At 69.4% G+C, this 115,343-nt stretch carries 90 protein-coding genes, 1 tRNA gene and 3 pseudogenes (2 of these 94 running past the window's edge); 45 read left to right on the plus strand and 49 right to left on the minus strand.

Translation table 11 applies throughout. The annotated features are described in order from the left end of the window. The 3 genes from QFZ74_RS26095 to QFZ74_RS26105 form a co-directional block, all read right to left on the minus strand. Positions 1-517: the 5' portion of an aldo/keto reductase gene (locus QFZ74_RS26095; protein ID WP_307623274.1), read on the minus strand. The gene continues 320 nt to the left of window position 1, outside the view; the window shows 517 of its 837 coding nt (coding positions 1-517); it begins with the start codon at positions 515-517; its stop codon lies beyond the left edge, outside the window. A 148-nt stretch (positions 518-665) separates the two neighbouring features. Further along, on the minus strand, positions 666-2,492 hold the full coding sequence (locus QFZ74_RS26100) for a long-chain fatty acid--CoA ligase (RefSeq protein WP_307623275.1): 1,827 nt from the start codon (positions 2,490-2,492) through the stop codon (positions 666-668). Positions 2,493-2,840: 348 nt separating this feature from the next. Then, on the minus strand, positions 2,841-3,710 hold the full coding sequence (locus QFZ74_RS26105; protein WP_307623276.1) for a LysR substrate-binding domain-containing protein: 870 nt from the start codon (positions 3,708-3,710) through the stop codon (positions 2,841-2,843). A 190-nt stretch (positions 3,711-3,900) separates the two neighbouring features. Between QFZ74_RS26105 and QFZ74_RS26110 the strand changes: the two genes are divergently transcribed. Continuing rightward, positions 3,901-4,911, plus strand: a complete 1,011-nt coding sequence (locus QFZ74_RS26110; protein WP_307624281.1) for a bile acid:sodium symporter family protein — start codon at positions 3,901-3,903, stop codon at positions 4,909-4,911. A gap of 48 nt (positions 4,912-4,959) precedes the next feature. Here QFZ74_RS26110 and QFZ74_RS26115 read toward each other — a convergent pair whose 3' ends face one another. From QFZ74_RS26115 to QFZ74_RS26125, 3 genes are all read right to left on the minus strand, one after another. Further along, positions 4,960-6,855: a sialidase family protein gene (locus QFZ74_RS26115; protein WP_307623277.1), complete on the minus strand. Its 1,896-nt coding sequence runs from the start codon at positions 6,853-6,855 to the stop codon at positions 4,960-4,962. Between the two features lie 132 nt (positions 6,856-6,987). Next, positions 6,988-7,830: a collagen-like protein gene (locus QFZ74_RS26120; protein WP_307623278.1), complete on the minus strand. Its 843-nt coding sequence runs from the start codon at positions 7,828-7,830 to the stop codon at positions 6,988-6,990. Beyond that, entirely contained in the window at positions 7,827-8,099 is a 273-nt protein-coding gene (locus tag QFZ74_RS26125; RefSeq protein ID WP_307623279.1) for a hypothetical protein, read from the minus strand. Before QFZ74_RS26125 ends, QFZ74_RS26120 begins: the two co-directional genes overlap by 4 nt. A gap of 391 nt (positions 8,100-8,490) precedes the next feature. Here QFZ74_RS26125 and QFZ74_RS26130 point away from each other — a divergent pair, with 391 nt between their 5' ends. The 18 genes from QFZ74_RS26130 (at position 8,491) to QFZ74_RS26215 (ending at position 30,852) form a co-directional block, all read left to right on the plus strand. After that, positions 8,491-9,429 (plus strand): beta-ketoacyl-ACP synthase III, encoded by a 939-nt coding sequence (locus QFZ74_RS26130; protein ID WP_307623280.1) that lies wholly within the window; start codon positions 8,491-8,493, stop codon positions 9,427-9,429. A gap of 109 nt (positions 9,430-9,538) precedes the next feature. Next, entirely contained in the window at positions 9,539-10,216 is a 678-nt protein-coding gene (locus tag QFZ74_RS26135) for a GntR family transcriptional regulator (protein WP_307623281.1), read from the plus strand. 179 nt (positions 10,217-10,395) lie between these two features. Continuing rightward, the gene (locus tag QFZ74_RS26140) at positions 10,396-11,577 is read left to right on the plus strand and encodes an ROK family transcriptional regulator (protein WP_307623282.1); all 1,182 of its coding nucleotides are present in this window, start codon (positions 10,396-10,398) and stop codon (positions 11,575-11,577) included. 214 nt (positions 11,578-11,791) lie between these two features. Further along, positions 11,792-13,315: a sugar ABC transporter ATP-binding protein gene (locus QFZ74_RS26145; RefSeq protein ID WP_307623283.1), complete on the plus strand. Its 1,524-nt coding sequence runs from the start codon at positions 11,792-11,794 to the stop codon at positions 13,313-13,315. Beyond that, complete coding sequence (locus QFZ74_RS26150; RefSeq protein ID WP_307623284.1) at positions 13,312-14,331, plus strand: ABC transporter permease; 1,020 nt, start codon at positions 13,312-13,314, stop codon at positions 14,329-14,331. Before QFZ74_RS26145 ends, QFZ74_RS26150 begins: the two co-directional genes overlap by 4 nt. A 64-nt stretch (positions 14,332-14,395) precedes the next feature. Beyond that, complete coding sequence (locus tag QFZ74_RS26155) at positions 14,396-15,436, plus strand: substrate-binding domain-containing protein (RefSeq protein WP_307623285.1); 1,041 nt, start codon at positions 14,396-14,398, stop codon at positions 15,434-15,436. Positions 15,437-15,919: 483 nt separating this feature from the next. Then, a complete protein-coding gene (locus QFZ74_RS26160) occupies positions 15,920-17,110 on the plus strand; it encodes a Gfo/Idh/MocA family protein (protein ID WP_307624282.1) in 1,191 nt (396 codons plus the stop codon). A gap of 14 nt (positions 17,111-17,124) precedes the next feature. Next, the gene (locus tag QFZ74_RS26165) at positions 17,125-18,123 is read left to right on the plus strand and encodes a sugar phosphate isomerase/epimerase (protein WP_307623286.1); all 999 of its coding nucleotides are present in this window, start codon (positions 17,125-17,127) and stop codon (positions 18,121-18,123) included. Between the two features lie 106 nt (positions 18,124-18,229). After that, positions 18,230-20,731, plus strand: a complete 2,502-nt coding sequence (locus tag QFZ74_RS26170; RefSeq protein ID WP_307623287.1) for a carbohydrate-binding protein — start codon at positions 18,230-18,232, stop codon at positions 20,729-20,731. Positions 20,732-20,766: 35 nt separating this feature from the next. Next, the gene (locus tag QFZ74_RS26175) at positions 20,767-22,119 is read left to right on the plus strand and encodes a ThuA domain-containing protein (protein WP_307623288.1); all 1,353 of its coding nucleotides are present in this window, start codon (positions 20,767-20,769) and stop codon (positions 22,117-22,119) included. An 88-nt stretch (positions 22,120-22,207) separates the two neighbouring features. Next, the gene (locus QFZ74_RS26180) at positions 22,208-23,440 is read left to right on the plus strand and encodes an inositol-3-phosphate synthase (RefSeq protein ID WP_307623289.1); all 1,233 of its coding nucleotides are present in this window, start codon (positions 22,208-22,210) and stop codon (positions 23,438-23,440) included. Then, a complete protein-coding gene (locus QFZ74_RS26185; protein ID WP_373462438.1) occupies positions 23,437-24,549 on the plus strand; it encodes an SCO3242 family prenyltransferase in 1,113 nt (370 codons plus the stop codon). The genes QFZ74_RS26180 and QFZ74_RS26185 overlap by 4 nt, the downstream gene beginning before the upstream one ends. Beyond that, positions 24,546-25,517 (plus strand): sugar phosphate isomerase/epimerase, encoded by a 972-nt coding sequence (locus QFZ74_RS26190; RefSeq protein WP_307623290.1) that lies wholly within the window; start codon positions 24,546-24,548, stop codon positions 25,515-25,517. Before QFZ74_RS26185 ends, QFZ74_RS26190 begins: the two co-directional genes overlap by 4 nt. Continuing rightward, positions 25,514-26,221: an EboA domain-containing protein gene (locus QFZ74_RS26195; RefSeq protein WP_307623291.1), complete on the plus strand. Its 708-nt coding sequence runs from the start codon at positions 25,514-25,516 to the stop codon at positions 26,219-26,221. The genes QFZ74_RS26190 and QFZ74_RS26195 overlap by 4 nt, the downstream gene beginning before the upstream one ends. Then, complete coding sequence (locus QFZ74_RS26200) at positions 26,221-27,099, plus strand: TatD family hydrolase (protein WP_307623292.1); 879 nt, start codon at positions 26,221-26,223, stop codon at positions 27,097-27,099. Before QFZ74_RS26195 ends, QFZ74_RS26200 begins: the two co-directional genes overlap by 1 nt. 3 nt (positions 27,100-27,102) lie before the next feature. Beyond that, complete coding sequence (eboE, locus tag QFZ74_RS26205) at positions 27,103-28,344, plus strand: metabolite traffic protein EboE (protein WP_307623293.1); 1,242 nt, start codon at positions 27,103-27,105, stop codon at positions 28,342-28,344. Beyond that, positions 28,341-29,738, plus strand: a complete 1,398-nt coding sequence (locus QFZ74_RS26210; RefSeq protein WP_307623294.1) for a nucleotide pyrophosphatase/phosphodiesterase family protein — start codon at positions 28,341-28,343, stop codon at positions 29,736-29,738. Before eboE ends, QFZ74_RS26210 begins: the two co-directional genes overlap by 4 nt. A 73-nt stretch (positions 29,739-29,811) precedes the next feature. After that, entirely contained in the window at positions 29,812-30,852 is a 1,041-nt protein-coding gene (locus QFZ74_RS26215; RefSeq protein WP_307623295.1) for a sugar phosphate isomerase/epimerase, read from the plus strand. Between the two features lie 53 nt (positions 30,853-30,905). Here QFZ74_RS26215 and QFZ74_RS26220 read toward each other — a convergent pair. Next, a pseudogene (locus QFZ74_RS26220) lies at positions 30,906-31,201 on the minus strand (thiamine pyrophosphate-binding protein); the annotation flags it as partial. Between the two features lie 358 nt (positions 31,202-31,559). Here QFZ74_RS26220 and QFZ74_RS26225 point away from each other — a divergent pair. Next, positions 31,560-31,644: transfer RNA gene (locus tag QFZ74_RS26225), tRNA-Leu, on the plus strand. 246 nt (positions 31,645-31,890) lie between these two features. Here the strand turns inward: QFZ74_RS26225 and QFZ74_RS26230 are convergent. Continuing rightward, positions 31,891-33,693 carry a hypothetical protein gene (locus tag QFZ74_RS26230; protein ID WP_307623296.1) on the minus strand — a complete coding sequence of 601 codons (1,803 nt, stop codon included), beginning with the start codon at positions 33,691-33,693 and terminating at the stop codon, positions 31,891-31,893. 95 nt (positions 33,694-33,788) lie between these two features. Further along, positions 33,789-34,790 carry a hypothetical protein gene (locus tag QFZ74_RS26235; RefSeq protein WP_307623297.1) on the minus strand — a complete coding sequence of 334 codons (1,002 nt, stop codon included), beginning with the start codon at positions 34,788-34,790 and terminating at the stop codon, positions 33,789-33,791. A 21-nt stretch (positions 34,791-34,811) separates the two neighbouring features. Here QFZ74_RS26235 and QFZ74_RS26240 point away from each other — a divergent pair, with 21 nt between their 5' ends. Beyond that, positions 34,812-35,132, plus strand: coding sequence for a helix-turn-helix transcriptional regulator (locus QFZ74_RS26240; RefSeq protein ID WP_079259476.1), 321 nt, complete (start codon positions 34,812-34,814; stop codon positions 35,130-35,132). Positions 35,133-35,342: 210 nt separating this feature from the next. Here the strand turns inward: QFZ74_RS26240 and QFZ74_RS26245 are convergent, their stop codons facing one another. Further along, positions 35,343-35,864: a hypothetical protein gene (locus QFZ74_RS26245; protein ID WP_307623298.1), complete on the minus strand. Its 522-nt coding sequence runs from the start codon at positions 35,862-35,864 to the stop codon at positions 35,343-35,345. Between the two features lie 278 nt (positions 35,865-36,142). Between QFZ74_RS26245 and QFZ74_RS26250 the strand changes: the two genes are divergently transcribed. Then, a complete protein-coding gene (locus QFZ74_RS26250) occupies positions 36,143-36,910 on the plus strand; it encodes an IclR family transcriptional regulator (protein WP_307623299.1) in 768 nt (255 codons plus the stop codon). Positions 36,911-36,934: 24 nt separating this feature from the next. Here QFZ74_RS26250 and QFZ74_RS30495 read toward each other — a convergent pair whose 3' ends face one another. The 11 genes from QFZ74_RS30495 to QFZ74_RS26300 all read right to left on the minus strand — a co-directional run bounded on the left by QFZ74_RS30495 (position 36,935) and on the right by QFZ74_RS26300 (position 60,882). Next, positions 36,935-37,381: an NUDIX hydrolase gene (locus QFZ74_RS30495; protein ID WP_373462498.1), complete on the minus strand. Its 447-nt coding sequence runs from the start codon at positions 37,379-37,381 to the stop codon at positions 36,935-36,937. Between the two features lie 322 nt (positions 37,382-37,703). Beyond that, complete coding sequence (locus tag QFZ74_RS26255; protein WP_307623300.1) at positions 37,704-38,399, minus strand: HNH endonuclease; 696 nt, start codon at positions 38,397-38,399, stop codon at positions 37,704-37,706. Between the two features lie 44 nt (positions 38,400-38,443). Beyond that, entirely contained in the window at positions 38,444-39,820 is a 1,377-nt protein-coding gene (locus QFZ74_RS26260) for an AAA family ATPase (RefSeq protein WP_307623301.1), read from the minus strand. 97 nt (positions 39,821-39,917) lie between these two features. After that, entirely contained in the window at positions 39,918-42,065 is a 2,148-nt protein-coding gene (locus tag QFZ74_RS26265) for a UvrD-helicase domain-containing protein (RefSeq protein WP_307623302.1), read from the minus strand. Further along, positions 42,065-48,784, minus strand: a complete 6,720-nt coding sequence (locus QFZ74_RS26270; protein WP_307623303.1) for a DEAD/DEAH box helicase — start codon at positions 48,782-48,784, stop codon at positions 42,065-42,067. The genes QFZ74_RS26265 and QFZ74_RS26270 overlap by 1 nt, the downstream gene beginning before the upstream one ends. Positions 48,785-48,793: 9 nt before the next feature. Then, positions 48,794-53,725, minus strand: a complete 4,932-nt coding sequence (locus QFZ74_RS26275; protein WP_307623304.1) for a type II restriction endonuclease subunit M — start codon at positions 53,723-53,725, stop codon at positions 48,794-48,796. 4 nt (positions 53,726-53,729) lie between these two features. Then, a complete protein-coding gene (locus QFZ74_RS26280; protein ID WP_307623305.1) occupies positions 53,730-56,741 on the minus strand; it encodes a DEAD/DEAH box helicase in 3,012 nt (1,003 codons plus the stop codon). A gap of 77 nt (positions 56,742-56,818) precedes the next feature. Beyond that, on the minus strand, positions 56,819-57,922 hold the full coding sequence (locus QFZ74_RS26285) for a serine/threonine-protein kinase (RefSeq protein ID WP_307623306.1): 1,104 nt from the start codon (positions 57,920-57,922) through the stop codon (positions 56,819-56,821). Between the two features lie 59 nt (positions 57,923-57,981). Next, positions 57,982-59,706, minus strand: coding sequence for an N-6 DNA methylase (locus QFZ74_RS26290; RefSeq protein WP_307623307.1), 1,725 nt, complete (start codon positions 59,704-59,706; stop codon positions 57,982-57,984). A gap of 148 nt (positions 59,707-59,854) precedes the next feature. Then, positions 59,855-60,073 carry a DUF397 domain-containing protein gene (locus QFZ74_RS26295; protein WP_307623308.1) on the minus strand — a complete coding sequence of 73 codons (219 nt, stop codon included), beginning with the start codon at positions 60,071-60,073 and terminating at the stop codon, positions 59,855-59,857. Continuing rightward, positions 60,070-60,882, minus strand: coding sequence for a helix-turn-helix transcriptional regulator (locus QFZ74_RS26300; RefSeq protein WP_307623309.1), 813 nt, complete (start codon positions 60,880-60,882; stop codon positions 60,070-60,072). The genes QFZ74_RS26295 and QFZ74_RS26300 overlap by 4 nt, the downstream gene beginning before the upstream one ends. Before the next feature lie 248 nt (positions 60,883-61,130). Between QFZ74_RS26300 and QFZ74_RS26305 the strand changes: the two genes are divergently transcribed. After that, on the plus strand, positions 61,131-61,607 hold the full coding sequence (locus QFZ74_RS26305) for an ATP-binding protein (RefSeq protein ID WP_307623310.1): 477 nt from the start codon (positions 61,131-61,133) through the stop codon (positions 61,605-61,607). A gap of 9 nt (positions 61,608-61,616) precedes the next feature. Here the strand turns inward: QFZ74_RS26305 and QFZ74_RS26310 are convergent, their stop codons facing one another. The 4 genes from QFZ74_RS26310 to QFZ74_RS26325 form a co-directional block, all read right to left on the minus strand. Then, entirely contained in the window at positions 61,617-64,118 is a 2,502-nt protein-coding gene (locus QFZ74_RS26310; protein WP_307623312.1) for an Hsp70 family protein, read from the minus strand. 73 nt (positions 64,119-64,191) lie between these two features. After that, positions 64,192-64,827, minus strand: a complete 636-nt coding sequence (grpE, locus tag QFZ74_RS26315) for a nucleotide exchange factor GrpE (RefSeq protein ID WP_307623313.1) — start codon at positions 64,825-64,827, stop codon at positions 64,192-64,194. A 70-nt stretch (positions 64,828-64,897) separates the two neighbouring features. Continuing rightward, on the minus strand, positions 64,898-65,206 hold the full coding sequence (locus QFZ74_RS26320; protein WP_307623314.1) for a hypothetical protein: 309 nt from the start codon (positions 65,204-65,206) through the stop codon (positions 64,898-64,900). 26 nt (positions 65,207-65,232) lie between these two features. Then, entirely contained in the window at positions 65,233-67,200 is a 1,968-nt protein-coding gene (locus QFZ74_RS26325) for a lipopolysaccharide assembly protein LapB (protein WP_307623315.1), read from the minus strand. Between the two features lie 865 nt (positions 67,201-68,065). Here QFZ74_RS26325 and QFZ74_RS26330 point away from each other — a divergent pair. After that, positions 68,066-68,956, plus strand: coding sequence for a DUF429 domain-containing protein (locus tag QFZ74_RS26330; protein WP_307623316.1), 891 nt, complete (start codon positions 68,066-68,068; stop codon positions 68,954-68,956). Between the two features lie 16 nt (positions 68,957-68,972). Here the strand turns inward: QFZ74_RS26330 and QFZ74_RS26335 are convergent, their stop codons facing one another. Then, positions 68,973-69,305, minus strand: a complete 333-nt coding sequence (locus QFZ74_RS26335; protein ID WP_307623317.1) for a hypothetical protein — start codon at positions 69,303-69,305, stop codon at positions 68,973-68,975. Between QFZ74_RS26335 and QFZ74_RS26340 the strand changes: the two genes are divergently transcribed. From QFZ74_RS26340 to QFZ74_RS26365, 6 genes are all read left to right on the plus strand, one after another. Beyond that, positions 69,270-70,508: a LeoA/HP0731 family dynamin-like GTPase gene (locus tag QFZ74_RS26340; protein ID WP_307623318.1), complete on the plus strand. Its 1,239-nt coding sequence runs from the start codon at positions 69,270-69,272 to the stop codon at positions 70,506-70,508. The two genes, QFZ74_RS26335 and QFZ74_RS26340, sit on opposite strands and share 36 nt — an antisense overlap. An 815-nt stretch (positions 70,509-71,323) precedes the next feature. After that, entirely contained in the window at positions 71,324-72,199 is an 876-nt protein-coding gene (locus QFZ74_RS26345) for a hypothetical protein (RefSeq protein ID WP_307623319.1), read from the plus strand. Next, entirely contained in the window at positions 72,196-73,419 is a 1,224-nt protein-coding gene (locus QFZ74_RS26350) for a hypothetical protein (protein ID WP_307623320.1), read from the plus strand. Before QFZ74_RS26345 ends, QFZ74_RS26350 begins: the two co-directional genes overlap by 4 nt. Continuing rightward, complete coding sequence (locus QFZ74_RS26355) at positions 73,416-75,191, plus strand: Hsp70 family protein (RefSeq protein WP_307623321.1); 1,776 nt, start codon at positions 73,416-73,418, stop codon at positions 75,189-75,191. The genes QFZ74_RS26350 and QFZ74_RS26355 overlap by 4 nt, the downstream gene beginning before the upstream one ends. 1 nt (position 75,192) lies before the next feature. After that, positions 75,193-76,530: a hypothetical protein gene (locus QFZ74_RS26360; RefSeq protein ID WP_307623322.1), complete on the plus strand. Its 1,338-nt coding sequence runs from the start codon at positions 75,193-75,195 to the stop codon at positions 76,528-76,530. Between the two features lie 586 nt (positions 76,531-77,116). Beyond that, positions 77,117-78,526: a hypothetical protein gene (locus tag QFZ74_RS26365; RefSeq protein WP_307623323.1), complete on the plus strand. Its 1,410-nt coding sequence runs from the start codon at positions 77,117-77,119 to the stop codon at positions 78,524-78,526. A gap of 1,793 nt (positions 78,527-80,319) precedes the next feature. Here QFZ74_RS26365 and QFZ74_RS30500 read toward each other — a convergent pair. From QFZ74_RS30500 to QFZ74_RS26375, 3 genes are all read right to left on the minus strand, one after another. Next, on the minus strand, positions 80,320-80,607 hold the full coding sequence (locus tag QFZ74_RS30500; protein WP_373462439.1) for a hypothetical protein: 288 nt from the start codon (positions 80,605-80,607) through the stop codon (positions 80,320-80,322). Positions 80,608-80,744: 137 nt separating this feature from the next. Next, positions 80,745-81,260 carry a GTPase domain-containing protein gene (locus tag QFZ74_RS30505; protein WP_373462499.1) on the minus strand — a complete coding sequence of 172 codons (516 nt, stop codon included), beginning with the start codon at positions 81,258-81,260 and terminating at the stop codon, positions 80,745-80,747. A gap of 107 nt (positions 81,261-81,367) precedes the next feature. Beyond that, a complete protein-coding gene (locus QFZ74_RS26375) occupies positions 81,368-83,251 on the minus strand; it encodes a GTPase (RefSeq protein WP_307623325.1) in 1,884 nt (627 codons plus the stop codon). A 499-nt stretch (positions 83,252-83,750) separates the two neighbouring features. On the opposite strand from QFZ74_RS26375, the gene QFZ74_RS26380 reads away from it, so the two are divergent. After that, complete coding sequence (locus QFZ74_RS26380) at positions 83,751-84,149, plus strand: hypothetical protein (RefSeq protein WP_307623326.1); 399 nt, start codon at positions 83,751-83,753, stop codon at positions 84,147-84,149. 594 nt (positions 84,150-84,743) lie between these two features. Here the strand turns inward: QFZ74_RS26380 and QFZ74_RS26385 are convergent. Both QFZ74_RS26385 and QFZ74_RS26390 read right to left on the minus strand, forming a co-directional pair. After that, positions 84,744-85,499, minus strand: a complete 756-nt coding sequence (locus QFZ74_RS26385; protein WP_307623327.1) for a hypothetical protein — start codon at positions 85,497-85,499, stop codon at positions 84,744-84,746. 9 nt (positions 85,500-85,508) lie between these two features. Beyond that, the gene (locus tag QFZ74_RS26390) at positions 85,509-86,606 is read right to left on the minus strand and encodes an RHS repeat-associated core domain-containing protein (RefSeq protein ID WP_307623328.1); all 1,098 of its coding nucleotides are present in this window, start codon (positions 86,604-86,606) and stop codon (positions 85,509-85,511) included. Between the two features lie 66 nt (positions 86,607-86,672). Between QFZ74_RS26390 and QFZ74_RS26395 the strand changes: the two genes are divergently transcribed. Beyond that, entirely contained in the window at positions 86,673-87,422 is a 750-nt protein-coding gene (locus tag QFZ74_RS26395) for a transposase family protein (RefSeq protein ID WP_307623329.1), read from the plus strand. A 182-nt stretch (positions 87,423-87,604) separates the two neighbouring features. Here QFZ74_RS26395 and QFZ74_RS26400 read toward each other — a convergent pair whose 3' ends face one another. The 6 genes and pseudogenes from QFZ74_RS26400 to QFZ74_RS26425 all read right to left on the minus strand — a co-directional run bounded on the left by QFZ74_RS26400 (position 87,605) and on the right by QFZ74_RS26425 (position 90,394). Beyond that, positions 87,605-87,850 carry a transposase gene (locus QFZ74_RS26400; RefSeq protein ID WP_373462500.1) on the minus strand — a complete coding sequence of 82 codons (246 nt, stop codon included), beginning with the start codon at positions 87,848-87,850 and terminating at the stop codon, positions 87,605-87,607. Positions 87,851-87,859: 9 nt separating this feature from the next. Next, a pseudogene (locus tag QFZ74_RS26405) lies at positions 87,860-88,473 on the minus strand (IS3 family transposase); the annotation flags it as partial. Continuing rightward, positions 88,470-88,769, minus strand: a complete 300-nt coding sequence (locus QFZ74_RS26410) for a transposase (protein ID WP_373462440.1) — start codon at positions 88,767-88,769, stop codon at positions 88,470-88,472. The pseudogene QFZ74_RS26405 and the gene QFZ74_RS26410, both read right to left, overlap by 4 nt. Further along, positions 88,687-89,517, minus strand: a complete 831-nt coding sequence (locus tag QFZ74_RS26415; protein WP_307623332.1) for a hypothetical protein — start codon at positions 89,515-89,517, stop codon at positions 88,687-88,689. Before QFZ74_RS26415 ends, QFZ74_RS26410 begins: the two co-directional genes overlap by 83 nt. Further along, positions 89,451-89,849: a DUF6531 domain-containing protein gene (locus QFZ74_RS26420; protein ID WP_307623333.1), complete on the minus strand. Its 399-nt coding sequence runs from the start codon at positions 89,847-89,849 to the stop codon at positions 89,451-89,453. Before QFZ74_RS26420 ends, QFZ74_RS26415 begins: the two co-directional genes overlap by 67 nt. Next, positions 89,840-90,394 carry a DUF5954 family protein gene (locus QFZ74_RS26425; protein WP_307623334.1) on the minus strand — a complete coding sequence of 185 codons (555 nt, stop codon included), beginning with the start codon at positions 90,392-90,394 and terminating at the stop codon, positions 89,840-89,842. The genes QFZ74_RS26420 and QFZ74_RS26425 overlap by 10 nt, the downstream gene beginning before the upstream one ends. A gap of 424 nt (positions 90,395-90,818) precedes the next feature. Between QFZ74_RS26425 and QFZ74_RS26430 the strand changes: the two genes are divergently transcribed. From QFZ74_RS26430 to QFZ74_RS26455, 6 genes are all read left to right on the plus strand, one after another. Next, positions 90,819-91,988, plus strand: coding sequence for an ATP-binding protein (locus QFZ74_RS26430; RefSeq protein WP_307623335.1), 1,170 nt, complete (start codon positions 90,819-90,821; stop codon positions 91,986-91,988). Next, positions 91,985-92,386, plus strand: coding sequence for a roadblock/LC7 domain-containing protein (locus tag QFZ74_RS26435; protein WP_307623336.1), 402 nt, complete (start codon positions 91,985-91,987; stop codon positions 92,384-92,386). The genes QFZ74_RS26430 and QFZ74_RS26435 overlap by 4 nt, the downstream gene beginning before the upstream one ends. Further along, positions 92,383-92,760 carry a DUF742 domain-containing protein gene (locus tag QFZ74_RS26440; RefSeq protein ID WP_307623337.1) on the plus strand — a complete coding sequence of 126 codons (378 nt, stop codon included), beginning with the start codon at positions 92,383-92,385 and terminating at the stop codon, positions 92,758-92,760. The genes QFZ74_RS26435 and QFZ74_RS26440 overlap by 4 nt, the downstream gene beginning before the upstream one ends. Positions 92,761-92,800: 40 nt before the next feature. Then, on the plus strand, positions 92,801-93,376 hold the full coding sequence (locus QFZ74_RS26445) for an ATP/GTP-binding protein (RefSeq protein ID WP_307624284.1): 576 nt from the start codon (positions 92,801-92,803) through the stop codon (positions 93,374-93,376). A gap of 54 nt (positions 93,377-93,430) precedes the next feature. Then, positions 93,431-94,783: a cytochrome P450 gene (locus tag QFZ74_RS26450; protein ID WP_307623338.1), complete on the plus strand. Its 1,353-nt coding sequence runs from the start codon at positions 93,431-93,433 to the stop codon at positions 94,781-94,783. Between the two features lie 305 nt (positions 94,784-95,088). Next, positions 95,089-96,258 carry a tryptophan dimethylallyltransferase family protein gene (locus QFZ74_RS26455; protein ID WP_307623339.1) on the plus strand — a complete coding sequence of 390 codons (1,170 nt, stop codon included), beginning with the start codon at positions 95,089-95,091 and terminating at the stop codon, positions 96,256-96,258. 78 nt (positions 96,259-96,336) lie between these two features. Here QFZ74_RS26455 and QFZ74_RS26460 read toward each other — a convergent pair whose 3' ends face one another. The 6 genes from QFZ74_RS26460 to QFZ74_RS26485 form a co-directional block, all read right to left on the minus strand. Further along, on the minus strand, positions 96,337-97,629 hold the full coding sequence (locus QFZ74_RS26460) for an NAD(P)/FAD-dependent oxidoreductase (protein ID WP_307623340.1): 1,293 nt from the start codon (positions 97,627-97,629) through the stop codon (positions 96,337-96,339). A gap of 190 nt (positions 97,630-97,819) precedes the next feature. Beyond that, positions 97,820-97,987 (minus strand): hypothetical protein, encoded by a 168-nt coding sequence (locus QFZ74_RS26465; RefSeq protein WP_307623341.1) that lies wholly within the window; start codon positions 97,985-97,987, stop codon positions 97,820-97,822. Continuing rightward, complete coding sequence (locus QFZ74_RS26470) at positions 97,969-98,226, minus strand: DUF5110 domain-containing protein (protein ID WP_373462501.1); 258 nt, start codon at positions 98,224-98,226, stop codon at positions 97,969-97,971. The genes QFZ74_RS26465 and QFZ74_RS26470 overlap by 19 nt, the downstream gene beginning before the upstream one ends. Positions 98,227-98,259: 33 nt before the next feature. Then, complete coding sequence (locus QFZ74_RS26475) at positions 98,260-98,598, minus strand: TIM-barrel domain-containing protein (RefSeq protein WP_307623343.1); 339 nt, start codon at positions 98,596-98,598, stop codon at positions 98,260-98,262. Positions 98,599-98,918: 320 nt separating this feature from the next. Next, positions 98,919-100,199, minus strand: coding sequence for a wax ester/triacylglycerol synthase domain-containing protein (locus tag QFZ74_RS26480; RefSeq protein WP_307623344.1), 1,281 nt, complete (start codon positions 100,197-100,199; stop codon positions 98,919-98,921). 141 nt (positions 100,200-100,340) lie between these two features. Further along, positions 100,341-101,543, minus strand: a complete 1,203-nt coding sequence (locus tag QFZ74_RS26485; RefSeq protein ID WP_307623345.1) for a cytochrome P450 — start codon at positions 101,541-101,543, stop codon at positions 100,341-100,343. A 302-nt stretch (positions 101,544-101,845) separates the two neighbouring features. Between QFZ74_RS26485 and QFZ74_RS26490 the strand changes: the two genes are divergently transcribed. Beyond that, positions 101,846-102,676 carry a hypothetical protein gene (locus tag QFZ74_RS26490; RefSeq protein WP_307623346.1) on the plus strand — a complete coding sequence of 277 codons (831 nt, stop codon included), beginning with the start codon at positions 101,846-101,848 and terminating at the stop codon, positions 102,674-102,676. A gap of 76 nt (positions 102,677-102,752) precedes the next feature. On the opposite strand, the gene QFZ74_RS26495 is transcribed toward QFZ74_RS26490, so the two are convergent. From QFZ74_RS26495 to QFZ74_RS26515, 5 genes are all read right to left on the minus strand, one after another. Next, entirely contained in the window at positions 102,753-103,451 is a 699-nt protein-coding gene (locus tag QFZ74_RS26495) for a TetR/AcrR family transcriptional regulator (RefSeq protein WP_307623347.1), read from the minus strand. A gap of 111 nt (positions 103,452-103,562) precedes the next feature. Further along, positions 103,563-104,705 carry an acyl-CoA dehydrogenase family protein gene (locus QFZ74_RS26500; RefSeq protein ID WP_307623348.1) on the minus strand — a complete coding sequence of 381 codons (1,143 nt, stop codon included), beginning with the start codon at positions 104,703-104,705 and terminating at the stop codon, positions 103,563-103,565. A gap of 57 nt (positions 104,706-104,762) precedes the next feature. After that, positions 104,763-106,427: an FAD-dependent oxidoreductase gene (locus QFZ74_RS26505; RefSeq protein ID WP_307623349.1), complete on the minus strand. Its 1,665-nt coding sequence runs from the start codon at positions 106,425-106,427 to the stop codon at positions 104,763-104,765. 112 nt (positions 106,428-106,539) lie between these two features. Then, positions 106,540-107,499 carry a diiron oxygenase gene (locus QFZ74_RS26510; RefSeq protein ID WP_307623350.1) on the minus strand — a complete coding sequence of 320 codons (960 nt, stop codon included), beginning with the start codon at positions 107,497-107,499 and terminating at the stop codon, positions 106,540-106,542. 32 nt (positions 107,500-107,531) lie between these two features. Then, positions 107,532-109,052, minus strand: coding sequence for an NAD(P)/FAD-dependent oxidoreductase (locus QFZ74_RS26515; RefSeq protein WP_307623351.1), 1,521 nt, complete (start codon positions 109,050-109,052; stop codon positions 107,532-107,534). Positions 109,053-109,413: 361 nt separating this feature from the next. Here QFZ74_RS26515 and QFZ74_RS26520 point away from each other — a divergent pair, with 361 nt between their 5' ends. After that, positions 109,414-109,791, plus strand: a complete 378-nt coding sequence (locus QFZ74_RS26520) for a hypothetical protein (protein WP_307623352.1) — start codon at positions 109,414-109,416, stop codon at positions 109,789-109,791. A gap of 128 nt (positions 109,792-109,919) precedes the next feature. On the opposite strand, the gene QFZ74_RS26525 is transcribed toward QFZ74_RS26520, so the two are convergent. Continuing rightward, the gene (locus QFZ74_RS26525) at positions 109,920-110,708 is read right to left on the minus strand and encodes a CDP-alcohol phosphatidyltransferase family protein (protein WP_307623353.1); all 789 of its coding nucleotides are present in this window, start codon (positions 110,706-110,708) and stop codon (positions 109,920-109,922) included. Between the two features lie 107 nt (positions 110,709-110,815). Here QFZ74_RS26525 and QFZ74_RS26530 point away from each other — a divergent pair, with 107 nt between their 5' ends. From QFZ74_RS26530 to QFZ74_RS26550, 5 genes and pseudogenes are all read left to right on the plus strand, one after another. Beyond that, positions 110,816-111,790, plus strand: coding sequence for a zinc-binding alcohol dehydrogenase (locus QFZ74_RS26530; RefSeq protein ID WP_307623354.1), 975 nt, complete (start codon positions 110,816-110,818; stop codon positions 111,788-111,790). A 117-nt stretch (positions 111,791-111,907) separates the two neighbouring features. Continuing rightward, a complete protein-coding gene (locus tag QFZ74_RS26535; RefSeq protein WP_307623355.1) occupies positions 111,908-112,306 on the plus strand; it encodes a 6-carboxytetrahydropterin synthase in 399 nt (132 codons plus the stop codon). Between the two features lie 53 nt (positions 112,307-112,359). Beyond that, the gene (locus tag QFZ74_RS26540; protein WP_307623356.1) at positions 112,360-113,520 is read left to right on the plus strand and encodes a glycosyltransferase family 4 protein; all 1,161 of its coding nucleotides are present in this window, start codon (positions 112,360-112,362) and stop codon (positions 113,518-113,520) included. A 47-nt stretch (positions 113,521-113,567) separates the two neighbouring features. Next, positions 113,568-114,551, plus strand: coding sequence for a class I SAM-dependent methyltransferase (locus tag QFZ74_RS26545; RefSeq protein WP_307623357.1), 984 nt, complete (start codon positions 113,568-113,570; stop codon positions 114,549-114,551). Then, positions 114,548-115,343, plus strand: a pseudogene (locus QFZ74_RS26550) (YbhN family protein) (its annotated part continues 185 nt past the right edge of the window); the annotation flags it as partial. The gene QFZ74_RS26545 and the pseudogene QFZ74_RS26550, both read left to right, overlap by 4 nt.

Genomic DNA, 115,343 nt, shown 5'->3' on the forward strand with positions numbered 1-115,343 from the left:
GCTGCTGGAGCTGCGGGTGGAGCTCGATCTGGTTGACCGCCGGGATGACCGACGTCTCGGAGATCAGCCGCTGGAGGTGCTCCGGAAGGAAGTTGGAGACGCCGATGGCGCGGATCCGGCCGTCGCTGTACAGCTTCTCCAGCGCCTTGTACGTGTCGACGTACTTGTCCTGGGCCGGCAGCGGCCAGTGGATCAGGTACAGGTCCACGTGGTCGAGGCCGAGCTTGTCCAGCGACGCGTCGAAGGCGCGCAGGGTGCTGTCGTAGCCCTGCTCGGCGTTCCAGAGCTTGGTGGTGACGAAGACGTCCTCGCGGGGCAGGCCGGAGGCGGCGATGGCCTTGCCGGTGCCCTCCTCGTTGCCGTAGATCGCCGCGGTGTCGATGCTGCGGTACCCGGCTTCCAGCGCGGTGGCGACGGCGCGCTCCGCCTCGTCGTCCGGCACCTGCCAGACACCGAAGCCCAGCTGGGGCATCTCGACGCCGTTGTTCAGGATGATCGGGGGGACCTTGCTGCTCACGAGCTCATGATCCTTCGCTTGTCGACAGGTGGCACTGTCATGGTCAACGATCACGGGCGGTCGCGCATTCCTGACCGGAGGATCCGACTCATTTTTGACCATGACATGACATGACATGTCACGTCCGGACGGCGGGGCCGCGCCGTCCTCACGCCCGGTACAGCGCGTTCACCTCGTTCTCGTACGCCTTCTCGATCGCCTTGCGCTTCAGCTTCAACGACGGCGTCAGCAGGCCGTGTTCCTCGGTGAACGACTCGGCGAGGATGCGGAACGTGCGGATCGACTCGGCCTGCGAGACCAGCGTGTTGGCGGCGACCACCGCGCGCCGCACCTCGGTCTCCAGATCGGGGTCCCGCACCAGTTGCGTGGGGGTCAGCTTCGGCTTGCCCCGCATGGTCAGCCAGTGGTCGACGGCCTCGTGGTCGAGGGTTATCAGGGCCGCGATGTAGGGGCGGTCGTTGCCGACGACGATGCACTGGTTGATCAGCGGATGGTCGCGGACGCGCTCCTCCAGCACCCCGGGCGAGACGCTCTTGCCGCCGGAGGTCACCAGGATCTCCTTCTTGCGGCCGGTGATGGTGAGATAGCCGTCCTGGTCCAGTGAGCCCAGGTCGCCGGTGGCCAGCCAGCCGTCGTGCAGGGTCTCGTCGGTCGCCTTCGGGTTGTTGAGGTAGCCCTGGAAGACGTTCCCGCCGTGCAGCCAGATCTCGCCGTCGTCGGCTATGTGTACGGTGACGCCCGGTATCGCCTGGCCGACGGTGCCGTAACGGGTGTGGTAGGGCGGGTTGGCGGTCGCGGCCGCCGTCGACTCCGTGAGGCCGTACCCCTCGTAGATGTGCACGCCCGCGCCCGCGAAGAACAGGCCCAGCTTGCGGTCCATGGCCGAGCCGCCGGACATGGCGTTGCGGATGCGGCCACCCATCGCGGCGCGCACCTTCGTGTAGACCAGCTTGTCGAAGAGCTGGTGCTGCATGCGCAGTCCGGCCGACGGGCCCGGCCCGGTGCCCCATGCCTTCGCCTCCACCGCGTCGGCGTACCGGACCGCGACGTCGATGGCCTTCTCGAACGGCCCCGACTTGCCGTCGCGTTCCGCCTTGCGGCGGGCCGCGTTGAACACCTTCTCGAAGATGTACGGCACCGCGAGGATGAACGTCGGCTTGAACGCGGCGAGATCGGGCAGCAGCGCGGCGGCGTTGAGCTGCGGCTGATGCCCGAGGCGGACCTTGCCGCGGAACGTGGCGACCTCCACCATCCGCCCGAAGACGTGGGCCAGCGGAAGGAAGAGAAGCGTCGAGGCCTCGTCGCCCTTCTTGGAGTGGAACACCGGCTCCCAGCGCTTGATGACCGTGTCCGCCTCGAACATGAAGTTGCCGTGCGAGAGGACGCAGCCCTTGGGGCGGCCGGTGGTGCCCGAGGTGTAGATGATCGTGGCGATCGAGTCGGGGGTGATCGCCCGCCGGTGCCGGTGCACCACCTCGTCGTCGAGGTGCGCGCCCGCGTCGTACAGCTCCTGGACGCAGCCCGCGTCCAGCTGCCAGAGCTGGCGCAGGTGCGGGAGCCGGTCGATGACGGTGGCGATCGTCATCGCGTGGTCCTCGTGCTCCACGATCGCCGCCGACACCTCGGCGTCGTACAGCATCCAGAAGCACTGCTCGGCGGAGGAGGTGGGGTAGATCGGCACCACCTGCGCGCCGATGGTCCACAGCGCGAAGTCGAAGAGGGTCCACTCGTAGCGGGTGCGGGACATGATGGCGACCCGCTCGCCGAACCGGATGCCACGCGCGAGCAGGCCCTTGGCGAGGGCCAGGACCTCGTCCCGGAACTCGGCGGCGGTCACATCACGCCACTCGCCCTCGTCGTCCTTGCGGCCGAACGCGACGTGCAGCGGATCCTCCTGGGCGTGCTGGAAGACGACGTCGGCCAGACCGCCCACCGGCGGCGCCGATGCCAACGGAGGGTTGGTGAACTCGTGCAATCCCCGCTCCCCGGTTTTTCGGTCCGCTGTGACGCTCCGCACAGCGCCGTGAAAGCTACCCCACGCGCACACCCCACGGGAGGGGGGTAAAACCGGTCACCGTGTGCGCCCACGCCGGTAACTGCCCGGAAAGTGCCTGTACAGGGGGGAAGGGCTGGACAGAACTCCGGCGGTAGCTCATGTTCCGGCTGAGCAATCTCCACTGAATCTGTACGCCGCGATCACCGTGCCCCACCCCTTGCGGCACCGATGCCCGGTCATGCGCCCCGCGCTCTGAGGCTCCCGAGTATGTCAGCGCCGTTCGACCGCCTGGTGTTACCGCGCCTCGCCGTCACGCGCCGTCGTACGTCAGCCAACGCGCCGCTGCAGCCGCTCCCCGCCCGCCAGGATCGCCGCCGCCAGCGCGTCCGCCGCGGCCGCGGCCGAGGGCCGGCGCCGGCCGTGCACCAGGACGAAGTCGACCTTGCCCAGCTCCGGCAGTCCCGCCCTCCCGGGCACCCGGACCAGCCCCGGCGGGATCAGCCCGCGCGAGTGCGCCATCACCCCGAGCCCGGCGCGGGCGGCCGCGATGAGCCCGTTGAGACTGCCGCTCGTGCAGGCGATCCGCCACGGGCGGCCCTGCCGCTCCAGCGCCTCCAGGGCCAGCGCCCGGGTGATGCCCGGCGGCGGGTAGACGATCAGCGGCACCGGCCGGTCGGCGTCCAGCCGGAGCCGCTCCGCGCCGATCCACACCAGGTCGTCGTGCCAGACCAGCTCACCGCGCGGGTCCTCCGGGCGCCGCTTGGCCAGCACCAGGTCCAGCTTCCCGGCGGCCAGCCGCTCGTACAGCGTGCCCGACAGCTCCACCGTCAGTTCGAGGTCGACCTCCGGGTGGTCGTAGCGGAAGGCCTCCAGGATCTCCGGCAGCCGGGTCAGCACGAAGTCCTCCGACGCGCCGAAGCGCAGCCGGCCGCGCACCCGGGTCCCGGTGAAGAACGCCGACGCCTGCTCGTGCACCTCCAGGATCCGGCGCGCGAACCCGAGCATCGCCTCGCCGTCCTCGGTCAGCTCCACCGAGTGCGTGTCGCGCAGGAAGAGCTGTCGGCCCGTGGTGCCCTCCAGACGCCGTACGTGCTGGCTGACCGTCGACTGACGCAGCCCGAGCCGCCTGGCCGCCTGCGTGAAGCTGAGCGTCTGGGCGACCGCCAGGAACGTCCGCAGGTGAGAGGGGTCGTACATGACGCCAGGCTACGCCGGTCATCGCGGGACATGATGACAGTCAGAGCGGTATGACCGATTCCCGATCACGAAGCGAGGGAGGACCATGGAGAGGGGCGCTCCGGCCCCGGAACGGCCGGGCACGACGTCCCGGAACGACCTGTCGCACAGCAAGTGGAGCACCGTGAAACGCCTGCACTGGCCGAGTTGGATGCCCGTCGACCCGTACATCCTGCTTCTGCTCGGGACGGTGGGCCTCGCCGCACTCCTCCCCGCGCGCGGGACGGCCGCCGACGTGGCCTCCGGGGCCGCCACGGCCGCGATCGCCTTCCTCTTCTTCCTCTACGGCGCCCGGCTCTCCACCCGTGAGGCGCTCGACGGACTGCGCCACTGGCGGCTCCATGTCACGGTGCTGGCCTGCACGTTCGTCGTCTTCCCGCTGCTCGGGCTCGCCGCCCGCGGGCTCGTACCGGTGTTCCTGACCCACCCGCTCTACCAGGGGCTGCTGTTCCTCACCCTGGTGCCCTCGACGATCCAGTCGTCGATCGCGTTCACCTCGATCGCCCGCGGCAACGTGGCCGCCGCGATCTGTGCCGGTTCCTTCTCCTCGCTGGTCGGCATCGTGCTCACCCCGCTGCTGGCGGCGGCGCTGCTCGGCAACAGCGGGGGCGGGTTCTCCGCCGACTCGCTGGTGAAGATCGTGCTCCAGCTGCTGGTGCCGTTCGTCGCCGGGCAGCTGCTGCGCCCCTGGGTCGGCGGCTTCGTGGCCAAGCACAAGAAGGGGCTCGGACTGGTCGACCGGGGCTCGATCCTGCTCGTCGTCTACGCGGCGTTCAGCGAGGGCATGGTGCAGGGCATCTGGCACCAGGTGAGCCCGGTCCGGCTCGGCGGGCTGCTGGTCGTCGAGGCCGTGCTGCTCGCCGTGATGCTCGCGCTGACCTGGTACGGGGCCAGGGCGCTGCGGTTCGGCCGCGCGGACCGGATCGCCATCCAGTTCGCCGGGTCGAAGAAGTCCCTCGCCGCCGGCCTGCCCATGGCGAGCGTGCTGTTCGGCGCGCACGCCTCGCTCGCCGTGCTGCCGCTGATGCTCTTCCACCAGATGCAGCTCATGGTGTGCGCCGTCATCGCCAAGCGCCGCGCGCGCGACCCGGAGGCGGCCGAACCTCCGACGCCGACCGCGGAGTCATGCACCGCGGTCGGCACCGGCCCCGGGAGGCGGTAGCTGTATGGGTACGGCGGTGTCAGCGGTCGGTCTCCTCGTACGCCGGTGTCAGCGGTCGCCGCTGACCCGGTCCAGAGGCAGCCACAGCACGGAGTCCCGTGCGGAGCGCAGCACCCCCGGATCGGACAGCTCCGCGTCGGTCAGCGCCCGGTTCCACACATGGACGTCGTCGATCGCGCCGGCGAAGAAGGCCCGACTGTCCATGCGCTGACCGACGTGCACACCGAACGGTGAGTTGCGGCTGACCGAGCCGGCCACGTCGGCGACGGCGGACCGCGTCCCGTCCACGACGAGCGACAGCTCCCCTCCGCCCCTGCGCAGCACCACGTGATGCCACCGCCCGTCGTTGTACGCGCTCGTGGTGCTCACCGCCGCCGTCCGCACCGCCGTCGCGCCCTCCCGTACGGTGATCAGCCCGCGGATCCGGTTGCTCGCGGGCTCGCCGCGCAGCCACACCTGGGGCTGGGTGGTGCCGATGCCGCCCATCCACAGCAGCGGCTGCTCGCCGGTGGTCGCGGTGGAGCGGAACCACAGCGACACCGTGAAGTCCCGGGTGCCGAGCGGCAGCCGGTCGCTGTACGGCACGCGTACGGCGTCGTCGGTGCCGTCGAACTCCAGGGCGCCGCCAGCGGCGCCGGGCACCTCCTCGGCACCGGTCACCTCCTTGGCGCCGCCGAGCACGGCCGCGTGGTGGGCGTGCGGGGCGAGGTCGGCGGTGGTGGGGTCGGGGCCGCGGCGCGGCCGGAGCCAGCCCTCGGTGAAGCGGGCGAAGCGGATCTCGTCGCGGGCGTCGACCGCGCCGCCCTCGTAGAGCAGGCCCACGGTGTCGTGGCCGGCGCGCACCAGGTCGGAGTAGCCGGACCAGTCGGTCGTGACGACCGTGCCGCGGTCCACGCTGTCCCAGGTGCGGCCGCCGTCGTAGGAGGAGCGGATCATCATGGTGCGGCGGCGGTCCGGGTCGGCCGGGCAGGCCAGCAGGATGCGGTCGCCCAGGCGCAGCATCGACCCCTGGACCTGCGGGGTGTAGAGGTCCGGGAGGTCCCGGAAGGGGGCGGCGAAGCTGCCGCCGCCGTCGCGGCTGACCGCCTGGGTGCGGTGGCCGAGCTCGGTGCCGTCCTGCTCCCGGCCGCTGACCAGGAGCGAGCCGTCGCCGCGCTCGGTGAGCGTCAGCTCGGACGGCTTCTGCCGGAACGTGCCGTCGGCCGCGATCGGGTAGCTGTCGGTGGCCCCGATCCGCCAGTGGTCGCCGCCGTCGTCGCTGACGATCAGCGCCGCGTGGTTCGCGGAGATCCGGCTGCCGTCCCAGGTCTCGGTGTTGACGCCGAACACCAGTCGTCCGGCGTCGCGGCCACGGGTGAGCTGGATGCCGTGCACCGGACCGGTCGCGTACCAGGAGTTCCAGTCCGGCGGCAGGATCTCGGGGCTCAGATCGCGGGGCGCGGACCAGGTGCGGCCGTCGTCGTCGCTGTACTGCAGGTGCGGCGTCCGATCGCACGGTATCGAGCAACCGGCGCTGTCCGTACGGCCCGTGTTGTACGTCTGGGCCATCACGATCCGGCCGGTCTCGCGGTCCACGATCGGCGCCGGGTTGCCGTGGGTGTCGCCCGCACCCTCGTTGACCACCTGGAGCGGGCCCCAGGTGCGGCCGCCGTCGGTGGAGCGCTTGACCACGATGTCGATGTCGGCGGCGTCCCCGCAGTTGAGGACCCGGCCCTCGGCGAACGCGAGGAGCGTGCCGGCCTTCGTCCGCACGATCGCGGGGATGCGGAAGCAGGCGTAACCGGGGTCCTGGGACGCCTTGAAGAGAATCTGCTGCTCGAAGGCCGGTGTACCGGCGGCCGGTTGGCGTGCCTCGGCCGGGTTCGGCAGGACCAGCAGCGCGGTTGCCGCCGTGACGGCGGCGGCGAGGCCGGTTCTGAGATGTGCGCGGATTCCTGACGGCATGGTGCGACCTGCCCTTCATGCGTCGAGAGGCATCGGGACGGGGGATGTCCGTGCGCCCGTGCGCCCGTGCGCCCGTAAGGTCGGACATCGGTACATCCGGACATCCCATGTCCAACTTGCGCCCCAACGAAGTTAGTTGGAGCCCGGTTGCCTCACAAGAAGCGTGCGGCCACTTCGGCGGGCCGGACGTCGGCGGGGCTTTCGACGGCGCGGGGGACGGGCGAACGGGAGCACCGGAATCACCGGAAGTGCCGCCGCCGGACCGGGATTCGGCGTCGGATCGGCCGCCCCCGACCTACGGCAGACCAGGGCGTCGGGGTCGTCGGACGGTGTCTGGAGGGTGTAGCCGTCGGGGCACGCGGGACCGGGGTCCCCCTTCGGCCCCGGATCCCCCTTGTCGCCCTTCGGGCCGACCCCGCCGGGAGAGCCCTCGGGCCCGTTGCCGCCCGTCGGGCCCGCGGAGCCGTCGGAGCCGTCGGTCCCATTGGCGCCGGGAGGGCCCTGCGGACCGGTCGCGCCGGGCGGCCCGGCCGGTCCCGGGGAACCCTCAGGACCGGGCGGTCCCGCGGCACCGTCCGCCCCGCGCACCCCCGCCGCACCGCCCGCGCCCCGGGTGCCGGAGATCCCTCGGTCGCCCTTGGCCCCGGGGGCGCCCTTCTGGCCCCGGGCGCCCGCCTGTCCCGTCGGCGCCTGGATCCGGTCGAGCAGGTCGGACACGGCCACGGCCGGATCGGGTGCCGCCGGGGTGCCGCCCCCGGCCTGGACCTGGGCGCGCAGCGTGCGGACGTCCGCGGCCAGCGTGGACAGGGCTTTGCCGCGCCGGTCGGCCTCGGCCCGCATCTGCTCGGCCCGCCGGTCCCCGGCGTCGATCCGCGCCCACAGGATCACCGCCACGCCACTGAGGGCGACCAGCACGCAGACGAGGACCACGCTGCGCCAGCGCGGGGCGAGCAGCCGCTCGAAACGGGCCGTCACGGCGCACCTCCCAGTCGATGCACATCGAACCTGAGCCGCGCGATCTCCGACTGGTCGGCGGCGTGCAGCGTCGCCAACTCAGTGATGCGCGTATCGCGTTCGGCGACGATGCGTTCCAACCGGTCGCGTTCGGCCTGGAGCTTCTCGGTCAGGCTGGAGTAGCCGTTGAGCGCGTTCTCGCCGCGCTTGCCCAAGTACGCCACGACGGCCGCGCCCAGCACGCCCGCACAGGCCAGCAGTGAGCCGACCAGGGTGGTGGCGGCATCCACGTGACTGCCCTCCTACGGTCGGGCCGCGCCACGCGTGCCCCGTTGAACTCGCCTCACTCAACGAGCGACGTGTCCCCTGGATGTGCGCCGTTCGCGGGAACATCGCAGGAAGCGGGCGCGTCGCGCCACGCGCCCCGGCCGGCCCGAACCGCCCGCCACCACGTCCCCGCCCCGAGGGAGGCCACCGGCGACGACCAGGCCCGTCGACAGCAGTCCGGCGCCGCGGCCTGATCGTCTTGGCCCGGCCCGGGTGGGGGCGCCCGCAGTGCGCGACCCTGACGGAAGCCGACAATACGGGCGCCCGATTCCTGTGACTTCACGTGCCGTCGTACCCGCGAGTCACCGGCGACACTGGTGGATCCCGTCACGCACGCAACGAGGGGGATCCCAGATGAACGGCTCGCGCATCGCCGCTGTCGGCCACTACCAGCCCGCCAAGGTACTCACCAACGAGGACCTGGCGGGCATGGTCGACACCAGCGACGAGTGGATCCGGAGCCGCGTGGGCATCCGGACCCGGCACATCGCCGGGCCCGACGAGCCGGTCGACGAGCTGGCCGCGCACGCCGCCGCCAAGGCGCTCGCCGCGGCGGGCCTCAGCCCCGCCGACATCGACCTGGTCCTGGTCGCCACCTCCACCGCGATCGACCGCTCCCCGAACACCGCCGCCCGGGTCGCCGCCCGGCTCGGCATCCCGCAGCCCGCCGCGATGGACGTCAACGTCGTGTGCGCCGGCTTCACCCACGCGCTGGCCACGGCCGACCACACGGTCCGGGCGGGCGCGGCGACGCGGGCCCTGGTGATCGGCGCGGACAAGATGTCCGAGGTGACCGACTGGAGCGACCGCTCGACCTGTGTGCTGGTGGGCGACGGCGCGGGCGCCGCGGTGGTCGAGGCCGCCGAACAGCCCGGCATTGGGCCGGTGCTGTGGGGCTCGGTGCCGGAGATGGGCAACGCCGTGCGCATCGAGGGCACCCCGCCGCGGTTCGCGCAGGAGGGGCAGAGCGTCTACCGCTGGGCCACCACGCAGCTGCCGCCCATCGCCCGGCGCGCCTGCGAGAAGGCCGGAATCGACCCCGCGGACCTCGCCGCGGTCGTCCTGCACCAGGCCAACCTGCGCATCATCGAGCCCCTGGCCCTGAAGCTGGGCGCCGTCAACGCGGTGGTCGCGCGCGACGTCACCGAGTCGGGCAACACCTCGGCCGCCAGCATCCCGCTCGCCCTGTCCAAGCTGGTCGAGCGGGGCGCGATCACCGGCGGCGACCCGGTGCTGCTGTTCGGCTTCGGCGGCAACCTGTCGTACGCCGGGCAGGTCGTGCGCTGCCCGTGACTCACCTTCCGCCTCTCCTGGCGTGGTGTGCGCCGTAGACTGTAGACGAAAGACAATCGATACCGAGCTTCTCTCGCCTACGAGTACGGCCCGCCCAGGAGGGGACGAGATGTTGTCGACCGGACTGCCGCAGGGCGCGGTACCCAGGCTCGAACGGCCCGGCCCGCTGCGCGACCGCGTCTACGAGGCGCTGCTCGAACTCATCACCACCCGGGCGCTGCGCCCCGGCCAGCACCTCGTCGAGAGCGAACTCGCCGGGCATCTGGGCGTCTCCCGGCAGCCGGTGCGCGAGGCCCTCCAGCGGCTCAACACCGAGGGCTGGGTCGATCTGCGGCCCGCCCAGGGCGCGTTCGTGCACGAACCGACCGAGGAGGAGGCCGACCAACTCCTCACCGTCCGTACGCTGCTGGAGGCCGAGGCGGCCCGGCTCGCCGCCGCGCACACCGGCCCCCCCGGCATCGCCGCCCTCGAAGAGCTGTGCGCCGAGGGCGAGAAGGCCGTCGCCGCGGACGACGTGGACGGCGCCGTCGTCCTGAACGCCGCCTTCCACGCCAAGATCATGGAGCTGGCGGGCAACACCGTCCTCGCCGGACTCGCCGCCCAGGTCGATCGCCGGGTGCGCTGGTACTACACGCCGGTGGCGCGGCAGCGTGGCCGCGAGTCCTGGACGGAGCACCGCGCCCTGATCGCCGCCATCGCCGACCGTGACGAACAGCGCGCGGCGCAGCTGATGCGCCAACACACGGAGCACACCCGGCAGTCGTACCACGCGCGGGCGAAGTCCTGACCCTTGCGCCACTCACTCTTCGACGGCCGGCTCCGCCCTTTCTTCTTTGTCCTGAGAGTGGCGAAAGTCGGGGGTAATTCGTGCACGACTTCTTCCCAGGTTCGGCGACCGCTGCTACGTTCCCCTCGAAAGACGGACCCGGACAGCCGAGTTGAGGCGGGGAGGGGCACGTGAGACGCATGACGGCACGACCCGCGAACGCCCACCAGGCCCGGCTGCTCAAGCTGTTGCGCGACTCGGGACCCAACTCCCGGGCGCAGATCGGCGACCAGATCGACCTCTCGCGGTCCAAGCTGGCCGTGGAGGTCGACCGTCTCCTGGAGACGGGCCTGGTCGTCGCCGACGGGCTCGCCGCCTCGCGCGGCGGGCGCCGCTCCCACAACATCCGGCTCGCCCCGAACCTCAGGTTCCTTGGCGTCGACATCGGCGCGACCTCGGTCGACGTCGCGGTCACCAACGCCGAGCTGGAGGTGCTGGGGCACCTCAACCAGCCCATGGACGTGCGCGAGGGCCCGGTCGCGGTCTTCGAGCAAGTCCTGGCGATGGCAGCCAAGTTGCGGGCATCGGGGCTCGCGGAGGGGTTCGACGGCGCCGGCATCGGCGTCCCGGGCCCGGTCCGCTTCCCCGAGGGCGTCCCGGTGGCGCCGCCGATCATGCCCGGCTGGGACGGCTTCCCGGTGCGGGAGGCGCTCAGCCAGGAACTCGGCTGCCCGGTCATGGTCGACAACGACGTGAACCTGATGGCCATGGGGGAGCAGCACGCGGGCGTGGCCCGCTCCGTCGCCGACTTCCTCTGCGTCAAGATCGGCACCGGCATCGGCTGCGGCATCGTCGCCGGCGGTGAGGTCCACCGCGGGGTGACCGGCAGCGCGGGCGACATCGGGCACATCGAGGCCGTGCCCGACGGACACCCGTGCGCCTGCGGCAACCGAGGTTGCCTGGAGGCCCACTTCAGCGGCGCGGCACTCGCCCGCGACGCGCGGGAGGCGGCCCAGCAGGGCCGGTCGGCGGAACTCGCCGCCCGGCTGGAGGCGAACGGCGCCCTCACGGCCGTGGACGTCGCCGCCGCGGCCGCCGCCGGGGACGCCACCTCGCTCGACCTCATCCGGGACGGCGGCACCCGCACCGGACAGGTCATCGCCGGGCTCGTCTCCTTCTTCAACCCTGGCCTGGTGGTGATCGGCGGCGGAGTGACCGGCCTCGGCCACACCCTGCTCGCCGCGATCCGCACCCAGGTCTACCGCCAGTCCCTGCCGCTCGCCACCGGCAACCTGCCCATCGTCCTCGGGGAGTTGGGCCAGAACGCCGGGGTGATCGGCGCGGCCCGGCTCATCAGCGACCACCTGTTCTCACCCGCGTAGGCGCACCCCGCCACCCCCGGGCCGCGTACGCGCCCGCGCACCGCCCGACCGTCTTCGACTCGACCGCACAGCGCCTCTGCTCTGCCCTGCCCGAAACCGCCTGCCCTGCCCGAAACCGCCTGCCCCGCCCGAAACCGCCTGCCCCGTACGCGGTCTCGCCCTGACTGCTCGCTCTGACTGCCCTGACTCCGGCCCGAACGCCGAGGGGATCCAGATGGCACCAGAACCACCGCTGCTCAGCATGTCCGGCATCACGAAGTCGTTCCCCGGTGTCCGGGCCCTCGACGGCGTCGACCTCAAGGTCCAGCCGGGCGAAGTGCACTGCCTGCTCGGCCAGAACGGGGCAGGCAAGTCGACCCTCATCAAGGTCCTCGCCGGCGCCCACCAGCCCGACACCGGCACCATCCGCTGGCGCGGGGAGCCCGTCGCGCTGCGCTCGCCCATCGCCGCCATGCGCCTCGGCATCGCCACCATCTACCAGGAACTCGACCTGGTGGAGCACCTGTCCGTCGCCGAGAACATCCACCTCGGTCACGAACCCACCGCCGCCGGCTTCGTCGTCCGCGGCAAGGCGGCCCGCGCCCAGGCCGCCGCCCTGCTGCGCCGACTCGGCCATCCCGAGATCCAATCCACGTGTCTCGTAGGCGAGTTGTCGGCCGCGCAGCAGCAGATCGTGTCGATGGCGCGGGCGCTCTCCCACGACGTACGGCTCATCGTCATGGACGAGCCCTCCGCCGCGCTCGACCCGGACGAGGTCGACAACCTGTTCCGCATCGTCGGTGACCTGACCACCGGTGGCGTGGCCGTCGTCTACATCTCGCACCGCCTGGAGGAGATCCGCCGCATCGGCGACCGCGTCACGGTCCTCAAGGACGGGCGTGCGGTCGCGGGCGGACTGCCCGCCCGGTCGACACCGACCCGCGAGGTCGTCGCGCTGATGACCGGACGGAACGTGGAGTACGTCTTCCCCGAGCGGCCCGCTGTGTCTTCCGCTGCCGGGGCCGCTCCGGTACTGGAGATCCGAGGACTGGCCCGCGAGGGCGAGTTCGAACCCCTCGACCTCACCGTCCGCCCCGGCGAGATCGTCGGCCTCGCCGGACTCGTCGGCTCCGGGCGCTCGGAGATCCTGGAGACGATCTACGGTGCGCGCAGGCCAACCGGCGGCCAAGTTCTTGTCCACGGGCGCCCGTTGCGGCCCGGCAGCGTACGGTCCGCGGTCCGGGCCGGGATCGGGCTCGCGCCCGAGGAACGCAAGGCACAGGCCCTGCTGATGCTCGAGTCCGTCACCCGCAACGTGTCGCTCTCCTCCCTGTCGCGCTTCGCCCGCGGCGGCTGGATCGACCGGCGCGCCGAACGGGGCGCGGCCCGCGCGGCCACCCGCGAACTGTCGCTGCGCCCCGACAACCCCTCCGTGCCGGTGCGCACCCTCTCGGGCGGCAACCAGCAGAAGGCCGTCCTGGCCCGCTGGCTGCTGCGCGGCTGCCGCGTGCTGCTGCTGGACGAGCCCACCCGGGGCGTCGACGTGGGCGCGCGCGCCGAACTGTACGCCGTCGTACGGCGGCTGGCCGACGAGGGTCTGGCGGTCCTGCTGGTCTCCAGCGAGGTCCCGGAGGTGCTCGGCCTCGCCGACCGCGTACTGGTGCTGCGCGAGGGCCGCGTCGTCCACCAGGCGCCCGCCCGCGAACTGGACGAACACCGCGTACTCGACCTCGTTCTGGAAGGAAGCCCGGCGTCATGACGCAGCCCGTCTCCCCGCCGCGGGACAGCGCATCCAAGGTGCCGCAGGAGAGCCAACTCCCTCCCTGGCGCGAGCTGGTGGCCCGTGCCGACGTCCGCACCCTCTCGCTGCTCGGCGTGCTCGCCGCCCTCGTCGTCATCGGCGGCGCCACCAGGCCGGACGAGTTCCTCGACACCCGCAACCTCCAACTCGTCCTCACCCAGGCGTCGGTGATCGGCGTCGTCACCGTCGGCATGACCTTCGTCATCACCTCCGGCGGCATCGACCTGTCCGTGGGCGCGATCGTCGCCCTCGCCTCGGTGTGGGCGACCACGCTGGCCACCCAGGAGTACGGCTTCGCGGGCATCCTCTTCACCGCGGTGATCGTCGGCGTGGGCTGCGGCCTGGTCAACGGGGTGCTCGTCGCCTACGGCGGCATGGTCCCGTTCATCGCCACGCTCGCCATGCTGGCCTCGGCGCGCGGACTGGCCCTGCAGATCACCGGCGGCAAGACGCAGATCGTGACCGTCGACGGAATCCTCTCGCTCGGGGAGCGTGACTCCTACGTCCTCGGCATCCCGCCGCTGGTCCTGGTCTTCGCGGTGGTGACCGTCATCGGCTGGCTGGTGCTCAACCGCACCACCTTCGGCCGCCGCACCGTCGCCGTCGGCGGCAACGCCGAGGCCGCCCGGCTCGCCGGCATCGACGTACGCCGCCAGCGCCTCTACCTCTACCTGCTGTCCGGACTGTGCTGCGGGATCGCCGCCTTCCTGCTGGTCATCCTGTCCGGCTCGGGCCAGAACACCAACGGCAACCTCTACGAGCTCGACGCCATCGCCGCCGCGATCATCGGCGGCACGCTGCTCAGCGGGGGACGCGGCACCATCACCGGCTCCGTGCTCGGCGTCCTGATCTTCACCACGATCACCAACATCTTCGCCCTGAACAACCTCCAGAGCGACGTCCAGCAGATCGCCAAGGGCGCGATCATCGTCGCCGCCGTGCTGGTCCAGCGCCGTACCGCGAACACGAGCTGAGCAGACCTGAGCAGACCTGGGCAGACCTGAGCACACCTGAGACCTGAGGAAAGGGTTCACCACCATGTCGCACCTCACCAGTCGCAGAGGACTGCTCTTCGGGAGCGCCGCTGTCTCCGCCGGCGCCTTGCTCGCGGGGTGTACGAGCAACGAGCCCCAGGGCGGCAAGACCGGCGCGAACGACCAGCCGGTCGCCGACGACAAGCCCGGCAAGCGCGTCACCATCGGCTTCGCCGGCCCCCAGGCCGACCACGGCTGGCTCAACGCCATCAACGACAACGCCAAGAGGCGCGCCAAGAAGTACGCGGACGTCACCCTGGAGATCACCGAGGGCTCCAACGACACCGCCGCACAGATCGGCCAGATCGAGACCCTGATCAACAAGAAGGTCGACGTGCTGGTGGTGCTGCCCGCCGACGGCAAGGCACTCACCCAGGTCGGGCTGAAGGCGATGCGCGCGGGCATCCCGGTCGTCAACCTCGACCGCGTCTTCAACAGTCCCCAGGCCTACCGCTGCTGGATCGGCGGCGACAACTACGGCATGGGCCTCAACGCCGGCCACTACATCGGCGAGAAGCTCAAGGGCCATGCGAACGCCCGCGTCGTCGAACTCGCCGGGCTCGACAACCTGGAGCTCACCCAGCAGCGCACCAAGGGCTTCGACGACGCGCTCAAGAACTACCCGAACATCAAGAAGGTCGCCCGCCAGGCCGCCGAGTTCACCGTCGAGTCCGGGCAGGCCAAGATGGCCCAACTCCTGCAGGCACAATCCAAGTTCGACGCCCTGTGGAACCACGACGACGACCAGGGCGTGGGGGCGCTGCGCGCCATCGAGCAGGCCGGGCGCGACGACTTCCTGATGGTCGGCGGCGCCGGGGCACTCGCCGCGTTCCAGGCGATCAAGCAGGACGACGGCGTGCTCAAGGCGACCGTCCTCTACCCGCCGACGATGGCCGCCTCCGCGATCGACCTCGCCCGCGCCCTCGGCCAGAGCACGGGCATCGGCGGCCTCGCCGAGTACGAGATTCCGGCCTCCATCACCCTCTACTCGGCCGTCGTAGACAAGGACAACGTCGACCAGTACATGCCCACCGGCTTCCGCTGACCCCGTACCCACCCCGCACCCCCACGGCGCCATCACGACGAGGACGAGGAGGACATCCGTATGGGACAGGAGCAGCAGCCGGACGGGCAGGTGGGAGAGACGCCGTGGTTCGGGGGGCCGGTGGGTGCGACGCCGTTCTCCGGGGGGCCGGTGGGAGGGGCGCTGTCCTCCGGAAGCTCGGTGGGACGGGCCGCGACGTCCGACGGGCCAGCAGGGGGCCCGCTGCCGCCGCCCTCCGGACATGCGGACGGGCTGCCGTCAACCGCTCGGTCGGTGGGCGGGCTGTCGCCGAGCGGCGAGTCCGCGGGGGCGACGCCGTCGTCCGGGGGCCCGGTGAGGGCGATGCCGTCCTCCGGGGGCCCGGTCGGAGGGGCCGCGTCGTCCAGGCAGCGTGGCGGAGGGACGCCGGCTGTCGCCGGGCAGACCGGTGAGGTGTCGTCGTTCGAAAGGCCGGCCGCAGGCGCCCCGCCTCTGCGGGTCGGCATGGTCGGGTACGCCTTCATGGGGGCCGCCCACTCCCAGGGCTGGCGCACCGTGGGCCGGGTCTTCGACCTGCCGTTGCGGCCCGTGCGGGCCGCCATCTGCGGCCGGGACCCCGACGCCGTGCGCGCGGCCGCCGACCGGCAGGGATGGGCCGCCGCCGAGACCGACTGGCGCGCGCTGGTCGACCGGGACGACATCGACCTCGTCGACATCTGCACCCCCGGCGACAGCCACGCCGAGATCGCGATCGCCGCGCTCGCCGCGGGCAAGCACGTCCTGTGCGAGAAGCCCCTCGCGAACACCGTAGAAGAGGCCGAGGCAATGGCTCACGCGGCGGAAGAGGCATACGCACGGGGCCAGTTGGCCATGGTCGGCTTCAACTACCGCCGCGTTCCCGCCGTCGCCCTCGCCCGGCGCATGATGGCCGAGGGGCGGCTCGGCGCCCTGCGGCACGTGCGGATGACGTACCTCCAGGACTGGCTGGTGAACCCCGAGTTCCCCCTGACCTGGCGGCTGCGCAAGGAGGCGGCGGGCTCCGGAGCGCTCGGAGATCTGGGCGCCCACATCATCGACCTCGCCCAGTACCTCGCGGGCGAGCCCCTCTTCGGGGTCTCCGCCCTCACCGAGACCTTCGTACGACAGCGGCCCCTGCCGAGTGCACCCACCAGCGGCCTGGCCACGGTCACCGCCGCGGGCACCGGCGCCGGCACCGGCACCGGCACCCGCACCGGCCAGGTCACCGTGGACGACGCCGCCGTCTTCACCGGCCGCTTCCCCTCCGGCGCCCTCGCCTCCTTCGAGGCCACCCGCTACGCCACCGGCCGCAAGAACGCCCTGCGCCTCGAACTCAACGGCGAGCGCGGCTCGGTGGCCTTCGACCTGGAGCGGCTCAACGAGCTGTCGTACCACGACGCCACCGAGGCCGGTACGCACGCCGGCTTCCGCCGCATCCTCGTCACCGAGCCCGACCACCCCTACCTGGAGGCCTGGTGGCCCCCCGGACACGGCCTCGGTTACGAGCACACCTTCGTCCACCAGGCCCGCGACCTCGTGCACGCGATCGCCGAGGGCCGCAGGCCGGAGCCCTCCTTCGCCGACGGACTCCAGGTCCAGCGCGTACTCGCGGCGGTGGAGGAGAGCGCCGCAAAGAACTCCGTCTACACCCCCATCGCAGGCCCCGCCGCGGGCTGAGGAGGCCACGACACATGCCGCGCACCTTCACGCTGTTCACCGGGCAGTGGGCGGACCTGCCCCTGGAGGAGGTCTGCCGCCTGGCCCGCGACTTCGGCTACGACGGACTCGAACTCGCCTGCTGGGGCGACCACTTCGAGGTCGACAAGGCGCTCGCCGACCCGGCCTACGTCACCTCCCGCCACCAACTCCTCGACAAGTACGGCCTGAAGTGCTGGGCGATCTCCAACCACCTGGTCGGCCAGGCCGTCTGCGACGCGATCATCGACGAACGCCACCAGGCCATCCTGCCCACCCGCATCTGGGGCGACGGCGACGCGGAGGGCGTACGGCGGCGGGCGGCGGCCGAGATCGCCGACACCGCACGCGCCGCGGCCGCCTTCGGCGTCGACACGGTCGTCGGCTTCACCGGTTCCGCCATCTGGCACCTCGTCGCGATGTTCCCGCCCGCCTCCGAGGCGATGATCGAGCGCGGCTACGACGACTTCGCCGGGCGCTGGAACCCGATCCTCGACGTGTTCGACGCCGAGGGCGTGCGGTTCGCCCACGAGGTGCACCCGAGCGAGATCGCGTACGACTACTGGACAACCCAGCGCGCGCTCACGGCCGTTGACCACCGTCCCGCCTTCGGCCTCAACTTCGACCCCTCCCACTTCGTGTGGCAGGACCTCGACCCCGTCGGCTTCCTGTGGGACTTCCGCGACCGGATCTACCACGTCGACTGCAAGGAGGCCCGCAAGCGCCTCGACGGCCGCAACGGCCGCCTCGGCTCCCACCTGCCCTGGGGTGACCCGCGCCGCGGCTGGGACTTCGTGTCCGCCGGGCACGGCGACGTGCCCTGGGAGGACGTCTTCCGCATGCTGCGCTCCATCGACTACCGGGGCCCGATCTCCGTCGAATGGGAGGACGCCGGCATGGACCGGCTCCAGGGCGCCCCCGAGGCCCTCGCGCGCCTGAACGCGTACGACTTCGAGCCGCCGTCGGCCTCCTTCGACGCGGCGTTCGGCAACTGATCCGCCCCCCGCACCACCGAGCAGCTCTCCGACAGCTCTCCGGGATGACGGCGCATCCCGGCGCAGGTATCCGCCCCGTACAACCGGCCCCATTCTGGAGGCATTCGTGCACGGGAACGACCGCACCACCCGCACCGGCAGAACAGCGACCCGCAGACGACGCCCCGCCCTCCGCAAGGCGGCCGCCCTGCTCGGGAGCGCCCTGCTGGCAGGCGCCACCCTCACCCTGACGTCGCCCGCGGCCCCGGCCGGGGCGGCCGACTCGCCCTCCGCCGCCGAGGACTTCCAGCAGGTCACCCTCGCCAAGGGCGAGCCGGAGACCGGCGAGCCCATGTCGCTGGCCGTCCTCCCGGACCGCTCGGTCCTGCACACCTCCCGCGACGGCGAGCTGCGCCTCACCGACGCCGGGGGCAACACCAGGCTCGCCGGGAAGCTCGACGTCTACACGCACGACGAGGAAGGCCTCCAAGGCGTCGGTGTCGACCCGCACTTCGCCGACAACCGCTTCATCTACCTCTACTACGCACCCCCGTTGGACACCCCGCCCGGCGACGCCCCGGAGACCGGCACCGCCGCCGACTTCGCCCCCTTCGACGGCGTCAACCGCCTCTCCCGCTTCGTCCTGAAGACGGACGGCACCCTCGACGCCGCCAGCGAGAAGAAGATCCTCGACGTCCCCACCTCCCGCGGCATCTGCTGCCACGTCGGCGGCGACATCGACTTCGACGCGGCCGGGAACCTCTACCTGTCCACCGGCGACGACACCAACCCCTTCCAGTCGGACGGCTACGCCCCCATCGACGAGCGCGCCGACCGCAACCCCGCCTTCGACGCCCAGCGTTCGGCCGGCAACACCAACGACCTGCGCGGCAAGCTCCTGCGCATCAAGGTGAACGACGACGGCTCGTACGGCATCCCCGACGGCAACCTCTTCGCGCCCGGCACGGACAGGACGCGGCCCGAGATCTACGCGATGGGCTTCCGCAACCCTTTCCGTTTCAGCGTCGACCGCAAGACCGGCATCGTCTACGTCGGTGACTACGGCCCCGACGCGGGCGCCGCCGACCCGGCGCGCGGTCCGGCGGGCCAGGTCGAGTTCGCCCGCGTCACCGGACCCGGCAACTTCGGCTGGCCGTACTGCACCGGCGCCAACGACGCCTACGTCGACTACGACTTCGGCACCAAGGCCTCGGGCGACCGCTTCGACTGCGCCGCGCCGAAGAACACCTCGCCCCACAACACCGGGCTGACCGACCTGCCCCCGGCCCAGCCCGCCTGGATCCCCTACGACGGTGCGTCCGTACCCGAGTTCGGCGACGGTTCCGAGTCCCCGATGGGCGGCCCGGTCTACCACTACGACGCTGCCCTCGACTCGCCGGTCAAGTTCCCGCAGGCGTACGACGGCAACTTCTTCGCCGGGGAGTTCGGACGGCGCTGGATCAAGCGGATCGCCAGCGGCGGCGACGGCACCGTGCAGTCCATCAACGCCTTTCCGTGGACCGGCACCCAGGTGATGGACATGGCCTTCGGAGCCGACGGCGCGCTGTACGTCCTCGACTACGGCACCGCATGGTTCGGCGGCGACGACAACTCCGCGCTGTACCGCATCGAGAACGCCACCGACGGCCACTCCCCGGTCGCGCAGGCCGCCGCCGACCGCACCTCCGGCAAGGCCCCGTACAAGGTCCGCTTCTCCTCCGCCGGCACGAGCGACCAGGACGGCGACGCCCTCACCTACAGCTGGGACTTCGGCGACGGCACGCGCTCGACGGAGGCCGACCCGACGCACACGTACAAGAAGAACGGCACCTACACGGCGACGCTCACCGCCAAGGACACCTCGGGGCGCACGGGCGGCGCGAGCGTGCGGATCGTCGTGGGCAACACGGCACCCAAGGTCACCCTCGAACTCCCGCAGGACGGGCAGCTGTTCTCCTTCGGTGACGCCGTTCCCTTCAAGGTGAAGGTCACCGACCCGGAGGACGGCACGAGCGTCGACTGCGCCAAGGTCAAGGTCACCTTCGTCCTCGGCCACGACACCCACGGCCACCCGATCACCTCCGCGAGCGGCTGCTCCGGCACCATCCAGACCACCGCCGACGGCGGCCACGACGAGGACGCCAACATCTTCGGAGTCTTCGACGCCGAGTACACCGACGGCGGAGGCGGCGGCCAGGCCCCGCTCACCTCGCACGACCAGAACATCACCCAGCCCCGGCACCGCCAGGCCGAGCACTTCGGCGAGTCCTCCGGCGTCTCGGTCATCACCAAGGCGCCCGCGCACGGCGGCAAGACGGTCGGCGACATCGACAACGGCGACTGGATCTCCTTCACGCCGTACGCGCTGAGCGACGCCAAGAAGATCAGCGCACGCGTCTCCTCCGGCGGCGCGGGCGGAACCCTGGAGGTCCGCGCGGGCTCGGCGACGGGCACCCTGCTCGGCAAGGCGACCGTGCCGGTGACCGGCGGCTGGGAGACCTTCCAGGACATGAGCGCCGACCTGTCCCGCGCCCCGCGCGGCACCACCACGCTCTACCTCGTCTTCAAGGGAAGCACCGGATCCGGCGCCCTGTTCGACGTCGACGACTTCACCTTCACGACGGGCTGAAGGGAGGGGAGACGGTGATGTGGTTGATGCGTGTGATGTGTTCAACCGGCTATAAAGCCAGTGCGGTTGGGGTCGCGGCCCTGCTCCTCGGTGCCGTCGTCGCGGGCCCCGCGCCCGCGGCACCGCACCCGGCCGACGCCCAACAGGTGCTCGTCTTCTCCAAGACGGCGGGATTCCGGCACGACTCGATCCCCGACGGCATCGCCGCCGTACGCCAACTCGGCGAGACCGCCGGCTTCCAGGTCGACGCGACAGAGGACGCGGACGCCTTCACGACGGCCAACCTCCGCCGCTACGCCGCCGTCGTCTTCCTGTCGACCACGGGCGACGTGCTCGACGCCGCCCAGCAGCAGGCCTTCGAGGGCTACATCCGCCACGGCGGCGCCTACGTCGGCGTCCACGCCGCCGCCGACACCGAGTACGACTGGCCGTTCTACGGCGGCCTCGCCGGCGCGTACTTCCAGTCCCACCCGGCGATCCAGCCCGCGACGGTCAAGGTCGAGGACCGCGCCCACCCGGCCACCTCCGGCCTCGGCTCCACCTGGGACCGCACCGACGAGTGGTACGACTACCGCTCGAATCCACGTGAGCGGGCCCACGTCCTCGCCTCGCTCGACGAGACGTCGTACACCGGCGGCACCATGAACGGCGACCATCCGATCGCCTGGTGCCAGGACTACCAGGGCGGCCGCGCCTTCTACACCGGCGCCGGCCACACCAAGGAGTCCTACGCCGAACCGGCCTTCCGGCAGCACCTGCTCGGCGGCATCCGGTGGGCCATCGGCGGCGCTCAGGCGGACTGCCGCCCGGAGACCGGCTACACGCCGCTCTTCGACGGCACGGCCGCCTCGCTCTCGGGCTGGAAACAAGCTGCCCCGGGCTCCTTCACCCTGGACGACGACGGCACCCTCACGTCGTCGGGCGGGATGGGGCTCCTCTGGTACGCCGACCGGAGCTACGGCGCGTACTCCCTGAAGCTCGACTGGAAGATGGCCAGTGCCGGCGGTGACGACAACTCGGGCGTGTTCGTGGGCTTCCCGCCCTCGGACGACCCGTGGTCGGCCGTGAACAACGGCTACGAGGTCCAGATCGACGCCACCGACGTGCCCGAGAAGACCACGGGCTCCGTCTACGGCTTCCAGTCCGCCGACCTGGCCAAGCGCGACCGCGCGCTGAACCCGCCGGGTCAGTGGAACACCTATGAGATCCGCGTCCAGGGCGAGCGCCTGCGCGTCTGGCTCAACGGCGTGAAGATCAACGATTTCACCAACACCGATCCGGCCCGGAGCCTGCGTGACGGGCATGTCGGCATCCAGAACCACGGAGCCGACGACCACGTGTCCTTCCGCGACATCCGGATCAAGGAGCTGCCCGTGCCGGGCAAGTGAGCGGCGGCGGGCGGGGGACGCCGGACCCCCGCCCGCCGTCTTCTTCCCCGTCTCCCCGTCCGGGTGCGCGCACGCCAGGAGGCTGCCCATGTCCGTGTCGTCGTCCTCTTCGTCGTCCTCTTCCCGAACCAGCGTGGGGGTGTGGCTGATCGGTGCCCGCGGCTCCGTCGCCACCACCGTCGTGGCGGGCTCCGCCGCCGTGGCCGCCGGCCTGCGACCACCCACCGGCATGGTCACCGAGACACCCCCGTTCGCCCGGTGCGCCCTCCCGCCCCTCACCTCCCTGGTCTTCGGCGGCCACGACACCATCGACTGCCCCCTGCCCAAACGCGCCGAGGCCCTCGCCGCGGGCGGCGTACTGCCCCACGGCCTCCCCGCGGCCGTGGCCACCGAACTCGCCGCGGCGGACGCCGAGATCCGTCCGGGCGGACCGGTGCCGGGAGACACCCGCGCCCCTGAGCAACTCATCACCTCCTTCGCCGCCGACATCCGCGACTTCGTACGGCGCAACCGGCTGACCCGCGCGGTGGTGGTCAACGTGGCCTCCACCGAGCCCGCCCCAACCGGCGACGCCCTCCCGCCCAGCTCGCTCTACGCGGCCGCCGCCCTGCGCGCGGGCTGCCCGTACGTGAACTTCACCCCGTCGACCGGCCTGCACCACCCTGCTCTCGCCGCAGAGGCCGCGACCGCCGACGTGCCTTTCGCGGGCCGCGACGGCAAGACCGGCCAGACCCTGCTCCGCGCCGTCCTCGGCCCGATGTTCGCCCAGCGCGCGCTCACCGTACGGGCCTGGTCCGGCGCCAACCTCCTGGGCGGCGGCGACGGCGCCAGCCTCGCCGACCCGGGCGCCGCCGCCGCCAAGAACGCCGGCAAGGAACGGGTCCTCGCCGACACCCTCGGCACCACCCCCGAAGGCCAGGTGCACATCGACGACGTCCCCGCCCTCGGCGACTGGAAGACCGCCTGGGACCACATCGCCTTCGACGGTTTCCTCGGCACGCGCATGGTCGTCCAGACCGTCTGGCAGGGCTGCGACTCCGCCCTCGCCGCACCCCTGGTCCTGGACCTCGCCCGTCTCACTCTCCGCGCCCACGAGACCGGCCTCACCGGCCCCTTGACCGACCTCGGCTTCTACTTCAAGGACCCCCTCGGCAACGGCCCCTCGGCCCTGGGAGAGCAGTACGCGGCGCTGGTGGGATTCGGGGAGCGGTTGGGGTTGGCGGATCCGGGGTCTGGGTCGGGGGCGGCCGGGCTGGGGCCGGGGGCCCGGTTGGGGTTGCGGTCGGAGTCAGGGTTGGGGGAGGAGGGGGTTCAGGGATGAAGCCCTGGGGTGGCGCAGTTCGGGGAAGAGGCTCGGGTCGGGGCAGGAGCGCGAGCAGAGGCGGTGGTGCGTGTCGAGGGAGCGGCGCGAGCGGGGATGGTGGTGCGGGTCGGGGGAGCGGCGCGAGCGGGGACGGTGGTGCGGGTCGGGATGGTGGTGCGGGTCGGGGCAGCGGCGCGAGCGGGGACGGTGGTGCGGGTCGGGGCAGCGGCGCGAGCTGGGACGGCGGTGGGCTGCGTGCCTGGGCCGAACTGCTGCGGCTGCCCGCCCTGTTCACCGTCCCCGGTGACGCCCTCGCCGGTGCGGCCGCTGTCGCGGACCGCCCGAACTCCCGCACCCTGCTCGCCATCGGTTCCTCCCTCTGCCTGTACGAGGCGGGCATGGCCCTCAACGACTGGGCCGACCAGGACGAGGACGCCGTCGAACGCCCGCACCGTCCCCTCCCCTCCGGCCGCGTCCACCCCGCCGCCGCCCTCACTGCCGCCTGCGTCCTGACCACGGCGGGCCTGGCCCTGGCCGCCCGCGCGGGCCGTGCCGCCCTGACCGTCGCGACCCCGCTGGCCGCGACCGTGTGGGCCTACGACCTGGCCCTGAAACGCACCCCGGCCGGCCCGGCAGCCATGGCGACGGCCCGAGGCCTCGACCTGCTCCTCGGCGCGGCGGCCACCCGGCCCTCCACTCCCCCCTTCCGCTCCGCCCTGCCCTCGGCCGCCCTCCTGAGCACCCACACCCTGGCGGTCACCGTCGTGTCCCGCCGCGAGACGACCGGTGGTTCCTCGCTGGCTCCCCTGACCGCCCTGGCCGCGACCGGCGCGCTCACGTTCTTCCTCTCTCACAACCGCACCGGGTCAACCGCCGGGCCCCTGCAAGGGACCTTGCGCACCTCCCTCACCACTGCCTACGCCACGGCCGCCGCCCGCCCCTACTTCCACGCCGCCCTCAACCCCTCACCCCCACTCACCCAACGAGCCGTCGGCGGCGGCATCCGCGCCACGGTCCCGCTCCAGGCCGCCCTCTCCGCCCGGGCCGGCGCCCCGCTCTCGGCCCTGCTCACCGCCGCCCTGGCCCCGATCGCGCGCAGGTTCGCAAGGAAGGTGAGCGTCACATGAGTAAGCAGCCCCCTGCCGTCCACAACGGCCCCGTCCCCGCCGGAGCTTCGAACGGCACGCCGCTCCGCTTCGGCTATGGCACCAACGGCCTCACCGACCTGCGCCTCGACGACGCCCTCGCCCTCCTCGCCGACCTCGGCTACGACGGCGTCGGGCTGACCCTCGACCACATGCACCTCGACCCGCTCGCCCCCGACCTGGCCGCCCGCACCCGCCGCGTGGCGAAGCGGCTGGCCGAACTCGGACTGGCGGTCACCGTCGAGACAGGCGCCCGCTATGTGCTCGACCCCCGGCGCAAACACGGCCCCTCTCTGCTCGACCCCGACCCGCAGGCTCGCGCCCGCCGGGCGGACCTGCTCGTCCGCGCCGTCCAGGTCGCCGCCGACCTCGGAGCCCACGCCGTCCACTGCTTCAGCGGCATCACCCCGCCCGACACCGACGAGGCCACCGCCTGGCGGCGACTGGCCGAGACACTCACCCCGGTCCTGGACACCGCCGCTGCCGCCGGCATCCCCCTGGCCGTCGAACCCGAACCCGGTCATCTCCTCGCCACCCTCGCCGACTTCCACCACCTCAGGCACACCCTCGGCGACCCCGAACCCCTCGGGCTCACCCTCGACATCGGCCACTGCCAGTGCCTCGAACCCCTCCCTCCCCTCGACTGCATACGCGCCGCCGCGCCTTGGCTGCGGCACGTCCAGATCGAGGACATGCGCCGCAGTGTGCACGAACACCTCCCCTTCGGCGAGGGCGAGATCGACTTCCCACCCGTCCTGGCGGCCCTCGCCGCCACCGGCTACCAGGGCCTGACCGTCGTCGAACTGCCCCGCCACTCCCACGCCGGCCCCCACCACGCGGCCCGCTCGCTCCCCTTCCTGCGCGACTCGGCACCTCCGTCGACGCCTCAGGCGCCCGAAGCGCGCCCCCTCGGCGACACCTCCGCCACCTCTGAAGGGAGAACGGCATGACCAACCGGCACACCCCGCCGAACACCGCGGTGACCGCCGTCGCGGACGCCGGCGCCCCGGCCTCGCCGGACGACCTCCTCGCCCGCCTGCACGCACACCTCCTCGAGGACGCCCGCGCCTGGCTGGACCGGGCCCTGGCGGAGGCGGCGGCCCCGACCACCGGATCAACTCCCGTCTGGGAGACGCGCCTCGCGGAGGCCGGCCGCCGCTGCGGCCGAGGACTCGCCGACGCCGCCCGCGTCTTCATCCTCCACGCGGCCGCAGCCGACGCCGACGTCCTCACCCGTGTCTACCGCCAGGGCACCGCCGACGAGCGCCGCGCCGTCCTGCACGCCCTGCCCCACCTCGTCCCGGGCCCCGATGCCCTCCCGCTCGTCGAGGACGCGCTCCGCACCAACGACACCCGCCTCCTGGCCGCCGCCGTCGGCCCGTACGCCGCCCGGCACCTGGAGCCCCACGCCTGGCGGCACGCCGTCCTCAAGTGCCTGTTCACCGGCGTACCCGTCGATGAGGTGGCGGACCTCGCCGGGCGGGCCCACGGCGACGTCGAGCTCGCCCGCATGCTCGACGACTACGCCGCCGAACGGACCGCCGCTGACCGTCCCGTGCCCCCGGACCTGTACCGCGTTCTGGCCCTGACCGCGTCCTCGGCCCCACCGGAGGCCGGGGACGACCCCCACGGCAAGAAGTCCGAGGAGTCCTGATGCGCATCTTCGACCCCCATATCCATATGACGTCCCGGACCACCGACGACTACGAGGCCATGTACGCGGCGGGCGTCCGCGCCGTCGTCGAGCCCTCGTTCTGGCTGGGCCAGCCCCGTACCTCGGCCGCCTCCTTCCTCGACTACTTCGACTCCCTGCTGGGCTGGGAGCCGTTCCGCGCCGCCCAGTACGGCATCGCCCACCACTGCACGCTCGCCCTCAACCCCAAGGAGGCCGGCGACCCCCGCTGCGTGCCCGTCCTCGACGAACTGCCCCGGTATCTCGTCAAGGACCAGGTCGTGGCCGTCGGCGAGATCGGCTACGACTCCATCACCCTGGCCGAGGACACCGCCCTCACCGCCCAGCTCCAGCTCGCCGCCGACCACGGGCTGCCCGCCCTGGTGCACACCCCCCACCGCGACAAGCTCACCGGCCTGCGACGCACCCTCGACGTAGTGAAGGAATCCGCGCTGCCGCCGGACCGCGTCCTCGTCGACCATCTCAACGAGGTCACCGTCAAGGCGGCCAAGGACGGCGGCTGCTGGCTCGGCTTCTCCGTCTATCCCGACACCAAGATGGACGAGCGGCGGATGGTCGCGATCCTGCGCGAGTACGGCCCCGACCGCGTTCTGGTCAACTCCGCCGCCGACTGGGGCAGAAGCGACCCGCTCAAGACCCGCAAGGTCGCCGACCTCATGCTCGCCGAGGGGTTCACCGAGGACGACGTCGACCTGGTGCTGTGGCGCAACCCCGTCGCCTTCTACGGGCTCAGCGGCCGCCTGAACCTCGACGTCGCGCCGACCGACGTCACCTTCGAGGGCAACAGCATCCTGCGCGGCACCCCGCAGCACCCCGTCGCCTCCGCCCGGGAGGCCTGAGCCGTGCGCTTCCGCCACCCCGACGGCTCGATCGTCCACCTCGCCTACTGCACCAACGTCCACCCCGCCGAGACCCTCGACGGCGTCGTCGCCCAACTCCGCGACCACTGCGAACCCGTCCGCCGACGGCTCGGCCGCGACCGGCTCGGCATCGGGCTGTGGCTCGCCCGGCACGCGGCCCGCGCCCTGGACACCGACCCCGCCGCCCTCCGTTCCCTGCGCTGCGAACTGGACCGACGCGGCCTCGAAGTCGTCACCCTCAACGGCTTCCCGTACGAGGGCTTCGGCTCCGACGAGGTCAAGTACCGCGTCTACCGGCCGGACTGGGCCGACCCCGAGCGCCTCGACCACACCACCGCCCTCGCCCGCGTCCTCGCCGGCCTCCTCCCGGACGACACCACCGACGGCAGCATCTCCACCCTGCCGATCACGTGGCGCACCCCGCTGCCCCCGGCCACCACCGCCACGCCCCCGCGGCCGACCCCGACGGCGGCCGACCCGACCCCGGAAGCGCGCCACGTCGCCCAGCGCGTCGACCTCGCCCGTACCGCCCTGCGCACCCTCGCCGACCGCCTCGACGCCCTGGAGGAGCTGACCGGACGCTCCATCCGTGTCGGCCTGGAGCCCGAGCCCGGCTGCGTCGTGGAGACCACCCGTGACGCGATCGCCCCGCTGACCGCGATCGGCCACGAACGCATCGGCATCTGTGTCGACACCTGTCATCTCGCCACCTCCTTCGAAGATCCGCGCACCGCCCTGGACGCGCTCACCCGAGCCCGCGTCCCGATCGTCAAGTCCCAGCTCTCAGCCGCCCTGCACGCGGAACACCCCCACCTCCCCGAAGTCCGCGAGGCCCTGGCCGCCTTCGCCGAACCCCGCTTCCTGCATCAGACCCGCGCCGTCACCGACACCGGCACGCACGGCACCGACGACCTCGACGAGGCGCTCCGGGGTGATGTCCTGCCCGACACCACTCCCTGGCGGTCCCACTTCCACGTCCCGCTGCACGCGGACCCCACCGCGCCCCTCACCTCCACACTCCCGGTCCTCCGCGCCGCCCTGGCCCGCCTCGTCGGCGGACCCCACCCGTTGACCCACCACCTCGAGGTCGAGACCTACACCTGGCAGGCCCTCCCGCCCGAGCTGCGACCTCGCGCCCGCGCCCAGCTCGCCGACGGCATCGCCGCCGAACTCACCCTGGCCCGCGACCTGCTGACCGACCTCGGACTGAAGGAGCTCCCGTGACCACGCCCCGGGCCACCACGGGCCCGACCCCGCTCCTCGTCCTCGACGTCGTCGGCCTCACCCCCCGTCTCCTCGATCACATGCCCCACCTCAAGGCGCTCGGCCGATCCGGCTCGCGCGCCGCCCTCGCCACCGTGCTGCCCGCCGTCACCTGCGCCGCCCAGTCCACGTTCCTCACCGGCACGATGCCGTCCGAGCACGGCATCGTCGGCAACGGCTGGTACTTCCGCGAGCTCGGCGACGTACTCCTGTGGCGCCAGCACAACGGCCTGGTCGCCGGTGACAAACTCTGGGACGCCGCCCGCCGGGCCCACCCCGGCTACACGGTCGCCAATATCTGCTGGTGGTACGCCATGGGCGCCGACACCGACATCACCGTCACCCCCCGTCCGGTCTACTACTCCGACGGCCGCAAGGAGCCCGACTGCTACACCCGGCCGGCGGCTCTGCACGATGAACTCACCGACAAGTTCGGCACGTTCCCCCTCTTCCACTTCTGGGGCCCGGGCGCCGACCTCGTCTCCAGTCGATGGATCATCGACGCCACGCGGTACATCGTCCGCACCCGCCACCCCGACCTGGCCCTGTGCTACCTCCCGCACCTCGACTACGACCTGCAGCGTTACGGCCCCGACGACCCGCGCTCCCACCAGGCGGCCGCCGACCTGGACACGGCTCTGGCCCCGCTCCTGGACGACGCCCGCGCCGAGGGCCGTACCGTCGTCGCGCTGTCCGAGTACGGCATCACCCGCGTGGACCGGCCAATCGACATCAACCGCGCCCTGCGCCGCGCAGGCCTGCTGGAGGTCCACACGCAGGACGGCATGGAATACCTGGACCCGACGGCCTCCCGCGCCTTCGCGGTCGCCGACCACCAGATCGCCCACGTCTACGTCCGCCGCCCCGAGGACCTCGACGCCACCCGGGCCGCCCTCGCAGACCTGCCAGGCATCGGCCAACTCCTCGACGACGAGGGCAAGAAGACCCACCACCTCGACCATCCGCGCTCCGGCGAGCTGGTCGCCGTCGCGGAGCCGGACGCCTGGTTCACGTACTACTACTGGCTCGACGACAGCCGCGCCCCCGACTTCGCGCGGACGGTCGAGATCCACCGCAAACCCGGGTACGACCCGGTCGAGCTGTTCATGGATCCCCTCGACCCCTACGTCAAGGTCAAGGCCGCCACCGCGCTCGCCCGGAAGAAGCTCGGCATGCGCTACCGCATGGCGGTCGTGCCCCTCGACGCGTCACCTATTCGCGGCAGCCACGGCCGCCTTCCCGCGAGCGACGACGACGGTCCGCTCCTCATCTGCTCCACCCCCCGCGCTGTCGGCGACCGCCTCGCGGCCACCGATGTGAAGTCACTCCTGCTCCACCTCGCCGGTCTCTCCTGACCGGTTGTCCCGACTGGTCACCAGTGAAGCACTCACCACTGACAACGCCCCGCGACACCGAGGAGTTCCAGGCATGAGCCGCAATATCCCGATGGATCCCGAACTGGCCCACCGCCTCACCAGACGAGGCATGCTCGGCGTGGCCGCGGGCGCCACCGCCGCCGCGCTGCTGGGCGCCGCCGCCACCCCCGCCATGGCCACCACCCCGGCCGATGCGGCCGCCGCCCGCCGCAGCCGTCCCGTCCTGCCACCCGGCCGGCTCGGCATCCAGCTCTACAGCCTGCGGGACAAGGTCGCCTCGCTGGGCTTCGCTCCCGTCTTCGCCGAGCTGGAGAAGTACGGCTACGACGAGGTCGAGTTCGCGGGGTACACCCAGGGCACGGGTGGCCCGATCAGCCTCGCCCAGCTGAAGCGGCTCGCGCGGGACCACGGCCTCAAGCCCATCGGCAGCCACGTCGGCTACTCCTCCGACGACCCGAACGCGTACACCTTCGCGCAGAACCTCACCCAGGTCCTCGACGACGCCGAGGCACTCGGCCTCCCGCACATCGGCACCGCCTCCGGCCCGGGCCGCTACGGGAACACCGTCGACGCCTGGAAGCGCGCCGCCGAGGAGTTCAACACCTACGGCGCGGCGGCCAAGGCACGCGGCATGAAGTTCTACCAGCACAACCATTCCGACGAGTTCGGCTTCGCCACCGACGACCCCAAGGTCCGTCTCTACGACGTCCTGCTCGCCGAGACCGACCCCGACCTCGTGTTCCTGGAGATGGACGTCTTCTGGGCCTACGCGGGCCAGTTCCGCTTCTCCAAGCGGCCCGACGGCACGCCCGCGCCCTTCGAGCCGCTCGACTACGTCCTCGACCAGCCGCACCGCTACCCGCTCTTCCACGTCAAGGACGGCGTGAGCGACCCCTCGAACCAGTTCGGCTACCGCATGGTGGACGTCGGCGACGGCGACATCGACTACCAGCGCTTCATCTCCGCCGTGTCCCGGCTGCGCGGCGAACGGCCGGCCCACCACTGGCAGGCCGAGCACGACAACCCGACCGAGTCGTTCACGTTCGCGCGCCGCTCCAGCGCCTACCTGCACGCGCTGCGGGAGACGTGCTGACACCGCTTTCCTCGCACACGCCTGAGGAGGCCCTCCCCTGCGGACCGGGGGAGGGCCGAGTCCGGCACGTTCGCCGCGAACTTGATGATCGGCGTCATCATGTCGACGTGCGGCAGGTCCTGCAGCGACCCCATCCTGTGCTGGGCCAGCGCCCCCTGCCCACCGATCAGCAGCATCGGCGACTCGACCCGGAAGGCGTTGGCCACCCGGTGACCGCACCAGTCGTTCCCGGCCCCGCGGTGACGACGGCGCACCCCGGCTTGCTGGTGACACGGGCGTACCCGTCCGCGGCATGGGCGGCGACCTCCTCATGACGTACGGAGATCACGTCCTGGGTGTCGTCGGGCATGGCGAGGTCCTGTCCCTTCTTAGGGAGAAGCTCGGCCGGTACATATTGCATACAGTCGACGAATAGTGTATGAAGCCCGTTATCCCGCATCCGGTAGATGGTGTCCAGGGGGCGTGCGGGACTACTTTTCGACCAGGGGGCGCCCGGTGGCCGCCGGTCCGAGTGAAGCGCGACGCACACTCCACGCCGTCGCCTCGGTAGCGACGTGCTCGCGCACGGTGACGGCCCGCGTCCCCGGCCGGATCGGCCCCGTGCAGGGTGCCTCACGGCAGATACGCAGGTGAAAGGCACTCCGAAACCTTGGTATTGTTGTCCATGTCGCCGCGGGGAACACCCCCGGCAAGGCGGCAGACACCTAGTCCGGGTGGCGGAATGGCAGACGCGCTAGCTTGAGGTGCTAGTGCCCTTTATCGGGCGTGGGGGTTCAAGTCCCCCCTCGGACACTTTATTGGGACGTTCACGAGATCGTCCCGAAGCGTTCACGAATTACCGGTCGAGTCATGTGACTCGCCGGTATTTCGTCGTTTCTGGGGCCTCGAGCCTCGTGATCGGCTCGATGAGGGGGTGAGGCGGTGGCGGTCCAGGTACTGCGCCTCTCACCTGCGGAAACAGGACATGCCTGCGCGACGGCTGGTAGCCGTGGCGCAGGCATGTGGGGTTTTCAGGGGGCGGAGCGCGACGGAGGCGCGTCACTCGCGTGGCGGAGGCTCGACCTCCTCGGTCGGAAGCGGTCGCGCCAGGGGCGGGTCGGAGGGCTCACCGGGTTGGGTGACGGCGCTCTGCGTGCCGGCCTTGCGGGGCTGGATGCCCTGATCGCGGAGGAACCGTCGGATGGCTCTGAGGTTCGCCACGAAGATGATGACGGCATTGAGCAGGGTCTGTGCGACGCGTCCGTGCGGCAGGCGGAGCTGGGGATTGTCGATGCTGTCGAGGGCGGACTTCTTCAGGTTGCCGTTGCCGCCCTCGTTCTGACTGCGCAGTCCGGACCAGGCCTCCTGCCACAGAGGGGTGAACAGGGGGTATTTTTGCCGCCACTTGGCCAACACGGTGCCCGGGACGGTGATGCTCTTCCCTCTGCAGATGTCTGGGTGGACAGGGGTGTCCCGCTTGGGCCTGGGAATGGTGGGCAGGGCTGCCGGGGTACGGACAGTGGGGGCGTCGAGGTCGACGACGGTGGACGGGCGTGGCTGGGGCCGGCGGTAGCAGGTGACCGTGGCGTGCGGCCCGAGGGCGGGGCACTGTCGACGTTGATCCCCTGCGGGCCCGTATTCCTTGATCTTGGCCTGGTAGTCCTTCCGGGATTGGATCAGGTTGAGTGCGTGGGCGCGGTCCTCGTCCGTGCGGCTGTCGATGTATGTGGCGCCCGCAGTGACGAGCGGGGCGGGCATCAGCGGGCAGTAGAACTCGCCGCCGACCAGCTGCATGCCGCGGAACTCTCCCTGCCGGTCGACCTTGTCGTCGTTGTAGTGCTTCACCGCGTTGAGCCCGAGTTTCAGCAGCTGCAGATGCAGGTTGTGCGGCTTGGCCTGGGTGATGCCCCGGTCGGCGCAGAACAGGTCTTTGACCAGGCCGCGTTCGAAGGCCGGCTGGATGGCGCGCAGGGCGGCCGGGCCGGGTTCGGTGCCCGGAGTGTGAAGGATCATGCCGAGGCAGACCGCCGGGTAGGCGCCGGCGAGGTCGCCATGGCCATGGCCCGGGAACGCGGCCATCATGGCGTAGCGGAACTCTCTCTTCTCCGGCGCCTTGCGCTTCTTCTCCTGTCCCGACTTGGTCTTGCGAGGCACTGGCTTGTTTGCCGTGCCGCGCCGGGTGCCAGTGTTCGTGGAGGCCGCAGCTTTGCCGCTGGGCCCCGACTTCTTCTGCGTTCCTCCCTTCACGTACATCCCGGCGGTGATCTCAAGCGAGGCCCGGTCCTGGTGGTAGTCCGGCTCTTTGCCCCAAACCGGAACCGGAGTGTCGTCGACCGCGATGTGGTCAGGCCACCGAGCGAAGTCGCCGCGCCGGTAGGAAGCCATCACCGGAGCGAGAATCAGATCCTGGGCGATGGCCTCCAGGTCGCGCACGGTGTCCTGGTTGCCGCGGGCATTCCACTTCCGTCGGATCTTCTTGGCCTCACTGAGCGACAGCCGCTTGCGGCGGTCGTGCGGTGCAGGGTCGAGGCGCCGGGTTATGGAGGACCAGGACCGGTAGACGCGCTTCGACGTCGCGTACTGGTGGTGTGCGACGCGGTCGATTTCTTCTCGGGTTGCGCCCTCGCGGATGTGCAGGTCGACGTTGGGGACGTCAAGGAGGGCTTTGGAGCCTGGAGACAAGGCGAAGAAGAGCGTCTCCCATGCGTCGTTGATGTTCGCGCTCTTGCCCATGTACTGCGACAAGATCAGGCCGATCAGCACTGTGCGGAACGGGAAGCCCTTCGGGCCTGGCCGGTGCTCGTTGGAGGGAAGGCGTTCCAGTACTCCGCTGTGGCGCACGAGGTCGAAGACCTGCCTCACAACGCGGTCGCTGAGGGTACGACCGGGGGCCTGCGGTGCAGGGCGTAAAGCGAGGCCGGTACGCCGGCAGGGTTTGTCCTCTGGGTTCTTCCTGCTCATGCCGCCCCCCGCAACAGATCGGATGCCTCCGCTTCGGGCACGTCGTGGAGGAAGACGAGGTAGCGCGAGAGGCTGTGCAGGGTCCCGAGTCCGGACGCTTTGAGGATCACCTTCAGCGGAATGCCTGCATTGAGCAGATCGACGAGCCAGGTCGTACGCAGCCGCTGGGTCTGCAGCACTGCACCGTCACAACGGCCGATGATCCGCGGGTACTTGGCCAGCCAGTCCGATGCGATGTGCTTGCTGGTGCGGTCCTGCCAGTCCGGCCGGAAGGCGTACGCGTTTGCCGGGATGTGGGCGGCTTCCGCCAGCAGCAGTTCCTCGTAGGCGTACCGGCATACGACAGTGCGCGGACGGCGCCCGTGCACCTTGACCAGTGCCCGGCCGGTGGGGCCCTCGAGGATATCCCGCCCCTGAACGTACACAAGATCCTCAACGGCGAGCCCGCAGCCGACGCCAAGACAGAACAGAAGACAGGCGTTGCGCCGCTGGGCGGGGGTGGGCAGGCTCTGCGCCCAGATCAGCCAGTAGGCGATTTCCGCCGGCGGGTAGGGGGCCACTGGGGCGGCGGTGGCCTTCAGCCGGATCGGCGGATGCTGTCCGAGCTGGTCCAGCAGGAGTGCTTCGGAGGCCCGGCGCAACTGGCTGCTGCAGGTTCGGCGGCTGTTGGCGGCCATGTCGCGGCAGCCGACGAGGATGAACCGTTCGACGGTGCTCTGGTCAAGGATCACCGAGGGGTCGAGCGGGAGGCCCTGGGACTCGACCCAGGCGACCAGCCGTGCGAGCGGAGTCATGACCACGTCTGGGCCGTAGGGTCCCGCTGCGACGGCCATGAATCCCAGCGAGCGGACGACCGGAGCGATGCGGCGCCACTGGGCGGGCGGCACCGTCTCCGCCTTCGGTGCGTAGGCCAGCAGGCGATTCGACACAGCGACCTCCAGGCGCAAGGCCCATGACAGGTGGCCGGTTAACCGGCCACTGGTGTCAGTGTCGATCACGATCTGAAGGAACGCATCTTTATGACCGGAGGCCGAGCGCGCACGGCGCCGCCATGGAGCTACGCCGTCGATCCGGAGGAGTGGCCGGATGCCCGGATCGCCGGGGAGCCCGCCGCGGCGGTGGTCCAGACGATTGCCCGCCGCCTCGCCGCCGCCCTGCGTGAGAGGCCGGAGCTCTCGCTGCGTGCCCTGGCCGCCCAGAGCAACGTCGGCAGACAGACCATCGGCGATCTGCTGGCGGGCGCCACCTGGCCGGATGTGCTGACGGTCTGCCGACTGGAGCGCGCCCTGGGCCTGGCGCTCTGGCCTGGATCGAATGCGACCCAATGTGCTCATGACTGATCCCCAATTGCCTCTTTGAGGTCAGTCGTGCACGCTCAAGTGCGGAATGGCGCAGACGCCCTATAGCGCCACCCGTGGGGGCGCTAGAGTGAACGTGCGCGACGGACCGGAACCCTGCTAGGAGAAGCGTCCGTTCGCGTGTTTGGCGGCCTCCCTCGACCGCTAATCGAGGGAGGCCTGCTTGTTGGGTTAGGGTCGTTCTCGGGTGGATCAAGCAGCCCGGGATGACAGCACGGCCCGGAACATTCCCGGTGCTACGTTTTCCACCTCGCCAAGTTGCTTCATACGGTTGAGGGTTTTTCCTACGGATGAGCGGACCGTCGCGTCCGCTCCCGGGCGCACCGCCGCCGCGATATCGGTGATGGACATTGCCTCTTGAGCGGCGCACAGGAGTGTGAGGATCGCATCGCGCATGCTTCCGTTACGCGGTGGCCCCAGGGTTCGAGTGCCCATGCCCGGGCGCGCATCTTCGGACGAAGGATCCTCGTCGGCGACAGAAACTTCAGGCGGACCCTCCCGGGAGGGTTGGGCGGTTCCCGCGTCCTCGCCAGTGTCCGGCGGCTCTTCGCGGACATCGGTGGATTCGACGCCCTGGCACATCATCGCGTACACAGCTTCCAATGTCGCCAACTCGCCGCGCAGTGAAGTGATCAGCTCCTTCACGGCATGCCGGGCCTGGCTGATGTAGACACCCTTGTCTGACGCAGGTGCGCTGGTCCGGTATCCCGCCATAGCGAACTCCTAAGGAAGGCCGCTGCCAGTGTAGGGACGGCACACTGTGGCACGCACGCCATTCCTGTGAGGCGCTATCAAACGGTCAGCAGTGCGCTCAAGCACGGCAAGTCCGGTCGGGGTTATCGCAGGAATCGACCTGTCTTGACGCAGAGTTGGCTCGCCGGGTTCGAGCGATGCCGCACCGGAACTGTGAGACGTGCCATCGCAGAATTCTGACGTGTGGATTCTGTCGAAGCTCCCGGTCTCCGGGAACGTTTGAGCGTTACGGTTCCTTCATGGTGGATGGCAAGCATCTGTCGGCGACAGAGGCCTTGGCGTCGGTGACGAAGGCCCTGGATGTTCTCGTCCTGGCGTATGACCGGGGGGAAATCGGTGTTACAGAAACCGCCCGGGAGCTCGGTATCTCACGTTCCACTGCACACCGCATCCTGGTCACCCTGCAGCGCACGGGTTTCCTGCGTCACGATCCTGGCCAGCACGGATACTCGGCGGGTCCGCAGCTCGTACGCATGGGACTGGCCGCGATCGCCCAGCTGGACGTCCGACGACAGGCGCGCAGACCTCTGGAGGAGCTCTCCGAGAAGCTGCAGGAGACGGTGTGCCTGTACTCCCTGGATGCGGCCGTCGTCCGACTACTCGACGGAGTCGAGTGCCGGCATGTCCTGCGCGTCAGCGTTCCGCTCGGACAGGAACTCCCCGCCCACGTCACAGCGGCGGGCAAGGCCCTGCTCGCACTGCGCGACCCGGCAGATGTACGCGCGACACTCCCGGCCGCGCTCCCTGCTACGGCGGCAGGAAGCATCACTGAGTGGCCGCTGCTTGAGGTGGAGTTGGAGGAAGTCAGAGTCCGGGGATGGGCGGCAGACCTTGAGGAAAGTGCACACGACCTGCACGGCGTAGGCGTGGCCATCCGCAACCGCATCGGGGAACCGCTCGCCGCGATCTCCGTGTACGCACCCGCCGTACGTCTGCGTGAACAGGACATGCCAGCAGTTGCCACGGCCCTGCAGGAGACCGCCACCACGATCGCCAGGGCAGAGTGACAGCGGGTGCCGAGGTGCCGGGACTCAAGGCCCCAACGTGATCCGCCCGTCCGGGATCCACCCCTCCAGGTATCCCGTCAACAGCACATCCACATCTGGCAGATCGCACCGCGTGCACAGCTCCTGCCACTGCTCAGGCCCCGCCCAGCGTGTCGCTCCCCTCCAGGGCAGATGCTCCGGCGCAGCACCAGCCGCAGCGAGACGAAAGATGAACACGTGTGCCTCTCGACGGCTCCGGCCTATGGGCACAGGCACCTGAGCCCAACGGCATCCTTCAACGGCGCCCCCGCGCACCGGCATCGCGCCGACCACATCGCGGAGTACGCGCACTGCTGCCTCACGGTAGGGCTCTGTGGCTCGGACGGAGCCTGAAGGGAGCACCCATCGGGGACCAGCTCCAGGCAAGTCGTCTGCCACCAGGGCAAGCCGCCCATCCGAGCTCAGCACCGCGACGAACACCACCCGCCGCATCCTGGGAGGCGGCACGGCAGGGCGCCCCGAACTCTCGGCAGCGTCCAGGAAAGCAGGCACGGTTCGATCCTGACATGTGGCCGCTTAACCGGCCACTCGTGTCCTGGGAGAGGCAGGCTTCATCTCGGAGCTCAATGCGGCGAATCTGATCTATGTCTGGGCAGCAGCAAGCCGCACGGATACTTCAGGGACCGTTACCCGAGTACTGTGCAGTCGGCCACTTCCGTGATGTCACCGACGAGCTCAGCTTCACGGCGGTGTCCTCCCATTTCTTCTCTCGAGGGAAACTCTCAGCGAGAACGTGCTTGCGCAGGGCGCTGACCTAGCAGCCCAGCAGTCCGGTACGGATCACCGGATCGCGCAGCAGAGCGAGGGTGTCGGACTCGTCGGTGAAGATGTCCTCGGCGCCCGGGACGACTGCTTGGTGGAACATGGCATGAACAACGTCGGCGGTGGGCTGCTCCCAGATGGTTGCCGCACAGGCTGCCGCCTCCTCCAGGTCGTCCTTCTCGAAGGCATTACGCCACTTGTCCAGTAGTAGCGGGGTGATCCGGTAAGCGTTGAGCCGTCCCCGGACGAGAATTTTCCGGTTGAGACCAAAGACCTTGATCGTTGCATCGCCCCTGTCTGTGAGGTCGATGTATTCGCCGGCAGCGAGCGAGAGGTGCAGATGGGCAGCGGGATCCTCACTGCTCGGGTCGATGAGCAGAGCCGTGCCGTCGTCGGCGAGAGGGAAGAGGTCACGCTTGAGGTGGCTGTTGCACAGGGAGCACGCCAGGAGGTGGTTGTTCCAGTCGAAGGTCCGTAAGGGATTGATGTGGACGGGCTCGAAGTGGTCGATGTCCGTGCCCTGGTTGTCCCCGCAGTACATGCAGCGCTCCAGCCCTGGTGCCATCTCCGCGAGGGCGCTTTTCAGTACCGGGTGTATGTGTCTCCGGACGGTCGTGTGCTTCCATAACTGCCTGGCTCGCTTCTTGGGAGCAGCGGCCTGCCCGATGTCACCGGTGTGGTCGGTCATTGAAGTCAGCGTTGTCTGTGGGAGTGGCACCCTCGCTACCCGGATCATGTATCGCGCCGTGGGTGGCGGAATTGGAGCCGGGCTGCGATTTCATCGACGCGAGCAGCCGGGGAACTGGCCAGCTTGCGCTTCAGGTGACGGTACTGGGCCTTTTCCTCTTCGCTGGCCCGGCCTCGCACGACGTCCAGTTCCAGGGCGAGGAGCTCCTCCCGCTTCTGTTCGGCCTGGTCCGAGTAGGGGGTGTCGAGTCCGAACAGGTCCGACAGTACGGCGTCGTCACCGCTGCCGAAGATGATGCGGTTGTAGAGGTGTTCGGGCACAACCTCCACAGGGCTCTCCTCGTCCGGGCCCGGTAGCCGGATCAGGCCCCCTGGGTCGGCTGCCTGGCAGATGTACGGGCTGTGTGTGGTGACAATGAACTGGATGTTCGGGAAGTGCGCCTTCAGCCAGCCGCCGATTCGCTTCTGCCAGGAGACATGCAGATGGGCGTCGATCTCGTCGATGATGACGACCCCGGAACTCGGAACGTTCGGCGTGCCGTCCGTCGTGTCCAGGACGAGTTCGCCATAGGCGTCATGGATCTGCTTGAGGATGTCCACGACCAGGGCAGCCACCGTGCGGTAGCCGTCGCTCATCTCCCGCAGCGGGAATCGATGGTTTCGGTTGACGACCCAGAGGCCCTCGGAGTCGACTTTGTCGATCCGGTAGTCGTCGGGCAGCAGGTCGTCGCCCAGGATGGCCAGGGCGGCCGCCTTGAGGTCCCGGGCGCCGTCGCGGTCCTCGAACGCGCGCAGGTGCTGCTCGATGAGCCAACTCACGCCTTCCGCCAGTGATGCATCCTCGTGGAAGAGGCTGGTCAGCCGGGCGACCGCGCCTGAGCTGGACATCAGTCGCTGAATGTCGCTTGAGCCCCCTGCGAGCCTGCGGAAGGGTCCGTACCCAGCGCAGAACCATCCCACCGGATTATCGGCCCATGGGCCGCGCTGGGCGACGGGGCGTTCCTTCTGGTAGCCAATGGCGCTCAGTGACGGCTGTCCTGCTCTGCTGGAACCCGGCTTGCCGGAGAGGGACGCCTGGTCCGCCGCGGTCCAGCGCAGCCCTGCCCAGATCGGTCGGACCGGGCGCCGCCCCGTGGTGAATTGGTCCTGTTCCGGGTCATGGACCAGGCACACTTCGGCCTTCGCAACCGTCTCGTCCCGGGAGACCCAGGTGTCGAACCCGGGGACGAGGCTACGGGCCACGGCTGGTCCGCTGATCGTCAAGGCGACCGCGCGCAGCAGGGTCGTCTTGCCGGAGCCATTGCGGCCTGCCAGTACCGTCCAACCGGCGTATGAGCCGTCGGGCCTGGTCAGGTCCAGGTCGACGCTGCGCGCACCATGGAACGACCTGATGTTCCGTAGACGAAGGTTCTTCAGGTACATATCTCGTCCGCCTGGATCCCGTTCTGAGGTGAGAGCCGGACAACGGCCGGCTCCGCGGTGACTCTAACGCGGCGGCCTTGTGTTGAGTCACCGCAGGTCAGTGGCTTTCCTCCAGGAACGGACTGCGCGGTCCCGCCCAGGTGATGGCGAGCTGCTCGCGGGCCCTGGTAGCGGCGACGAACAGCAGCGAGCGCTCGCGCTGCAGGTCGCGGTCGTGTTGGAGACGGTCCTCGGAGATCGGGGTGACAGCGCCGGGCTGCGGCACATGGTCCGCGCCGACGCCGAATATCGCGACTGCCCGGTACTCGAGGCCCTTGATCCGGTGCATTGTCATCACGTGCACTCCGGAACCGATCGCCGGAGTCTGTCGCGGTCTCACCTTGACGGCCTTGATCCCCGCGTCGTTCAGCGCCTCTACGGCTGTGTCCGCGAGCTTGTTGGTCCGGGCCGTGACGACGATCTCCTCGTCCTTCAGGCCCTCGTCCAGCCAGCCCTTGACTCGATCGGCCAAGCCTGCGAGTTCGGCGGTCGTGGAGGAGTACTCGACCAGCTCGGGCTTGGCCCCGCCGAGTACGGACCGGTAGCCGCCGAGGTTCTCGGTCGCGTCGTCGAGGTCGTCGAAGGTCGCATCGCCCAACAGGCTCAAGGAAGTGCCGAGAATCTGTCGGGTCGTGCGGTAGTTCAGGGTCAGTCGCTTGGAGCGTCCGCCTCGCACATTGATGCCGTGGGCGCTCAACGCGGTCCGGTTGTCGTAGATCCGCTGGTGGGCGTCGCCGACGATGAAGAGGTCGTCCTCGCCGACCGGGACCAGCGCTCGCAGCAGTTTCCAGTGCGCGGCGTGCAGGTCCTGGGCCTCGTCCACGACGATGTGCCGGTACGGGCGGGTCTCGTCGCTCCAGCCGGAGGCGATACGGGCTGCCTGCGCGGCGAGTTGGGTGACGCCGACCTCGCCGGCCGCGTCCAGCCGGTGCTCGAAGGCCTCGATCAGTGCCCATACCTGCGCCCGTTCAGGACGGTTGAGGCGCCGACCGCGCCCGGCCCGGCCGGCGACGAGGTACTCGTCGCGGCTGCGCAGGTCCTGGGCGAGCACGACCTGCTTCCATTCGGCCTCCAGGAACCGCGCGTCCCAGCGGTGCGGCTGCTGTTCTTCGGCCAACTCCTCCCAGCGCCTGCGGATCTCGTCATCGCCCAGGGACTTGGGGGTTTTCGCGCCGAAGATCTCTTTGGCGATGCCGTAGGAGACCTTGTCGATGTTGCGGACATCGACTTTCGCGGTGAGCTGCGTGCCGCCGAGGTCCTCCAGCAGCGAGCGCAGGAGTTCGGCGAGGGTGGTGGTGTAGGTGGTGAGCAGGATCGCCTGGCCGGGAGGGAGCCGTTCGGCCAGGGCCTTGACCCGGTGCAGGGCCACAACGGTCTTGCCCGTGCCGGGGCCGCCGGTGACCCGGACCGAGCCCTTGTTGGGGGTCTTGCGCTCGGCCAGGGCGCGCTGGGCCGGGTGCAGGAAGATCCGCCAGGCGGACAACGGTTCGGACATGATGCGGCCGAACTCGGCGACGTCACCCGTGACGACGAAGGATTCCTTGGTCGCGGGGCGCTCGTTGGCGGCCTCGTAGTCGTCGGGGTCGACGGTGTCGCTGGTCGCGGCGACGGAGCTGACGTTCTCCCAGACGTCCTCTACTGTCATGCCGTCGGCGAGGCAGAGGATCACGTCCCTGGCGAGCTTGGGCAGGTGCTCCACGAAGCCGAGTATCGCGTCGATGCTGCGGATCTCGCGCAACGCCGGTACGACCGAGGGGTGCACGCCGAGCCGGTCGAAGTCGGCGTCGGAGACGTTGGCGAAGACCGAGGGTTCCGCAGCGGCGGTGACGGGGGCCTGGGCGGGCTGCCCGCTCAGGGTGCCGTGGAGGCTCGCTAGATTGATCAGTTCGACGCCGCCGGTGACCTTGTTGATGTCGAAGATGATGTGGGACGCGAGAGCGTAGGCGTCGTCGTGCGGCAGCACCGCGACCAGGTAGTAGATCCTGTCGGCGTAATGCATCAGGACCGCACGGAAGTTGTCGTTGATCCTGGCCGTGCGTACCCGCTTGTCCTCGGCGCCCTTCGGCGGCTTGAGGTTCAGCCCGTTGGCGTCCGGATCGCGCTGCATCTTCATGATGAACTGCAGCACCTGCGCCTGGACCGACCCGTCGAGCTTGTCGTAGTACTTGCCGAAGACGTCCGCCATGACGACCTGGGCCTTGGACATCACACATTCTCCAAACGCTCGGCCAACTCGGCCACATCAACTGTCTCGGCGTATACGACGTGCCAGCCCGCCGCTTCGAAAGCGGCGTCGCGGTGTTCGTCCGCGTCGAGGAACACCGCGATCCTGGCGTCCGGCCAGGCGAGTTCCGCCTGTTTCTGTACCCGGTCGTCGAGTTCGAAGCCGACCTCCGGGGCATCGAAGTGACGGGTGCGGGCTTCCCGACACAGGGCGAACAGAAGTTCCTCGGCCTGCGAGGAAGCCCACTCGACCGCCTCCGCCCAGGGCTCCGGCAATTGCTCGGGCAGGCCCGTGGTGGTGGGCAGCGCACCCGTGAGGAGCGCGACCGCGTGCGGGTCGAGCTGCCCGGCCGTGGACATCGCGATCTGGTGGAACGAACGCGGCAGCGCCGAACCCCGGTCGCCCGTCAGCAACTGAAGCAGGTTGGACCAGCGCAGCCAGTCGGCCCAGCGCGCACGATGGCCGGCCTCTGCGACGGCCTCGTCGCGGTCGTCCAGCACGGTGAAGGCCGACCAGGCGGACATCCCCGGCTGGCCGGTCGCGGGCTCGGGCCGCCGGTCGAGCAGTCCGATGACGCGCAGTCCGCCCAGGGTGCGGACGTCCATCGCTATGGCGTCGGCGGCGGCCGGGTTGTCGGGCGCCGGCAGTGTGTCGCCCGCCAGCACGTCCGGCAGCCGTTCTCCCACCGATCGCCGGTCGACCGGCTGCCGTGCTGCTCCGCTCCCCGCGAAGCCGCTGATCAGCGCCGCTGCCTTGCGGGACCACTTCTCCGCGTCGGGGTCGGCGAGCACCGCGAGAAGCGTCTCGATGGGGTTCCGCAGTACCGGATCCAGGGTGTCGTCGGGGCGTGGGCCGCCCGTCAGCGTCTGGTGGATCTGCCGGGCCGTTCGCAGCGCGCCCTCGCCGAGGAGCGGTTCGGCTGGGGTGCGCACCTCGCGGTCGTCTGCGGTCCCCTCCACCGCTGCCTTCCAGGCCATGACGTCCATGTGGGTGAACTGCCACACCTGCGTGCCCTCGGCCCGCAGCGCCTCGCGCTTGGCCGCGTCGTCGGCGATCCGGTTGATGCCGGTGCTGGCGTGGAAGGCGTAGCCGTCGAGGAAGATCGCGATGCGCGTCGACGGTCCGTCGATCCGGGTCAGCAGATAGTCCGGCTCACTGGGCGCGGAGTTCAACTGCCGCACGTGGTCCTGGAAGAGCCAGCGGGTGATGCTGCCGTCCGGACGGGTGAAGCGCAGCTCGTACTCCATGCCGCGCTCTCCGGCACGAGGCGTCACCGAGCCGGACTCGGGGCGGCGGCTGCCCCAGTCCACGAGGGTGCGGACGAACTGCTTCTCCAGCTCGCTCTCGGCAAGTTGGTCGATGCGCACCCCGGACAGGGTGTCGACGCGCTCGGTGTCCCAGCCTGTGAGGATCTCGTCCAGGAGCTCCCTGGCGACGCGCAGCGACGCGAAGGGGTGTTCGCTGCTGCTGACATGCGGCAGCAGGCAGCGGTGGCAGGGGGTGCGCAGGTTCTCCTTGCCGCAAGGGCAGTCCCGCAGGGCTGTCTGGGCGAGGGTCAGCACCCGGTGCAGCACGGTGGCGTCGGCGAGGTGCTCCAGGTAGCCGGTGCCGCCCGGCATGGAGTCGTGCAGCACCAGGAAGCGACGGCGCAGTTCCCGGGTGCCGCCGGGCATGGTCGCGGGCACGACCCGAAGGTGGTCGGGAGCGCCACCGAAGTGCTTGGTTATGCCCAGCAGCAGCGCCGCCTTGAACGACACGAGCCGGGTCTGCAGCTCCATCGTGGAGACAGGCAGCAGGATCCGCAGCGCCTGCGTCGTCAGCTCGTGCGCGAGGACGAGCTTCTGCATCGACGCCGTCTCTGCGGCGATCCCGTCGTCCTTGTGGCTGCACCAGTACGCGTGCCGGGTTCCGATCCGTTCGGCGGCCCGGTCCCATGCCTGCGGGTGTACGCCGCGTACGGCGCCGCACTCCAGGCAGGTCTCGAAGCCGGGGACCTGGACGTCGTCACCGGCGATCTGGTGCTCGGGGCCCGCTGCGGCGGCCGGGCCGAGGTTGAGGGTGCGGATGGTGGCCACCCGCGCGAACTCCACACCGAACGGCAGCTCCCCGACCCGTTTCCACGCACGCAGCCCCTGGGGCTGGTCCGGGTCGATGTCCACCAGGGTGACGTCGTTGAAACGGCGCCGCTCCCGCTCGTCGCGCTCGTCGGTGAGCCGCGCGTCCTCGCGGCGTTCACGGGCGGTGACGCGCTCGGGTACGAGGACCGTGTGGAGTGCCCCGGGGTCGGCGATCTGCACGGCCTCGCAGCGCGGGCAGGCGGTCAGGTCCAGCCCGGACTCGGCGGTGGCGACATAGCCGCACTCCGGGCACAGCCGCCACTTGGCGTAGGCGGTGTCGCCCTCGCCGGCGCCCAGGTCCAGGCCGTTGACGATGTACTTGTAGCCGTCGGTGTGGAAGGTGTTGCCGGGCGCCAGTTCGAGGAGGCCCATGCGCGAGCCGCGTCCGTACTCGGTCAGCTGGTCCTGGAACTCTCCGTCGGCGTCCTTCCACCACAGGGTCGCGTCCAGGAGCGTGGCGTCGTCGTGGAGGGTGTAGTTAGGCAGCAGGCCCAGTCGGACCATGGCGTTGATCGAGTTCTCGCCGACCAGGGCGTCCCTGCGCCTGCTGACGGACCTGCGCTCCGCGTAGAGCTGGCGGCGCTGTTCGTCGCGTTCGCGGTCGCCGGAGGCGGTGGACAGGGCGTCGAAGGCCCGGCCGATCTGCCGCGACCGGGAGCGCAGCGCCTCCAGCCGCTTGCGCCAGGCGGTGGCAGCCTGGCCGACGGTCTGCTCCAACTCCAGTTGAGCGAACTGCCGCAGGCCCTGCTCGGCCTCGGGCGACATCCCGGGGAAGAGCTGGATGAAGGAGTCCGCGAGGTCGGCGTGGCGGGCGTGGGCGACGTCCAGGAAGCGGCGGAACCAGCCGTCCTCGGCCAGTCCCCGGGTGAAGAGCGCGCCGATGCGGTGCGGCATGGGCTCTTCGGGCATCATCGTCCCGCGCCACAGACTGCGGTCGGCGGCCCGGTCCAGCAGGAACGCCAGGTACTGGCTGCGCAGGATCTCGGAGGCGTCCAGGTAGCAGTCCGGCGGGATGATCCGGCCCGCGAGCATCTGCTCGGGTGCGTGCAGGTAGTACTGGTTACGGGCGCCGCGCGGTACGAAGGTGACGGTGAGCGAGTTGCCGGTGCTGCGGCCTGCGCGGCCGATGCGCTGCGCGTAGTTGGCGGGCGCGGGTGGGAGCGAGGCGAGCAGGACGGCCGACAAGTCACCGATGTCGATGCCGAGTTCGAGGGTGGGTGTGCAGGTCAGCACGTTGGGGTCGAAGGGCGAGGGGCGGTGTTTGAAGGCCTGCTCGACCTCCTCGCGGCGGGCTCGGCTGAGCGCGCCCGTGTGCTCGGCGGTGAGGACGTCACCGGGCCGGTCGACGGTGTAGAGGCGGCGGTAGTAGTCGTCGCTGTAGTCGCGGTCGTCGGTGGTGAACCTGCCGCCGCACTGGAAGCGCAGGCAGGGCGTACCGAGCCAGGCCTCGCGGCGGCCGGGCGGGACGGTCTGGCGCCAGGTGCAGCTGTCGCAGCGGACGCCGTAGTCGTTGACGCCGCTTCCCTCGGTTCCCTCGTTTCCGTCGGCCACATCGGGCGATGACGGATCGGTGGCGAGGCTGTGCACCATGATCGTGCGCGGCCTGAGGGCGAAAACGGTCGAGCCGCCGTCGGCCGGGTAGGTCGCCAGGACTTCGCGCTGCGCGAGCAGCTTCATGGCTTGTTCGGCGAGGGCGCGGGCCTCGCGCCGTTCGCAGCCGAGCGTCCGGTGCCCCCAGTCGGCGAACCAGGTGTTGTCACGGTTGAGCGAGTCGAAGTCGGACGTACCGAGGCGCCCGAGGACCGGGAAGGTCGGGGCGGCCAGACCGCGCGGGAACGCGGGCATACCAGTGGGCCGCCCGCCCCAGATCGGCCAACGCCTGGCGCCGGCCTGGGCGATGTACTCCTTGAGCCAGGGGTGGAACAGCGCGCCGCGCAGCCTCATCCGCTCCAGCAGGCCGCGCAGGTAGACGACGTAGTCGGCGTCGTCGGTGGGGAGCGTGATCTGCCCAGGGAGGCGCTGGTGGGCTTCCCGTAGCAGGGCTGCGACGGTGACGGCGTCGGGGAGGTGTACCTCGGCGGCTGCGGTACGGGTCAGTTCGACGGTGCGGCCGAGGCGTGAGCGCAGGCCGAACTCCATCAGCGTCTGGAAGACCATGCGGTCCTGCAGCATGTACGCGCCCGCGTCGCTGAACCCGTCGCCGGAGAGGAGCGTGCGGATTTCGGGGTTGTCGCGTAGGTCGGGAGGAACGATCGAGGCGAGCTTGCTCCGCTCGCCCTTCTCGGCCGCCGTCACGACGGCTTCGGCGGCGTCGGTGGCCAGGTCGTGCACGGCGACGGGGGCGCCCGGCTTCAACTGCTCGGCGAGCAGCCCGCGGAAGGTGAAGCCGAAGCTGCGGTTGGCGATGAACGCGGCCCGGTGGGTGGCGTCCTGGACGGAGTCGGTGAAGACCAGCAGCTTGCGCTCGTCATCGGTCAGGCCGCGGTCGGAGAAGAGCTGGGTGGTGGTGACCGAGGCGAGGGTGGCGGTGCCCGCGCCAAGGAAGCGCATGCCGTCGGTCAGGTCGCAGGAGGGGCACTTGTCGCCCGCGTTGGCGGGGATCGGCCCGGCGACGGTGATCACCGGCACGGTGTCGTTGCTCGGTACGGTGCGCAATTCCGCTTCCTCGGCGTGCAGGAAGACGGGGGTGTGCTCGCCGGGCCTGGCGCGGATCATCCAGCGGACGGCGCGGTTGCCCTGGGCTGAGGCCCGATAGATCTCCAACGGCTTGGTCTTGAGCTGCTGCCACTCCAGATCCGTGGAGAGCGCGGCCCAGCCGGAGCGCCCGCAGTGGCGGCAGTACACGGCGGGGAGGTGGGCGCGGTAGGCCGGGCCGACAGGGCGGACGAACGGCACGGGGCTGTCCGGAGTGAGGTGGGGCGTGCCGCCGTCATCCGGGTCGGCGTCGGCGGTGCTGTCCACCTCGGCGGAGGGATAGATGGCGAGGTTGGCCGGGTTGGGGCGGGTGTCCCCCGTGGGGCCGTCGTCGTCGAACCAGCGGAAGTGCGGCGTCGGCGTGGCGGCGCGAATGACACGGCGCACCTCGCGGACCCAGAGCTGGGCCTCGACGCGCAGGAAGGGAGCGAGGCCGTTGGCGCGACGAGGGTCGGGGACGCGGGCGGTCGAGACCAGCGCGAGGAGCCGGGCGAGGCCGGTGGCGACCAGGTCGATGTCGGTCCGGGCCGCCTCGTCCCAGGCCGCGCCACCGCCGCGCTTCGCGAACTCGCGGGCGATCTCCGGGACGGTGATGGGGGTGTCGCCCGCTACGTCGAGGAGGGCGCGGATGAGGTTGTGCTGGCGGAGCTTCTCGCCGAGTTGGATCGGATCGGCGAAGTCCATGCCGACGATAAGCTCGGCGAGTCGGTGGATGGCGGAAGGGTCGTTGAGGGGGTCGGGGACGGCGGCGAGGGCGGTCGGGGAGGGGACGGGGAGGAGGAAGTCGGGTTCGGCGACGAACTCGCCGGGTGTCTGGCGGTCCTCGCCGATGAGGGCGGCGTCCGGGAAGGGGGTGCCGAAGACCTTCTCGGCGAATTCGAGGAGGAGTTCGCGGTCGGACTTCTGAGGGCCGTCGGTGGTGGGGGTGGCGTCGGGGGAGGGGTGGCCGCTGGCTTCGCCCGTCCCGCTGGCTGCGCCGGTTCCGCCGCCGAGGGTGGCGGAGGTGGCGACGGGGGTGATCGTGCCGAGGGGACGGCCGGGCTCGGCCTTGCCGGTGGCCGCGCCCAGGCGGCGCAGCAGCATCGCCACGTCGGTGCCCTGCGCGCCGTCGTAGGTGTGGAACTCGTCCAGGACGACGTAGGTCAGCCCGCCGTCCTGCCAGAGCGGAACGTCCGGGATGCGCTGGAGGAGGAGGTCCAGCATCTTGTAGTTGGTGAGCAGCAGGTCCGGCGGGTTGGCACGGATCGCCTCACGGTCGGTGATCAGGCGGCTGTCCGGGGACAGTTGGGTGGGGGTGATGGTGCTTGCGCCGGACTCACGGGCGTAGGAACCGGGGGCGTTCTCGTCCTCGTCGTGCGGGGGGCGATTACCGGAGGCGCCGCCGATGTAGATGCCGGCGGTGACGGAGGAGAGGGCGGCGTTCTTGGCGAGGAGTTCGTCGATGCGGCGGGCCTGGTCGTCGGCCAGCGCGTTCATCGGGTAGAGGAGAAGCGCCTTGACGCCCTTCACCCCGGCGGCGCGGGCGCGGGCGCAGTGATCCAGGATCGGGATGAGGAACGACTCGGTCTTACCGGAGCCGGTGCCCGTCGTGACGATCGTTGGTTCGGGGGCGTGGCCCGACTTACTGGACAGCCGCTGCCAGGCGGTTGCCTGATGGGTGTAGGGGCGGAAGCCGGTGGGCCACCAGTCAAGGGCCTTCTGCCAGCCGGGGGGCGCGTCTCGGAAGGGCGTGCGCACGCGGAGGTACGGGCCACGGAAAAGCCGGCTCTCCGGCCGCTCAAGGAACGCCTCAAGCTCCTCGCGGACGTCGTCGTCGGCGAGCGCGAAGCTCGTCGTCAGGTACGCGGCCAGGGCACGGCGGAGATCCTCGGCGGCCAGGGAGGGAAGCATGGCGGGGTGCTACCTGCTTTCCGGGGCGGGGTTGGAAGTGGTGGTGGACTCGGCGGGCGCGGGCGTGGCGAGGGGGTGCTCGGCGAGGTAGGCGGCGTAGTCGCCGTACTCGCCGGCGTGGAGGCGTGCGGTGAAGTCGGCGTGGGCGCGGGTCATTTCGGCCTCGCGGTTCGGCTTGACCCAGCCATCGGGGATGGCGGGGGCGGGGTCGCCTGCGCGGGCCGCCTTGGCCCAGGCCTTGACGAAGGCGGTCTCTTCAGGGGTCTGGCGGATGCCGACGTTGTGGGTCGCCGCGCCGATCTTGTGACCGTCGGGGGCGAAGAACATTTCCCACTCGTACTTGCGCAGTACGGCGAACTGGGAGCGGTACATCGCGCAGAGCTGCTCGGCGGTGAGCCCGAGCATGACGGCGACGAGGGCGTCGATCTCGACAAGGGCCATGCGCCGGTCGTACTCCGTGCGGAGGGGTGTCGCCATTGACCAGATTGGTTCGATGGCCTGGATCTGCGGTCGGGAGGATTCGGGGTCGGTCCAGCGGTCAGTGCGCCAGGCGGGCTCGAAGAGTTCGTCCCAGAGGGGGGCGTAGTCACGGGTGAGGCAGTTCAGGCGAAGAGCGCGAAAAAGGAGCGGGGTCGTGAGGGGGTGCTCGAGAGGCGCGGGAAACTGCGAGACCAATTCAATCTGAATGTCCGCTTTCCCAGAAACCTTTACCAGGTAGTCGAGGGGCAATCCTACCCAGAGCCCGCCAAGTACGGCAGTATCTCGATTTGTAGCGAGCGACAAAGTATGGACAGTGTGAACGTGCGTCGGCCCAGGCGCGAGCAGTGCGGCGTGAAACCCTCGCTCCAACGGCGGGGCCGTCATTCTCCGCCAAGCAATCCGAAAGAATTGAGTGGCCCTCCCCTCCCCCCACACCTGTTGAGCGGAACGGAATTCGCCAGCTGAGCACGCCCGCGAATAGTTTGTGCGGGGAAGGACGGATTCAGGCAGCTCCTCTAGCCGCCAAGGCGTATAGTCGCCATTGCCTCGCACGACCTCCTTCGCTTGCTTGGCGAATGGTGTAGCTACTGTGAAGTGCGGCCCCTGAAGGACGACATCAGACCACGACCGGGGCACCTCGGTCTTCCATTCGATAATCTCATCCCTTTTGGCCCCCTTTTCATGAAGGCCGGATGTCCATGAAAAATTAAAATCTCCAAGTCGCTGCGGAAAGCCAGAGAGAACTCGAAGCGCCTCATTGTCACTGCTGGTAAGAGGCCTCAACATCCGGGCCTGCAGGGCGGGCGTGCCCTTCTCGTCAACAAGCGAAGCCCAGTCAGCCAGGACTGATCTAGTCACCTCCACGACGCGTTCAGCGTGAGCTCGGAGATCCCACCCACCATGTTCATGCTGAAGCCCAGGAGGTTCGCCGATTCCAGAGTGAACCAGGGAGGCATCGGCCGTATCTGGATGGAAAATCGAACTCAGGTTAAGGAACTTGGGATCTCGCGGGGGGCCGTAGATGTGTATCCCGTAGACATTGATATGATCAATTTCGGAAAACAGTTGAGCTTCATTCCTGAATTGAAAATGACGCCGAATTCTTCTGTAGGTATTCTCGCGAAACGAGCCACCGTTAGAGTCCGTGAAATGGGATTCCGGATGAATCAATCCGGCTGTGCCGGAAAATCCGAGATTGCGCCATGTTCGGAGCATGAAGTTCCTGTAGATGTTTGTCTGCATCCCTGCAAGTTCGGGGTTTTCCACCGTCGAACCAAGGTGCGCATTTGTGCCAGCCCAAGAGTTCAAGTCCGACAGGTAGCCTTGCAGTGCTGAACGCTCGGCGAGGACCGCATTGCGCCGAGCGGTTTTAGTTCCCTCTGGCGTTTTAGCGAGCAATCCAAACCATGGGTCAAATTCGGCAAGTGCCAGATCGTCATCCCATGTCGGCCGGTGCCATGGCGGATTACCAACTTGCAAATTGAATCCACCGCGCTCAAAGACATGCGCGAACTCCAGATTCCAGTGGAAGAACCCCTCCCGTCGGGAGATCGCGTCCACCTCACTCAGCCATGGGAACCGCACCATCACCGATGGCAGGTCAACGCACTGGCTCAAGACCCGGTCGAAGTCATCATCCATCGCCAACTTGTCGAATTCGCCGGTGTCGGCGAACAATCCGAACTCGTCGTCCAGTCCCGCTGCCTGGCCGCCGACTCGGCTGGACTGCCTCGCCTTCGCCTTGGCTGCCGGGACGCCCAGCACTGCTTCGCAGAACGCCAGCCACTCCTCCATGCTGGGCGGCGTCGGAGTGTCGGGCTGCCCCACCGGCCAGAACCACAGGGCGCACCAAGCATCCATGACCAGCTTCAGTCGGCCGCGCGGCGAGCCCGGCTCGTTCAGGGCGCTCTCGATCTGCTCGCGCGTTACATCACCGGACGCCTTCTCCAATGGCTGGTCGGGGTCGACCTCCCACACGTCGATCTGGCGCCGCACCTCCCGCTCGCTCACGATCAGGCGGCGCCGGGTCAGCTCCCACAGGCGCTCGACTCGCGTCGCCAGCGCCAGCAGTCGCTTCCCTTGAGCGGCCGACGGTGTCGCCGTGACGGCCGTACGCCACTTCGCCAGAGCGTCGCGCTCGTCCTTCGCAAGCTCCTTGGCCTGCTTGGCGTCGGCAACGGCGCCCCACCCCTTGGCCGGCAGCAGGAAGTGGTGGATCTCCTTGCCCGCCTGGAACTGACCTTCTTCAGCCCCCGCCCGCAGCGGCCGATCCGTCGGGACCGTCGTCAGCCACGCCTTCCGCTTCAGCGTATCCGCCGCATACACGGCCCGACGCGCGCCGATCAGCGAGTTGCCGCGCCGCAGATGCAGGCCGAACCAGGGGGCCTTCAAACCCTCATGCATCGAGTTGAGCCACAGCGAGACCTCCGCCAGCTCCACCGCCGTCTGGTTGAGGTCGACCCCGTAACAGTTGTGCAGCGCCAGATACGCCTTGACCTTCTGCAACTCCGCCTCGTACCGGTCCGGAGGCAGTTGCTCGCCGCCGAGCTCCGCCATCCTGCGCTTCAGGTACTCCGCCGCCAGCTGGTTGATGGCCTCGTTGAGGAACGCACCCGAGCCCAGAGCGGGTTCACACACCGTCAGGTCCAGGATCGCCCGCGCTGGCGTCGTGGTGCCGTCCTGGTCCAGCAGTTCCGCCAGCGCATGCTTGACCGTGCTGCGGGTCAGCACCTCCGGCGTGTAGTACGACGCCGACCGCTGCCGCTCCCGACCGGACAGGCGGTAGACGAACGTGCCCTTCTTGTGTTCGACCCGCTTAAAAACGCCCGTCAGCTCATCCCGCCGCTTGACGAAGACTTCCTCGTCGTAGTTGTCGGCGTCCTTGAAAGGCACGACCCAGGTGCCGCTCAGCCCGTCCGAGTCCGGCTTGGCGACCTCGTACAGGTCGTCCCACGCGAAGAAACCGGTGTAGGACATCAGGCCCTCGTACACCGCCCCCAGCTGGTTGATGCCGAGCTGCGCGTACGAGATGAAGCCCTTGCCCGTGCCGCCTCCGGCCTTGCCGCGCCCGCTGCGCCGCCCTTGCGTGAGCATCAGCAGGTTGAGTACGCGCCACAGCACCTTGTTGCGCAGCCGCGTATCGATCCGCTCGCCCTCGACCGTCACCGAGCCGATCAGCGGGGTCGCGTCGGCCTTAAACAGGTCGCTGCGCAGTGCCTCAAAGCGCAGGCCGTCCGCGTCGAGGACGGTCACCTTGTCCTCGGACGGTGCCTCGTCCTTGCCCAGGGGGCGATGTCCTTGGTCGACCAGGCGGAACAGCAGGTCCAGCGACTCGGCGAAGTGGAAGCGGTCCTGGGCCTCCTCCGGGAGGTCGTAGGAGACCAGTTCGCCGAGCCGGGCGAGGCCGTAGCCGTCCTGGTAGGCGTCGTCCTTGCTGGGGAGGATGCCGAGTTCCGGCCGGGCTTCCGCATAGAGCAGGAACAGGATCCGGTACAGGTAGCGCAGCGACTCGCGGGTGAGCCGGCTTGCCAGGTCGGCGGGGTCGCCCAGTTCCGCCGGGTCGGCGCCGCCGTCCTTGAGCCGGTCCAGGATCTCCTGGGCGATGAGCTCGACGGACTGCCGCAGCCCTTCCCGTAGCTCCTTCGAGACGCCCACCGCGTGCTTGCGGCCCTTGTCGACCAGGTTGTCCAGATACCCGGCGACGCCGCCCTCCGTCAGCAGCGACTCCGCGCCGAACAGCGCGGCCACCGCCTCCAGTTCCTCGCCGTCTGCGCTGAGGTTGCGGTCCAGGGCCTCGTCGACGCTCACCGCGAGGAACCGGCCCTCGTGCCAGGCCGTGCGGTCGGCGAGCAGTACTACGCCGCCCGCGAGCAGCAGGACATAGCGGGGGGCGTAGCCCTCCTCGCAGCCGAAGAGGAAGGTGACGGCGTCGGCCGCACCCGTGATGAGCTGCTTGCCGTCGAGCTGGATGGGGTCGAGAAGCTGCGCGCCGCCGTCCTCGACGTCCGCGAGGACGAGTTCGCCGTCCACTTCCCAGGTGACGTCCAGGGCGACGAGTTCCAGGCCACCGGGGCCCGTGACGGCGAGCGCCACCGGCACCGATCGTTCCTTGTCACCCTGCATCACGCCGAAGTCGCCCCGGCGCAGCCGATTATGGGTCGATTCCTGGGCGTCGTCCTCGACAGTGGCGTCGTCCGGCGCTACATACGCCAGGGCCGCCAGCAAGCGGTCGTTGAGCTCCCGTACCTCGGGGCCGTCGAAGGTCTTGTCCTCGGTGATGTGGACCTTTGCCGTGAAGTAGTCACGGCGCAGGCCCTTCACGCCCGACCGGGACGACGGCGCGCCAGCGCGGTCGGCGGCGGTCCAACGCTTGCGCAGCTCCGTGAGGTCCTTGGCAAACAGCTCGGCGAGGTAGTGGGCGGAGATGTATTCACCGCGGTTGGTGATCGCTTCGAATGCCACGGTGTCACTCGCCCCTCTGCTGCTGAATTACCTTGCCGCCAGCGGACGCGGGTGGCGCCAGGACTCCGATCACGCGCACCATCGCCTCACCCTGGGTGGCCAGCTGCTCAATGAGCTGCTCGACCTCCACTGCGGTCTTCCGCACGCGTGTCTCCTCGTGCTTCCGCCGGATGCCGCTGAAGCTGAGCTGCTCAAACGTCGACAGGCTGGCCTTCCGCCAGGCCTCCAACCGCTGCTCGTACTCGACGAGTTGCTCCACCAGCGGGGTTTCCTGCTCGTTGCGCAGTGCGGCGATGTGGTCGCGGCTCGCCCGTACCGCCGCCGGGACCAGCGCCTGCAGGGCTGCTTTGTCCCCGGCGAAGGGGCGGTTGAGCATCTTCGGCTTGACCCCGGCCCGTTTTAGTACACCCACCAAATCATCGTCGAAGACTGGTGTGCCGCTCGCCAAGCCCGTCACACACGTCCAAGCCAGGACGGTCGGGTGGCCCTTGGCGTTGGAGTACATCGCCTGAGTGAGGAAGACGGGCTCAGTGACGTCCGCCGTGATGATCGGAGCGCGGTCGCGGCTCTGGTCCAAGCCGTTCCGGCGGTCCTGCGTGAGCCTGACCAGGACCTTGTCGGTGAGCCATTCCACCACCGGGTGCTGGTCCGTGAGGTAGCTGACGTCCGGCCAACCGGACGTCTCGGCGCGCTCCTGCTTGGTGATCGCGCCCTTGGCGCGGTTGCCGCTGCGTTCGCGGGCCCGGTCCAGCCGGTCCTGGCCGAACTGCTTGTCGAAGGTGACGCGGAGCTGGTCCAGGACCTGCCGCTCGTCTAGGTAGGACTTGGGGAGGACCAGAAGGCGGCGCTGGAGTTCGCGGTCCGGGGTGAAGACCATCATCTTGGGATGGTCCTCGTTCCAGTGCTTGCCGATGCGCTGCTCCGGGTTCTCGTACACCTCCTCCAGGGCCTCTTCGACGAACGCGCGGGTGGACGCGAACAGCTGGGGCACCTGGTAGCCCGGTGAGTCGGCCTCCGGTGTGTGGTCGGCCAGGAACGCCTCGAAGGGGTCCAGCGGGACGGACGGCACGACCGTTTCGAACGGTTCCTCCTGCGCCAGGAGGCGCTCCATGATGGCGTTCGTCTCCGCTTCCTCGTCGCGCAGTCCGAGGATGGAGGCGGCCTCGCCGAGGGTGCGGTGGACCTCGTCCTCGCGCTGCAGCAGGCGCGCAGACACCGCTCGGTCGGCCGAGGGGTGGTCCGGGTCCTCGTCGTCCGTGAGCAGCAGCAGTGCGCGGATCTCCGGGGAGTGCTGTTGGCCGTAGCGGTCGATACGGCCGTTGCGCTGCTCGATCGTGATCAGGGACCAGGGCAGGTCGTAGTGGATCATCTGGTGGCACTGGCGGTGCAGGTTGACGCCCTCGGCGGCGATGTCGCCGGTGAGCAGGACCCTCAGGTCGCTGCTCGCCAGACCGAAGTCCTTGACGGTGCGCTGCTGTTCGTCGTCGGAGAGGCCGCCGTGGAGCTGGCGGACGGCGCCGCCGGTCTTCCCCTTGCTCGGGGCGAAACCGAGGGCCGACGGCAGGGTGTCCTGCAGTATCTGCAGCGTGGCGCGGCGCTCGGAGAAGATGACGACGCGGGTGTCGGACCCGGGGCCGACCTTGATCTCCTCCTTGAGGACCTTCACCAGCTGGTGGAACTTGGCGGCGTCGTCGATGTCTATGGCCTCGGCGATGGTGCCGAGGTTGACCAGTGCGTCGCGCTCGGCCTGGCGCTCCTGAGGGTGGGGACTCCGGTCGATGGACTCGATCCGGTTGTCGACGGTCTCGACCAGCGCGGAGTGCGAGGAGAGGAAGGACTTCAGCAGGGTGTACGGGAACAGGCGCGCTCCCTTGCCCGAGACGGGGGCCGTGCGGCCGTCCTTCGGGTTGATCCAGACGTCGTACAGCTCCTCGAAGACGCGCTGCTCGGCAGGGGTCGCCGTGCAGTCGATGGCGACCGGCGGCTTGCGGGTGGCCCACATGTGGCCGATCTCGGCGGAGACGTCGGGGGACATCTTGTGGCGCCGGATATAGAGGTGCTGGAGCTGGGTCTCGTCGTAGTCGCTGGTGTTGGGGATGGCGGTCGGGTCGAGGAGGCTCAGCAACTCGCCGAAGGACTCCCGCTGGCCGTTGTGCGGTGTGGCGCTGGCCAGGATCATGGCGTCGGTCTTCGGCGCGAGCAGCTGTGCGAGGCGGTTGTTCTTCGTGCCGGTGTTGATGAGCTTGTGCGACTCGTCGATGACGACGGCGTCCCAGGTGACCTGCATGAGGTGGCTGCGCCAGCGGTCGGAGCGCAGGGTGTCGATCGAGATGATCGCGCGCTTGTAATAAGAGAAGGGGTTGCGGCCGGCCGGGATGTCGTTCTTGATCCGCTCGATTCCGGCCGAGTCCAGACGTACCACCGGGATCGCGAAGCGCGTCCACAGCTCGTGCTGGAACTGCTCCAGGATGTGCTTCGGCGTCACCACCAGGATGCGCTCGCCGCGCCCGCGCCTGATCAGTTCGGACAGCAGCAGTCCGACCTCGAGGGTCTTGCCGAGGCCGACCGCGTCCGCGATCAGCAGTCGGGGGCGGAGGGCGCGCAGAGCGGCCTTGGCGGGCTCGCGCTGGTAGGCGAGGTCGTCGACGAGGTGGGTGCCTACGGTGGCGAGGCGCTGCTCGGACAGTGGCAGCGGGGTCTTGCGGATCAGCGCGTCGATGAACAGGCGCGAGCGGCGGCATTCGGGCGAGTCATCGGGGACGAGTTCGGTGTCCTCGGGGCGCAGCGGGGTGACCTGGTCGAGGCCGTCGTGAGCGAAGAAGACCGCGCGCTGGTCGCGGACCAGTGGCGAGATGCCCCGCACGTCCAGGCGGGTGCCGTCCTTGGCGGTTTCGGCGACCTCCACGACCAGCCAGTCCTCGTCGCGGGCGCGGACCTGCATCCCGGGGGCGAACCGGATGCCGCTGGACGCATCGCCCGGAACGTTGTCTGACGCGCTGTCGGCGACGGTGGCCATCGGCGGGTCTCCTTCGATTGCTGCTCTGCTGCCGCGTTGTTCGGCGCTGTGGGTTGGCGGGTGCGGTGGGGGAGGGCTCAGCCGCCGTAGTCGCTGCGGCGATCCTCGATACGGCTGCGCCATCGCGCGGCCCAGCGGTCCGGCGTGACGTCCGGGCGGGGCTCGGGATCGAGCGGGGCCGCAGGGCGGGGGAACGGCACGGCCTCGGGCACCGGCTCAGGACCGATCTCCGGGGCACTGTCCGGCTCGGCATCCAGCGCCGCATCCGCGTCAAGTACTGGGTCCGGCGTCTCGACCGGTGTGGCCTGCCGCTCCAGCACCTCCGCGAGAAACGCCTCCGGCAGTGGCGGGTACGCCTGCGCCTCTGTCGGCACGCCGAAGTCGAGCAGGCGTCCCATTGCCTCCTCCAGCACGCTCTGCGCTGTCGGCCGGTCCTCCGCGTCGAAGGCCAGGGTGTGGGTGACCAGGTCGAGCAGCGCGGGCGGGAGGCCGGTCAGGTCGGGCTGGATGTCCAGCGTCCGCTGCGCCGGCATCTGTGCGTAGAAGGGGACATGGCCGGTCGCCGCGTGCGCCAGGGTGGCGCCGAGGCTGTAGACGTCCGCCGCCTCGCTGGCCCTGCGGGAGTCCGCGGCCTGTTCCGGAGCCATGTAGGAGAGGGTGCCGAGCGCCGCGTTCGCCGTGGTCAGGCCGGTGCCGCCGCTGACGTGGGAGATGCCGAAGTCTATGACCCGGACGCCGTCCGCCGCGACCAGGACATTGCCCGGCTTGAGATCCCGGTGCAGTAAACGCACCGAGTGCACATGCATCAGGGCGTCGGCGAGACCCGCCGCCAGCCACCACGCGCCCAGTTCGCTGACCGGGCCGTGCTGCTCCAGCAGCTCCAGCAGCGAGGGAGCGTTGATGTACTGGGTCGCGATCCACGGAGTCGCCGCTCGCGGGTCGGCGTCCACCAGGGCTGCGGTGTGGAAGCCGCCGACGCGGCGGATCGCCTCCAGCTCCAGGGCGAAGCGCTTGCGGAAGTACTCGTCCTCCGCGAGCTGAGGCCTGACGACCTTCACGGCGACCGGGCGGGTCGAACGGTAGCCGAGGTACACGACACCCATCGCGCCCTGGCCCAGTCGGCCGACCAGTCGGAAGTCTCCGACCGTCGTCGGATCGCCCGCTCTGAGCGGCTGCAGCACCTTTGCCCCCGTGATGTCCTGACCTGACTGGACGAGAGCGAGATTATCAGCGGGCCGGATCACTTCTCCTGCGCCTCCTGGGACTCGCTCATCCCGGAAGACGTACTGGCGGCGGGCGGCAGCAGGGCGCCCTTGGTCAGCCCGTCGTACGCGAGCGCGCTCGCCCGGCCGCCGATGGCGGCGGCCTCGCGCAGCAGTTCTTCGAAGGCTGCCAGACGCCGGAAGGCCTCGCCGTACTCCCGCTGGCGCCCGACCTCCATCTGCGGAAGCTGCGCACTTCCGGCGTTCAGACGGAAGGTGCCGCTGGCGGTGGTGCTGCGGCGGGCGTTGGCGGCGCTGCGCAGGAAACCGCGCAGGTAGTCGGTGTCGAGCTGGTCGGTACGGGAGGTCGGCACGGTGCCGTCGAGGTCGACCAGCCCGCCCCGGACGAGATCACCGAGTCCCATGGGCGCGGCCTCGATGCGACCGGGACCGGCGGGGAGTACGGGGAGCAGGTCGAGCAGGTCCTGGGCAAGGCTCTGGATGCGGTCGCGCAGGGCGGCGTACTCGACGGGGTAGTCGCCGTGGTGGGGGGTGACGTAGCGGCTGGGACTCAGGTCGACGTCATCGTCCAGGATGTCGATGGGTGGAACGTCCGCGATCTGCTCCGGCGTCGGTGCGCAGTCCTTCATGCCGAGGCCGATGCCGTCCGAGTCGGCGGTGCTGAGGTCGATCATGCGGATGTGTGTCGGGGCGGGGTCGCCCTGGGCCGGTCGCCGCAGGATCCACAGGTGCACGGGCTGCGAGTGGCTGGACATCAGACCGGGCGGCAGTACCACCACGGAGGCCAGCAGTCCTCGGCGGACCAGTTCGGCCCGGATCCGGCGACCGGCCTTGCGGTAGGCGACGGACGAGGGCAGCACCAGCAGCGCCCGGCCGCCGGGGGCGGTGTGGGCGTAGCAGTGCTGGACCCAGGCGAGTTCGCTCTCCGATCGCGGGGGTACGCCCAGCTCCCAGCGGGGGTCGAGCAGCAGGTCGTCCCGCCCCCAGTCGGCCACGCCCACCGGGGGATCGCAGACGACCAGATCGGCGCGGAGGTCGGGGAAGGCGTCCTTGCGCAGCGAGTCTCCACAGGCCACGGTGGCCGTCCTGCCGTCGAGACGGGCACGGAACTCGGCAATGGCGGCGGTCGCCGGATTGAGTTCCTGGCCGTACCGGTCGGCACCCGGGACGGCGGTGAGTAGCAGCGTACCGATGCCGCACGCCGGGTCGTAGACCGTGCCGATGGTGCGGTCCGATGCTCCGGCTGCATCGTTGGCCGGCCCCGCGAACGCCGCGACGATCCGCTCCAGGGCGAGGGTGGTCATCGGCTCACCGCCGCTGCGGGTGGTGGAGGCGATACAGCGCTCGACAAGGTCGGCGTAGAGGGCGTGTGCGTCACGCTCTGCGGACAAGGCGGTGAGGGCAGCCGCGGCGGGTTCGGCCAGCGGTTGCTCGACGGCGGTTCCGAGCAACTGCGCGCCGACCGCGCCGAGTGCGGTGAGCAGGTCGTCGCCGTACTGAGCGCGCAGTTCGTGCCCCAGGTCGACCTCAGTGGAGGTTTCCCGGCCCTTGCCTTGTCGGTCCAGCCACTGCTGGACTTCCGTGAGCGCGAAGAGGGGGCTGGTTGCGGTGCCGGCGGCGGGGCGCGGGAAGTCGGGGTGACGTCGGCGCCAGTTGGATACGGCGGCACGGGTCACCCCGGCGAGGCGGGCGATCTCGGCAGCCGTGACGACCGCCGCGGGAGCGGATTCGTCGGCGGCCATGACGGGACCGTACACACCTCAGAGGACATAGACAAGATGCCTGCGTTAACACCGCTAACAGTGTGGTGACATTCCTGCCCATTTCGGAATCTAGGGAGCGAGGAACCTCACCTCAAGGGGACAAACGGTCAGCCGACGAGTGAGAAGGTCAACCCTCGCTGTCGTGGCCCGCGGCGAAGCCGATGAAGGCCGCCCATGCGGTGCGGTCCATGGTGAGTGCGGGGCCGGTGACCGCCTTCGAGTCCCGGACGTGGACGGTCCCTCGCGAAGTCGCTACCTCCACGCAGTCGCCGCCCTCCGCACCGCTGTAACTGCTCTTGAACCACCGCAGATCCTGAGCGACGGCAGTGATCCTTCGGGTGTTCATAGCTCCCCCAGCGACTTCTCGATGTAGGCCAGCGACTCACACGGGGTGAGGGCCTGCGCACGGATAATCCCATAGCGTGCGGCGAGTGCGCGGACCTCTTCGCGATCGGTCACCAGTGTGCTACGTCCCTGCGCCTCCGTGTAACCGATCTGTTCCCCTCCCTTGCGGGTGAACAGCGTGAACCCACCGTCCACACCGGCGTTGTCCTCCCGGTCGAGCGGCATCACCTGCACCTCGACGTTCCGTTTCTGGCCGATGAGGAGGATCTGCTCCAACTGCCCCCGCAGCACCGAGGTTCCGCCGAGCCGCCGTAGCAGTACGGACTCCTCCATGACGAAACTGAACAGGGGCGCGGGCCACTTGTTGAAGACCTCCTGGCGGGCCAGACGTGCCGCGACCCGCTGCTCGATCGTCTCCTCGTTCAGGAGCGGCCGGCGCATGCTCAACAGCGCCCGCGTGTACTCCTCGGTCTGCAACAGGCCCTTCACCACATGGGTGTCGTACGTCTGAAGCTCGACGGCCTCGGCCTCCAGCCGTGCCGCGTCCCGGAAGAACGCCGGATAACGCGCCCGCGCCACCTCGTTCTTCATCGCCCGCAGGACGCCGCCCGCGTTCAGCACCTCGTCCGCCCTGTCGATCAGCTCCGGCTTGGGGATGCGTCGGCCGAGCTCGACCGACGTGATCTGGTCCTCCCCGTAACCGAGCCTGGAGCCCAACTCGGCCCGGGTCAGCCCGGCCCCCGCCCGAAGCAGCTTCAACTGCTGCCCGAAGCACCGCAGGAAGCCCGCCCCGTCGTCCTGCTCCGCCATGCCCGCCACCTCCGGCAACCTGTCCGCCCACGGCTCTGGTACGTGGCTGTACACGGTGCGACCGTGCACGCAGCGCGAAGAAGCACGCTACGTGCGGTGGCGAAACAGCCGAGCCTGAACGTCGACAAGTTCCCCCGTACGAGGACTTGCCCCCTGCCTGTACGTCCGTCGCGACGATCTGTACAGACCAGCCCCGTACAGGCGTCGTGGCTGGTCAGAGCCGTGTGGCCTCCGGCAGGCTCGCCGCCATGGAATCCTCGGACACCGCCATCGCGCCGACGCCCCAACCGCCGGCTGCCCTCCACGAGTTCGCTATGTGTTTCACCTCCACACCGCGCGGTGCCCGCCTCGCCCGCCGTCTCGTCTCGCATCGGCTGGACCAGTGGGGATACGCCTACGACTCCGCAGCGAACGAGACCCTCACCCTCATCGCGGCCGAATTCACCGCCAACGCCGTACGGCACGGTCACGTGCCCGGCCGGGACTTCCACCTCCGGCTGACGGCAACCTCCGACACCCTCCGCGTGGAGGTGACGGACACCCGCACCGAGCGGGTGCCGCCCCGGTCCGTTCCCGAAGCGCCCGGCGACGCGGAGTCCGGCCGGGGACTGCTGCTCGTGGCCCGGCTGGCGACCGTCTGGGGCACCGACCCGCGCCCCGCCGCACCCGGCAAGACCGTGTGGGCGGAGCTGGCTCCACGACGGAGTGGAACGGCGATGCGCTGAGCCGACGGGTCAACGGGCCGGCTTCTCAGGACGCACGGTCCTGCGCTCCGGCGCCCGGAACTCCGCCTGCTCCCGGCGCATGTCCGCGTAGAGGTCGGTGATCCGGGACTTGGCCGCGTCCACCCGGGCGAGGTTTCCTTGCCGCGCCGCCTCGGTCAGCATGTCGCCGGTCTGCTGGATGCGTTGCTGCAACGCGGCGTTGACCCCGTTGTGCGAGGCGAACGCCAGAGCGCTCATCACCTTGTACAGGTCCTCGCCGAGGCGGCGCCGGATGCTCAGCACCTCCTCGGCGATCTTGTGTCCGCGGTCGAAGTCCGCCGCCTCGCGCATCGACTTCAGGGCGCTGCGGTGGCGCAGCATCGCCTCAAGATCGTCGTCCGGCATCAGCTCGGCCACGTGATGCGGATAGCGGTAGGCGAGAGCCGTGGCCCAGCGCACGCTCTGCTGACGTTCCAGCAGGACATCCGCGTCTTCCAGGAGCGTGTCCAGGGAACGCCCGGGAGCCTCGCCCCTGACCACCTGCTCCAGTGCGGTCGCCGTCTCTGCCAGGACCGCGGATTCCGCCGGGGTGAGCTCATGACGCCAGTCGGCGAGGAACGTCTGGAACCGCCCGTGTGTCTCCCGCGCCCGCCTGCGGAACTCCGGGGGTAGCGGGTTGCGTCGGAAGACGGCCGGGGTGAACGATGCTCCGTCGAGCCGGGTCTCCAGCCGGATCGAGCGGTCCCCGTCCAGGTGCACGGCGATAGTGAGGGCTTTGGTGCCCGTGCTTCCCTCGGGCAGTTCGTACATGGAGACGCCGCAGAGGTCGTTGCGCTCCGCGGGCTGGAGGTCTCCCTCGTGCAGGGCGATCTCCAGCATGTCCCCGGGATTGGCGGTGAGCTGGAAATCGTGCCGGATCGGCTGCTCTGTCGGGTAGCGGGTGCCTGCCTCGACCAGAATCACCAGACTGCCGTCGCTGGTACGGACGCCGATGGGACGAGGAGTCACATCGGACGGGGCCGCGACGGGCAACTCCGCGTTGCAGAGTGAGCAAGAGGCGAGGCCCGGCTGATTCACGAATGCGCAGCTCGGGCACTTCAGACCGCCGCTGTCGCGCAGTTCCGCCCCGCACAGGTCGCACGCCATCGCGTCTGGATCGTTCTCCTCTCCGCACTCACCGCAGACGGACGGGGTGGGCGGTGCGGGCCGCTGGGCCGAGAGTGCGGAGAGGTCCGACGCGCAGACGGGGCACGAGCCGGTGTTCTCGGGCGCAGGGACGTGGCAGGCCGGGCACTCGACCGTCGGAGTGCCGACGAGCGGGGTGGCGCAGTCGGAGCAGGTGTCGGCGTCCAGCGGGCAGGTCGCGCGGCAGTCGGGGCAGTCGAGGGTGTCGACGAGTGCCGACTGGACGGCCGCACCGAGCGCGACGCATGTCATCGGGTCCACGTCCTTGCGCAGCTTCTCGCGGCCGAAGAGCTCCGCCAGTCGTTCCGCCACCAGGGGGATGGCGCTCGAGCCACCGACCAGGAGGACCTGGTCGATGTCCTCCGGCAGCAGGGACGCCTCCGTCACGGTCCGCCGGGTCAGGTCGACGGTCTCCTCGATCCGCTCGGCGATCAGGTTCTCGAAGTGCTTCCGGTCGACGGTCTCCGAGAGGACGGCGCCCGACTCGCCGAGCGGAGACACGATCACCTCGGTCGAGGACGCCGCCGACAGGCGGATCTTGGCGTGCTCCGCGGCCTTCCGGATCTTCGAGGCGTCACCCGGCAGGGGGTCGTGGCCGGGGCTGCGCTCGTCGAGGAGTTCCTGCAGGTGATCGGCCAGGCTGCCGTCGAAGTCCGTGCCGCCGAGCAGGTTGTCCCCGCCCACGCCGAGCACATCGACGAACCCGGGCATCAGCGTCAGGATCGAGACGTCGAAGGTGCCACCGCCGAGGTCGTAGACGAGGACGGTTGCCTGGTCGGCATCATGAGCGCGTCCGAGGCCGTGCGCGAGCGCGGCCGACGTGGGTTCCATGAGCACCCGTACCACGTGGAACCCGGCCAGTCTGCCCGCCTCACGGATGGCCGCGATCTGCCGTTCGCCGAAGTACGCGGGCGCGGTGATCACGGCGCGGGTGAACGTCGTACCGAGGCGTTCCTCCGCGTCCCGCTTGAGCCGCCTGAGGATGATCGCGGAGATCTGGACCGGGGTGTAGTCGTGGTCTCCGAGTCTGACCAGGATTCCGCCGTCCGGCCCCTCGGTGATCTCCGGACCGCCCTGCCCCATACGGAGGACGGCCTGCCGCACCTTCGGGTCTTTGAACTGGCGGCCCATGAGGCGCTTGACCGTGGTGATCACCCGCGAGGCGTCCCGCTCCAGCCAGTTCAGTGCCTCCCGTCCGACTAGGAGAGTTCCGTCCCCGGAGAGGCCCACGACCGACGGAGTCCCGCTCTCCTCCGGTGCGGTCGCGATGACCTCCGGTTCGCCGTCCTTGATCCAGGCCATGACCGAATTGGTGGTGCCGAGGTCGATTCCGAGTGTCCTGTGCACTTCAGGCTTCCTGTTCTTGGAGTGGGCGGGCTGTGCGGTACCGGGCAGTGGAAGGGATTCCGCAGCTGGAGGGTCAGGAACGGCGGCGAGTACGGCGCTTGTGCCGCGGCAGTCGCCGAGGCTGCCGTCGTGCCGCCGTCGACCGGCCGGGCTGCTCCGGCTCCCTCACCGGTTCCTGAGACGGTTCCGGGTCAGGGCCGATGTCACTGTCGGAGCCGGGGACGGCGACCACGACCTCGGCTGTCCGCAGCACCTGCTGCCCCAGGTAGAAGCCCGGTACGCGTTCCTCCAGCACCAGGTCGGCGGGGTGTCTGGATGTGGGTCGGGCACCCACGACCCGTGCGATCCCAGGTTCGGCGCGCTGGTGCACGAGGTCCATCGGCCTGACATCGGCGGTCAGCAACTGGCGGCGCAGCAGCCTGTGCGCGGCGGACACCTGTTCCGTCAGGCTCACCAGCGGCGCGGCGGCGTGATGCGGCAGAGTGGAGTGCCGGCGTGCCGACCAGCGCAGGGACTCCGCGAGCGCGTCGTCGACGTCGAGCAGGCCGGTGAGCAGGCGGCGGAGCGACGTCTCCCACTCGGCGTCCTTCCGCGCCAGTTCGTCCTCGTACTGGGTGCGTCGCCGCTCCAACGCCTCGCACCGTCTGCGCAGTTGCGCTATCAGACGTTCTGAGTCGGAGTCGGGCTGTGCGGAGGACGGTGCGGTCAACGCAGGCTCCCGGGACGTTTGAAGGGGCGTGAGGCGTACAGAGGCGGATCACCGAGCAGTCGTGGGGCCGTCAGCCGGACGGCGGGGCGAAGCTCGCCGGGTCGGGCATCAGGGGGGCGACTCGGGACATGTGCCGACGGGCCTCGGCGAGCAGCGCACTGCTCGCATCGGGCGGCAGTGCGCCGGGCAGCGGTGTCAACAGCTCCGCCACCCGACGTTCTCCGGGGCGGGAGAGGGCGTTGCGCGCCCGGGAGAGGCGGTCGCGCAGTTCACGATCGCGCCGGGCGGCCTTCGAACACCGTTGGTAGGCGGCCAGGACGTCGGCCCTGGACGCACCGACCTCCAGACCCAGCACCTCGTACGGCGAATCACCGAACATGGACATGGTCACCCCGTGTCTTCCCCTCACCACAGCTGATCGGCATCGCCCGGCCCGAAAAGAGCCAGCGGATGCGTCGGGTCGTACTTGCGAACCGCCCGTACGTCGGAGTGGGCGGCGGCGGTGTCGCCCTCGGAGAGTCGTCGACGGGCGCGTCCGGCGTAGGCCTCGGCGAGGGCCCTGTCGAGTCCGCTGCGGTCCTCGGCGTCTCGTGGGCACCGGCGGACGAGCCGTATGGCCTCGTCGTAGTCCTCGTTCCGGCACAACAGTCCGATGAGGTGGGCCAGGAGCGCGGCCTGTTCGTCGGCGATACCCGGGAGGACTTCGTAGGTGCGGGCGACGGCGATCACGTCGACCGCGTTCCGCAGCTCGTCCTCGTCGGACACGTCGACCGGAAACGCTCGTTCGCAGAGCCCGGTCGCGACGGCCTCCTTCGGCCCCCGCCCCGGAGCCCAGTCGTCGGAGCCCGGCTCCAGGAGGCCGCGGGCCTCCCTCATCAGACCCATGGCCTCGGCGCGGGCGCCGGTCAGGGCCACATCGAGGGAGCGCTCGTACAGAGCCGTTGCCAAGGCCTTGCGGACGGGCCGGAGGGTGGCGTCGCGGTCAAGGATCCTGCGCAGTTCCGTGATGGCACGCGTGAGCACGGACATGGGCTGCTTCTGGAGGAGGTCTTCGGCCCACCGGGTGTCGGATTCGTTCAGCGCTGCGACGACGGTTTCGTTCGAGGAATCCAGCTCGTACGCCTGAGCGAAGCGGGCACGTGCCCTGTCCTGGTCCCCCTGATGCTGGGCCTGCCGACCCAGGTGCACGCACCCGACAGCCAGGTTCCGCTTCAGTTCCTCGTCTTCCGGTGCCAGGTCGAGGGCGCGCTGGAGAAGGCCGGCATACGCCTGCCAGTCCGGCCTGACACGGTTCTGCACCAGAGCGAGTCCGGCCTGCCGGCCTGCCCGGCCGATCTCCTCCTCATGGAGGGTGAGCGAGGCGCCGGCGCCCGCCGCGTCCTCGAAGTCCCGTACCGCTTCGGACCAGCGCTTGGCCTTCAGATGGTCGCGTGCCCGGGCGACCAGTGCCGCGCCGAGGATGCGCTGCGGGCCGTGCTGAGGCCCGGCGTCCCCCCGGGCCCGGCGTTCCGTCGCCGTCCCGGCCTGGAGTGCCGCGATGACCTGGTCGAACCTGCCGGTCTCCAGGAGCATCGTGTAACGCCCCTCGGGTGACATCAAATCGCGGAGCCGATCGCCGCTCGCCTCACCCGAACGGCCCGCGTCCGACACCCAGCCGTCGACCTCCTCGGCCAGGGCCTCCCACGGGGCTCCGGCCGACCGCAGGAGGTCGAGGAAACCGGGGCCGAAAGTGAGGTCGCTGCCGGCCTGAACGGGCCATCCGCAGTCCGTCGTGACCAGGACCCCGGCCAGGCAACGGGCAGCGGCGAGCTCGACGTCCCAGGCCAGCTCCAGGCTGTCCACCACCGGCCGTTCCGCAGCCCTGTCGTCGTCCCGCAGGACCTGGCGGATACGCTCGGCGACCTGGTCCGAGGCGTCCTTCCGCTCGTCGGGCGTCCATGGGTGCCCGGAGCGCCGCGCCAGTTCCTCCCAGTAAGAGGGGGAGTGCAGAACCATCGCCCAGCAGGCCACGGCCTGCCGTGCGGACGCCAGACGCCTCCGCCTGTCCGTTTCGGTGCCGTCCGCGAAGACCCGGAGAGCCTCGACGGCCAGGGCGTGCACGACCACGGTGTCGACCGGTCTCGCCAGCCAGTCCTCGTACCGGACTTGCCACGCCTCGGCGTGCCGACCCGCACGGCTCAGCCCACGGGCTCTCCAGGGGCGCAGCCACTTGTACAGCGCCGGGAACGACGAGGACGCCGTGTCAGACACCGGGGCACTCACCCGTTCCAGGTCCACGTCGGCGAGCGTCACGGACGCACGGAACAGCGCAAGCGCCTTGCGCCGCTCCGGAGCGAACGACTCGAGCACGTCGGTCTGTTCACCGAAGCCCACGGTATGTTCCGGGGCGAGACACGCCAGCAGTGCCTGCGCTGTCACCGAGTTCGCAGCGCCGACCCATGGAGCGAGTGCCTCTGCGGCAGCCTTGACACGGTCGGCCAGAATCGCCGCATGCACCAGGTTGTGCACTGCCACATCGAGGCACGGGCCGCAGCGGGAGACCTCGTCCATGCTTTCGGCGCCGTGCGCCGCGCAGAACGAGCGGGAGCACTGGCCACACCGGTTGTCGGCAGATGAGGTGCAGTCATCGTTGTGGCAGGGCTCGGTCAGCTCGGGCGAACGGGCACCGACGGCTCCTGAAGGAACCAGTGACCGGATGTACCAGTCACAGCACTCCGTCCAGTTGCCGGCGCGAGCCGCGAGTGCCCCGCGCAAGGCAGCGTGGCGGGCGTCGATCACCGCGTGGCCGGTGTCGGCATCGCGTTCCAACAGCCGCAGATGGCTGACGGCAAGCGCGAAGTTTCCGTGGGCGTAGGCGGCAACGGCCCGCTCGAACGCAGCGGATGGCCTCTCGGCCGTTCCCCCGTTTACCCCGCCCTCGTTCGGCGCGGAGTGTGACACCACCGTTCCCCTCCGGTTTTGCCGTCGGCACGGACGCCGTCGCCCAAGGCCCCCTGTTGACTCTGCATATGCCTGTGCAGCATAGAGTCTCAGGTGGCGTCCTCGAACAACTGCCGTATCAACTCCGTCTGGAAAAGGCCCACTTCGGCCCGGACTTCCGTGAGTCCGCAGGCGGCCCGCCCGAGGCGACGTCGGGCACCGGTGAGGGATCTCCTCGGTCACCACACCATGGGGGCGCTGGCTGAGGAGTACCGCGCCTCACCGGTGGCCGGTTCCGGTTCTCTGGTACTACGAATGCATGCGGATCGAACGATTCATAGGCATCGACCTCGCCTGGGCGCAGAGCGGAGCCCGCACCAAGCCCAATGAAACAGGCGTGGCTGCCATCGACGCGCACGGCGTGGTGATCGAATGCGGCTGGACCCGTGGCCTCGAGGAGACGATGTCATGGCTGGCCAGGACAGCCGTCGACGGATCGACCCTGGCGTTCGTCGACGCACCGCTGGTCGTCGACAACCCGGCCGGTCAGCGGTTGTGCGAGAGGGAGGTCGGCCAGCGGTACGGCCGTTGGAAGGTGAGCGCGAACAGTACCAACCAGAGTTCTCCCCGACAGGCCGGAGTGCTGCTGCGGGAACGGCTGGACGAGTCGGGCTGGTCCTACGACGACGGCAGGGGCGGGCCGCAGACCGGCGGCTGGGTCTTCCCCGAGTGCTATCCGTACACGACCCTGGTCGGAGCCGCCGAGCTTGGGTACGACCAGAAACGCCCCACGTACAAGCGCCGCCCGGCACGAGTTCCGACGGCACAGTGGCGAGCGGTACGGGCGGCGGAGTGCGACAGGCTGATCGGGCACATGGCGGGCCTGGCCACCGCCGATCCGCCCCTGCTGCTCTCCTCCCACCCGGTCTCCCGTCAACTGCTCTCCGAGCCCTCACCTCAGAAGGCGGCTGACTACAAGCACCGGGAGGACCTCATCGACGCGCTGCTCTGTGCGTGGACGGCCGCACTGTGGTACCGGCACGGACTGGCGCGTTGCCAAGTGCTCGGAGCGGACGGCTCCCTGCCTCCGGGACAGGCTCCCACCATCATCGCGCCTGCCCGCCTTGAGCAGCGGCGTGACGGTGAGACGAGGTCGACCCAGGGGAAGCAGCCGCTCGACGGTCCGTCGCCGGTGGCGTCACGGCACTGATCGCTTTCTTTCCCCGTCACGTGTCGAGTGTGAACAGGCGACTGACCAACTCCGGGTAGGTGAGGCCTGCTTCGGCGAGAATCTTCGTGAGAGCTTCCGGCGGGCCTTTCTGCAGCGGGGTCGGAGAACCGACGCGGCCGGGTACCGCGGAAAGGTCGCCGCCGCTGAACCGCGATTCCGGTGTGGCAGGGAGTCGTACCTGGTAGGTGCGCCAGACGAGTGCCGGGGGATTGAGCAGGACCAGGTAGGGGTCGCCCCACGCCATGAAGGCCCAGCGGTTCTTGCTGCGGGCTCGTACAAGCACGCCGTCGGCGTGGTGCCGCCCGAGTCGTTCGGCGGCCTTGGCCACGCTCTCGGCAGCTTCGCCGACCAGGTGCCATGGGTCGAGTGCGACGCCAAAACCTACCTGGAAGCGCTAGAGGTGGACCCGTCGCGGGCCGCCCGCCGCATCGCGGCGTCCCGGATGGACAAGGTCACGGACGCGATCAACCGGATCGCGCGGGCCCGCGGCGACTTGGCCAGCTTCCGTGTGGCGCTCCAGCGGGTCGCCCTCGTCGCGGGCGAGGCACTCGCCGCGCTCACAGACGACCCCGACGAGGAAGCAGTCTTGACTGTCCTCGCACGCCAGCGCAGTGCGCTCACAACGCGCCGCGGGCTCTTGGACTCGGCCCTCGAACGGCAGGCAACCGAGTTCCGCACAGCGTGTATCCGGGCAGCCGAGCACCTCGCCGACACGGTGGAGTCGATCCAGGAGTCGCCGAACCGCGACTGGTCTAGGGTCGACGCCGCCTCCGTGACTCTGAACGACGAGCTGAGCTCGGCGAACCAGAGGTTCCTGGACGGGGTACGCGCCGTCCTGGCCTCTCAACTTGCCGACTTGACCTCCGAGGTACGGGAAATCGAGGCGTCGCCGTACGCCCGCCAGTTGCTCGCCCTTGATGTCCAAGGGGACATCGAGACGCAGAACATCCCGGTAGACCCAGGCCTGGCACGCCAGCCAGGTCGGAAGCAACCCCGCGTCCCAGCCTGGGGTCCGAAGTCGATCGAGCATCTGAAGGCCTTCCAGAAAGTCTGGGGCGCAGGCGACGGCATCAAAAAGTCGGCAGGCAGCGCGGGGCACAAGATCGTCTACAAGGCTGGAAAGCTCGTCGACATCAAGTTCAAGCCGTACCAGGCCGTGCGCTGGGCGAACAACATCGGAAAGGTTGCCAAAATCGGCGGCGCTGTACTCCCTGTTGCCCTTGAAGCCTATGCGGTCGTCAAAGAGGAGCGTCAGGAGGTGCATGCTGCAAGGGAAAAGATGCGCCGCCGGAACGCCCTGGTCGGCCGCGTCCTTGCGCAGTGCGATGACATCTCGAGCAAGACGCTTATCCAGGTGCGTCTTGAACTCGACGACGAGTTCGGCAAGGCGCTCCGCGCGATCGACGAGGTGAACCGGTCAGTTCGCGACGCTAGGGCTTTCCGTACCGACCTGGACCGCAAAATCAGCGCGATCCAGATCGAAGCCCAGTCAATGCTCGATCAACTCGGAGCGCCCGCGCTGAAGGCGTGAGAGTCGAAACGGGGTCTGATCACTGTTCCCGAACGGACGGCCGAGATCCTCGGCCGGTGCATAATCCGGACATTGCGCCAGTCAGCTGGCTCGGACCCGAATCCTCAGGTGCTGCCTGCTGCTCTGTCTCGGTGTCGGCTGCGGGCTCGCCGTTGAGGATCTTGTGTACGTTCAGGGGCGGGACATCCTCGCGGGCCCCACCGGCCGGGCACTGGTCAAGGTGCACGGGCGCCGTCCGCGCACTGTCGTATGCCGGTACGCCTACGAGGAACTGCTGCTGGCGGAAGCCGCCCACATCCCGGCAGACGCGTACGCCTTCCGGCCGGACTGGCAGGACCGCACCAGCAAGCACATCGCATCGGACTGGCTGGCCAGGTACCCGCGGATCATCGGCCGTTGTGACGGTGCAGGGGCCTCGCACCGGCATCTACACCCACACCAACGCGACATGACAGCCCATCACAGGTCGGTCTCACTCAACCGGCGACCTCGCAAAGTTCGTGCGCTCGGACTAGCCTTCCGAAGGCGTAGGGGACGCGGATCAGCAAGTGACAGGGGGGTACGTGGGGTTCTGGCACACCGGCTACATGGAGTTCCATGAGCCGACCGGACTCGAATCGGCCGGACCGCCAGCCCCGCCAAAGCCCCCTCGGTTTCCCTGCGCTGAGTGTGGGCTCGTCTTCTCGTCCGAGCGCGCCCGCCGAGCACACCGCTTCGACGGTCATGCGACCAAGCGGCCGATCCTCCTCTTCAGGGGACGAGAGTGCGGGCGCACGCGCTTGATGGTCACGAGCTCCAGCAGCTCCGCCGATTGGGTGACATCGGATGTCGAATCCATCACCGTCAACGGCCGCGAAACCTCCACATCTGAAGCCGCCGACTTCCTCGCGTCGGTGAAGGTCGGCGTCCAGACAGTGGCCGTCTCCAATGGCCCGCTGGAGCGGACGTTTGAGTTCGATTTCTGCCTTGCCGAGGAAGAGGACCTCTGCCTCGTCGACCAGGCCTTGGAGAAGCTCATCTCCAGCCGCGAGTTGAGTCTCAACGCAATCGACACCTTCATCATGCGTGCCGGCCGAGGGGTGACGGCCCGCCGTTACCGCGAAGGTGTGGCGGCATACCTGTACGGCGTACTCGCGCGTGAAGCGGTCGAGGACCCCAGCCGGGTAGATGCGTCGGGCGCGACGATCTACGAGCAGCGGTACAACAGTGCGGTCTCTCTGCTGTCGACCTTCGACCGCCCCGCAGCGGAGGCGATCTGCGGGTTGGTCGCGTTGCACTACAACCAGTTCGAACTTGCGGTGCGCAAGACCAACAGCCACCGTGTCTCCGATGTCGCGGCGCGGTTCCGATCCCTCCTCGCAGGCGGCGCATTCGTCACGACAAGCCTGGCCGACCGGTCACACGGAAGCTTCGATCGGGCCTTGAGCGACTCCGTTACCGAGGACCTCCTGGACCTCGGTGCGACGGCTTTGGACGGGACACAGTCATCCATGGTCACCCAGCTACTGCCCTCGCTGGGCGAGCTCCGGCCCCAGGACCAATTCAAGGTCCGACTCATCGCGGCTGAGGCGCTGCTCGCTGTGGGAGACATCGATGGTGCATCACGACACGGCGAGGCGCTCAGGCACTCCAAGGAGACGGGCGCCTGGTACGCAGGATTTCGGACCCGATTGCAAGAGGTAGGACGTTGAGCAACGAGACCATTCCAGAGCCCGGCGCGGAGTCGGGGCCGAGCGACCCCGCATCGGCTACCGCTACCGGCGATGGCACCGGCTCGGCCGCGCCTACTGACAATGCGTCAGCGGCACCCGCTGCGGAGAAGGGGACACAGCGGGCCAAGTCCAAGACGAAACCGAAGCCGATCATTACCTCGATCGAGGAGTTGCTGACGTTCGCCTACGAGTCGAACGCTCGACTGCTTGAGATCTCGAGGGAGGACCTCAAGAAGCTGGCGATTACCGATGAGGGCATCGCGTCACAGAGTGCGCAGATCGAGTCTCTCGCGCCGACAGACCCAACGTTGTCGGCCCCGTTCAAGCTGCTTCAGTACGCGGCGCGCCAAGGGGTCCCGCTCAAGCGCGCCGAGGACGGTGGCCTCGCACCGGCGTTGAACCGGCTCGTTGACCTCGCGGTAGTCGCACTGGGCCACAGCCCGGTGTTCGGCGGCAGGGTGGACCAGTTGGTCGATCCCCGCAAGGATCCGCAGCTCTCGATCGAACACGTGCGTGCCGCGGCTCAGCGGGTCGCCGACGAACTTGGAGCGGCCCCGAAGCAGTTCAAAGCCGCAGACAGTGAGCGCCTCGTCAGGCATGCGATCGCGTGCTACGGACTCCTCCGCGCACTCCAACGTGAGTGGACCCTGGATCAGTTCATCGATGCGTCGTACGACTCCCTCTGGAGGTACGAGGCCCCAGAGGCAGCAGGGCTGGAGCGAGCCGCCAGCCAGGTCGGGGCAAGCAGCGATCACAAGGTGCTCGGGATCGTCGGCGCGAACTACCTCGCCCGGATCGTCCGCTTGGAACGGCAGGTCACACATCTCGAGAGTGAGGCTGCCGCTGCTCGGAATCGCGAGACTCGGCTCCGCAATGAGCTTTCGACCGTCGAGGAGCGTGAGCAATCTGCGCTGGCTCGCGCCGACGCGTTCTCTGCCGACGTGGTGCGACTGCAGAAGGAGCTCGCGGCCGAGCGCGATAACAGAGTGGTCGACAAGAGCCATATGGCGGACGACTACGAAACGCTGCGAACGCGCATCATCCGGCGTCTCGGGGGTGAGATCGATCTGCTTACCGATGGTCTGCACGCACTCCGGAACGGTGCGCCCGACGTCGCGGAGGAGTTCCTCGACCGTTCTCTGCTTGCCCTCACGCGTGAGGTCGAGCAGCTGAAGGACGCGGCTGGAGGCTTCGCGTGATCGTCGGGTTCGACTTCGGAACGACCAACAGCCTTGTTTCGGTGGTAGTTGGTGACCGCGTGATCGACGTGATGGACGTCGAGACTGGCCGGCCACATCCCTCGATCGTCCGGTATGAGGGCGAGCAGGTAGTCGTCGGCCGCGATGCCAAGGACGCGTTGGGTGCCGCGGGCATTGGGGTGCACGGCAACACGGTGAAATCACCGAAGTTCCTCCTCGGCGAGGAGGCGATCGCAGTCGGAGGCGTCGACCGGAGCCCTGTGGACATCGTTGCGGACGTCGTGCGGCACGTCCGGTCGGAGTCCCTGCGCAGTCCGCAGCGGAAGGTGCTCGGCAGCCTCGACAACGCTGTGGTCACGATCCCCGTGACCATGAATGGGCACCGCCGCGCGGCGCTGCGAGAGGCGTTCGCCGGGGCCGGGATGCGTATAGCCCAGTTCGTCCACGAGCCGCTCGCCGCCCTGTACGGGTTCATCCGGGGAGCAACCGACCCAGAAGAGATGGCACGACGGCTTGCACGACGAAACGTCCTGGTTGTCGACTGGGGCGGCGGAACGCTGGACCTGACTCTCTGCCGAGTCGACGAAGACCAGGTGCGACAACTTCGTAACGGTGGCTCGACCCAGGTCGGCGGCGACGAGTTCGACAAGGTAATTCGCGACGAGGTCGTGAAGCGCGCTCGGGCTCGCGGAAGTGCCACTGACGACGACCTTGCGATCCCTGAGGCCGAGCTCCGGCTCCTCCAGGACGCGGAGCGCAACAAGATCGAGCTCTCGGCTGACCGTGTTGACGTGACGTTCTACCGGCCAAGTTACTTCCAGTCAGGTGCCACGTTGCAGTACCGGCTCACTCGTCAGGAGCTGGAGGAGATCACGCGGCCGCTCGTGACGGCAGGTATTGATGAGATCGAGTCGCTGCTCGGCAGCTTGTCGATGGCGCCCGGGCAGGTCTCGCTGGTCGTAGTGGTCGGTGGCATGGCGGCCATGCCCGCGATTCGGAGCCGGCTGCACGAGCTGTTCGGTCCGGACCGAGTTGAGGTGCCGACGAACAGTGCCACGTTGATCTCACAAGGAGCTGCGTGGATCGCGCATGACAGGCAGAGGCTCCGACTGGCAAAGCCCATCGAACTCGAGCTCGCCCGTGGGTCGTTGATGCCACTCCTCGCTGCGGGCACTGAAATGCCTCTCGGTGGAGACGTCAAGCACGAAACCCTCCACCTGTACTGCGCGGATCCGACGGATGGGAAGGCGAAATTTCCGATCGCCACTCCGACCGCGTTGTCATCACACCCGCAGGCGAGCGAGCGGCGAACGTCGCTGGGAATGATCACACTCGGCGTCGACGAGACCGCGCCGCCACTGCACGAGCGCCTCGAGCTGAAGGTCGTTCTCGACGACGACTTGGTGTTGTCGGTCGAGGCGTCATCAAGCCAGAAGCACGATCGAGTCACGGCGTCGTACTACGACCTGGAGTTCGGTCTTGGCCTCCCGGCTTCCGCTATGCCCGGAGGTGCAGCCGCGCACCCAAAAGCACCTGAGGAGTCCGTGGTCGTGCCACAGGCGGGACTGGTCGTCCGTGCGAATGTGGCGAGGGACAAGGACCAGGCGACCGTTCCCGGCGACGTGCTGTATCGGCACAATTCAAGGGCCTTCACCCGGCACGTGCGCGACGGTGCGACAGAGGCCCAGTTGCGGGAACACCTGTACTACAAGCCGTGCGCCGCCTGCAAGCGTCAGTGGGGGCACCCGGAGTGTCGATGCGGAACGGCGTGACATGGCGAGCGCCAAGGCACTCGTGCGAGTGCTTGATCACGGAACGGAAGTCGAGTCTGGAGTCCGCCGTCCGATTCGTCTGACTCCCGATGGATACGCGGGCGTCGCGTATGCGGGCTCCGTCTACCCACTCCGGCAGGGTGATCTCATCGACTTGGACGGAACGAGCTGGGAACTCGCGGACTGCGATCGTTTCCTGTTTATCGGAGCAGAGGTTCCGTACGCTCCCATTACCGGTAAACCGCTGGAGAAGACCAGCGGTTTCGACGTCGAGTGGCACCTCGAATCCAACCAGTACGGGCATACCGTCGTCTTCAACGCGTCGGAGCACGTCGCCAGCAGCTTGGTGTCAGCGCTTGAGGACGCGGGTCTCAGCATCCAGCGCTGGGACGTCAGCCATCGTCCAGCAGATGACGGCAACTTCTACGACTGGTTCGTGCGCCTTCGGTTCAAGGGCAGCCAGGCCGAAGCACTAGCGCTCGTCGGGGATGTCATCGCACTGCCGTCGTCTCTCGCGCCGACGGTGCCAGGCACAAATCCGACCACAGCTCGCCTTGCTGATGCCGAGGCTCGGATCGAGGAGCTGCTCAACCAACTGTACGTCGCGACACGCAAGGGCGAGGCGGCTGAACGTGAGGTCGCGCAGCTCCGTCACGATCTTGCGAACGCGGAAGCGAGCGAGCATCGATACCGAGAATCCGTTGCCCTCGCAGAACGCCGTCATTCAGAGCTGCAAGAGCAACTCGCCGTGCTTCGACAAGGCCTGGGAGGCATGGCTGACACGGCGGAACTGGTGAAGAACCTCGCTGACGCCGAGGAACTTCGAGAACTAGCTCTTGCCGAGAACTCCTTGCTGCTGGAGCGTGTGCGAGCGGCCGACTCGGAAGCGGCAGAAAGCGGAGCACGCGCTGACAACTTGGCGGTGCAGGTAGACGCACTTCTTGGGAGAGTGTCGGAACTTGAGGGCCTAGAGACGGAACGACTTCGGGCCGCGACCGCGCAACGGCCTCGGCGCGGGGGCGTCATTGACTTCCTGCCTCGGGCGTTCAGCCGCCTTGAGTTCGTTCTCGATGCAGTCGATGTGATCGCCAACCTCGACTCGCCAGCGTCCACGATGAAAGCACTTGCTGAAATCGACTCTGGGCGCCCTGTCGGGAAGAACCTTTCGGGAATGCGTGGCTGGTTTGAGGTGACGGAATTGGCGACGGGCATCGCGGGAAGCGAGCGACTTGGCCGCATCTACTACAAGCCGGACGGTCAAAGAGTGCTTGTCAGTGTGCACATCGAACAGGACGAAAAACACCAGAGACATCACATCGAGAGGCTGCGAGCCTTCTGACCCCGGTTACCGGCGCCTGAGGCATGCCTCGATGTCAATTCGAGGCGCAGTTCCTTGGCGTCGGACCTGGCGGTCCAGGGCCCCAGATCGGTGACAATAGGCGGCGCACTCCGGAGTAGGACCAGTGCCGTCCCGATGGTGCCGCACCAACTCGGCCAGACCTCAAGTGCTCTGGGAACTCGCAGCCGCCCTGGTGTGGAGAACACGGGGGGAGTCCGTTGATGCGCTGTCTGTCGGCGCTGCCCCAGGGGGTTGGTACCGGGCGCCTGCGCCAGCGCCCCCCGGCGTTGCCGAAAGTCCAGTCGTGGACGCCTTGAGGATGGATCGGGCGTGTCCTGGCACCTTGCATAATCCAGTTGACCGTACTGGCCTCTCGTCCGAAATCAGCACCTACCCTGAAGCAGGATCAGGTAATTTCTGCCGATGCAACGCTCCGGCAGCCAACAAGAGGTGGCAAGTGACAGCGGATGTCCGTGGGCCGGCATGGGCACTCGAGGGATTGGGCGTCCGGTCCGGGCGCTATCCCCTGGCGGTGGAGGGCCCGGTGATGCGGGCGGTGGACCGGTTGGTTCCTGGAGTGTCCACCGTGACCCGCTACATCCGTTACCACTCGCTGTATGCCGCGATCGCGGCGCACGCGGAACGGAACGCTTGGGACATCACCGGGTGCCGCCGGGCGGTCCGCCGCAGCGAGGTCCTGCTGGCGGCGCTCCAGCACCACACGGAGACAGATCCGGCGTGGCTTGCCCACGGGGTCGATCGGGTGCGGCGTTTCTGCACAGAGGAACTGGAACTCGCGCGAGCCGCCGACGAGGAGCAGCTGAGCCAGTCGTACTCACCCCGCCGCTGGGGCTTTTGGGACCAGTACGGCGGACCCGCCACGGTGCTCGGCACCGTGGACGTCCGGGAGGGAGTGCTCAGACCCGGCCGGCACCCGTGCCCTCCTGCGGTCAAGGAACTCTTCGCACCTCTGCTGTCTCTCGCGGCGCTTGACGTCGTGTCCTTCGCCGACCTGGAGACAGTGGGGCAGGCGGCTCTTGGGGTCCCGTGTCCGGCCGAGCGGGAATGGCTGACGGACGTGCTGACCGCAACTCGCGGTGGAGGAACCCTTGCGCAGGGGGACTGGGAGGCGTCCGACCGCACTCGGCGTGCGACCCTCCGTATCCTCGGTCGGGCGATCGATCTCCACGGTCATGAGGGCGACGGGTATCAGGAGACGCTGCGCTCCGCCGTGGCCTTCGGTGGCGAGGCGACAACGGATCCCGTTCTGGCGGCGATTCCCGAGACGGCCGGTTGGCGGGGAGTGCTGCTGCGTCATTACTCCGTCGGCGCCTGGCGTCGGCTGTGGGCGGCACTGGTGGCCGGTGTCGGCTCCAAGGACGGCGAGGCCGACCGGTCGGCCGAGGAACTGCGCGACTGGCTGGCACAACAGGCCCCGGATGCGAATGTGCGGCGGGTCCTGGACGACCTGCCTCCGCTCAAGAACGCGGCGGGTCAGTTGTTGCCTGTCGAACGGCAACTCCTGAGGCAGGGTGCCGATGCCCCGATGACCAATGTGCTGCTCCTGATGGTGGGTGCCCTGCGCTCCCGAGAGGGTCATCTACCGGACGACGTACAGGCCGTCTTCCTGGGCCGTCAGCGGCGCTGGGCCGAGTTCCTCGACCCGACGTGGGTCGACGGCCTCATCGGCGACTACGCCGGCCGGCCGGTCCGCGACCTGGCCGCCCGGCTGGTGGACGACATGCTCGCCCAGTCCCGCAGAGTCGCCCTCGCGAAGCTGCGCACCGACCCCGCGACCGGCGGGCTGAAGATCTTCTCCCGTCTGCACCTTCGCAACGAGCGTTATTTCAAGACCGGTGACGAAGGAGACTCCGACATCGGCACCCGCATCCCCCAACTGGGCTCCCTGGCGGCGCAGCTGGGGCTCTTCGCCGTCCGCGACAACTGCCACACCCTCACCGCGGAGGGACGGCGCATCCTGGAGACGAACCCATGAGCGCGGCACAGCACACCCGGTTCGCATCTCCCGTCACGCTGCTGAGAGAGTGGAGCGAACGCAGTGATCAGCAGGCGCTGCACGAAGCGCTCTTCCTCGGTTTCACAGTTGATCTTCCCTTCCGGGAGAAGGTCGCCATACCCGTCGCCCGTGGCCTTGGTGCCCGCACTGCGGTGATCGGTGATGCGGCCCAAGGGCTGTACGACCCGGTCGATGTGCGCATGGCCGGCCGCAGTTATCTGCACGGTCTGGCCTCCTGCCGGCGTGCGTTCCACCCCAAGGTCGTCCTTCTGATCGGGGAACACGCCTGCCGGCTCGCCGTGGGTTCGGGGAACCCGACACTGTCCGGCTGGGGTGCCAACGACGAGTTGTGGACGGTGGTGGAGACCGAGGACGACGACTCCCACGCGCTCCTGGCCGACCTCGCCGACTGGTTGGACGCACTGCCCTCCGCCGTGGAACTGGCCCCTTGGTCGGCAAGTCATCTGACGGAACTGGCTGCCCTTCTGACCGAACGGCATGTCAACGCCCCGGCCAGACCGGAATCAGGTGCCCAGCTTCTGCACAACCTCCAGGAGAGTCTGCTGGACCAACTACCGCTCGGTCCTGTCGACGAACTGCACGCGTACGCCCCGTTCGTCGACGAGGCCGGTCATGCCCTCAGTGGGCTGGTCGGCCGTCTGACACCCCGCCGCACCATCCTCGGGCTCCAGCCTCGCTGGTCCAGCTACGACGCCGGAGCGATCAAGAGGGCACTCGGCGGCTTCGACGCGCAGATCCGTTTCCTCGAGGAGACTCGGATGCGGCACGGCAAATTCGTCGAATGGCAGGTCGACGGCAGCCGATACGCTCTCACCGGGAGCCCGAATCTCACCCGCGCCGCGCTCTGCACCAGCACCCGGGACGGCGGCAACTGCGAGCTCGCCGTACTCGCCGCCAACACAGCGCCGCTGCTTCCCGAACAGGGGCGCATCACCTCACTCGCGAGCCTGACGGGCCGCACCATCCGGCCCTTCCAGTCCACCGGTCACACGCTCGTCCTGCTGGGCGCGAAGACGGACAGCGAAGGCCTGCACGTCTCTCTGGCGCACCCCCAGCCCCTGCCCGTGGTGATCAGCACGTCTCCGGACGGTTCACCGGGTTCTTGGACGCAGACCGGAACCATTCCGGCGGGGGCGGCGGCCTGTTCCTTCCCGCTGCCCGAGGTTCCTGGTGCGGCGGTTCGCGCCACGTGCGCCCGTCCTGACGGCACCACCGCCGAATCCGCCGTCGTCTTTGTGTACAGCCCCGTGCACTGCGCACGGCGCCACAGCGCCGACAGCGGTCCCCGGCTGAGATACGACTACACGGCGCAGACCCTGTTCGCCGACGAGCGTGCCGCACGCCGTTTCGAAACCGATTTGCTGCGCCTGCGCGAGCTCACCGCCGGAACGTCCGCTCTCCGGGTGAGCCCGGCGGGAGACACGACAGCGGGCTCGGTGACATCGAGCGGCGTCGACCGCTGGGACGCCTACCTCGCCGACTGCCGCCGGATGATCGGGGCGCCGTTGACAGATCTGGCGTTCGGCACCTCGCCGCTCGACCTACCGCAGGCACCCTCGTCGCGGTGGATCGTGTCGGCGGTCACCCTTGGCGTACGGGAGGAGGACGGCGAGGAGCACGAAGACGAGACGGAGGAGGTGGACCTCCCCACCACGAGCAAGCCGCTCGCCCCGTACGTCGCGCCAGAGCAGCGTGCCCGTTGTCGCGCCTGGGCCCAGCGCTGGGTCGGGGCGCTCACGGGCCCTGACGGTTCAGCCGCAGCACCGGTTCCGGTCCGGCTGCTCGTGGCCAACCTGTACGTCCAGCTCCTGGCCGCCGGAGTCTGGGACGAGCAAGACCAGAGCTGGCGCGACGGACTCAGCCGCCTCCTCGAAGCACTCGGTTCCGAAGACCTGGCGGGCGAGGCGGACCACGATGCTCCGCCCGAGACCCGGCGACGGCTGGACGCGGTGGCGGCCGTGGTGATGACACTGCTCGTCCAGGACGCCACGTTCACCGGCGGCGGCGAGCACGACGTACTCGCGGCCCGCGCCTGGCACGGCGGCAAGGCGATGATCGCGCGTGCCGAGCCCGCCGAGGCGGAGGACCTGATGATCCCGCCGGAACGGGCGCTCGCCCGCGTCGCGCCCTGGAGCGAGGTGGACAGACTCATCGCTCTGGCGCAGGAAGACGACCCCTACGCGGAGGTGGTCGAGGGGCTCACCGCGGCCGGCTGGTCGGTCGCGTGCGAGGACGGGCTCTGGGAGATCGCGGGCTCCTTCGGCAATCCGCTTCCGGCTTCACGGACCTCGGCCTCCCGCACTCCTTCGGCCGCGCGAAGGCTGCGGCACTTGGTGAGCACCACAAGCAACTGCGGCGCCTTTCGCAGATCCTCGGTGACGTGCCGCAGGTGTTCGACCAAGCGATCATCGAACAAGTCAACAGTGACGGTGAACAACACAAGATCTGCGGAGCGCAGAGCCTCCTCCGCGCGTTCGTCGTGCTCCGGCCGGCCCGCCTGCACGCCCGGGGTGTCGACCAGGTCGACCATGCCGTCCCAGTTGAAGACCTCGACCCTGTCCGTCGTGACCGCCGAGCCCCTCGGAACCTGATACTTGCCATCCGTGAGTGCCTCGATCAAGGTCGACTTGCCGCTGCTGTACTGCCCGGTGAGGACCATCTGGGGACGATGGTGTTCATCCACTGCCAGCATCCGCTGGAGCCTCGACGCATCATCGGGTCGAAGGTTTCGGATCAGCTCGACGAGCCGCTCCGAGAGGTCGCGCGTCACCGCGGGGGCGGAGTGATACAGAAGGTGATTCACGTTGGCACGCTCCTGGGTGCGCTTGGTCGGACAATCTTCACCGGGGTGCCCAGGTGGTCAGACAGGGTTGCGGACCATGCCGCCAGTACCTGGTTTGGCGCTGGAGCAGTGGTGGTAACGATGGTGCCGTCGGGGCTACAGCGAATGAAGGCCGGTACCCCTTCGGTCAGGCCGAGGACGTATGACATCGCGGACGCGCCCGGCAGGTCAGGTGACGGTGTGCGCCCGAAGGCCAGGAATTCGGGCGAGGACGGCGGGAACAGCCGTGTATCTGCTAGAGCCTCATCAGGCACCTCAACCAAGATGCAGACCCCGGGAAGCCGGGTCACCTTCCCAACGGACGCAGCTAGGCGAGGCCGGCCGTCTACGCGCAGCAGGCAGCGGACCGTCTCGTGGTCGAGGGTGGAGACCGCGGAGTCAATCACCTGCTGCTGACTAGCCAGAAGGTCGGCCACGACCAACGCGGCGGCCTCGGCCTCTGCGCGTCGCACGTGGGAATTGGTGAGTGTCTCCAGAACCCGCGCGATGGTCCCAGACACCTCGACCAGCACCTGGGCCTCCAGCTCATTGAGGACCTTGCTGATCTCGGTCCGCAGCAGATCGCGGTTCGCCTCCAAGATTTCCGCTCTGCTCGTGAAAAGTGACTGGACCTTCTTGCGCACCGGAGTGACGAGGAACGAACCGAGGCTCATGACGACGGCGCCGACGACTGTGCCGGCTGGACCTGCCAAAGAACGCACATACGCGCCAAGCGCCATGGAGGCGAGCGCTCCGCCTGCCCCAACCGCAACCCCGGCTGCTTTCTGCTTCCACAGCCCCCTGAAGTCACGCATTCCGCTGACCTTAAGGTGCGGGCGGACAGCCGTCGTCCATTCGTGCTCGACGGCGACAGACGCTTCCTCGATCGCTCGCGCGAGGTTGCTGAGCCGTGCTTCCAGCCTCTCGTCGAGTTCGGCGACCAAAGCGGCCTGTTCCGTGTCCCATTGCTCGACGATCTGCGGGCCGAAGTCAGTGACGTTCTGGGGCCACCCCTGCCGTCGGCCGACCAGGCGAACAACGTCGTCCTCCATCCTCTGCATGCAGGCGTCGACCAGGCGTACGGTCCGTCGTTCCTGGTCTTCGCGCATCCTCCGGCCGACATCGACGATCTCTCGGGTCTCCCGCTCCACAGCGGCGAGAGCTTCGCTCAACGCCTGTGCCTGCGAGCGAACCTCGTCGGCCTCGCGCAGTACCCGCCGGGCGGTGCGGCGCTTGCGGCTTTCCTGTTCCAGGACGGCGAGCAGGGCGCTAAGGCGGCTCGCTTCCCAAAGGTCGGCACCGTAGTCGCCGTCCGCCCGCGCCTGGCGGGCGGCCTCGGCATGGAGCATTACCTCGGCGACGGGGCGTACGGCGGCAGCGGATAGATGGGAACGGATCATCTTGAAGTGACCCTCGTGCTCGGCGAAGACTGAATCCGGGTCCTCCAGGAACTCCTCGTGGTCCAGATCGTCCACGAGTGGTTTGCGGCAGTTCAATGCCACAACGACAGGCTTACCGCGCGATGCCACGGCACGTAGCTCCTGTGCAGTCTCCTCCTGAAAGGAATCGTTGCTCGCAACCCACAGCACGAGGTCGGCACCGGGGACCTCAGCCATCGCTTGGGCGACGTCATCCATACCGTCCCTGGCACCCACTCCAGGAGTGTCGACGATCTCAACGTCGTGCAGGTCCACCGCCGGGGCCGCGAAGACGTCTCGCGAGTACCGCTGCCGGCCGTCCCCAATCCGCTCCACAGACCCGCCGGTGAGCGCCGCAAGGAGGGTACTCTTGCCGGCCATCGTCCGCCCCATCAGGACGATCCTCATCGGCGCGCCGACTGGCGGTGCGTCGGTGACCTCCACTGACATAAGGAAGTCGATAAACTGCCTAGTCGTCTTCTCTGCCGAGGCCCCGTCCTGAGACAGCCGGTGAACCTCTGCCAGGGTCGCTCGGCAGGCAGCGACTGCCTCCGCATGCGTGGGAGAGGGGTTATCGCAAGGCGGTTCGGGACCGCGCAACTGGTTCCGAGCGGCAGGACTCCAGCCGTGCCTGTTCTTGCTCGTCAATCGCCCCCCTTGAAGCGCACCTGTCCCCTCGAAGGGTGTCGTGCCAGCGTCATGTTAGGCCGTATGAAGTGCGGTACTTGCGGTGCCGGGCCTGCCCGGCCGGGTAGGTTCCCGGTTTCGCGGGTGGTGTCAAGGTCGGCCGCTGCGCGGTCGCTTCGCGAGCCTTAACACCGCCCGTTTGAACCGAGAGTGATCGGCCTTCTCTCCGGGCGGGCCCGGGGAGAAGGCCGCGGGACCGGGAACGAAAGGCCGGGGCCTTGCACGCAAGTTACTGCGGATTGCCGCCAGGAGGACCGTGAGCGGTAGTGCCGCAATCGCGGGTACTGCGGTCGGGCTGGACGTTCACGACCGATCGACCGTGGCCTGGGCCCTGGACGGCCTCATCGGCGAGGTCGTCGCCGAACACCTGGTCCCCGACACTGCGGCGGTGGTGGGCTGGCTGGAGTGGTTGCCGGGCCCGGTGGCCGTGGCCTACGAGGCCGACTCGACAGGGTTCGGCCGGGTAGCTGGTGGAACGCTTTTGAGGATCTTCGTCTTTTTCGACTTCGAAGACGGCATCAAAGGACGACCGTACTTGCCGTCGCGGTCGCGAAGCTCCCAGGTCAGGGGCGCAGGTAGCGGGATCACCGCGACACGCATGCATGCATGTGCATATTGCTGGGGAGTGATCTTGCGTCCGACGGGATGTTCGTGAGTATTTAGGCACGCTGTGCCTGGCCAGGGGATTTCGTGAACGACCCACTTTATTAATGCCAACGGAGTGCTGGTCGGGAGTGATCTCGACCAGCACTTTGCGTTGTGCGGGGTGGTAGGTCATGCGGAGCCCGAGTGCTCTGTACAGGCGGTTCTTCTGGGCTGTGTCAGCCGCGCGCAGGAGATCGGCGAGGTCGCCGGCTGCGTCGACCAGTTCCCGAATGCGATCACGGGACAGCACAGCCGGTTTGCGGGCGCTCGTCTGAGCGGTGGCACTGGCGCGGCGGGCTTCGGTCTCGGCGATCCACTGGGCGACGGTGGCGGAGGCGGCGGCGCCGGAGTCGAGTAGAGACCGGTAGCGGGGATCCCGCAGGGTCCGGTCATCGTCCGCTATCGAGGCGATGATGCGCGGTGGAGTGGGAAGACGATGACTATGGAGGGGAAGCGCGTGAGCGGCGCGATGGTCCAAAATGAAGAATCAGTTCTCGATCTACTGCGCACGCCGCCGACTGGCCAAGGTGTACGACCCTCAATTGTGACGAAGGACGCCTATCTTCCGCTAGGCGAACTCCTCCCCCGGAAATCAAGGCATCACTCAAGACGCGTGCCATTCGATGAACCGGTCGATGACCGACTGGAGCACGTCGATCCTCTGACGGTCTTCCACTTCGTTATGGAGCGTTTGGGAGAGATCTCGAAGACGGCGCCACGCGTCTTCGTCACCGTCCTCGATTGCTTCCACTTCTGAAGACATGGTCATCGCAAGGGTGCGCTGCAAGAGGGATCGAGTTGATTCAGCCGGCGCTTCGGGTGCCGGCATTTCCCAGCTTGCCGTGAGATAGCGTGCCGGATCGACCAGGAGCCACCCGACCATCTTCCCCTGGGTGAACAGCAGGTCGAGGTCAGGTGCGACGGTGAGGCGAAGGCTGCCAGCGTCGGCAGGTGCCGCTGAGCCTCGGAGGCAGACCAGGTGCGTGGCATCCGGGGCCACCCAGTACGAGGTGGTTTGCGGTGCAGAGAAGTTCGCATTTGTCGCGGTGCTCAATGTGCCTCTGATGCGCCGGACATGCTCCCAGCTCTGTGCCACCGAGTCCGGTGTGGCGGCATCCTGCGGCAGGTACAGGCAGAGGCTTTGCAACTCGCGGTCATTCACTTCGAATCGCAGGTCGTCGTCCTCGGACCAAAGCCACTGGGCGCTGCCGAAGGTGGAGGCCAGTTCTGCTTCTTTTTCCTGCTGATCCGCATAGGCGCCGACTGTGACGAAAGGACCGGCGAGGACGAGCCGGGGTGTGTGCGCAAGTCCGCCCTCCACGATCTGCGCGCCGACCGAGTCGGTGATTTCGACGTCCAAGAGGGGCCCTCAACGAATCTGCTTGGCAGGAGGCATGGTTGTGCCGCCTGTTCCCGGGATCTTGCCGTTGACGATGTCGTCGTGTGTGACCGGTGGTCCAGGGTCTGAGGGAGAGCCGCCGAGCGCGTCTGCTCCGCTGTCGCCCTTGACGCCGGATGGTCCGTATCCGGTGATGACGTCGCCCGCACCTGCGCCGGCACCCTTGGCCACGACGATGTCCTCACCCTGCCGGAAGATCAGGTTACCCCTGCCTCCTTCGGACAGGTACACAGCATCGGGGTCCTTCAGAATCTCGAGGACCCGATCATCTCCGAAGTGCGGGTGGTAGTTGGTCGCCTTCCGTATCTTCCCCTGTTCGGCATGGTCGATAATCTTGTCGGCTGCTTTCTGTGCCCGCTCTTCGGGACACTTCGCAAGGCCCAGCGGGTCCGACGACACGAGGGGGGAGGATGGATAAGCGAAGGGGTTTTCACCCGCGTTGAGGCCGAGGGGATCCGGAGAGATGTATCGCCCGCCTTGGGGGTCGTAGTAGCGCTGGTTGTTGTAGAAGAGGCCGGTCTCATGGTCTTCGTATTGGCCCGGGAATCTAAGGGGGTAGTCGATTCCGTCGCTTCGCTCCCGGAGAGTGGAACCCCAGAGGGATTGAGCGCGTCTCCAGGCGATCATTCCGGGAGGAGTGACGAGCTCTGTGGGTGCGCCCACGAGATCGGTGATGATCGCGTGGAACTCGGCGTCGAAATCCGCTTGTCCGTTGCGAAGTTGCTCGGAGGGTGAAGAGAAGTCGGCACGAGCGTCGCTGGCGTACGAGCGGCACATTCGCGTGGTCTGGGTCAGCGGTCGGTGACCGCCGACCTCGTAATCCCACGTAGTGATGTGCCCGGTTGTATCGGAGCGTTCAGCGAGGCGCGTGCCGTCCCATGCGAAGTCGGTCGTTTCGGTAGTGCCGTCGGCCGCCAGGTGGTGCTTGGCCACGCGCCGTCCGATTGGGTCGTAGGCGTAGCGCCAGCGTGTTCCGTCGGGGACCTTCACCTCGGTGAGGCGGTCCTCGGCGTTCCAGTGAGCCTCTTCGAGTTGGCCACCGATCGGGTGATGGGCCGTGTAGCGCAACGAGCGAGGCCCCCGGGCTGTTGATCGAGATGTCTGACGTCTCAATCACGTTGCTCGGGGGCCTCGTTGGTCATCCATGCTGCCGCACTCGACCTGCCGCATGCACTCGTGGAGTGGGTCACCATGCTGATCATCACCCGTGAGGACGACCGGCGCTGCAAGCTTCGTCCGTCCCAGCGCGCGATGGTGGCACTGGTGTACCTGCGCGAGCACACCACTCTTGCGAAGATCGCCGCCGGGTTCGGGATCAGCGAGTCCACCGCCCACGCCTACACCAGCGCGGTCATCGACCTGCTCGCCGAACGTGCACCAGGCCTCCTGAAGACGCTGCGCGAGCACGAACCCGAGTTCGTCCTGCTTGACGGCACCCTCGCCGAGTGCGACCGGGTCGGCGACGGCCGGGCCGACTACTCCCACAAACACCGGCGCCACGGCGTGAACGTGCAGGTCGTCACCGACCCCGGCGGCCAGTTGCTGTGGCTCTCGCCCGCCCTGCCGGGCCGCACCCATGACCTGACTGCCGCCCGCACCCACCGGATCATCCGGATCTGCGAACGCCAAGGCGTTCCCATCCTGGCCGATCTCGCCTACCAGGGCGCCGGCCCATGGCTGACCACCGGCATCAAACGCAGGCCCCTGCAGGAACTCACCCCCACCGAAAAGTCCCGCAACCAGGCACTGGCCGCAGCGCGAGCGCCCGTCGAACGCGGCGTCGCGAGGCTGAAGTCCTGGCGGATCTTCCGCAGGTCCCGGTGCAGCCCCAACCGCATGACGTCAATCGCCAAGGCCATCCTCACGCTGGAGCGGCAACGCTGAAGAAGCTCAGTGATACGTCCAGCGTTTCGTCTGCCCGTTGAGGAGCTTTCAGGCGCGTTTGATGAGACGGCCTTGAGAGTCGTACGTGTAGCGGGTACGGCCGGAGCGGTGCAGCAGCGTGCCCGTCGCCTCCCACGTGCCGTGAGCTTGTTCCGCTTTGACGGACACCATCGGTGTGGTGGTCAGGCTGCGAGTGCGGTCTCGTATTCGGCGGGACTGCGGTAGCCGAGGCTGCTGTGCAGCCGGTGCAAGTTGTACCAGCCCTCGATGAAGTCGAAGATCGCGGTGCGGGCGGCGGTCCGGCTGGGCCAGGGGCGCGTGTCGAGCAACTCCCGTTTGATGGTGGCGAAGAAGGACTCGGCGAGCGCGTTGTCCCAGCATTGTCCGGTGCGGCCGACGGACAGGCGGACGCCGAACTCGGTTGCCAGGGAAGCAAATTGCTGACTGGTGTATTGACAGCCACGATCCGAATGAAAGATCACTGGCCGGGCAGGGCGACGCTGACGACAGGCCTGAGAGCGTCCGCGACCAGTTCGGTCCGCAGGTGGTCGGCGGTGGACCAGCCGACCACGCGGCGGGAGGCGATATCGATGACGGTGGCCAGATAGAGCCAGCCCTCGGCGGTGGGAATGTAGGTGATGTCGCCGCACCAACGGGTGTCGACGCCGTCGGGGTCGGGAGCGAAGTTGCGGACGATGAGGTCGGGCCGGGCGGCGGCTCGCGGGTCGGGGATTGTCGTCAGTTGCCGTCGCCTGCGGTGCCGGCCCTGCAGCCCGGCGTTGCGCATGAGTCTGCCGACGCGACGCCGGCCGCAGTCCTCGCCCTGTCGCTGCAGGACGGCGTGGATGCGCGGGGCCCCGTAAGTTCCGCGGGAGTTCTCGTGGACTTCGGTGATCATCTCGGTCAGCTCGGCATCGCGGACCGCCCGCGGACGAGGCCTGCCACTGCGGCGGGTGTAGAAGGCGGCTCGGGAGACCTGCAGCAGTTCACACGCGCGCTTGACGTTGTGACCGTCTCGCTTCTCCGCCTCGATGAACGGGTGCACCGTCACCGGGTCTGCTTCGCGAAGAAAGCCGTGGCCCGCTTGAGGATGTCGACGTCCTCGCGCAGTCGGCGGTTCTCCCGGCGCAATGCGGCCAACTCCCCGCGTTCGCTGCTGGTCAGCCCGTCGCGTTCGCCCGCGTCGACCTGGGCCTGGCTGACCCACAGCCGCACCGCGGTCTCGGTCAGGTCGAAGTCCTTGGCGACCTGACCGACCGAGCGGTCACCGCGCCGGCACAGCTCGATGATCTCGGCCTTGAACTCCGGCGTGACCGAACGGCGAGGCCGAGGCTTCTTCTTCCCCATGCTCTCCATGATGGACATCCTTCCGGGGCAGAACCCCTGATCTCGGATGTCCGTCAAAGCGGATCAAGCCCACCTTTGCGTGCCCTGCCTCGTCGTAGGCGTACGAGGTCATGGCGCCTGCTGGGTCAGTGACGGTGAGGAGGTTGCCGCGCTCGTCGTAGCTATAGCGCCACGTGACGCCTCCGGGGCGAGTCGTCAGCGTGGGGAGGTTCAGCTCATTGAAGGCCGTGTATGTCGTGCTCTCGTCAGGGAAGCGCACGGTGACAAGGTTGCCTGCCTGATCGTGCTCGTAGTGAGTGGTGTACCCCGAGGCGTCGGTGACCGCGGCGACGTACTGGCCGTCGACAGTCCAGGTCTGACGGCTGGTATTACCGAGCGGATCGGTGATGGCGAGGAGCTTGCAGCGCTCGTCGTACTCGTACGTGGTCGCGTTGCCCAGGGAGTCGGTGTAGGTCGTGGTGCGCTGTTCGGGCTGGTAGCGGAAGCCGCCGGACCACATGCCGTCGGGGCCCAGGGTGCGTAGGACGCGGCCTGCATGGTCGTAGACGTAGCCGAAGGAGACGCCGTTGCGGTCGGTCCAGGTGGTGATGCGGTCGTCGGAGTCGTATGTGTAAGTGAGCGGCTTGCCCGAGGAGTTGACCTCGCCGACGAGGTTGCCGACCTCGTCGTACTCGAACTGCATTAGCGTGGTGCTCGGACCGTCTGGGCAATCCGGGTCGAGCAGGCGCAGGCCGGTGATACGAGCCACGTGGCAGTTCGGGCTGGGGTGTGAAGGTGAGGGTGTGCCCGGTTTCGGGTTGGTGGATTTGGTAGCTGCCGTTGGCCGGGTTGTGGTGCAGGGGCCAGCGGGCCGTGCTCGGGCAGGGCCGGCCCATCGTTGTCGGGGTGGGGGTACGACAGGAGTTGACCGTCGGGGCCTGCGTAGACGATCCCGCGTTCGTCTATTTCGAGGTGCTGGTCGAGGGTGGAGGCCCACGACGTCCCGAACCAACCACCGGCACGGTAGTTGGAGAGGTGGGTGCGGGTGAGCCGGAGCGGCAAGGAGGCGGCGAGGTCGACGTCGGTGCGGGTCAGGGACATCTCTCCGGTGGCGATGTCGACCGGCTCGCCTGCCTTGCACTTGTCGCCGTCCTTGCGGCAGACGTCGTTGGGGCGGTTGTCGGTGTGGTCCCGTCCCTTGTCGGCCCGGCGGATTTCACGCATCCGCTCGGCGAGACGACTGGGCCGCAGCGGACGTATTCGTCGCCGCGCACGATGCGATGGCGGATGCCGAGCACGGTGAGTTCGCCGATCCGCTCGCAGCCCAACCGGCGTACAGCGGCGAGGAGTTCACGGCGCTGGGCCACGGTGTCGGCTTCGTCCTTCGCCTGGAACCACAGCAGCGAATTCAGTGCGTCCTGGGCTTCCTGCGGGGTGCCGTCGGTCGCCTCGGACACCAGGCGCCAGCGGGCGTCGGGTTGCGGGCCGAGTGCGGCCACGCCGAACACGGGACCGCGCGGCCACACAAAGGGGCAGCGGGCCGAGGCGTCGAGCGCGTCCATCTCGCGGACCAGGGCCACCGGGTCGTCACGACGCAGGAGTTCGGCTGTGGCCCGATCCAGTCGCCGCTTCCAGTCATCGCGCATGTGCGCATTGTGGCCGCAAGTGGTGCGGTGTCGGGTGGTTCAGGAACGCCGCGAGCCGTTCCATGCGCCAGGGGCAGCGCCCGGACGTGCCGCGCCTCGGACCTGCGGGGCTTTGCCTGACGGTGGTGCCGGGCAAAGCCGTGCGCGGCGGCCGTCGCCTCCTCGCCCACCACACGCCCCTGGGCCGGCTGGCGTGGAGGGGACGCGCCCATGCCAATGTTCTTCTGTGAACACTCTTTTGACGGACAGTCATATGTTCTCGCGGTGATACGATCACCGCGCTTGCGGAGCGGGCGGATGAGTGCAAGACGGCCTCTCCGACCTCTGGGGCAGCCAGGGCGGTGACCTGGTACGGCCGGTCCGCCGATCCACTCGTAGGGACGGGAACCCCAGCAGCTCGCGTCAGTCGCCTGAAGAGAGTCTTATGACGGAATACATACAGAACCCAGTGCTCTGGGCTCTCCTCGTCGTCATCCTCGTCGCAGTCGCCGTCATCGTCCTCCTGCGGAGGGTGGCATCGCTTCAGCGGCAGGAGATGGACGGGCTGAAGAGCCATTACGCCGATCTGGAGAACCGCTACTCACAATCAGTTCAGGCAGCCCAGGAAGAAGCAGAAGAAGCCACCAAAACGGTCCTCAAGTCCGCGATGCGGACGCTGCAGGGTCTCGCCGCCGAGCAGCAGCTGATCATCTCCCAGCTGCAGACCAAGTACGGCGAGTCGGTCATCCTCCATGACCTCCTGGAGATCGACCACGCCAACTCGCAGTTCGGTCGGCGCGCCCAGTCCATCGCCGTGCTGTGTGAAGGCTGGCTGGGGCGGCAACGCGACATCGCCTCGGTGTACGACGTGGTGCGCAGTGCGCAGGGGCGGGTCCGGCACTTCCGGCGCGTGGAGATCCTCTCCCAGGTGGACTTCGGCATCACCAGCCGAGCCGTCGAACCGGTGGCGCTGACGCTCGCCGAGCTGCTCGACAACGCCACCAGTTACTCCAGCCCGGACACCGTGGTCGAGATCAACATCCGGACCGTGCCCAAGGGCATCGTCATCGTCGTGGACGACGCCGGTGTCGGCATGAACGACGAGGAGCGGTCCCGGGCCGAGAAGCTCCTGTCGAGCGAGCGGGTCTCGGGTGTCTCGGGGCTCGGCAACCCGCCGCAGTTCGGCTTCGCGGTGATCGGCGTCCTGTGCGAACGCTTCGGCTTCGAGGTGTCCGTGGACTCCACCTCCCCCTATGGAGGTGTGCGCGCGGTCGTCCTTGTACCGCACGACCTGCTCACCGGCATGCCGGAGCCGAAGGCGCCGGCCCCGGCCACCGCCGCCGCGGCCGCCCCGGGTTCGGGCGGCCCCGAACCTACGCTGGCCACGTCCTCCACCGCCGACGGGCTGCCGCGGCGACGCCGCAAGCGGCCGATGGCCATCGTGCCGGGCAGTGCCCCGGGCTCCCGCACTTCGGGCCGCTCCGGTGTGGAGACGGCGGCGATCATGGGCGCCTTCCAGCGGGGCACGCAGTCCGGCCGGGCCGCACAACCGGACACCGCGGACGACCAGACGAGCACACGTGGTGCTAGCAGCGAAGGGCATGAGATTTCGTGAATGACGATCTGTCTTGGATGCTCGACAGCGCCCTGGAAATCCCCGGGGCCCTGCACGCGGTCCTGATATCCGCCGACGGTCTGTTGATGGCCCGGACGAAGGACTTCGACAAGGACAACGCGGACCGGGTCGCCGCGGCGATGAGCGGCGTGCAGTCGCTCAGCCGCTCGATCGGGTTCTTCTGTGAGGACCCCCGTCAGCGGTGGCGGCAGACCCTGGTCGAGTTCGACGGTGGCTGGGTCTTCCTGATCTCCGCCGGGGAGGGTGCCTACCTGGGTGTCTCGGCCAGCCCCGACGTCGACATGGCGGACATCACCTTCCGGATGCAGCAGCTCGTCGGTCAGTTGGGCAAGGCGCTGACAGCGGCGCCACGCGAGAACCTCGGCGCCCACTCATGACCGGACGCGACGAGTGGGGGGCCGAGGCCCCGGAACTGGTGCGCGCGTATGTCATCACCAAGGGGCGCGGCCTGCCCGACGAGGCACAGCTCTCCTTGATCACCCTGGTCACGGCCGTGGAGGACCACGAGCAGCGGCCGAATCGACTGTCTCCGGAAGAGCAGCGGCTGCTGGAACTCTGCGCCGCCGGCTATCTCTCGGTCGCCGAGATCGCGGGGCATACGCGGCTGCCCCTGGGCGTGGTGAAGATCCTCCTCGCCTCCCTCGTCGAGGGCGGTTACCTCATCGCCCGCCCGCCCGTGGCGTGCGCCCCTCAAACCGACAAGCAGATCCTGGAGGAGGTACTGCATGGTCTCCGGGCCAAGTTTGGGTGAACGGTCCAAGGACCGCTCCGATGAACGTCTGGACGAGCGTCTGGACGAGCAGGCGTACGTCCGCGGCGGAGCGACGCAGACCGCGGTGAAGATTCTCGTCGTCGGACACTTCGCGGTGGGCAAGACCACGTTCATCGGGTCGATCTCCGAGATCGATCCGCTGTCCACCGAGGAGACGATGACGCGGGCCGGGGAGACGGTCGACGATCTCAAGGGAGTCGAGGGCAAGACCACCACGACGGTCGCCATGGACTTCGGCAGGCTCACCGTCAGCGAGCAGATCGTGCTGTATCTGTTCGGAACGCCCGGCCAGCAGCGTTTCGTACAGATGTGGGAGGACATGGCGCGCGGCGCGCTCGGGGCGCTGGTGCTGGTGGACCCGGAGCGACTGGCGGACTCCTTCGCCGTGATCGACCTGATCGAGAGTTACGGGCTCGACTACGCCATCGCCGTCAACCACTTCGACGGTACGACGCAGCGCGCGGAGCAGGCGTTGCGCGAGGCGCTGGACCTGCTCGACGACACCCCCGTCGTCACCTGCGACGCGCGTGACGAGAAGTCGTCGGCCGAGGCACTGATCACTCTCGTCGGCCATCTGCTGAATCGCGCTCGATAGGACACCAAGCGGGGCCGGCCGACCGGCACCCAATAGCACCCTTTAGGAGCACAGTTGGACGCTCAATCCCCCGCCCCGGTCCCCCCGCCCGGGTGCCCGGCCCACAACTCCGGCGGTCAAGTTCCGCTGCACGGGCCGGAGTTCGCGGCCGATCCGCAGGCGTACTACGAATACCTCCGCCACTACGGGCCGACCGCGCCCGTCGAGCTCGCTCCCGGCGTGGAGGCGACCCTCGTCACGGACTATGCGGCCGCGCTGCAACTGCTGCAGGATTCCGGGGCGTTCCGCAAGGACGCGCGCCGCTGGCGAGCCTTCAACGAAGGGAAGGTCGCCCCGGACAGCCCGGTCGTGCCCCTGTTGGCGTACCGGCCCAACTGCATGTTCAGTGACGGCGCGGAACATCTGAGGCTCCGTCAGGCCGTCACCGACAGCATGGCCCGCGTCGACTCGCGTCGGCTGAGCCAGCGCACCGAGCAGGTCTCCAACTACCTCATCGACCAGTTCTCCACGCGCGGCTCGGCCGACCTGCTCGGCGACTACGCCAAGCAGCTGCCGCTGTTCGTGTTCAACGAACTCTTCGGCTGCCCCGCCGACATCGGCGACCGGGTGCTGTTCGGCATCTCGGGGATGTTCGACGGCGTCAACGCCGAGAAGGCAGCCGAGGTGCTGTTCCAGGCCGTCGGCGAACTGGTGGCACTCAAACGGAGCAAACCCGGCGAGGACGTCGCCTCCTGGCTGATGCAGCATGAGGCCCGGCTCACCGACGAGGAGATGGTCCATCAGCTCGCACTGCTGCTGGCGGCGGGCACCGAACCGCTGCGGAACCTCATCGGCAACACCCTGCACCGGCTCCTGTCCCACGACGCGTACGCCCATCGGGGCGGCCTGATCGACGAGGCCATCGACGACACACTGTGGGAGAACCCGCCCATGTCGAACTTCGCGCCGCACTATCCGGCGGCCGACATGGAGTTCGCCGGGCAGAAGCTGCAGGCGGGCGAACTGGTGCTGGTCAGTTTTGCGGCGGCCAACACCGGCCCGGCCCTGGCCGCCGCGCGGCAGGCGGGCAGTAACCGGGCCCACCTGGCGTGGAGCGCGGGTCCGCACGCCTGCCCGTCCAAGGAACCCGCTCGGCAGATCACCGTGACGGCCGTCGAGAACCTGCTCAACCAACTGCCCGACGTCGAACTCGCGGTGCCCGAGGACAGCCTGGCCTGGCGTCCGGGCCCCTTCAACCGGGCCCTGGTCGCGCTGCCCGCCCGATTCACACCGGTCAAGCCGGTGCGGCGGCCGAGCCGGTCGGACGACCGTACCGAAGCGCCCGCCCGCGAGGAGCAGTCCGGTGCGGCGCGCGCGTCCGAACGCGGCGGGCTGTGGAGTCAGTTCCTGACCTGGCTGGCTAGGTGATTCACACAAACCTCACCAATTCCCTCCCGTCGCATGAAGATTCAAGCGCAGGGGTAGTGAGCAATGCGGTATCCGTGTTGATCACGAGGGAAAGGACGTGTCGTGGACGATATATCCACCGACGCTGCTTTCGTTTCGAGCTCGGCCGCATTGCTCCGCCCCCGGCCGAACGCACGCCGGCGGTATGCCAACCCCCCCTCCATAAAGGCCCAACTCCACAGACTGCACGGCCAGATACCCGCCTCCCCAGGCGGGTATCTTCTTGGCCGCTCCAGTGTGCGTTCCAGCGTGCGCGGGGAGGGCCGATGACCCCCTCCTGGTCGATCGACCGCACGATCGGGGCCCCATCGAAGACCCAGACGCTCGGCCACTTCACGACGGGCCAACTCCTGCGGCTGTGCGACGTCGCCGGACTGGCGCGCGAGGATGCCGAGACCTATGCGCGCGTCCTCGGCGCGGCACTGGCTCCCGTCGACCGACGGCCCCTGGACCTTCCGCCGCCGTTCTCGACCTTCCTGTCCGACGACCACACGCCGGTGGAGTTCTCGCTCGCCCTGCAGCCGGGCACGGCACCGGCAGTGCGCGTCCTGCTGGACCCGGGCGGCGGCGCAGGCGGCCTGGCCCACAGCGGCCCGCGGGGACTGCGCGTCGTCCGCGCGATGGCCCGGCACTGGGACTTCGCCACCGACCACCTCGACGCGTTGGAGGACCTGTTCTTCCCTCCCTCTCCCGCGGGGCCGCTGGCGCTGTGGTGCGCACTGGAACTGCGTCCCGGCGGTGTCCCGAAGGCCAAGGTGTATCTGAACCCGGCGGCGTCCGGGCAGACACGTGCCGCCGCAACGGTGCGCGAGGCACTGCGCCGGCTCGGCCACCGGCATGCGTTCGACGCGCTGCCTCAGGCCGACCGCCACCTTTTCTTCTCCCTCGACCTGGGCGACTGGGAAGATCCCCGAGTGAAGATCTACCTCGCGCACCACGACCTGTCGGCCGCGGAGGCGGCAGGCCTGTCCCGCACGGACGGCGGACCCGGACATGCCGAGATCGAGGCGTTCTTCCGCATCGCGGCCGGGTATGACGCCGACCCCGCCGACCTCGGGGCCATGGACGGGCACGACCCGCGGCTCGGCCGCCGGCCCGTCCAGTCCTGCCACTCTTTCACGGAGACGGCGAGCGGCCTGCCCAGCGGCTTCTCCCTCTACATCCCGGTCCGGGACTATGCACGGCACGACGGGGAGGCCCTTGACCGGGCGGTGGTCCTGCTCCGACGTTACGGCATCGACCCCGCCCCGCTCATCCAGTCACTGGCCGCCGTCACCTCGCGGCAGCTCGAGGACGGGGTAGGGCTCATCGCCTACCTGGCGCTCGCCCACCAGCAGGGCAAGCCGCCGCGGGTGACCGTGTACATCTCCTCGGAGGCGTACGCGGTCAGGCCACCGGTCGCCGCACTGTCCCCGCAGGCCGAAGCCGTGCACTGAGACTCCCTGCCCCGAGCGGCGAAGCTCCCCCTGCCGACCGGCAGCGGGAGCTTCGTGCATGAACCGCCTCCACAGGGCCTACGCCACCCGCGACAACTCTCGCCGATAAGGGCCGACATCGACCTGGATGGAGGCACCCTCGGTTCGCCCGTAGCGCTCCACGATGCCGTCCAGGTACGCGCTGATCTCCTTGCGCATGACATCCGCGGACGGCAGGGCGACGTCGCCGGCGACGATCCCAGCCACCCACTGCGACTGAGCCTCCACGAGGCGTGTGATCGAGCCCACGGGGCGGATCAGGCCGACGAAGTACAGTCCGGGCCGATCGGGTGCGACGACGCGCTTGTACAGTTCGACCGTCCCCTGCGGACCTATCGGGCATCCGGCGGGAAGGAAGGGGAACGCCATGCGGAAGCCGGTGCAGTAGACGATCGCGTCCGCCTCCATCGAGGAGCCGTCGGTGAAGGACACCTTGCTGCCGCCCAGGGAGTCGATCGCGGACTTCGGGGTCACCGCGCCGTGCCGTATCAGGCTGAGGATCTCGTCCGAGATGGTCACGGCCGAGGAGAAGATCGGGTGGTCGGGCTCCGGCAGGCCGTAGTTCGACAGCTTGCCGCGCGCCACGAGCAGCGCCTGCTCGACGAAGCGGCGCTGCTCGGGGAAGGACATGCTGTTCCACCGCGGGGCTTCGGCGATCAGATCCACGGGCATGCCGAAGAGCTGCTTGGGCACGATGTGCAGCCCCCGGCGGACGGAGAGCACCGTCTGTGCGGCATGCCGGGAGACGTCCGCGGCGATGTCCACCGCCGACGCGCCGAGCCCGACGACGATCACGCGCTTCCCGGCGAAGTCGCTGCCGTCGCAGTAGTCCATCGAGTGCAGAATCGTTCCAGTGAACGAGTCGGCACCCAGCGGCAGCGGGTTCGGCAGAGCCGGCTCCGAGTGGTGACCAGAGGCGACGATCACCTGCTCGAAACTCCGTACCGCCACCGCCCCGTCCGCGTCCCGGCTGGCGACCGCCCACGCCCCGTCGGAACCCTGCCGTACCGCGAGCACCTCGGTACGCAGCTCGACATGGGGCAGCAGCCCGGCCCACTCGGCGAAGGACCGCAGATAGGCGGCGACGTCGCTGTGCCGTGGGTAGAGGGGAAGGTCGGACGGCATCGGGAAGTCGGTGTACCCGGTGAGCTGTTTGGCGCTGTTCAGATGGAGCGCCTGATAGGCCGGGCCCCGCTCCCCGGCTTGTGGCTGACGCCAGATCCCCCCGACGTCCGGGGCCTTCTCCAGACAGACGAGCTCGATGTTCCTGGCCTTCAGAGCATGTGCGGCCGCCAGACCTGACAGACCCGCACCGATCACGCACACACGCACAGTTCTCTCCTCACAGGACAGACACCAGCCTTTTGCGCACCGGCAATTGACTTCCCAGGCGAACATCGCCTCACACCAGCAGGCCCGGCAGCCCGTCTGACTGTCTGTTGTCACACCGGCTTCACACCGGCTGTCACACCGGTCTCCGAGGACGTCGTTCTTGCCGGGGAGAGCGGCCTTGGGAGCCCTCCTACCGACCCGCGCCCCCGCGGACCAGCTCGACCGTGGAACCGCGATCCGTGGAGACGGACGCGGTCTTGATCTCCACGGCGCCGGTCGCGGCATCGACGTACCAGCCCGACTCGGCCGATGCGAGAGCCTCGGCGTCGTCGAAGCGGGTCAGCGGGACGTGGTCCATGACGACGCTGTCCCGGGGGCCTGGCCGTGCACGGTCAGGCGGTACGAGCGCGCCGCTGGCTTGCCGGTGTAATCACCCACGCTGGCACCGACCTTGACGACGGTGGCCGCCGCGTCGGAGCCGGAGCCGCCGGACGCGTGCACCTGGACCCGCTGGGTGGCCGACGAGCCCTGTGTGAACTTCCGTGTCACAACGGCGTCTTCGTACAGCGTGTAGTCCGAGTCGTCCTGCGGATAGATGCCGTAGTCGAGTTCGCTCTTGTCGGGGGTCTGTCAGGACAAAGTCCCCTTGGGGCACATGGGGATGATGGCACCGCCCCGGACGAAGACCGGGAGGGTGTCGAGGGGCGCCGAGTAGCCGTTGACGGTGGTCGGGCCCTGGTACATCCTGCCCGTCCAGTAGTCGGTCCAGGTGCCCTTGGGCAGGCGGATGCCGCCCCGGACATCGGTGTCGCTGTAGACCGGGGCGACCAGGAAGTCCGGGCCCGCCCGCCAGGAACTCGTACCTGGCGTTCGGCCCGAGCGTCTGCGGGTCGTCGGGGTAGGCGAGTGACAGCGGCCGTACCGGTCCGACGCCCGTCTTCGTGGCCTGGGCCGACAGGGTCTTGCCATGTCCCGCGCCCAGTATCGGACTTCACTCTTACTGGTGATGGACGAGGTACTTTCAGAGCAGTGCTTTGCGGGATAGCGGCAGGCATTCCGCCACGTCCATGCAGCGGCGGCTACGGAAATACCAGTTCGTCGGTGGCCCATGGCCGGTTGGTGAATGGTTCAACTCGGACCTCGGACACCATCAGTTTTTCAACGGAGTGCTGGTCGGGAGTGATCCCGGCCAGCACTTTGTGTTACCGCAGCCGAGTCGGTAGGGCATGTGCAGTCCGAGCTCCGCGTAGAGCCGGTGAACGCCTCTCAGCATTCGACGAGTTACTCGCTCATGCCGCAGGCGGGTCGGTTGATGCTGCCCTGTGCAGTGTGTCGCGCCAGCGTTCGTGGAGCATGTCCATGTCCGGCAGGGCGGAGTCGGTGATGAACAGGGCGCTGGAGCGGTCTTGGTAGGTGATGAGGAGGATGGAAGCTGGCGAGCCGGGAGAAATGGCTGTCAGAGGGTCGATGGCGGTGACGGGATCAGTGCGGAACGAGAGGGGGTTGCGGACAGTCAGGTTGGAGCAGAAGACGCTGGCGCGTTGGGGGCTCAAGAGGGTCTTGAAGGACTTCTGAACGAGCCACGGAGGAGTCCCGGAAGCGATCCGACGGACGGCTTCTCGGTGTGGTGAGGACTTCAGAAGAGCGGTGGCGTGGACGGTCGTACGGAGATACTGCGGCAGAGGTGTCCCCGTGCCGGGCAGCGTGAAGCGGCCGGCGCTGACATGGTTTCCGGGCGCGTCAAGAGTGGCTGTGCTGCGCGTGCTGATCGCTACCGACAGGGGGATGCCGTCGGTCGGGCTGGGGTGGTGCTGCGCGGTCCAGCGCAGCAAGGTGTAGCCGAGAGTGGCGATGTAGGCGTCGTTGCAGGTTCCGGCGAGGGGACGCGTCAGAGCGCGCAGCAGGTGGCTGGGGACGGCGGCCCAACGGAACGTGCGTTCGGTGGAGTGCCCGTGTTCGGGGTGCGGCCACAGTCCCGTCTTGGTGCTGGCCTGTGCGATGACTCGTGCGGCAGCGGCCTTTTGACGCAGGATGGGCCGGGGCGGGTCGGACAGGTGGCGGATGGCTGCTGAGCACTGGTCGCGCGGGATGGTGGTGGGGCTGAAGAGGGTTTCCAGGGTGTGGATGAATCCGCCCCCGTCCTGCAGCCCGTGGCTCACTCGGTAGAGGACGGCATAGCGGTCGGGGGCATCTGCGTGCAGCAGCGTCAGGTCCCAGAGCGGCTCGCCCGGGGCGAAGGGGGCCCTGGCCAGTTCTCGGACGACATCGTGCGTGCTCCGGCCGGCGGGCACGGTCTGACTGCGGATGTGATGGCCGACCTCGGGGCGAACCCGGTGCCAGCGGGCTTGTAGCCCGCGCCCCTTCATGGCTAAGGACAGGGGCGGAACCTGGTCGAGGCGTTGGAGGACATGCTCCGTCAGTGCCTGCAGAGGCGGGGGCGTGCCGCGGAAGTGAAGCAGCGCTCCGATGACCATCGAGGGGTCGTGATAGAGCAGGGAGTCCAGAGGTGACGGGCGTCCGTACCGGAGAGCGTCTCCCGGATCGCGCTCGCGATGGGTGCTGAGGGACATGATGCCTCCGATGCGATCCGGCATCTCGTGGACAACGGGGTCAAGTGGCGGGCGAGGCACGCCGCCTTCCGACCGTGGCACCGGGGCCAGGCGCGCTTCCGCCGCTGGCGCGACGCCGTCGGCGCCGGAAGCCGTCGGGCGTTACGTCCCCCACCGCACCGGCAGTCCCACCGGCCCCCTGATCAGCATCCCGGGCCTCCAGGTCAGGGCGGCCGGGTGGGCGTCGAGGGTCAGGTCGGGGAAGCGGTCCAGCAGGGTGCGGATGGCGATGCGGGCTTCCAGGCGGGCGAGGGGAGCGCCCAGGCAGTAGTGGATGCCGTGGCCGAAGGCGACGTGGCCGCCCGCGGCGCGGCGGATGTCGAAGTGGTCGGGGGTGGGGAAGCGGGCCGCGTCGTGGTTGGCGTCCGCCAGGGCGACGAGGACGAGCTGGCCGTCGCCCGGGATGACGGTGCCGCCGATCTCGACCGGTGCCGTGGTGAAGCGGAACGTCGGGGTCTCCACCGGGCCGTCGTAGCGAAGCATCTCCTCCACCGCGTTGTCGATGAGGGACATGTCCTCACGCAGCGCGGCGAGTTGGTCGGGGTGGGTCAGCAGGGCCAGGACGCCGTTGGAGATCAGGTTGACCGTGGTCTCGTGCCCCGCGACCAGCAGCAGCCAGGCCGTGCCGAGCAGTTCGTGCGCGGAGAGCCGGTCGCCGTCCTCGTCGGTGGTGCGGATCAGGCCGCTCATCAGGTCCCGGCCCGGCGCCTGGCGTTTGCGCTCCAGCAAGTCGGTGAGGTACGCGGCCATTTCGCCCGTCGCCGCCTTCCGTACCCGGGCGTCGGGGTCGGAGAGGATCGTGCCGGTCCAGGCGCGGAACGCCGCCCGGTCCAGCATCGGCACTCCGAGCAACTCGCAGATCACGGAGATCGGGAGAGGGAACGAGAGTGCCTCGACCAGGTCCGCCCGGCTGTCCGGGCGGGCCGCCATCGCGTCCAGCAGCTCGTTGGTGATCTGCGCTACGCGCGGCCCCAGTTGATCGATGCGGCGCGGCGTGAACTCGCGTACCACCAGCTTGCGCAGGCGTTCGTGGTCCGGTGGGTCGGAGTTGAGCATGTGGGGGCCGGCCGACGGGCTGGAGATCGGGAACGAGGGCGACGCGTTCTTCCACTGCTTCGACAGCCGCGGATCCACGAGCGCCGCGCGCCCGGCCTCGTACCCGACGACGAGCCAGGCCTCCGCGCCCTCCGGAATCCGCACCCTGTGCACGGGTCCGCGTTCGCGCAGCGCCGCGTACACCGGATAGGGGTCGCGGACGAAGTCCTCGCCCAACGCCACCAGATCGAACACTTCGGTCGCCGTCATCGTTCGCCCCTGCCCCCTGTTTCCCCGTTCGCGCCGACGCTAGCAGCGGGCCGCGCCTCGACGTAGGACCAATCCAGCCGAAGCGGGCGCGGGTGGCAGTGCCGCGTGGGGAGCGTTGTCAGTGGTCCCTGCCATCATCTGAAACATCATCGACGAGTCCGTTCTCGGGCGGGGATCAAGGGGTCATCGTTGAAAGTCGCCGACCAGCTGAGGGGCGCGCTGACCGATCCGGACGCGCGGATCGACGCCCGGGATCTCGACCTGTCGCAGGACTCTGACCGGCAGCTCGGCGAGGGGGTGAGATGACCAGGTTGACGTGGGTGGTGCTGTTCGTGGTGACCGGGCTCGTCGCCGGGGCCATGGGGGTGGCCGGCACCTTGCTCTGGCAGCGGGTCACGGCACCGGGCACGTCGGCCGTCGACGCTCAGGGTGCAGACGTCGCCGAGGACTTGCGGCGGGATCTGACCGCGGGGTTCTACTCACCGGGGCACCCGTACGGCGGTCAGTTCACCGAGGGCACGGTTGTCGCGCAGGTCGAGGCGCACGGGGGAGTGGTGCTCAGCGCCCGGACCGAGGTGGGGGAGGGCGGTGCCGAGGTGCATACGGACACGGTGATGCTGGGGCTGGTACCGCCCAGCGCGACCGGCGGAAAGACCGTCGTCGCGGACGCCTACCCCGTGCGCTGCTACCGCTACACCTTCGGGATCGGCGCCTACAGCGTGAAGCAGTCCACGACGAGCTGCCCGGCTTCACGGACCGACGGGAAGCCGGGCAGCCCGGTGGCGGAGATGGGTGCGCTGCTGGCGCGGCAGCCCGTCGGCCCGTCCGCGTACCGCGAGTTGAGCGCGGCGGGTTATTCGCATGACCGGCGGGAAGCCATGGACTTCCTGAAGGACAAGCGGCTGGTCGGCGCCCGTGACGCGGTGACGGTCGTTTCCGGCCGCGCCCACGGTGGTGACGTGTACGTCGTCGCCCTGCGGATCAACGGCGTCTGCCACTACCTGCGCATGGACTCCGCCGCCTCCGCGTCACGCCTCATACCCCTGTGGGCCGCCCCGGCCGACGAACAGCGGAAATGCGGCGCGGCCCAGGCCGCCACCCTGTTCGGAACGGACCCGGCCAAGGCCGGCTGACCGGACAGCGGCAGCGCCGGTACGCTCCCGCGCCTCGGGCGTGCCCGAACGAGCCCCGGGCCCCGTCCCCGAGCAGTCACCCCCGCCGGTCGAGCAGCTCCGAGATGGGCTGGTTTGGAGCTATCTCGACGCCCAGCGTCCCGAGATTGCCGTGCAGCACCGACCAGATCGAGCAGGCCAGGAAGTCGGCCAGTTCGGCGCTCCTCAATCGGGGCTGCTTGTCGGCGAGCCAGCTGTTGACCGTGGCGTCGACGAAGCCGACGAGCCCGAAGGCCGTCGGCGCCGCCAGGCTCGCGTCCTTCTCCAGGTGGGTCAGCACGGCCGCGAACAGCTTGCCCAGCTGCACGGCGATCGCCGCCTTGGTGCCCGCGACCACACCGGAGCCGTCGCCGGGGGCGCAGGCGTCCGTCCCGAGGAAGGCGTGCAGCCGGCGGTTGCGGCCGATCCAGTCGAGGTAGGCGTGGATGATGCGGCGGATCGACGTCATGACCGTGCCGTCGGGTTCCAGCGTCGGCGCGAGCTCGGCCATGAGCGAGGCGACGATGCGCTCCCGGATCAGCTCGTCGAGGTCGGCGCGGTCCTTGAAGTGCCGGTACACCACGGACCGCGGCAGCCCGATGCGCTCGGCGATCTGCTTGACGCCGACCCCGGGGCCCTCCTCCTCGATGGCGGCCACGGCGGCGTCGATCAGGTCGATCTGGCGCTTGGCCTTGTGTGCGTTCCAGCGCGTCGAACGCCCGTCGGCCTCCGCCCTCGTGTTCGTGGTATCCGCCATCTCATCAGCATAACTTCGGGCATATGCCTGCGACGCCCTGCCTCGCCTAACGTCACCTACGTCGTCGCAGACATATGCCGGTGTCCTGGCCCACCCTCCCTGGGCAGGCGCTCACACGCCCAGGAAGCGCCCGATGATCTCCTTCATGACCTGGGTCGTACCGCCGTAGATCGTCTGCACCCGGCTGTCGAGATAGGCCTGGGCGACCGGGTACTCGCTCATGAAGCCGTAACCGCCGTGCAGCTGCAGGCAGGTGTCCACGACCCGCTTCTGGAGCTCGGTCGTCCACCACTTGGCCATCGCCGCGTCCGAGACCGACAGGGCGCCCTCGTTGTGCACGGTGACGCATCGGTCCAGGAAGGTGCGGGCGATCTGGATCTCGGTGGCCATCTCGGCCAGGGCGAAACGGTTGGCCTGGAAGGAGCCGATCGGCCGGTTGAAGGCCGTGCGCTCCTTGCAGTACTCCAGCGTCGTCTCGAAGATCCGCTCGCACGCCGCCACGGCCACCACCGCGATGGACAGCCGCTCCTGGGGCAGGGCGTTCATCAGGTGGACGAACCCGGAGTTCTCCTCCCCGATCAGGTTCGCCACGGGCACGCGCACGTCGTCGAAGAACAGCTCGGCGGTGTCCTGCGCCTTCAGCCCGATCTTGTCCAGGTTGCGGCCGCGCTCGAAGCCGGGCATGCCCCGCTCGACCATCAGCAGGCTGGTGCCGTGGGCGCCCTTGTCGGGGTCGGTCTTGACCACGACGATCACCAGGTCGGCGTTGATCCCGTTGGTGATGAAGGTCTTGGAGCCGTTGACGACGTAGTGGTCGCCCTCGCGCACGGCCGTGGTGCGGATGTTCTGCAGGTCGCTGCCGGCGCCGGGCTCGGTCATCGCGATGGCCGTGATCAGCTCACCGGAGCAGAAGCCGGGCAGCCAGCGCCGCTTCTGCTCCTCGTTCGCGAGCTTGAGCAGATACGGCGCCACGATGTCGTTGTGGAGCACGAAGCCGACCCCGGAGGCGCCGGCGCGCACCAGCTCCTCGCTGATCACCGCGTTGTAGCGGAAGTCGTCGACACCGCCGCCGCCGTACTCCTCCGGCACGTCCGTGCCCAGCAGCCCCAGCTTGCCGGCCTCGGTCCACAGCTCGCGCGGGACGATGCCGTCGTCCTCCCACTGCTTGTGGAAGGGGGCGATGTGGCGTTCCACGAAGGTGCGCACGGTGTCGCGGAAGTTCTCGTGGTCGGCGGTGTACAGGGCACTTTCCATGAAGGTGCGGTTCCTGTCGTGAGAGGACGGGCGGTGGTCTGGCGGGGCGGAGCCTGGTCAGGAGCGGCGCAGGACGGTCAGGGACAGCAGTCGGCGTTCCTTGGGCGGACGCGCCGCGTCGAGCAGGGCGCTCCGGTCCGTGAGCTTGACGCGGGGGCGCTGCTGGAGCGCGCCCGCCGCGCGTTCGGCCCGGTCGATCGCCCGCCAGCCGTCGAGTCCCACGGCGTCGGCGGGCGCCGCCGTCACCGACGTACCCGCGCCGGAGCCGCCGTACGCCGGAACGGTGAGCCGACCCGCCTCGAAGTCGTCGAGGAGGGCGGTCACCGTCTCCTCGGCGCAGGACTTGTTGGTGCCGATGAACCCGGTGGGCCCGCGCTTGATCCAGCCGGCGACGTACACGCCCGGCTCGACACGGCCCCGCTCATGAGGAACCGTCGCCCTCGTCGCGTCGAAGGGGAGCCCCGGAATCGGTCGGGCGCGGTAGCCGACCGAGCGCAGGACCAGCGAGGTCTCGATGACCTCGGTGTCGGCGGTCGGTACGGCCCGTACGGTGCCGTCCTCGTCCGTACGCAGCTCGGTACGGGCCACCTCCAGCCCCGTCACGCGGTCGCCGCCGAGTACACGCGTCGGCGTGGTCAGGAAGCGCAGGACGATGCGGCGCCGGCCCGGCGTCGGGGTGCGCGCGGCGAGCAGGGCGAGCAGCTCGGTCCTGGCGGACGCGTCCGCGGCCAGCCCCTCCGGCCAGCCCTCGACGGTGACGTCCACCTCCTCCAACGCCGCAAGGGCCAGCAGCTCGGGCATCGTGAACGAGGCCTCCGCCGGGCCGCGCCGGCCGAGCACGACCACCTCACGGACCCGGCTGTCGCGCAGCGCCGCCAGCGCGCCGTCGCCGATGTCGGTGCGGGCGACGGCGGCCGGGTCGGCCGTCAGGACGCGCGCGACGTCCAGGGCGACGTTGCCGTTGCCGACGACGACGGCCCGCTCACCGGCGAGTTCGTGCGCGTACGAGGCGGTGTCGTGGTCGGGGTGGCCGTTGTACCAGGCCACGAAGTCGGTGGCGGAGACGCTGCCGGGCAGCTCCTCGCCGTCGATGCCGAGCCGCCGGTCGGTCGCGGCACCCACGGCGTAGACCACGGCGTGGTGATCGCGTATCAGGTCCTCGTGGAGCAGGTCTTTGCCTATCTCCACGTTCAGCCGGTACGAGAAGCCGGGCTGGCCCTCGATGGCCTGGAAGAGCCGGATGACCTGCTTGGTGTCCTGGTGGTCGGGCGCGACCCCCGCGCGCGCCAGACCGTACGGCGTGGGCAGCCGGTCGTACACCGTCACGTGCACGCCCGGATGCTTCAGCAGCTCGTCGGCGGTGAACAGCCCGGCCGGGCCCGCCCCGACCACGGCGACCCGCAACTCGCCCGCCGGAAGCCGTCGTTGCCTGGGAACCAGCGCGAGCGGCGTACGGACCGGGTGCGGATCGCCCTCGTAGTAGGCGGCGTTGAGGTCGAGGAACGGCTGCTCGGCCGCCGAGAGCTTGGTGTGCGGTTTGAGCGCGTCCACCGGGCAGGCCGTCGCGCAGGCGCCGCAGTCGACGCAGGCGCGCGGGTCGACGTAGAGCATCTCGGCCTCGGCGAAGCCGGGTTCCCCGGGGGCGGGGTGAATGCAGTTGACCGGGCAGGCCAGTACGCAGGATGCGTCGGCGCAGCACGACCGGGTGACGACGTAGGGCATCTCAGGCTTCTTCGCTCGGGAGGCTCAGGCGGCTCAGGCGGCTCAGGCGGCTCAGGCGGGTCCGGACGGGGCGGACGGCTAGGGCGCGGATCGGACAGCGCGGGCGGCTCGGTCAGGCGGCCAGCGAGGCGGGCTGGCTGCGGTAGCGGGACGGGCGCCCGTCGATGCGCAGCAGCTTCCACACCCGCCGGGAGGCCTTGTTCATCAGGCCGATGTCCTCGGCGAGCATGCGCACGTCCGCGAAGAGGTCGCGCAGCATCTTCTGCCCCTCGGCGGACTTCCAGAAGATGTCCTTGATCACCCAGTGGGGCACGCCCATCTTCTGCGCGGTCTTCCTGTCCGGGATGACCATGACGTCGCCCAGCACACGCATCGTCAGCGGGAACATCACCGACAGCACGCCCCGGCGCACCTTCCCGTACCCGGGAACCTTCTCGCGCAGGAACTCGTGGGCGAAGGAGATGTGCCGGGCCTCCTCGGCGACGTGGATCTGCATGATCCGCCGCAGCAGGGGGTGGCCCTCCTCGGCCGAGCGCAGGATCGCCTTCTGGATGTGGTCGATCGGCTCCTCGCCGGCCAGCACCCCGGTGAAGAACACCTCCGGCCACAGCGAACCGGCCAGCGGGAGGAAGCGACTGACCGCACGGAACGAGCGGCGCCCGCCGTGCACGTCGACGCCGGAGCGGTTGACGTACTCCTGGAACATCTGGGTGTGGTGGGTCTCCTCGGTGATCTCGTGCGTGAGATACCGGAACTCCGGGTTCTGGTTGCGCAGATGGAAGACGTAGTCGAGCGCCCCGCGCATGAGCACGTTCTCGAACTGCATGCCCACCTTGGCGACGTTGGCGAAGCGCCACAGCCCGATCTCCGCCTGGCGCTCCGGCGACTGCTCCTTGTACCAGGGGTGGCCGCCCAGCGGGTCGGCCTCCGGGAGCACCCAGCGGGGGTCCTGGGGGTCGACGGCGAAGTCGGGGTTGTCCCAGTCGATGTCGGTGAAGGCGTCGAAGTGGACGTGCACCGAGCCCTCGGACAGGGTCTGGAGCACCTCGGAGTAGGTCTGCTGCCTGGTCATCGCGGTCCTCGATCCGGCGGAGGGTCAAACGGTCAGGCCACGTGGGCCGGGTCGTGCTGATCGGCGGCCGGCTCGACCGTCGGAGCGGCGGCCCGGCGGGCGAAGCGGAGGGCGGGGTCGTCGATCGGGGAGCGGCGCAGCGCGCGGCGGTCCCGGTAGTAGTTGTTCCAGATCTTCCAGGGCGCGCGGGTGCCCTGCCGGGGCATCACGGCGTCGCCGCGGGCGATGTATCCGGAGGACAGCGAGTCGCCCATCGCGGACTCCGCGGCGCGGTCCGCGTCCGTGGCGATGGGGGTGACCTGGGTGACGCCCCGCTGGTCCATGTACGTGAGCAGCTTGCTGACGTACTCGGCGGCCATGTCGGCCTTGAGCGTCCAGGAGGCGTTGGTGTAGCCGAGGACGATCGCCAGGTTGGGGACGCCGTCGAGCATGACGCCCTTGTAGATGACGTGGTCCCGGGTGGCGATCGGACGGCCGTCCACCTCGAGTTCGGCGCCCCCGGCGAGCTGCACGCGCAGACCGGTCGCGGTGATGACGATGTCCGCCGGGATCTCCTCGCCGGACTTCAGCCTGATGCCGGTCTCGGTGAACGTGTCGATGTGGTCGGTGACCACGGACGCCTCACCGCTCTTCAGCGCCTTGAACAGGTCGCCCCCGGGCACGACGCACAGCCGCTGGTCCCAGGGCTTGTACGACGGGGTGAAGTGGCGCATGTCGACGCTCTTGCCGACCTGGGCGCGCACGCCCGCGAGCAGCACCTTGCGCATGACGCCGGGCGCGGAGCGGCACAGGGCGTACAGGCCGCGCTGGAGCGCGATGTTGCGCGACCGTCCGAACCGGTAGACGACGTCGGCCGGGAGGCCCGCCTTGCGCATCAGGACCGAGACCGGGTCGTGGTGCGGCAGCGTCATGATGTACGTCGGCGAGCGCTGGAGCATGGTGACGTGCGCGGCGTCGGCGGCCATCGCGGGCACCAGCGTGATGGCGGTGGCACCGCTGCCGATGACGACGACGCGCTTGCCGCGGTAGTCGAGGTCCTCGGGCCACTGCTGCGGGTGGACGAGGGTCCCCCCGAAGCGCTCCTCGCCGGGGAAGCCGGGGCGGTGGCCGGCGTCGTAGTCGTAGTAGCCGGTGGCGTTGACGAGGAAGTCGCAGGTGTGGACCTCGGTCTCGCCGGTGGCCTCGTCCAGGGCCTGTACGGTCCACCGCCCGGCCTCGCTCGACCAGTTCGCCTTGACGACCTTGCGCCCGAAGCGGATGTGCTCGGAGACGCCGAACTCGTCGGCGGTCTCCTGGACATAGCGGCGGATGTCGTGGCCGTCGGCCAGGACCTTGGTGCCGTGCCAGGCGCGGAAGCGGTAGCCGAAGGTGTACATGTCCGAGTCCGAGCGGATGCCCGGGTAGCGGAAGAGGTCCCACGTGCCGCCGACGCGCCCGCGCCGCTCCAGGATCGTGTACGACTTCCCGGGGTTCGCCTCGGCCAGATGGCAGGCGGCGCTGATGCCGGACAGCCCCGCGCCGATGATCAGCACATCGACATGCCGTTGCTCCATCTCCGTCTCCCTCTGTCCGCTCCACCGCCGGGGGTTACCGCCGGTTCATGCCGTTCCTCGTGCCGCAACTTACCTGTGACAGTGTGTTTCAGATACCGCTAGGAATGTGATCTACGTCACTCGTGAGAGGGTGACGGGAGAGGGTGTCGATTTCTCCGTCTCGTCCGCAATATGCCCCCGGCAACAACGATTTGGGCACGCGTCCATGAATGGCGAGCAACGTTTTGCGACGTCGGCGACGGGTGTAACGCGCGGGCGTTTGCGCGACGCAGGAGAAGGAAGAAGGGGGTAGCTGTCCGCGAGCTGTTTCTCGCTCGCGGGCGCCCTGTCGACAGAAGTCAAGCGTCAGATCGGAATTCCAGTGAGCAACTACGACCCGGGCCCCGGGTATCACGCATACGAACAGCCGGCGCCGCCACCCCCGCCCCCGCCGCCGGCCCCGGAGCGGCCCGTGCGCGACCCGCACACCGCACGGCGGATGGCCCTGGTGATCTCCACCATCGCCGACATCGCGGCGGGCTTCCTGGTCCTGTGGATCCTGCTCTTCCTGCTCGACGCGAACCAGGGGAATGTATTCGTCGGCTTCGTGCACGGTGCCGCGGACTGGCTGTCCGGGTGGGCTCAGGACATTTTCACGATGGACACAGAGGGCCTACGCGTCGTCCTCAATTGTGGCCTTCCGGCGGTCGTTTATCTGGCGGTCGGTCACGGCATCGCCGTTCGCCTGAACCGCGCCTGACGGAATTACAGAAGCTCCCGGAATTCACGTGAGCCTCGCGTCCGGGGCAGGTGGAGACGGGTACGTCATCCGCCTGCCCTGCGAGCCGCGGCGCCTGGACCGCCGTCGCCTGCAAGCGGCGGCCCCCCCTACGCCCCCGTACTCACCGTCGGGCGCGAGGCGTGGGCGCGGTTCGTGGGGCTGGCTTCCGGGGCGGGGGCGTAGGAGGCGGACGTCCGCCACAACCACCCCACATCCCGCCCGAACGACCACACCAGCGACCCCAGTGCCACCAGCACCACCACCACGTTGGCCGTCTGCGGCAGCAGTTCCGCGCCGGACAGGAGGAGGGCGATGCCTTGGAGGGCGGCGACCGTCTTGCGGGCGAAGGACGGGGGGAGCGGGGCGTTGAGCCACGGGGCGACGCGGGCCGCGGCGACGAACGCGTAGCGCATCGCGCCGATCAGCAGGACCCACGGGCCCTGCTGCATGGCGACGTACACGCTCAGCACCAGGATCAGGAACGCGTCGACCTCCATGTCGAAGCGGGCGCCGAGCGCGGTCGAGGTGTTGGTGCGGCGGGCGACCTTGCCGTCGACGCCGTCGAGGATGAGGGCCACCGCCGTGAGCCCGACCAGCAGGGTGACCGGCGGTGAGCTCTCGAAGGAGTCGGCTACCAGGGCCGTCACGCCGCCGACCAGGGTGGCCCGGCCGAGGGTGACGCGGTTGGCGGGGCCGAAGGAGCGCAGTTCGGAGCGGTGCAGGGCGCGGGTGAGGACCGCCCAGGTGGCGAACGCGAAGGTGAGTCCGGTGAGCCAGCCCGCGGTGCCCATGCCGATCGCCGTGCCGAGCAGGGCCAGCAGCAGGATCTGCACGCCCGCTCCCACCGCAGGCTCCTGGAGGACCGGCCTCGTGTCGTAAGTGTTGTTCAGGGCCACCGAACACCCTCCGGCCGAGTGACAGAGTCGATCAACGCCGCGTACTCTGCGCGGCCTGTGCACATCTCGGTACGTGACCAACTTCCCGATTGTTCAGGAGGATGTCGATGAACCGCTCCGCACGGGCGTTCTGGCTCCGCTCCCCGGGCCACGGCGAGCTGCGTGACGTCACCGTTCCGGAACCCGGCGCGGACGAGGTGCTGGTGCGCGCGCTGTACTCCGGGGTGAGCCGGGGGACGGAGACGCTCGTCTTTCGCGGCGGCGTTCCAGAGAGTCAACAGGCCGTCATGCGGGCGCCGTTCCAGGAGGGCGACTTCCCGGGGCCCGTGAAATACGGGTACCTCAGCGTAGGGATCGTCGAGCAAGGGCCCGAGGAGCTGGTCGGGCGGACGGTCTTCTGCCTGTATCCGCACCAGAGCCGTTACGCCGTACCGGTGAGCGCCGTGACCCCCGTGCCCGACCACGTCCCCGCCGAACGGGCCGTCCTCGCCGGGACCGTCGAGACCGCCGTGAACGCCCTGTGGGACGCGGCCCCCCTCGTCGGCGACCGCATCGCGGTGGTCGGCGGTGGCATGGTCGGCTGCTCGGTGGCCGCGCTGCTCGCCCGCTTCCCCGGCGTACGGCTCCAACTCGTGGATGCCGACCCGGAACGCGCCAAGACCGCCGAGGCGCTCGGCATCGACTTCGCTGCCCCCGAGGACGCCCTCGGCGACCGCGACCTGGTCGTCCACGCCAGCGCCACCGAACAGGGCCTCGCCCGCTCCCTCGAACTCCTCGCCCCCGAGGGCACCGTCCTCGAACTGAGCTGGTACGGCGACCGGCGCGTCAGCCTCCCGCTCGGCGAGGCCTTCCACTCCCGCCGCCTCACCGTCCGCAGCAGCCAGGTCGGCACCGTCTCCCCGGCCCGCCGCGCGAGCCGCGGTTACGCCGACCGGCTGGCCCTCGCCCTCGACCTGCTCGCCGACCCGGCGCTGGACGCGCTGATCACGGGTGAGTGCGGCTTCGAGGAGCTCCCGGAGGTGATGCCCCGGCTCGCCTCGGGCGAGATCCCGGCCCTCTGCCACCGGGTCAAGTACGCCTGACCTGAGAGAAAAGGGTGAGAGAGGGCTGAACACGGGGAAGCGAAGAGCCGTACTACTCGGCATCCCCCGGCAGGGAAGAGCGGGGGACCAGACGCGCCGCACCTGGAGGGTCGTCCGTTGTTCAGCATCACCGTCCGCGATCACATCATGATCGCCCACAGCTTCCGCGGCGAGGTCTTCGGGCCCGCGCAGCGGCTGCACGGAGCCACGTTCCTCGTGGACGCCACCTTCCGCCGTGAGCAGCTGGACGACGACAACATCGTCGTCGACATCGGACTGGCCACGCAGGAACTGGGCGCCGTCGTCGCCGAGCTGAACTACCGCAACCTCGACGACGAGCCCGACTTCGCCGGCGTCAACACGTCCACGGAGTTCCTGGCCAAGGTCATCGCCGACCGGCTCGCCGAGCGGATCGAGAAGGGCGCGCTGGGCGAGGGCGCCAAGGGCCTCGCGGGGCTCGCGGTCACCCTGCACGAGTCCCACGTCGCGTGGGCGAGCTACGAGCGTGGCCTGTGACCGACCTGACCGTCGAACGGGCCCCCTCCTCGAACTCCGTACCGTCGAACTCCGTGCCGCTGAGCTCCGTACCGGCCCCGCGCACGGCCGGCCGTCACCACTCCGGGATCGTCCCCATGTCGCTGCGTACCCTGCACTTCGTCCTGCCCGGCGGTGTCCACGACGCGGCCGCGCCCAGCGGCGGCAACGCCTACGACCGGCGGCTCTGCTTCGACCTGCCCGGCTTCGGCTGGCAGGTCACCCAGCATCCCGTCGCCGGATCGTGGCCCCGGCCCGACGCGGCCGCCCGCGAGGAACTCGCCCGCACGCTGCGGGCGTTGCCGGACGGCGCGGTCGTCCTCCTCGACGGGCTGGTCGCCTGCGGCGTCCCCGAGATCGTGGTCCCCGAGGCGCGGCGACTGCGGACCGCCGTCCTCGTCCACCTCCCGCTCGGCGACGAGACGGGACTCGAACCGGCCGAGGTTGCCGACCTGGACGCCCGCGAACGCAACGTCCTGCGCGCCGTCCCCGCGGTCCTCGCCACCAGCGACTGGGCGGCCCGCCGCCTCGTCTCCCACCACGGCCTCGCCCCCGACCGTGTCCATGTCGCCACCCCCGGCGCCGACATCGCGCCCCTCGCCCCCGGCACCGACGGCGTCTCGCGTCTGCTGTGCGTCGCCGCGGTGACCCCGCGCAAGGGACAGCACCGGCTGGTGGAGGCCCTCGCGGAGGTCCGCGACCTGCCGTGGAGCTGCACGTGTGTCGGCGGGCTCGGCCACGACCCCGAGTACGTCGCCCATCTGCGCTCCCTCATCGAGAAATACGACCTGACGGACCGCCTGCACCTCGCGGGCCCACGCTCCGGCGCCGCCCTCGAGGCCAGCTTCGCCGTCGCCGACCTGATGGTCCTCACCTCCTACGCCGAGACGTACGGCATGGCCGTCACCGAGGCCCTCGCGCGCGGCATCCCGGTGCTGGCGACGGACGTCGGCGGACTGCCCGAGGCGCTCGGCCGCGCCCCCGACGGCGGGGTGCCCGGCATCCTCGTCCCGCCCGAGGACCCCGCCGCCCTCGCCGCCGAACTGCGCGGCTGGTTCGGCGAGGCGGACGTACGCCGCCGCCTCAAGGCCGCCGCCCGCGGCCGTCGCTCCGCGCTCGGCGGCTGGGCGACGACGGCCCGCACCATCGCCGGAGTCCTGCGGCGGCTGCCGGACGAACCCCAGAGGGCGGCGTGAACGGCATGCGGGCGAGCGACCTCGGACCGAAGAAAGGGGGGCCGGAGATGACGGACTCCGCGTCGAAGCACCCTTCGACTCCGGACCAGCCGACCGGCCTGCCCGGCGAGCAGGTGATCGACGGCGCCGGGCCCGTCACGCGCCCCGGCGAGCGGCCCGCCGTACGGCTGCGGGAGGGCGGCGAGGCCGACGAGACGCCCCGGTACGCGCCCGAATGGCTGGAGTTGCGGGAGACGGCCGACGCCGCCGCGCGCTCCACGGACCTGCTCACGCCGCTCCGCGCCCATCTCGCCGCACCGGACGCACCCCCGCGTCAAGGCGCCCTCGTCGTGCACGACCTGGGCTGCGGCACCGGCTCGATGGGCCGCTGGCTCGCCCCGCGGCTGGACGGCGCCCAGCACTGGGTCCTGCACGACCGCGACCCCTACCTCCTGCACTTCGCCGCCGTCGCCTCCCCGCGCACCGCCGCCGACGGCAGCCGGATCACGGTGGAGACGCGCCGCGGCGACGTGGCCCGGCTGACCCCGGACGCGCTGTCCGGCGCCTCCCTGGTGACCGCGTCCGCACTGCTCGACGTCCTCACCCGCGAGGAGGTCGGGATACTCGCCGAGGCCTGCGTCGGGGCCGACTGCCCGGCGCTGCTCACCCTCTCCGTCGCCGGCCGCGTCGAGCTCACCCCCGCCCACCCGCTGGACGCCGAGATCACCGAGGCGTTCAACGCCCACCAGCGACGGAGCGGCCTGCTCGGACCCGACGCGGTGACGGCGGCCCGCGAGGCCTTCGTCCTCCGCGGGGCGACGGTGGAACTCCGGCCCAGTGACTGGGAGTTGGGCCCTGGCAAGGCCGCGCTCACCCAGCAGTGGCTGCGCGGCTGGGTCGGCGCCGCCGTCGAACAGCGCCCCGAACTTCGCGAGGCCGCCGACCGCTACCTCCAGGAGCGCCTGGACGCCTGTGCGGCCGGGGAGTTGAGCGTCGTCGTCCATCACGTCGACCTGTTCGCGCTGGTCCGGCCGACGGACGGGGCGTCATGAACAGGCAGGCGGTGCGGACCCGGCCCGGTACGGCACGGCGGTGCGTCTGCGCGGCCTCCGTGCCGACCGCGCCGACCGCGGTGACGGAACCGGCGCCCGCGCCCGCGGCCGACAGTCGGCGGGGTCTCGGGCTGCGCGCCCTGCGCCGTCACTTCGGCACCGTCGCCGGGGTCGTCATCCTCGCCGTCCTGCTGTGGCGGCTGGGCACCGGCGTCTTCCTGGACGGCCTGCGGCGCATCGACGCGGTGTCGCTGCTGCTCGCCCTGGGGGTCGGTGTCGTCACCACCGTGTTCAGCGCGTGGCGCTGGCAGTTGGTCGCCCGCGGACTGCGCATCCGGCTGCCGCTCGGGCCCGCCGTGGCCGACTACTACCGGGCCCTGTTCCTGAACGCGGCGCTGCCCGGCGGAGTGGTCGGCGACGTGCACCGGGCCGTGCGGCACGGGCAGAGCGCCGGCGACATGGGCCGGGGCGTACGGACGGTCGTCCTGGAGCGGGTCGCGGGCCAGGCCGCGCTGGCCGTGGTGGGCGTGGGCGTGCTGCTGGGCCTGCCCTCCCCGGTGCGGCACGAGGCCCGCGCTGTCGCCCCACTGGGCGCCCTTGCCGCGCTCGGCGCGCTCGCCGTCGTCCTCGCCCTGCGGATGAACCGCGCGCCCTCCCACCGCGGCGGCGCCATGGGGGTCCCCCCTGCTCGAGCGAAGTCGAGAGCTTGGGGGAGCCGGACCCTCGGCGAGGCCCGCCAGGGCCTGCTGTCCCGGGCCAACGCCCCCGGCGTCGCGCTGTCCTCGCTCGTCG

Source organism: Streptomyces sp. V3I7, assembly GCF_030817495.1.
Taxonomy (GTDB): Bacteria; Actinomycetota; Actinomycetes; order Streptomycetales; family Streptomycetaceae; genus Streptomyces.

Bases quoted from the DNA above. Each gene is read 5' to 3' on its own strand.
- QFZ74_RS26105 (WP_307623276.1), bottom strand. From the start codon at position 3,710: ATGTACGACCCCTCTCACCTGCGGACGTTCCTGGCGGTCGCCCAGACG.
- QFZ74_RS26110 (WP_307624281.1), top strand. From the start codon at position 3,901: ATGCCCGTCGACCCGTACATCCTGCTTCTGCTCGGGACGGTGGGCCTC.
- QFZ74_RS26115 (WP_307623277.1), bottom strand. From the start codon at position 6,855: ATGCCGTCAGGAATCCGCGCACATCTCAGAACCGGCCTCGCCGCCGCC.
- QFZ74_RS26130 (WP_307623280.1), top strand. From the start codon at position 8,491: ATGAACGGCTCGCGCATCGCCGCTGTCGGCCACTACCAGCCCGCCAAG.
- QFZ74_RS26135 (WP_307623281.1), top strand. From the start codon at position 9,539: ATGTTGTCGACCGGACTGCCGCAGGGCGCGGTACCCAGGCTCGAACGG.
- QFZ74_RS26140 (WP_307623282.1), top strand. From the start codon at position 10,396: ATGACGGCACGACCCGCGAACGCCCACCAGGCCCGGCTGCTCAAGCTG.
- QFZ74_RS26145 (WP_307623283.1), top strand. From the start codon at position 11,792: ATGGCACCAGAACCACCGCTGCTCAGCATGTCCGGCATCACGAAGTCG.
- QFZ74_RS26150 (WP_307623284.1), top strand. From the start codon at position 13,312: ATGACGCAGCCCGTCTCCCCGCCGCGGGACAGCGCATCCAAGGTGCCG.
- QFZ74_RS26155 (WP_307623285.1), top strand. From the start codon at position 14,396: ATGTCGCACCTCACCAGTCGCAGAGGACTGCTCTTCGGGAGCGCCGCT.
- QFZ74_RS26160 (WP_307624282.1), top strand. From the start codon at position 15,920: ATGGTCGGGTACGCCTTCATGGGGGCCGCCCACTCCCAGGGCTGGCGC.
- QFZ74_RS26165 (WP_307623286.1), top strand. From the start codon at position 17,125: ATGCCGCGCACCTTCACGCTGTTCACCGGGCAGTGGGCGGACCTGCCC.
- QFZ74_RS26175 (WP_307623288.1), top strand. From the start codon at position 20,767: ATGTGTTCAACCGGCTATAAAGCCAGTGCGGTTGGGGTCGCGGCCCTG.
- QFZ74_RS26180 (WP_307623289.1), top strand. From the start codon at position 22,208: ATGTCCGTGTCGTCGTCCTCTTCGTCGTCCTCTTCCCGAACCAGCGTG.
- QFZ74_RS26185 (WP_373462438.1), top strand. From the start codon at position 23,437: ATGAAGCCCTGGGGTGGCGCAGTTCGGGGAAGAGGCTCGGGTCGGGGC.
- QFZ74_RS26190 (WP_307623290.1), top strand. From the start codon at position 24,546: ATGAGTAAGCAGCCCCCTGCCGTCCACAACGGCCCCGTCCCCGCCGGA.
- QFZ74_RS26195 (WP_307623291.1), top strand. From the start codon at position 25,514: ATGACCAACCGGCACACCCCGCCGAACACCGCGGTGACCGCCGTCGCG.
- QFZ74_RS26200 (WP_307623292.1), top strand. From the start codon at position 26,221: ATGCGCATCTTCGACCCCCATATCCATATGACGTCCCGGACCACCGAC.
- QFZ74_RS26215 (WP_307623295.1), top strand. From the start codon at position 29,812: ATGAGCCGCAATATCCCGATGGATCCCGAACTGGCCCACCGCCTCACC.
- QFZ74_RS26240 (WP_079259476.1), top strand. From the start codon at position 34,812: ATGACCGGAGGCCGAGCGCGCACGGCGCCGCCATGGAGCTACGCCGTC.
- QFZ74_RS26245 (WP_307623298.1), bottom strand. From the start codon at position 35,864: ATGGCGGGATACCGGACCAGCGCACCTGCGTCAGACAAGGGTGTCTAC.
- QFZ74_RS26250 (WP_307623299.1), top strand. From the start codon at position 36,143: ATGGTGGATGGCAAGCATCTGTCGGCGACAGAGGCCTTGGCGTCGGTG.
- QFZ74_RS30495 (WP_373462498.1), bottom strand. From the start codon at position 37,381: ATGCGGCGGGTGGTGTTCGTCGCGGTGCTGAGCTCGGATGGGCGGCTT.
- QFZ74_RS26255 (WP_307623300.1), bottom strand. From the start codon at position 38,399: ATGACCGACCACACCGGTGACATCGGGCAGGCCGCTGCTCCCAAGAAG.
- QFZ74_RS26260 (WP_307623301.1), bottom strand. From the start codon at position 39,820: ATGTACCTGAAGAACCTTCGTCTACGGAACATCAGGTCGTTCCATGGT.
- QFZ74_RS26265 (WP_307623302.1), bottom strand. From the start codon at position 42,065: ATGTCCAAGGCCCAGGTCGTCATGGCGGACGTCTTCGGCAAGTACTAC.
- QFZ74_RS26270 (WP_307623303.1), bottom strand. From the start codon at position 48,784: ATGCTTCCCTCCCTGGCCGCCGAGGATCTCCGCCGTGCCCTGGCCGCG.
- QFZ74_RS26280 (WP_307623305.1), bottom strand. From the start codon at position 56,741: ATGGCCACCGTCGCCGACAGCGCGTCAGACAACGTTCCGGGCGATGCG.
- QFZ74_RS26290 (WP_307623307.1), bottom strand. From the start codon at position 59,706: ATGGCCGCCGACGAATCCGCTCCCGCGGCGGTCGTCACGGCTGCCGAG.
- QFZ74_RS26295 (WP_307623308.1), bottom strand. From the start codon at position 60,073: ATGAACACCCGAAGGATCACTGCCGTCGCTCAGGATCTGCGGTGGTTC.
- QFZ74_RS26300 (WP_307623309.1), bottom strand. From the start codon at position 60,882: ATGGCGGAGCAGGACGACGGGGCGGGCTTCCTGCGGTGCTTCGGGCAG.
- QFZ74_RS26305 (WP_307623310.1), top strand. From the start codon at position 61,131: ATGGAATCCTCGGACACCGCCATCGCGCCGACGCCCCAACCGCCGGCT.
- QFZ74_RS26320 (WP_307623314.1), bottom strand. From the start codon at position 65,206: ATGTTCGGTGATTCGCCGTACGAGGTGCTGGGTCTGGAGGTCGGTGCG.
- QFZ74_RS26330 (WP_307623316.1), top strand. From the start codon at position 68,066: ATGCGGATCGAACGATTCATAGGCATCGACCTCGCCTGGGCGCAGAGC.
- QFZ74_RS26360 (WP_307623322.1), top strand. From the start codon at position 75,193: ATGGCGAGCGCCAAGGCACTCGTGCGAGTGCTTGATCACGGAACGGAA.
- QFZ74_RS30505 (WP_373462499.1), bottom strand. From the start codon at position 81,260: ATGCTGGCAGTGGATGAACACCATCGTCCCCAGATGGTCCTCACCGGG.
- QFZ74_RS26410 (WP_373462440.1), bottom strand. From the start codon at position 88,769: ATGGGGAAGAAGAAGCCTCGGCCTCGCCGTTCGGTCACGCCGGAGTTC.
- QFZ74_RS26420 (WP_307623333.1), bottom strand. From the start codon at position 89,849: ATGTCCCTGACCCGCACCGACGTCGACCTCGCCGCCTCCTTGCCGCTC.
- QFZ74_RS26425 (WP_307623334.1), bottom strand. From the start codon at position 90,394: ATGCGCGATGACTGGAAGCGGCGACTGGATCGGGCCACAGCCGAACTC.
- QFZ74_RS26430 (WP_307623335.1), top strand. From the start codon at position 90,819: ATGACGGAATACATACAGAACCCAGTGCTCTGGGCTCTCCTCGTCGTC.
- QFZ74_RS26440 (WP_307623337.1), top strand. From the start codon at position 92,383: ATGACCGGACGCGACGAGTGGGGGGCCGAGGCCCCGGAACTGGTGCGC.
- QFZ74_RS26455 (WP_307623339.1), top strand. From the start codon at position 95,089: ATGACCCCCTCCTGGTCGATCGACCGCACGATCGGGGCCCCATCGAAG.
- QFZ74_RS26465 (WP_307623341.1), bottom strand. From the start codon at position 97,987: ATGGACCACGTCCCGCTGACCCGCTTCGACGACGCCGAGGCTCTCGCA.
- QFZ74_RS26475 (WP_307623343.1), bottom strand. From the start codon at position 98,598: ATGGCAAGACCCTGTCGGCCCAGGCCACGAAGACGGGCGTCGGACCGG.
- QFZ74_RS26480 (WP_307623344.1), bottom strand. From the start codon at position 100,199: ATGTCCCTCAGCACCCATCGCGAGCGCGATCCGGGAGACGCTCTCCGG.
- QFZ74_RS26485 (WP_307623345.1), bottom strand. From the start codon at position 101,543: ATGACGGCGACCGAAGTGTTCGATCTGGTGGCGTTGGGCGAGGACTTC.
- QFZ74_RS26490 (WP_307623346.1), top strand. From the start codon at position 101,846: ATGACCAGGTTGACGTGGGTGGTGCTGTTCGTGGTGACCGGGCTCGTC.
- QFZ74_RS26495 (WP_307623347.1), bottom strand. From the start codon at position 103,451: ATGGCGGATACCACGAACACGAGGGCGGAGGCCGACGGGCGTTCGACG.
- QFZ74_RS26500 (WP_307623348.1), bottom strand. From the start codon at position 104,705: ATGGAAAGTGCCCTGTACACCGCCGACCACGAGAACTTCCGCGACACC.
- QFZ74_RS26505 (WP_307623349.1), bottom strand. From the start codon at position 106,427: ATGCCCTACGTCGTCACCCGGTCGTGCTGCGCCGACGCATCCTGCGTA.
- QFZ74_RS26510 (WP_307623350.1), bottom strand. From the start codon at position 107,499: ATGACCAGGCAGCAGACCTACTCCGAGGTGCTCCAGACCCTGTCCGAG.
- QFZ74_RS26515 (WP_307623351.1), bottom strand. From the start codon at position 109,052: ATGGAGCAACGGCATGTCGATGTGCTGATCATCGGCGCGGGGCTGTCC.
- QFZ74_RS26530 (WP_307623354.1), top strand. From the start codon at position 110,816: ATGAACCGCTCCGCACGGGCGTTCTGGCTCCGCTCCCCGGGCCACGGC.
- QFZ74_RS26545 (WP_307623357.1), top strand. From the start codon at position 113,568: ATGACGGACTCCGCGTCGAAGCACCCTTCGACTCCGGACCAGCCGACC.